Annotated in this window: 77 protein-coding genes and 1 riboswitch (1 of these 78 only partly in view); of the genes, 42 read left to right on the top strand and 35 right to left on the bottom strand. The window is 70.9% G+C overall.

Translation table 11 applies throughout. The features are described 5' to 3' along the window. Positions 1-513: 513 nt before the first annotated feature. The 8 genes from MKK53_RS25280 to MKK53_RS25245 form a co-directional block, all read right to left on the bottom strand. On the bottom strand, positions 514-1,146 hold the full coding sequence (locus tag MKK53_RS25280) for a thiamine phosphate synthase (protein ID WP_243931817.1): 633 nt from the start codon (positions 1,144-1,146) through the stop codon (positions 514-516). Next, positions 1,143-1,943 (bottom strand): thiazole synthase, encoded by an 801-nt coding sequence (locus MKK53_RS25275; protein ID WP_243931815.1) that lies wholly within the window; start codon positions 1,941-1,943, stop codon positions 1,143-1,145. Before MKK53_RS25275 ends, MKK53_RS25280 begins: the two co-directional genes overlap by 4 nt. 3 nt (positions 1,944-1,946) lie before the next feature. Beyond that, a complete protein-coding gene (gene thiS / locus MKK53_RS25270; RefSeq protein WP_243931814.1) occupies positions 1,947-2,159 on the bottom strand; it encodes a sulfur carrier protein ThiS in 213 nt (70 codons plus the stop codon). Continuing rightward, positions 2,156-3,373: a glycine oxidase ThiO gene (gene thiO, locus MKK53_RS25265; RefSeq protein WP_409564417.1), complete on the bottom strand. Its 1,218-nt coding sequence runs from the start codon at positions 3,371-3,373 to the stop codon at positions 2,156-2,158. The genes thiS and thiO overlap by 4 nt, the downstream gene beginning before the upstream one ends. A gap of 70 nt (positions 3,374-3,443) precedes the next feature. Next, a riboswitch (TPP riboswitch) is annotated at positions 3,444-3,572 on the bottom strand. Positions 3,573-3,741: 169 nt separating this feature from the next. Further along, positions 3,742-5,001, bottom strand: coding sequence for an adenylate/guanylate cyclase domain-containing protein (locus tag MKK53_RS25260; RefSeq protein WP_243931812.1), 1,260 nt, complete (start codon positions 4,999-5,001; stop codon positions 3,742-3,744). A gap of 68 nt (positions 5,002-5,069) precedes the next feature. After that, on the bottom strand, positions 5,070-7,046 hold the full coding sequence (gene rpoD, locus MKK53_RS25255; protein WP_243931810.1) for an RNA polymerase sigma factor RpoD: 1,977 nt from the start codon (positions 7,044-7,046) through the stop codon (positions 5,070-5,072). A gap of 218 nt (positions 7,047-7,264) precedes the next feature. Then, positions 7,265-9,145, bottom strand: coding sequence for a DNA primase (dnaG, locus tag MKK53_RS25250; RefSeq protein WP_243931808.1), 1,881 nt, complete (start codon positions 9,143-9,145; stop codon positions 7,265-7,267). A 127-nt stretch (positions 9,146-9,272) separates the two neighbouring features. After that, a complete protein-coding gene (locus tag MKK53_RS25245) occupies positions 9,273-9,737 on the bottom strand; it encodes a GatB/YqeY domain-containing protein (RefSeq protein ID WP_243931805.1) in 465 nt (154 codons plus the stop codon). Positions 9,738-9,917: 180 nt separating this feature from the next. Between MKK53_RS25245 and carA the strand changes: the two genes are divergently transcribed. The 9 genes from carA to MKK53_RS25200 all read left to right on the top strand — a co-directional run bounded on the left by carA (position 9,918) and on the right by MKK53_RS25200 (position 20,591). Continuing rightward, positions 9,918-11,147 carry a glutamine-hydrolyzing carbamoyl-phosphate synthase small subunit gene (carA, locus tag MKK53_RS25240; RefSeq protein WP_243931803.1) on the top strand — a complete coding sequence of 410 codons (1,230 nt, stop codon included), beginning with the start codon at positions 9,918-9,920 and terminating at the stop codon, positions 11,145-11,147. A gap of 141 nt (positions 11,148-11,288) precedes the next feature. Beyond that, positions 11,289-11,666: a hypothetical protein gene (locus tag MKK53_RS25235; RefSeq protein ID WP_243931800.1), complete on the top strand. Its 378-nt coding sequence runs from the start codon at positions 11,289-11,291 to the stop codon at positions 11,664-11,666. Between the two features lie 168 nt (positions 11,667-11,834). Further along, complete coding sequence (gene carB / locus MKK53_RS25230; protein WP_243931798.1) at positions 11,835-15,308, top strand: carbamoyl-phosphate synthase large subunit; 3,474 nt, start codon at positions 11,835-11,837, stop codon at positions 15,306-15,308. 88 nt (positions 15,309-15,396) lie between these two features. Continuing rightward, positions 15,397-15,873, top strand: coding sequence for a transcription elongation factor GreA (gene greA, locus MKK53_RS25225; protein WP_243931897.1), 477 nt, complete (start codon positions 15,397-15,399; stop codon positions 15,871-15,873). Positions 15,874-15,877: 4 nt separating this feature from the next. Next, positions 15,878-16,378: a hypothetical protein gene (locus tag MKK53_RS25220; RefSeq protein ID WP_243931796.1), complete on the top strand. Its 501-nt coding sequence runs from the start codon at positions 15,878-15,880 to the stop codon at positions 16,376-16,378. Positions 16,379-16,382: 4 nt separating this feature from the next. Next, positions 16,383-17,354, top strand: coding sequence for a mitochondrial fission ELM1 family protein (locus MKK53_RS25215; RefSeq protein WP_243931794.1), 972 nt, complete (start codon positions 16,383-16,385; stop codon positions 17,352-17,354). Between the two features lie 44 nt (positions 17,355-17,398). Beyond that, the gene (trxB, locus tag MKK53_RS25210) at positions 17,399-18,376 is read left to right on the top strand and encodes a thioredoxin-disulfide reductase (RefSeq protein WP_243931792.1); all 978 of its coding nucleotides are present in this window, start codon (positions 17,399-17,401) and stop codon (positions 18,374-18,376) included. Positions 18,377-18,607: 231 nt separating this feature from the next. Continuing rightward, positions 18,608-19,498 carry a LysR family transcriptional regulator gene (locus MKK53_RS25205; protein WP_243931790.1) on the top strand — a complete coding sequence of 297 codons (891 nt, stop codon included), beginning with the start codon at positions 18,608-18,610 and terminating at the stop codon, positions 19,496-19,498. 85 nt (positions 19,499-19,583) lie between these two features. Next, entirely contained in the window at positions 19,584-20,591 is a 1,008-nt protein-coding gene (locus MKK53_RS25200) for a zinc-dependent alcohol dehydrogenase family protein (protein WP_409564424.1), read from the top strand. Between the two features lie 19 nt (positions 20,592-20,610). Here the strand turns inward: MKK53_RS25200 and msrP are convergent, their stop codons facing one another. The 4 genes from msrP to MKK53_RS25180 form a co-directional block, all read right to left on the bottom strand. Beyond that, positions 20,611-21,558 carry a protein-methionine-sulfoxide reductase catalytic subunit MsrP gene (gene msrP, locus MKK53_RS25195; RefSeq protein WP_243931786.1) on the bottom strand — a complete coding sequence of 316 codons (948 nt, stop codon included), beginning with the start codon at positions 21,556-21,558 and terminating at the stop codon, positions 20,611-20,613. 109 nt (positions 21,559-21,667) lie between these two features. Beyond that, positions 21,668-23,401: an AMP-binding protein gene (locus tag MKK53_RS25190; RefSeq protein ID WP_243931784.1), complete on the bottom strand. Its 1,734-nt coding sequence runs from the start codon at positions 23,399-23,401 to the stop codon at positions 21,668-21,670. Between the two features lie 92 nt (positions 23,402-23,493). Beyond that, positions 23,494-24,243: a hypothetical protein gene (locus MKK53_RS25185; protein WP_243931782.1), complete on the bottom strand. Its 750-nt coding sequence runs from the start codon at positions 24,241-24,243 to the stop codon at positions 23,494-23,496. 21 nt (positions 24,244-24,264) lie between these two features. Beyond that, entirely contained in the window at positions 24,265-25,761 is a 1,497-nt protein-coding gene (locus MKK53_RS25180) for a leucyl aminopeptidase (protein WP_243931780.1), read from the bottom strand. 170 nt (positions 25,762-25,931) lie between these two features. Between MKK53_RS25180 and lptF the strand changes: the two genes are divergently transcribed. From lptF to rsmA, 5 genes are all read left to right on the top strand, one after another. Beyond that, positions 25,932-27,092: an LPS export ABC transporter permease LptF gene (gene lptF / locus MKK53_RS25175; protein ID WP_243931778.1), complete on the top strand. Its 1,161-nt coding sequence runs from the start codon at positions 25,932-25,934 to the stop codon at positions 27,090-27,092. Positions 27,093-27,101: 9 nt separating this feature from the next. After that, positions 27,102-28,190 carry an LPS export ABC transporter permease LptG gene (gene lptG / locus MKK53_RS25170; RefSeq protein WP_243931776.1) on the top strand — a complete coding sequence of 363 codons (1,089 nt, stop codon included), beginning with the start codon at positions 27,102-27,104 and terminating at the stop codon, positions 28,188-28,190. Between the two features lie 75 nt (positions 28,191-28,265). Further along, positions 28,266-30,836, top strand: coding sequence for an LPS-assembly protein LptD (locus MKK53_RS25165; RefSeq protein ID WP_243931774.1), 2,571 nt, complete (start codon positions 28,266-28,268; stop codon positions 30,834-30,836). 51 nt (positions 30,837-30,887) lie between these two features. Beyond that, the gene (gene pdxA, locus MKK53_RS25160; RefSeq protein ID WP_243931895.1) at positions 30,888-31,991 is read left to right on the top strand and encodes a 4-hydroxythreonine-4-phosphate dehydrogenase PdxA; all 1,104 of its coding nucleotides are present in this window, start codon (positions 30,888-30,890) and stop codon (positions 31,989-31,991) included. Then, positions 31,988-32,854, top strand: coding sequence for a 16S rRNA (adenine(1518)-N(6)/adenine(1519)-N(6))-dimethyltransferase RsmA (gene rsmA / locus MKK53_RS25155; protein WP_243931771.1), 867 nt, complete (start codon positions 31,988-31,990; stop codon positions 32,852-32,854). Before pdxA ends, rsmA begins: the two co-directional genes overlap by 4 nt. Before the next feature lie 32 nt (positions 32,855-32,886). On the opposite strand, the gene MKK53_RS25150 is transcribed toward rsmA, so the two are convergent. From MKK53_RS25150 to MKK53_RS25140, 3 genes are all read right to left on the bottom strand, one after another. Continuing rightward, complete coding sequence (locus tag MKK53_RS25150; RefSeq protein ID WP_243931769.1) at positions 32,887-33,861, bottom strand: TIM44-like domain-containing protein; 975 nt, start codon at positions 33,859-33,861, stop codon at positions 32,887-32,889. 110 nt (positions 33,862-33,971) lie between these two features. Beyond that, on the bottom strand, positions 33,972-35,060 hold the full coding sequence (locus MKK53_RS25145; RefSeq protein WP_243931767.1) for a two-component system sensor histidine kinase NtrB: 1,089 nt from the start codon (positions 35,058-35,060) through the stop codon (positions 33,972-33,974). Positions 35,061-35,174: 114 nt separating this feature from the next. Further along, positions 35,175-35,807, bottom strand: coding sequence for a helix-turn-helix transcriptional regulator (locus tag MKK53_RS25140; protein WP_243931765.1), 633 nt, complete (start codon positions 35,805-35,807; stop codon positions 35,175-35,177). 239 nt (positions 35,808-36,046) lie between these two features. Between MKK53_RS25140 and MKK53_RS25135 the strand changes: the two genes are divergently transcribed. Both MKK53_RS25135 and MKK53_RS25130 read left to right on the top strand, forming a co-directional pair. After that, positions 36,047-36,397: a DUF952 domain-containing protein gene (locus MKK53_RS25135; protein ID WP_243931763.1), complete on the top strand. Its 351-nt coding sequence runs from the start codon at positions 36,047-36,049 to the stop codon at positions 36,395-36,397. Further along, entirely contained in the window at positions 36,394-37,467 is a 1,074-nt protein-coding gene (locus tag MKK53_RS25130; protein ID WP_243931761.1) for a quinone-dependent dihydroorotate dehydrogenase, read from the top strand. The genes MKK53_RS25135 and MKK53_RS25130 overlap by 4 nt, the downstream gene beginning before the upstream one ends. An 18-nt stretch (positions 37,468-37,485) precedes the next feature. On the opposite strand, the gene MKK53_RS25125 is transcribed toward MKK53_RS25130, so the two are convergent. Continuing rightward, on the bottom strand, positions 37,486-38,379 hold the full coding sequence (locus MKK53_RS25125) for an HpcH/HpaI aldolase/citrate lyase family protein (RefSeq protein WP_243931759.1): 894 nt from the start codon (positions 38,377-38,379) through the stop codon (positions 37,486-37,488). Positions 38,380-38,634: 255 nt separating this feature from the next. On the opposite strand from MKK53_RS25125, the gene MKK53_RS25120 reads away from it, so the two are divergent. After that, entirely contained in the window at positions 38,635-38,952 is a 318-nt protein-coding gene (locus tag MKK53_RS25120; RefSeq protein ID WP_243931757.1) for a hypothetical protein, read from the top strand. A 7-nt stretch (positions 38,953-38,959) separates the two neighbouring features. Here MKK53_RS25120 and MKK53_RS25115 read toward each other — a convergent pair whose 3' ends face one another. Together MKK53_RS25115 and MKK53_RS25110 are read right to left on the bottom strand one after the other, a co-directional pair. Continuing rightward, positions 38,960-40,273 carry an MATE family efflux transporter gene (locus MKK53_RS25115; RefSeq protein ID WP_243931893.1) on the bottom strand — a complete coding sequence of 438 codons (1,314 nt, stop codon included), beginning with the start codon at positions 40,271-40,273 and terminating at the stop codon, positions 38,960-38,962. Between the two features lie 109 nt (positions 40,274-40,382). Beyond that, positions 40,383-40,724, bottom strand: a complete 342-nt coding sequence (locus MKK53_RS25110; RefSeq protein ID WP_243931755.1) for a DUF6460 domain-containing protein — start codon at positions 40,722-40,724, stop codon at positions 40,383-40,385. Between the two features lie 197 nt (positions 40,725-40,921). On the opposite strand from MKK53_RS25110, the gene MKK53_RS25105 reads away from it, so the two are divergent. From MKK53_RS25105 to MKK53_RS25090, 4 genes are all read left to right on the top strand, one after another. Further along, positions 40,922-41,878: an alpha/beta hydrolase gene (locus MKK53_RS25105; protein ID WP_243931753.1), complete on the top strand. Its 957-nt coding sequence runs from the start codon at positions 40,922-40,924 to the stop codon at positions 41,876-41,878. Continuing rightward, on the top strand, positions 41,875-44,523 hold the full coding sequence (locus tag MKK53_RS25100; RefSeq protein ID WP_243931891.1) for a ligase-associated DNA damage response DEXH box helicase: 2,649 nt from the start codon (positions 41,875-41,877) through the stop codon (positions 44,521-44,523). Before MKK53_RS25105 ends, MKK53_RS25100 begins: the two co-directional genes overlap by 4 nt. Positions 44,524-44,576: 53 nt before the next feature. Beyond that, entirely contained in the window at positions 44,577-45,290 is a 714-nt protein-coding gene (gene pdeM, locus MKK53_RS25095) for a ligase-associated DNA damage response endonuclease PdeM (RefSeq protein ID WP_243931751.1), read from the top strand. A gap of 295 nt (positions 45,291-45,585) precedes the next feature. Continuing rightward, positions 45,586-46,803, top strand: coding sequence for an EAL domain-containing protein (locus MKK53_RS25090; RefSeq protein WP_243931749.1), 1,218 nt, complete (start codon positions 45,586-45,588; stop codon positions 46,801-46,803). Positions 46,804-46,861: 58 nt separating this feature from the next. On the opposite strand, the gene MKK53_RS25085 is transcribed toward MKK53_RS25090, so the two are convergent. Then, entirely contained in the window at positions 46,862-47,821 is a 960-nt protein-coding gene (locus MKK53_RS25085) for a magnesium transporter CorA family protein (protein WP_243931747.1), read from the bottom strand. A 300-nt stretch (positions 47,822-48,121) separates the two neighbouring features. On the opposite strand from MKK53_RS25085, the gene groES reads away from it, so the two are divergent. Continuing rightward, positions 48,122-48,412: a co-chaperone GroES gene (gene groES, locus MKK53_RS25080; protein WP_243931745.1), complete on the top strand. Its 291-nt coding sequence runs from the start codon at positions 48,122-48,124 to the stop codon at positions 48,410-48,412. A gap of 84 nt (positions 48,413-48,496) precedes the next feature. Next, complete coding sequence (gene groL / locus MKK53_RS25075; protein WP_243931743.1) at positions 48,497-50,140, top strand: chaperonin GroEL; 1,644 nt, start codon at positions 48,497-48,499, stop codon at positions 50,138-50,140. Between the two features lie 203 nt (positions 50,141-50,343). On the opposite strand, the gene MKK53_RS25070 is transcribed toward groL, so the two are convergent. Together MKK53_RS25070 and MKK53_RS25065 are read right to left on the bottom strand one after the other, a co-directional pair. Further along, complete coding sequence (locus MKK53_RS25070) at positions 50,344-51,663, bottom strand: HlyC/CorC family transporter (protein WP_243931741.1); 1,320 nt, start codon at positions 51,661-51,663, stop codon at positions 50,344-50,346. Positions 51,664-51,776: 113 nt separating this feature from the next. Beyond that, entirely contained in the window at positions 51,777-53,321 is a 1,545-nt protein-coding gene (locus MKK53_RS25065) for a hypothetical protein (protein WP_243931739.1), read from the bottom strand. A gap of 176 nt (positions 53,322-53,497) precedes the next feature. Between MKK53_RS25065 and MKK53_RS25060 the strand changes: the two genes are divergently transcribed. From MKK53_RS25060 to MKK53_RS25035, 6 genes are all read left to right on the top strand, one after another. Beyond that, complete coding sequence (locus MKK53_RS25060; RefSeq protein ID WP_243931737.1) at positions 53,498-53,896, top strand: DUF3775 domain-containing protein; 399 nt, start codon at positions 53,498-53,500, stop codon at positions 53,894-53,896. 12 nt (positions 53,897-53,908) lie between these two features. Beyond that, positions 53,909-55,198, top strand: coding sequence for an App1 family protein (locus tag MKK53_RS25055; protein WP_243931735.1), 1,290 nt, complete (start codon positions 53,909-53,911; stop codon positions 55,196-55,198). Positions 55,199-55,283: 85 nt separating this feature from the next. Next, positions 55,284-56,393 carry an alpha/beta hydrolase gene (locus tag MKK53_RS25050; RefSeq protein ID WP_243931733.1) on the top strand — a complete coding sequence of 370 codons (1,110 nt, stop codon included), beginning with the start codon at positions 55,284-55,286 and terminating at the stop codon, positions 56,391-56,393. 129 nt (positions 56,394-56,522) lie between these two features. After that, on the top strand, positions 56,523-56,780 hold the full coding sequence (locus MKK53_RS25045; protein ID WP_243931730.1) for a hypothetical protein: 258 nt from the start codon (positions 56,523-56,525) through the stop codon (positions 56,778-56,780). A 119-nt stretch (positions 56,781-56,899) separates the two neighbouring features. Next, positions 56,900-59,077 (top strand): primosomal protein N', encoded by a 2,178-nt coding sequence (locus MKK53_RS25040; RefSeq protein WP_243931728.1) that lies wholly within the window; start codon positions 56,900-56,902, stop codon positions 59,075-59,077. A gap of 72 nt (positions 59,078-59,149) precedes the next feature. Continuing rightward, on the top strand, positions 59,150-59,512 hold the full coding sequence (locus tag MKK53_RS25035; RefSeq protein ID WP_243931726.1) for an STAS/SEC14 domain-containing protein: 363 nt from the start codon (positions 59,150-59,152) through the stop codon (positions 59,510-59,512). A 12-nt stretch (positions 59,513-59,524) separates the two neighbouring features. On the opposite strand, the gene MKK53_RS25030 is transcribed toward MKK53_RS25035, so the two are convergent. From MKK53_RS25030 to MKK53_RS25010, 5 genes are all read right to left on the bottom strand, one after another. Further along, positions 59,525-59,920, bottom strand: a complete 396-nt coding sequence (locus MKK53_RS25030) for a hypothetical protein (RefSeq protein WP_243931724.1) — start codon at positions 59,918-59,920, stop codon at positions 59,525-59,527. Between the two features lie 286 nt (positions 59,921-60,206). Further along, the gene (locus MKK53_RS25025) at positions 60,207-60,413 is read right to left on the bottom strand and encodes a Trm112 family protein (protein ID WP_243931722.1); all 207 of its coding nucleotides are present in this window, start codon (positions 60,411-60,413) and stop codon (positions 60,207-60,209) included. Positions 60,414-60,425: 12 nt separating this feature from the next. Next, entirely contained in the window at positions 60,426-61,091 is a 666-nt protein-coding gene (locus MKK53_RS25020; RefSeq protein WP_243931720.1) for an LON peptidase substrate-binding domain-containing protein, read from the bottom strand. Positions 61,092-61,164: 73 nt separating this feature from the next. Continuing rightward, the gene (trxA, locus tag MKK53_RS25015; protein WP_243931718.1) at positions 61,165-62,079 is read right to left on the bottom strand and encodes a thioredoxin; all 915 of its coding nucleotides are present in this window, start codon (positions 62,077-62,079) and stop codon (positions 61,165-61,167) included. Positions 62,080-62,203: 124 nt separating this feature from the next. Next, complete coding sequence (locus MKK53_RS25010; RefSeq protein WP_243931716.1) at positions 62,204-62,677, bottom strand: hypothetical protein; 474 nt, start codon at positions 62,675-62,677, stop codon at positions 62,204-62,206. A 238-nt stretch (positions 62,678-62,915) separates the two neighbouring features. Between MKK53_RS25010 and MKK53_RS25005 the strand changes: the two genes are divergently transcribed. Further along, positions 62,916-63,140, top strand: a complete 225-nt coding sequence (locus MKK53_RS25005; RefSeq protein ID WP_243931714.1) for a hypothetical protein — start codon at positions 62,916-62,918, stop codon at positions 63,138-63,140. Here the strand turns inward: MKK53_RS25005 and MKK53_RS25000 are convergent. Beyond that, positions 63,134-64,081, bottom strand: a complete 948-nt coding sequence (locus MKK53_RS25000; protein WP_243931712.1) for an alginate O-acetyltransferase AlgX-related protein — start codon at positions 64,079-64,081, stop codon at positions 63,134-63,136. The two genes, MKK53_RS25005 and MKK53_RS25000, sit on opposite strands and share 7 nt — an antisense overlap. Positions 64,082-64,144: 63 nt before the next feature. Here MKK53_RS25000 and MKK53_RS24995 point away from each other — a divergent pair, with 63 nt between their 5' ends. From MKK53_RS24995 to MKK53_RS24975, 5 genes are all read left to right on the top strand, one after another. After that, positions 64,145-65,251: an SPL family radical SAM protein gene (locus MKK53_RS24995; RefSeq protein ID WP_243931710.1), complete on the top strand. Its 1,107-nt coding sequence runs from the start codon at positions 64,145-64,147 to the stop codon at positions 65,249-65,251. 26 nt (positions 65,252-65,277) lie between these two features. Beyond that, the gene (locus MKK53_RS24990) at positions 65,278-65,796 is read left to right on the top strand and encodes a 2'-5' RNA ligase family protein (protein WP_243931708.1); all 519 of its coding nucleotides are present in this window, start codon (positions 65,278-65,280) and stop codon (positions 65,794-65,796) included. Between the two features lie 29 nt (positions 65,797-65,825). After that, on the top strand, positions 65,826-66,593 hold the full coding sequence (locus tag MKK53_RS24985; protein ID WP_243931889.1) for a phosphatase PAP2 family protein: 768 nt from the start codon (positions 65,826-65,828) through the stop codon (positions 66,591-66,593). An 87-nt stretch (positions 66,594-66,680) separates the two neighbouring features. Next, positions 66,681-67,040 (top strand): PilZ domain-containing protein, encoded by a 360-nt coding sequence (locus tag MKK53_RS24980; RefSeq protein WP_243931706.1) that lies wholly within the window; start codon positions 66,681-66,683, stop codon positions 67,038-67,040. Between the two features lie 73 nt (positions 67,041-67,113). Then, entirely contained in the window at positions 67,114-68,415 is a 1,302-nt protein-coding gene (locus tag MKK53_RS24975; protein ID WP_243931703.1) for a Gfo/Idh/MocA family protein, read from the top strand. Between the two features lie 2 nt (positions 68,416-68,417). Here the strand turns inward: MKK53_RS24975 and flgH are convergent, their stop codons facing one another. The 4 genes from flgH to flgF are packed head-to-tail and all read right to left on the bottom strand — an operon-like array spanning position 68,418 to position 71,854. Then, entirely contained in the window at positions 68,418-69,158 is a 741-nt protein-coding gene (gene flgH, locus MKK53_RS24970; RefSeq protein ID WP_243931701.1) for a flagellar basal body L-ring protein FlgH, read from the bottom strand. A 34-nt stretch (positions 69,159-69,192) separates the two neighbouring features. Further along, on the bottom strand, positions 69,193-70,287 hold the full coding sequence (flgA, locus tag MKK53_RS24965) for a flagellar basal body P-ring formation chaperone FlgA (protein WP_409564416.1): 1,095 nt from the start codon (positions 70,285-70,287) through the stop codon (positions 69,193-69,195). Between the two features lie 23 nt (positions 70,288-70,310). Continuing rightward, the gene (gene flgG, locus MKK53_RS24960; RefSeq protein ID WP_243931699.1) at positions 70,311-71,102 is read right to left on the bottom strand and encodes a flagellar basal-body rod protein FlgG; all 792 of its coding nucleotides are present in this window, start codon (positions 71,100-71,102) and stop codon (positions 70,311-70,313) included. 11 nt (positions 71,103-71,113) lie between these two features. Next, positions 71,114-71,854, bottom strand: a complete 741-nt coding sequence (gene flgF, locus MKK53_RS24955) for a flagellar basal-body rod protein FlgF (protein ID WP_243931697.1) — start codon at positions 71,852-71,854, stop codon at positions 71,114-71,116. Positions 71,855-72,103: 249 nt separating this feature from the next. Between flgF and fliL the strand changes: the two genes are divergently transcribed. From fliL to MKK53_RS24935, 4 genes are read left to right on the top strand one after another with little or no spacing between them, the layout of a single operon-like run. After that, positions 72,104-72,679, top strand: coding sequence for a flagellar basal body-associated protein FliL (gene fliL / locus MKK53_RS24950; protein ID WP_243931695.1), 576 nt, complete (start codon positions 72,104-72,106; stop codon positions 72,677-72,679). 7 nt (positions 72,680-72,686) lie between these two features. Further along, positions 72,687-73,901 (top strand): flagellar motor switch protein FliM, encoded by a 1,215-nt coding sequence (fliM, locus tag MKK53_RS24945; RefSeq protein ID WP_279599230.1) that lies wholly within the window; start codon positions 72,687-72,689, stop codon positions 73,899-73,901. A gap of 6 nt (positions 73,902-73,907) precedes the next feature. Continuing rightward, positions 73,908-74,417 carry a DUF6468 domain-containing protein gene (locus MKK53_RS24940; protein ID WP_243931691.1) on the top strand — a complete coding sequence of 170 codons (510 nt, stop codon included), beginning with the start codon at positions 73,908-73,910 and terminating at the stop codon, positions 74,415-74,417. Further along, a complete protein-coding gene (locus MKK53_RS24935; protein WP_243931689.1) occupies positions 74,417-75,280 on the top strand; it encodes a MotE family protein in 864 nt (287 codons plus the stop codon). The genes MKK53_RS24940 and MKK53_RS24935 overlap by 1 nt, the downstream gene beginning before the upstream one ends. A gap of 201 nt (positions 75,281-75,481) precedes the next feature. On the opposite strand, the gene MKK53_RS24930 is transcribed toward MKK53_RS24935, so the two are convergent. The 4 genes from MKK53_RS24930 to MKK53_RS24915 are packed head-to-tail and all read right to left on the bottom strand — an operon-like array spanning position 75,482 to position 79,827. Beyond that, positions 75,482-76,765 carry a leucine-rich repeat-containing protein kinase family protein gene (locus tag MKK53_RS24930; RefSeq protein WP_243931687.1) on the bottom strand — a complete coding sequence of 428 codons (1,284 nt, stop codon included), beginning with the start codon at positions 76,763-76,765 and terminating at the stop codon, positions 75,482-75,484. Between the two features lies 1 nt (position 76,766). Further along, complete coding sequence (locus tag MKK53_RS24925) at positions 76,767-76,958, bottom strand: DUF1192 domain-containing protein (RefSeq protein WP_243931685.1); 192 nt, start codon at positions 76,956-76,958, stop codon at positions 76,767-76,769. Positions 76,959-76,968: 10 nt separating this feature from the next. After that, complete coding sequence (locus MKK53_RS24920; RefSeq protein ID WP_243931683.1) at positions 76,969-78,189, bottom strand: phosphopentomutase; 1,221 nt, start codon at positions 78,187-78,189, stop codon at positions 76,969-76,971. A gap of 3 nt (positions 78,190-78,192) precedes the next feature. Next, entirely contained in the window at positions 78,193-79,827 is a 1,635-nt protein-coding gene (locus MKK53_RS24915; protein ID WP_243931681.1) for an ABC transporter ATP-binding protein, read from the bottom strand. A 193-nt stretch (positions 79,828-80,020) separates the two neighbouring features. On the opposite strand from MKK53_RS24915, the gene MKK53_RS24910 reads away from it, so the two are divergent. From MKK53_RS24910 to MKK53_RS24900, 3 genes are all read left to right on the top strand, one after another. Next, positions 80,021-80,920: a lytic transglycosylase domain-containing protein gene (locus tag MKK53_RS24910; protein ID WP_409564415.1), complete on the top strand. Its 900-nt coding sequence runs from the start codon at positions 80,021-80,023 to the stop codon at positions 80,918-80,920. 85 nt (positions 80,921-81,005) lie between these two features. Next, positions 81,006-81,938 carry an alpha/beta hydrolase gene (locus MKK53_RS24905; RefSeq protein ID WP_243931679.1) on the top strand — a complete coding sequence of 311 codons (933 nt, stop codon included), beginning with the start codon at positions 81,006-81,008 and terminating at the stop codon, positions 81,936-81,938. A gap of 122 nt (positions 81,939-82,060) precedes the next feature. Continuing rightward, positions 82,061-83,212: the 5' portion of an O-antigen ligase family protein gene (locus MKK53_RS24900; protein WP_243931677.1), read on the top strand. The gene runs 165 nt beyond the window's last position; 1,152 of the gene's 1,317 nt are visible here — the first part of the coding sequence; its start codon is at positions 82,061-82,063; its stop codon lies off the right edge, out of view.

Here is an 83,212-nt window from a genome sequence, read left to right as displayed (position 1 = left end):
TGTTTTGGGGTCTGGCGGTTCACTGGATTGCTTCGGTCAGCTAGACAGGACGGTAGCGCCGAATGTGCGCGTCCCCGTCATCGCGAACGCAGTCAAGCGACTCAGGGTGGTTGGCCGTTTGGAGGCTCTGGCGGTTCCCTGAATTACTTCGCTCCGGTCGCAAGGACGGTCGCGCCCAACGTGCCGCTCGCCGTCATCGCGAACGCAGTGAAGCGACCCAGGGCGGCGGGCCGTTTGGGGGTGTGGCGGTTCCCTGGATTGCTTCGCTCCGCTCGCAAAGACGGTCGCGCCGAATGTGCACCTCGCCGTCATCGCGAACGCAGTGAAGCGACCCAGGGCTGCGGGCCGTTTGGGGCTGTGGCGGTTCCCTGGATTGCTTCGCTCCGCTTGCAAGGACGGTAGCGCCGAATGTGCCCCTCCCCGTCATCGCGAACGCAGTGAAGCGACCCAGGGCTGCGGGCCGTTTCCGATGGTGGCATATCCCCGAATCGCCGCGGACCGCTGGCGAGGGAGTCACGCGCGCGTGCCGTCTCCGGTGTGCCATCGTGCGAGCAGCGTGCGCGTCACCTCCGCCGGATCCCCCGCCCGCATCACCGAGCCCATCGCCGCGAAGCCGGCGGCTCCCGCCCCCCGGCAGGCTGCGAGGGACGTCATCCCGATCCCGCCGAGGGCCACCACCGGCACGCCGCAGGCCCGTGCGGCGGCGATCCCCCCGGGGCCGAGGGCGGGGCCGTAGCCGGGTTTGCTGGCGGTGGGATAGATCGGGCTGAGGGTCACGTAATCGGCCCCGGCCGCGGCCGCCGCCTCGACATCGCTCAGGCTGTGCGCCGACACCCCGATCACCCCGCCGCCGAGCCGGTCGCGCGCCTGCGCCACCGCATCCGAGCCGCCCCGCAAGTGGATGCCATCCGCCCCGAGCGCCACGGCGAGGGCAATGTCGCCCCCCACGGTGAGGATGCCGCCTGCCGCACGCACCTCTGCGGCGACCGCTTCGCCGAGCCGAAGGCGCTCGTCGGCGGGGAGGTCCCGGTCGCGGAACCAGATCCAGCGCCCGCCCCCCGCAAGCACCGCCCGCACCGTGTCCGCCAGCGGGCGGGCGTGGCCGTGGCGGTCCGTCACCGCCAGGAGCGGCGACGGCAGACTCACGAGCCGACGAGGCCGAGCTGCGGGCTCGACGGCTCGGCCCGGCCCCGGCGGGGGATGCGGCCGGCGCGGTGGGCCTCCCGCCCGGCTTCGACGGCGCGGGCCATGGCGCGGGCCATCCGCACCGGGTCGTCGGCCTTGGCCACGGCCGTGTTCACGAGGCAGGCGGCGGCGCCGAGCTCCATGGCGACCACCGCATCCGAGGCGGTGCCGATCCCGGCATCGACGATGACCGGCACGCCCGCCCGGCGGCAGATCAACTCGATGTTGGCCGGGTTGGCGACACCCATCCCCGAGCCGATCAGCGAGCCCATCGGCATCACCGCGGCGCAGCCGATGTCCTCGAGCCGCCGGCAGACGATCGGGTCGTCGTTGCAGTAGGGCAGCACCGTGAAGCCCTCGTCCACGAGGTGGCGGCAGGCCTCGATTAGTTCGGCGACGTCGGGATACAACGTCTCCCGATCACCGATCACCTCGACCTTGATCCAGGTCGTGTCCAGGGCCTCGCGGGCGAGTTCGGCGGTCATGATCGCGTCGCGGGCGGTCTCGCAGCCGGCGGTGTTGGGCAGGAAACGCCGGCCCTTCAGCAGGCTCACCGTGTCCGACCCGTGGCCGCGCAGGGAGACCCGGCGGATCGAGGCGGTGACCACCTCGGCCTCCGACGCCTCGACGGCGTCGCGCATGATCGCCTGCGTCGGGTAGCCGGCGGTGCCGAGGAACAGCCGCGAGGACAGGCGGATCCCGGCGATCACCAGGGCGTCGTCGTCCCCGGGGTGCAGCGGCGTGACGGGGCTGTCCATGCTCTAGCCTCCCTGCATGGCGCGGACGATCTCGATGCGATCACCCGGCGTGATGGTGGTCTCGGCCCAGTCCCGGCGGCGCAGGACGCGGCCGTTGAGGGCGATGGCGATTCCCTGCGCGCCCGCGATGCCGGTCTCCTCGGCCTCGATGCGGAACAGGGCCTCCACGGTGGCGGCCTCGCAGTCCCGCGGCTCGCCGTTGACGAACAGCTTCATCGGGCGGCCCGCCTCGGCTCAGGCCGCGCGAAGCGGACCAGGGTGAAGGGCCGGGCCACCGCGGGAAGCTCGCCCCCCGCCACGAGGTCGGCGACCGCGTCGGCGGTGACGGGGGCGAGCAGGTAGCCGTTGCGGTGGTGGCCCGTGGCGGCCACCAGCCCCGGCGCCAGGGTGTCGATGATCGGCGCGTCGTCGTCGGAGGTCGGACGGTAGCCGCTCCAGACGGCCTCCACCTCCATCTCCTCGATCCCGGGCAGCACCCGGCGTGCGCCCTCCAGCAGGGCGTAGAGGCCGCCCGCCGTGACGCCGGCCCGGAAGCCGCAATCCTCCACCGTCGCGCCGACGATGAGCTGTCCGTCGCCCTTGGGCGCCATGTGGACCTGCTCGGTCCAGACCATGCGGGAGAGGGTGCCGGTCTGACGGGTGGTGCGGAGCGCCAGCGCCTGCCCCTTCAGGGGGCGCACCGGCAGCGACAGGCTTTCCGGCAGCAGCCCTCCCTCCCCGCTCCAGGCCCCGGCGGCGAGGATGACGGTGCCGGCGCGCAGGCTGCCGTGGTCCGTCACGAGGCCCGTCACCCGTCCGCCCGACCAGTCGAGGCCGGTGACGGGCGTGCGCTCCGTGATCGTCACGCCGGCCCCGCGGCAGGCCTGGACCAGGGCGGCCATGACGAGGCGCGGATCCACCTGATGGTCGAGGGGGCAATGCACGCCCGCCGTCACCGAGGGGCGCAGGCCCGGTTCGAGGCGGCGCACGTCGGCTCCGCTCAGCCACCCGGCGTCGAGCCCGGAGCGCCGCTGCAGCTCGTAGCGGAAGCGCAGGCGTTCCACCTCGTCACGGCCGATGGCCAAGACGAGGGTGCCGTCCGCGCGATAGTCGATGGACAGGCCGGAGGCGGCTTCGAGGTCGTCGCGAAAACCCGGCCAGCGGGCCAGCGAGTCCAGGGCCAGGGGCAGGAGCGGATCGGATCCGGGCTCGTGCTCGGCGGCCGGGGCGAGCATCCCGGTGGCGGCGAGGCTCGCCCCGCAACCGACCGTCTCACGCTCGATCACCGCCACCGAGAGGCCCCGCCCGGCGAGGCGCCACGCGCAGGCGAGCCCGATCAGCCCGCCGCCGACCACGGCGACGTCGGCGCGCTCGGGCAGAGCCTGCGTCACGGCGTCGAGGGCCGGGTCCCGGCGTTGTCCGATGGGTGAAACGGGCCTTGGCAGTCCCACGCGAACGCTCCACTGAGGGGGCGTAGGGGAACGGGCCGAATGCTTCCTGGAAGATCGTCTGCCTGCTGGGGCGACGGAAGCGGTCCAATCCCTACGCCGGTGTTAACCGGATCAGGTTCGAAGGATTTCCGCGCCGCAGGCCCTCTCGGGCGTGCCAGCGGTGTCTCAGCCCCTTGCCGGGGATCTCCCTGGAACAAGGGTGATGTGGCCTTTGATCGGCTGAGCGTCAATCCCCCGGGCCCCCCGCCTTGCCGTCATTGCGAGCGCGGCGAAGCAATCCAGGGATCCACCACGGTTCGGAAACGGCCCGCTGCCCTGGGTTGCTTCGCTGACGCTCGCAAAGACGGGGAAAGCGCTCGGAACCGTCCTCAATCCCGCTTCCGCGGCCGCAGGAACTTCGGCTTGAACACCGCCATCGGCTCCTCGAAGCCGTGGAGCACATGGGTGCCGAGGGGGACCGGGTCGCCCCACAGGAAATCCACGAAGGGCTTCGACATCAGCAGCTCCTCGCCGAGCCCGCGGTTGAGCTTGGCGAGCCGGCTCGCGAGGTTCACGTCGCGGCCAATCACCGTGAAGTCGAGGCGAGAGCCGGAACCGACGTTGCCGTAGGCGGCCTCGCCGTGGTGCAGCGCGATGCCAGCCTGGATCGGCACCGGGAACTGGTGCAGGGCGTTGGCCTCGTCGATCGCGGCGAGGACGTGTTGCGCCGCCGTGAGGGCGCCCTTGGCCGCACCGCCGAGGTCGTCCCCCGACTCGCGGAAGATCGCGAGCAGGCCGTCGCCGAGGTACTTCAGGACCTCCCCGCCCTCCCCTTCGATGGGCGGCACGAGGCAGTCGAAGAAGATGTTCAGGAGGGCCACCGCCTCCTCCGGCGTCATGTCGGCGGAGATGCGGGTGTAGTCGCGCATGTCCGCGAACAGGATCGCGGAGCGGATCCGCGTCACCTGCCCCCGGCGGATGTCGCCGGACAGGATCGCCCGGTGCGGCTCGTCCCCGACATAGACCCGCAGGACGTGGTCGAGCTGCTTGTTGAGCACCCGCATCTCCATCACCGCGGCCAGGGCCGGCATGATGAAGCGCAGGATCGCGATGTGGTTGCGCTCGAACCCCGTGGGGCACTTGGTGGCGAGGGTGATGCCGTTCTGCGTGCCGTTGGTGAAGACCAGCGGCGCGACGACGTAGTGGGTGTAGCCCTCGGCCTTCAGGTCGGGGACGATGGCGAAGGCGTCGTCAGCGGTCTCGGACAGGTCGAGGATCAGCCATTCCCCGGTCCGGTGGACCGTGGCGAAGGGGCTGCGCAGATAGGCGTCCTGCGAGCGGCTGCCGTGCGGGAAGAGCCGCACGGTGACGCCCCCGTTGCGCGTCCACACGCGCCCGACGCCGGCATATTCCGAATGCAGGGTGTCGATGGCCGTCGAGGCCCGGTCGACCGGCACGCCGATCCCGATCAGCCGCTCGGCCAGGCCCTCGAGCATGTGCTCGGCCTTGTCGATCCGCGCCCCCTCGCCGAGCAGCCAGTCGCGGATGCCGACGGACGGTTCGAGGGCGCCGAACGGCACATCGCCGGTCTCGGAGCCGTCCGCATCCGCCGTCGGTATTCCGGGCACTGGCGTGCGACGTTCGAGCATGGCGCCAAAGTGGGTTTCCGCCACGGCAAAGCAAGGCTTCGTCGTGGGCCGGCAGTGGGGCCGCCGGCTCAGTTGTCGAGGAAGCTCCGGAGCTTCCGGCTGCGGCTCGGATGCTTGAGCTTGCGCAGCGCCTTCGCCTCGATCTGGCGGATGCGCTCGCGGGTCACCGAGAATTGCTGGCCGACCTCTTCGAGGGTGTGGTCGGTGTTCATGCCGATGCCGAAGCGCATCCGCAGCACGCGCTCCTCGCGGGGGGTGAGGGACGCCAGCACCCGCGTCGTGGTCTCGCGCAGGTTCGACTGGATCGCCGCGTCGATCGGCAGGACGACGTTCTTGTCCTCGATGAAGTCACCGAGGTGGCTGTCCTCCTCGTCGCCGATGGGCGTCTCGAGGGAGATCGGCTCCTTGGCGATCTTGAGGACCTTGCGCACCTTCTCCAGCGGCATGGCCAGCTTCTCGGCCAGCTCCTCCGGGGTCGGCTCGCGGCCGATCTCGTGCAGCATCTGGCGCGAGGTGCGGACGATCTTGTTGATCGTCTCGATCATGTGGACCGGGATGCGGATCGTCCGCGCCTGGTCGGCGATCGAGCGGGTGATCGCCTGCCGGATCCACCACGTCGCGTAGGTCGAGAACTTGTAGCCCCGGCGGTACTCGAACTTGTCCACGGCCTTCATCAGGCCGATGTTGCCCTCCTGGATCAGGTCCAGGAACTGCAGGCCGCGGTTCGTGTACTTCTTGGCGATGGAGATTACGAGGCGCAGGTTGGCCTCGATCATCTCCTTCTTGGCCTGCCGGGCCTCGCGCTCGCCCTTCTGGACCATGTTCACGATCCGGCGGAACTCGCCGATCTCGAGCCCGGTCTCCGAGGCGAGGTCGAGGATCTGCGAACGCAGCTCCTTGACCTGCTTGGCGCCCTTCTCGACGAGGTTCTTCCAGCCCTTGCCGCCGAGCGTCCCGACCCGGTCCATCCAGGCCGAATCGAGCTCGTAGCCCTGGTAGTGGCGCAGGAACTCGTCGCGGGCGACGCCGTGGCTCTCCGCGTAGCGCATCAGCCGGCCCTCGTGGCCGATGAGCTGCTTGTTGATCGCGTAGAGCTGGCCGACCAGCGCCTCGATGCGGTTGTTGTTCAGCGACAGGGACTTCACGTCGGTGACGACGATGTCCTTCAGGTCGCCCTGCTTCTTGGTCTGCGCCGTCGACTTGTCGCCCGCGGCCGCGCCGTCCGACTGCAGCTTGCGCAGCTTGTGGTAGTTCTGGGCGATCGCATCGAAGGTCTCCAAGACCCGCGGCTTGATCTCCGCCTCCATGGCGGCCAGCGACACGTTGTTCTCGAGGTCGTCCTCCTCGTCGCCGCCCTCGGGGGGCGTCGGCGCCTCGGCCTCCTCGTCGCCATCGCCCTCGGCGATCTGCGGCGCGTTGCGCGCGTCCGGCCCGGCATAGGTCGCTTCGAGGTCGATGATGTCGCGCAGGAGGACCTTGCCCTCCACCAGCTCGTCCCGCCAGATGATGATGGCCTGGAAGGTCAGCGGGCTCTCGCACAGGCCGGCGATCATCGCCTCGCGACCGGCCTCGATCCGCTTGGCGATGGCGATCTCGCCCTCGCGGGACAGGAGCTCTACCGAGCCCATCTCGCGCAGGTACATCCGCACCGGATCGTCCGTGCGGTCGGTGGGCTCCTTGGTCGTGGTGGCCACGGCGACGGCGCGGGTCGAGGTGACCTCGGCCACCTCGCCGCCGTCGGCCTCTTCCTCGTCGGCCTCGGCGGTGGCGGCCTTCTCGCCCGTGGCCGCCTCTTCGGTCTCCTCGGCCTCCACGACGTTGATGCCCATCTCGGAGAGCTGGGACAGCACGTCTTCGAGCTGGTCGGGGTCGGACTGGCCCTCGGGAAGCACCTCGTTGACCTCTTCGTAGGTCACGTAGCCGCGCTTCTTTGCGAGCTTGATCATCCGCTTGACCGCGGCATCCGACAGGTCGAGGAGCGGCCCGTCGGTCTGCGGCTCGGGCGCCGCGTCCGTCTCGTCCCGTTCCGTTGCCTTCGTCGCCATGATGAGCCTATTGTTGTCCCGTTGCGGCGGAGTGCGGAGGCATCGGGAGCCTGTCCACGCCTTCGACGCCGCGATGCAAAAGTGGTGCGAATCGCGTCGGCCAGCCGCGCGACCCCGTCTTCGTATGCAAGCCCCAGCTTGACCGTGCGTTAACTAAAGCCGCCCGCCCCTGGCAGCCACACCCGTAAGCCGCCTATAGCGCCAGCCCCGTGTGGAAGTCACGGCACGGTTTGCGGATCCGTCGCTGGAAGGTCAGCCTCCGACTCCGCCGATAGAACGGTCGCCAACCTCTCCTTCACGTCGCACACCCATGCCCAGCCGGCATCTGTCGGATCGGACTCAAACGCCTGCCGTGCCTCGTGAAGTTCGCTATGTAGCGCGCCAGCCTGCCGGTGCAAGATCATGGCCTGGCGAAGGGCGTCGGCGCGGGGGGCCGGATCGGCCTGCGGATCGAGCTGCGCCCGCTCCCGGGACCGTGCCATGCTGATGACGCGCCCTGCCGCCTCACCGAGCCCGCTGCGGGTGATGCGTTCCTGCAACAGATTCGCGTCAAGTATCCTGTGCTCTGCGGCGCATGCGAGCAGGACCGACATCACCGCCCGGCAGTCCGAATCAGCGAAGTCGAGTTCGGCGAGATCGTCGCCGAAGGTCGAGGCCATCTCCGGATGCACCAGCAGCGTGCCGGCGATCATCGCCTCGCGGACATGCGAGGACCCGCTGAACCCCGCCGAGGCCGTCATGGAGGCGCTCGGGGCCGCCGTCATGCGCGGGGAGACCGGCTCCGCCTGCCGCCGGGAGCGGTCGCGGGCCTGGGGGGCGTTGCGCGTCGGCTGCGGTGACAGGCTGCGCAGCCGGCCTTCGATGTCGTCGCGGTAGTAACGCCGCACCGTCTCGTCGCGGATGGCGGTGATCGTCGTGCGCAGGGTCCGCGCGAACCCCGCCCGCCGCTCCGGCGTGTCGGTGGGGCCCTGCTCGACCGCCCGGCGCCAGAGCAGCTCGGAGAGGGGGATCGCGGCCTCCAGGACCCGGTCGATGGCGGCAGGGCCGCCCGAGCGCAGCAGGTCGTCCGGGTCCTGCCCGGTGGGCAGCAGGGCGACGCGGAGCGACTTGCCCGGTTCGAGGAGCGGAAGGGCGATGTCGAGGGCCCGGTGGGCGGCCCGCACGCCCGCCCCGTCGCCGTCGAAGCACAGGACCGGCTCGTCGGCATGGCGCCAGAGCAGGGTGAGCTGGTCCTCGGTGAGGGCGGTGCCCAGCGGCGCCACCGTCTCCGCATGGCCGGCCAGCGTCATGGCGATGACGTCGACATAGCCTTCGACGGCGATGATCGTGCTGCGCTCGTGGGCGGCCTTCCGCGCACTGTGCAGGTTGTAGAGCATCCGGCCCTTGTGAAAGAGCGGCGTCTCCGGCGAGTTCAGGTACTTGGCGCGGACTTCCTTGGCCAACGCCCGGCCGCCGAAGGCGACCACCCGGCCGCGCAGGTCGGTGATCGGAAACATCACGCGGTCGCGGAAATAGTCGTAGGGGACGGCCACGTCCTCGCCGGTCGCGAGCAGGCCGAGCTCGACCATGGTGTCGCGCTCCACACCCTTGCCGGCGAGATGGTCGCGCAGGGCGTAGCGCTCGTTCGGCGCGTAACCGAGGCGGAAGCGCGCGCGGACGTCCTCCCCGAGGCTCCGCCGGTCGAGATAGGCCCGGGCCTCCGCGCCGCGGGAGGAGCGCAGGCGCTCCTCGAACCATGCGGCGGCCATCTCCATCACCTCGATGGCGGTGGCCCGCTTCTTCTCGCTCTCCCGGGTTTCGGCGGTGGGCGCCGGCAGGATCACGCCGGCCTCGCCCGCCAGCCGCTCGACCGCCTCCGGGAAACTCAGCCCTTCGGTCTCCATCAGGAAGGTGAAGACGTCGCCGTGCTTTCCGGATGAGAAGCAGTGGTAGAACTGCTTCTGGTCGTTCACATAGAACGAGGGGGTCTTCTCGGCGTTGAACGGCGACAGGCCGCGCCATTCCCGCCCGGCCTTCTTCAGCTGGACCCGCCGCCCGACCACGGCCGAGGCCGGCAGCCGGGCTCGGATCTCTTCCAGGATGTGGGGCGGATAGCGCACGGGTCTCGCGGGGCGTAGGGCGTGACCCGAGACTATAGCGCCCGCCCTGCCCCGGAGTCCCGGACCATCCGTCGCCCCACCGGGGGATTGCGGGCAGAACCCGGGTTCCGAGGCGATCCGCCTCCCGTCAGCCCTTCGCCGCCAGCGCCGCCTTCACCAATCCGCTCGCCTTGGCGAAGTCCATCCGGCCGGCAAAGGTGCCCTTCAGGGCGGAGATCACCCGGCCCATGTCCTTCGGCCCGGTGGCGCCGGTCTCGAGGATCGCCGCCTCGACGGCCGCCTTCGTCTCGGTCTCGTCCATCTGCTTCGGCAGGAACGATTCGATGATCGCGACCTCGCTGCGCTCGGTCTCGGCCAGCTCCGGCCGCCCGCCCTGCTCGTAGACCGCCGCCGATTCGTTGCGCTGCTTGATCATCTTCTGGAGCAGAGACAGGATGTCCTCGTCCGAGGCCGGGTCCTTGCCGAGGCCGCGGGCCTCGATGTCCTTGTCCTTCAGGGCCGCCTGGATCATCCGCACGGTGGCGAGGCGGGGCTTGTCTCCGGCCTTCATGGCCTCCTTCATCTCGGCGGTGAAGCGCTCGCGAATCGGCATCTCGAAGTCCCTGTGATCGTGTGGAGGACGGACGGCAGCCCTGCGAAGAGGAACGTTGAACCGCGGCCGGGATACGGTCACATTGACCGCATCACGCACCGCTGTCTTTAAAGACGCGCCGGAAGGATCCGCGCGCGCCGCAAGGCGCCGGATGCCGACGAAATAAGCGAGAAGGTCCCGATGCTGCAAGACGACGGCGCCCCCGCACACCCCATGCCCGAGCCGGCGCCCTGGGCCGAGCCCGTCGCCACCGCGTTGCTGGTGCTCGCCGACGGCACGGTGCTCGAGGGCTTCGGCATCGGCCAGACGGGCGCGGCCGACGGCGAGGTCTGCTTCAACACCGCCATGACGGGCTACCAGGAGATCCTGACGGACCCGTCCTATGCCGGCCAGATCGTCACCTTCACCTTCCCGCATATCGGGAATGTGGGGACCAACGACGAGGACCTCGAAAGCCTCGACGCCGCCCCCGCCTCCGGCATCCGCGGGGCGGTCATCGCCTCGGCGGTGACGAACCCGTCGAACTGGCGTTCGTCCTCCCATCTTGACGGCTGGCTGAAGGCCCGGGGCATCGTCGGCATCACGGGGGTGGACACCCGCGCGCTGACCGCCCTGATCCGCGACCGGGGCATGCCGAACGCGGTGATCGCCAACGACCCCGAGGGCCGGTTCGACCGGGAGGCGTTGAAGGCCCGCGCGGCGGCGCTCGCGCCGATGGAAGGGCTCGATCTCGTGCCCCCGGTCACCAGCCGCGAGCGCTCGGAATGGTCCGAGTCGGTCTGGGCGCTGGGCGAGGGGTACGGCCGCCGGGCCGCGGGGTCCGGCCTGAAGGTCGTGGCCATCGACTACGGCGTGAAGCGCAACATCCTCCGGCTGCTGACGGAGGCGGGCTGCGACGTGACCGTCGTGCCGGCCACCACCAGCGCCGAGGACATCCTGGCCCTGAAGCCGGACGGCGTGTTCCTCTCGAACGGCCCCGGCGATCCGGCCGCGACCGGCGACTATGCCGTGCCGGTCATCCGTAAGCTCCTGGAGGAGAAGGTCCCGACCTTCGGCATCTGCCTCGGCCACCAGCTCATGGGCTTGGCGCTGGGCGGACGCACCGTGAAGATGGGCCAGGGACACCACGGCGCGAACCACCCGGTGAAGGACAAGACCACCGGCAAGGTGGAGATCGTCTCGATGAACCACGGCTTCGCCGTCGATCCGGCGAGCCTGCCCGATACGGCGGTGGAGACGCACGTCTCCCTGTTCGACGGCTCCAATTGCGGTCTGTCGCTCACCGACCGCCCGGCCTTCTCGGTGCAGCACCACCCGGAGGCCTCGCCCGGCCCGCGGGACAGCCACTACCTGTTCGAGCGCTTCGTGACGCTGATGCGCTCGGGCAAGCCGGAGGCCGTCCAACCGTAGGGCGAGGGCGCGGCTGCCGGTCCCGGGAGCGCCCCACCGGGGTCACAAAAACCCCGAATTCGGACGGCTTATTCCCCATCGACGGCTCCGAGACGGCGACGCTTTCGCGCTTCGCCCCGGCCGCGATGGGGACTTGTCCGGATGATTGCCAATCAGGCGCGCGACGACTTCACTCGCCTGCACAAGGCCTTCACCTACCATCTCGGGGTGGCGACCGCGCTCGCGTGGCTCACCGCCCTCTATGCCGCCGTCCATGCCCCGTGGGTGCGCAACATCCGGGCGCTGATCGACCCCAGCGCCGGACTGGACCGGGTGGAGAGCACCCTCTCCTATCTCTTCGTCATGCCGGCCGTGCTCGCCCTCGCCCTGGTCTCCATCGTCGCCGGCCGCGAGGCCCTGCGCCAGGCGCAGACCCTGTCGAACGTCTCCGTCGAGTTCGCCGCCGCCGCCGTCGTGGCCTTCGGGGTGTTCTACCTGTCGATCGACCGGGCGGTCGCGGCCCTCACCGCCGCATTCTGAGCCCTTTGGGCCTCCGAGAGGGCTTTGGGATGGTGACGAGCCGCCCGGTGCCCTTGTCTCGGGTGCGGAGCCGCGTGTAAACGCAGGGCTCAACGATAATCCCGCCATGCGTCCGATCGCCGGGCCTAGCCCGCCCGGCCGGGCGCGTGTGCCTGTAGAAGGCGTCCGATGCCCAAACGCACCGATATCTCCTCGATCCTGATCGTCGGGGCGGGGCCGATCATCATCGGACAGGCCTGCGAGTTCGACTATTCCGGCACCCAGGCGTGCAAGGCCCTCCGCGAGGAGGGCTACCGCATCGTGCTCGTGAATTCGAACCCCGCCACGATCATGACCGACCCGGACATGGCGGATGCGACCTATGTCGAGCCGATCACCCCGGAGATCGTCGCCAAGATCATCGAGAAGGAGCGGCCGGACGCCATCCTGCCGACCATGGGCGGCCAGACGGCGCTGAACTGCGCCCTGTCGCTGCAGAAAATGGGCGTGCTCGCCAAGTACGGCGTGCAGATGATCGGCGCCACCGCCGAGGCCATCGACAAGGCCGAGGACCGCTCGCTCTTCCGCGACGCGATGACGAAGATCGGGCTCGACACCCCGAAATCGGCCCTCGCCAACGCCTCGGCCGCCAAGAAGGCCGACCGGGAGAAGTACCTCGCCGAGGTCGCCCGTCTGGAGGCGGCCAACCCCGAGGCCGACGCCCGGTCCGCCGCCGTCGCGGCGTTCGAGAAGAAGTGGCTGGCGGGTGAATCCGAGCGGCGCAAGCGCTACGGCGAACACGCCCTCGGGCAGGCGCTGATCGCGCTGGCCGAGGTCGGCCTGCCGGCGATCATCCGCCCGTCCTTCACCATGGGCGGCACCGGCGGCGGCATCGCCTACAACCGCGAGGAGTTCCTCGACATCGTGGAGCGGGGCATCGACGCCTCGCCCACCAACGAGGTGCTGATCGAGGAGAGCGTGCTCGGCTGGAAGGAGTACGAGATGGAGGTCGTTCGCGACAAGAACGACAACTGCATCATCGTCTGCTCCATCGAGAACATCGACCCGATGGGCGTCCACACCGGGGATTCGATCACCGTCGCCCCCGCGCTGACGCTCACCGACAAGGAATACCAAGTGATGCGCGATGCATCGCTGGCGGTGCTCCGGGAGATCGGCGTCGAGACCGGCGGCTCGAACGTGCAGTTCGCGATCAACCCCGAGAACGGGCGGATGATCGTGATCGAGATGAACCCCCGCGTGTCGCGCTCCTCGGCCCTGGCCTCCAAGGCCACCGGCTTCCCCATCGCCAAGGTCGCCGCCAAGCTCGCGGTGGGCTACACGCTGGACGAGATCGCCAACGACATCACCGGGGGCGCGACCCCGGCCTCCTTCGAGCCGACGATCGACTACGTCGTCACCAAGATCCCCCGCTTCGCCTTCGAGAAGTTCCCCGGCGCCGAGCCGACGCTGACCACCGCCATGAAGTCGGTGGGCGAGGCGATGGCCATCGGCCGTTGTTTCGCGGAATCGCTCCAGAAGGCCCTTCGCTCCCTGGAGACCGGCCTCACCGGCCTCGACGAGATCGAGATCGAGGGGATGGGCAAGGGCGACGACCGCAACGCCATCAAGGCGGCGCTGGGCACCCCCACGCCCGACCGGCTGCTCAAGGTGGCCCAGGCCCTGCGGCTCGGCGTCAGCCACGAGGAGGTCTACGCCTCCTGCAAGGTCGATCCGTGGTTCCTTGAGCAGATCCAGGCCATCGTGGACATGGAGCGGCGGGTGAAGGCCCATGGCCTGCCCACGACTCCGGGCGCCTTCCGCCAGCTCAAGGCGGCGGGCTTCTCCGACGCGCGCCTCTCGGTGCTCGTGGGTCTCGAGGAGGCCGAGGTGCGGGAGATGCGCCGGGCGCTGGGCGTGCGGCCGGTGTTCAAGCGGATCGACACCTGCGCGGCCGAGTTCAAGTCGCCCACCGCCTACATGTACTCGACCTATGTGGCGCCGTTCGCCGGCACCGTGGCCGACGAGGCGGAGCCGACCGGGGCGAAGAAGGTTGTGATCCTCGGCGGCGGGCCGAACCGGATCGGCCAGGGCATCGAGTTCGACTATTGCTGCTGCCACGCCTGCTACGCGCTGAGCGAGGCCGGGTACGAGACCATCATGGTCAACTGCAACCCGGAGACGGTCTCCACCGACTACGACACGTCGGACCGGCTCTACTTCGAGCCCCTGACCATCGAGGACGTGCTCGAAATCCTCGAGACCGAGAAGCAGGCGGGGACGCTCCACGGCGTCATCGTGCAGTTCGGCGGGCAGACGCCCCTGAAGCTGGCCCGCGCCCTCGAGGCCGCCGGCATCCCGATCCTCGGGACCTCGCCCGACGCCATCGACCTCGCCGAGGACCGGGACCAGTTCAAGCGGCTCCTCGACAAGCTCGGGATGAAGCAGCCGAAGAACGGCATCGCCTACTCCGTCGAGCAGAGCCGGCTGGTGGCGGCCGATCTCGGCCTGCCCTTCGTGGTGCGCCCGTCCTACGTGCTCGGCGGCCGGGCCATGGCGATCATCCGCGACGAAGCCCAGTTTGCCGACTACCTGCTCGACACCCTGCCGAGCCTGATCCCGTCCGACGTCAAGGCGCGCTACCCCAACGACAAGACGGGGCAGATCAACACGGTGCTCGGCAAGAACCCGCTGCTGTTCGACCGCTACCTGTCCGACGCCGTCGAGGTGGACGTGGATGCGGTGTGTGACGGCGAGACCGTGTTCATCGCCGGCATCATGGAGCACATCGAGGAGGCGGGCATCCACTCGGGCGATTCGGCCTGCTCGCTGCCGCCGCGCTCGCTCTCGCCCGAGACCATCGCCGAGCTGGAGCGCCAGACGACGGCCATGGCGCTGGCCCTGAAGGTCGGCGGCCTGATGAACGTTCAGTACGCCATCAAGGCCGGCACGATCTACGTGCTGGAGGTGAACCCCCGCGCCTCGCGCACGGTGCCCTTCGTGGCGAAGGTGATCGGCGAGCCCATCGCCAAGATCGCCGCCCGGATCATGGCCGGGGAAAAGCTCTCGACCTTCGGGCTGACGAAGAAGACCCTGCCGCACATCGCGGTGAAGGAGGCGGTGTTCCCCTTCGCCCGGTTCCCCGGCGTGGACGTCCTCCTGGGACCGGAGATGCGCTCCACCGGCGAGGTGATCGGCCTCGACACGGGCTTCGGCGTCGCCTTCGCCAAGAGCCAGCTCGGCGCCGGCAACCAGGTTCCGCGCTCGGGGGCGGTGTTCGTGTCCGTGCGGGACGACGACAAGGCGCGCATCCTGCCCGCCATGCGCCAGCTCGCCGAACTCGGCTTCACCATCCTCGCCACGGGTGGAACGCAGCGGTTCCTCGTGGAGAACGGCCTGAAATGCGAGCGGATCAACAAGGTCCTCGAAGGCCGGCCGCACGTGGTGGACGCCATCAAGAACGGCGACATCCAGCTGGTCTTCAACACCACCGAGGGGGCCGGCGCCCTGTCGGACTCGCGCTCGCTGCGCCGTGCGGCCCTCTTGCATAAGGTGCCGTACTACACCACTCTAGCCGGCGCGATGGCGGCGGCCGAAGGGATCAAGGCCTACCTCGAAGGCGATCTCAAGGTCCGCGCATTGCAGGAATATTTTGCGGCCTGAAGTTGCAGGCTGCGAAACAACTATCAAGGCCCGGAGGGAGTGACCCGCTCCCGGCCGGGCTTCTTCATTGTGGCGCGAGACGATGAGCATAGACAAGGTTCCGATCACGACCCGCGGCTATGCGGCCCTCGAAGAAGAGTTGAAGCATCGCCAGCAGGTGGAGCGGCAGCGCATCATCCAGGCGATCGCCGAAGCCCGCGCCCTGGGCGATCTCTCCGAGAACGCCGAGTACCATGCGGCCAAGGAGGCCCAGTCCCACAACGAGGGCCGGGTCATGGAGCTTGAGAGCATGATCGCCCGGGCGGAGGTGATCGATGTCGCCAAGCTGTCCGGCAGCAAGATCATCTTCGGCGCCACCGTGAAACTCGTGGACGAGGACACGGAGGAGGAGAAGACCTACCAGATCGTCGGCGAGCCCGAGGCCGACGTCCGCTCCGGCCGCGTCTCCATCGGCTCCCCGATCGCCCGCGCGCTGATCGGCAAGGGGGTGGGCGACACCGTCGAGGTGACGACGCCCGGCGGCGGCAAGTCCTACGAGGTCGTCGAAGTCCGGTTCGGCGTCTGAGGCGATGGCCGCTCGCGGATGGACGTGGGCCGGTCTCACCCTGATCGCCGGCCTCGGGGGGGCGGCGAAGGCGGATGACTTTCCGCCCACGCCGCTCTTCTCGGATGTCCGGGTGGACGTGCGGCCCCTGCTCGCCCAGGGCGGCGGCCTGCCGGCGGAAGCCCTCGCCGCCGACCTGACGGCGGCCCTGCGGAAATCCCTGGCCGAACGGATCGGCGGGCGAGGCCCCGGCCTCGTGGTGGTGATCACCGCCCTGTCGCTGCGCGACTATGTGGGCAATGGCGGCGGGCGGTTCGGCCTCGGCGGCATGCAGAACGACTACATGGAGGGGGATGCCCTCCTCGTCGGGCGCCGGGGCGAGGTGCTCGGCCGCCATCATCAGCTGACGGCGACTCCGTCGAGCTACGGCGGCGCGTGGTACGACCCGGCCAACGAGGGCCGGCGGGTCGCGGTGATCGCCGACATCTACGCCCAGTGGCTCGCCCGCGACCTGCCGCGGGACTAGGCCGATGACGGGCCTCGCCGGCCTGCGCGCCTGGATCGTCACCGACGGCAAGGCGGGCGACGAGAACCAGTGCCTCGGGGTGGCCCGGTGCCTCGGCCTCGAGGCCGAGGTGCGGCGTGTCCCGACGGCAGGTCCCTTCGCCCTGCTCGCGCCCTGGGGACCGGCCGACCCGCGCCAGGGCCCCCGGCGAAGGGGAAGCGTCCTGCACGGCCCCCTCCCCGCCCTCGCCATCGCCTCGGGGCGCCGGGCGGTGCCCTATCTGCGGGCCTGCCGGCGGCTCGGCGTCGGCTTCACCGCCTTCCTCAAGGATCCCCGCACGGGCACGGGCAGCGCCGACTTCATCTGGGTGCCGGAGCACGATTCCCTGCGCGGCCCCAACGTCCTCACGACGGTGACGTCCCCCCACCTCGTCTCGGCCGCCCGGCTGGCCGAGGCGCGAATCGCGGGGGATGCCCGCCTCGCGGGCCTGCCGGGCAAGCGCGTCGCCGTGCTCCTCGGCGGCGACAGCCGGCACGGGCGAGTCTCCGAACCGGAGACCGCGCGGCTCATCGGCCACCTGCGCCGGCTGGCGGCGTCGGGCTGTTCGCTCATGGTGACGACCTCTCGCCGCACGCCGGAGACCCTGCGCCGGGCGGCGCGGGCGATCACGGAGGAGACCGGCGGGTTCTTCTGGGGGGGAGACGGCGCGAACCCCTACCTCGCCATGCTCGCCGCCGCGGAGGCCATCGTCGTCACGTCGGATTCCGTGAACATGGTGAGCGAGGCCGTGGCGACCGGCGCCCCGGTCCTGCTCTGCGACATCGCAGGGACGCCGCCCCGCCACGGGCGGATGTATGCCGCGCTGAAACGGGCCGGTGCGCTCGCGAGCTTCGATGGCAGCCTCGCGGATCTGCGGTATTCCCCCATAGACGCGACGCCCGTCATCGCGCAGGCCCTCGCGGACGCCTATATTAACCACCGACGCGGGCGGGTGTGACGCCGCGCGATCCGGTGGACCGGAAGACGAAGAGTTCGAGACCGATGGCCCATACCCACGCTAAGCTCATCATCGTCGGGTCCGGCCCGGCCGGCTACACCGCCGCGATCTACGCCGCCCGCGCCATGGTCCAGCCGCTGCTGATCTCGGGCTTCCAGCCCGGCGGCCAGCTGATGATCACCACCGACGTGGAGAATTATCCGGGCTTCGCCGAGGCGATCCAGGGCCCGTGGCTGATGGAGCAGATGCGCGCCCAGGCGGAGCATGTGGGCACGACGATCCTCTCCGAGTACGTCACCAAGGTCGATCTGCAGACCCGGCCGTTCCGCCTCGAAGCCGATTCGGGGGAGACCTATTCCTGCGACTCGCTGATCATCGCCACCGGCGCCCAGGCCAAGTGGCTCGGCCTTCCCTCCGAGGCGAAGTTCCAGGGCGGCGGCGTCTCGGCCTGCGCCACCTGCGACGGGTTCTTCTTCCGCGGCCGGGAGGTCGTGGTGGTCGGCGGCGGCAACACCGCCGTGGAGGAGGCGCTCTACCTCGCCAACATCGCCAAGAAGGTGACGGTGGTCCACCGCCGGGACCAGTTCCGCGCCGAGCGCATCCTTCAGGAGCGGCTGTTCAAGCACCCGAACGTGGAGGTGCGGTGGCACCAGCAGATCGATGAGATCTGCGGCGTCGAGAAGCCGGCCCCCTCCGTCACCCATGTCCGGCTGAAGGACACCCGCACCGGCGAGACCAGCGAGGTGAAGACCGACGGCGTGTTCGTGGCCATCGGCCACCAGCCCGCCACCGGGATCTTCGAGGGCCAGCTCGCCCTGCGCCAGGGCGGCTACCTGTCCGTCCGGCCGGGCACGACGGAGACGGAGATCCCCGGCGTGTTCGCCGCGGGGGACGTGACCGACGACGTGTACCGCCAGGCGATCACGGCGGCCGGCATGGGGTGCATGGCCGCCCTAGAGGCCGAGAAGTTCCTGGCCAACCTCGAGATCGGCGAAAGCCCCGCCCGCGCTGCAGCTGAGTAACCACCTTCGCCGTCTTTTGACGGATTTCGCGGTTTATGCACCGGTCGTGGACCCGCGGAGGCCCGCGTACGGTGCATAGGTCTATTCTCCGCCAAGGAATGCGTATATCGCATGGCACCGTGGCGTGGATGTCGACCCTGCGGCGTCGTCGGTCGGGGGGCGGAGACAGTGGCCGTTCAGCCGGAGATGGCCGTCAGGCTTTCCGGGGCGGCCCGAGCGGGAGTTCTCGCGTTGGATTGGGACAAGATTCGGATCTTCCTGAACGTCGCCGAGGCGGGAAGCTTCACGAAGGCCGGGGACGACATCGGCCTGAGCCAGTCGGCGGTGAGCCGCCAGATCAGCGCCCTCGAGCGCGAGCTGAAGGCCCCCCTGTTCCACCGGCATGCCCGCGGCCTGATCCTGACCGAGCAGGGCGACCTGCTGTTCCGCGCCGCCAAGGACATGAAGCTGCGCCTGGAGAACACCCGGGCGCGCCTCGTGGAGACCTCCGAGCGCCCCACCGGCGACCTCAAGGTGACGACCACGGTCGGCCTCGGCGTGTCGTGGCTGTCGCAGCGGGTGGGTGAGTTCCTCGACCTCTATCCCGATGTCCGCATCGAGATGATCCTGACCAACGAGGAGCTCGACCTCGCCATGCGCGAGGCCGATGTGGCGATCCGCATGCGCCGTCCGGCGCAGCCCGACCTGATCCAGCGCCGGCTGTTCACGGTGCACTACCATGCCTTCGCCAGCCAGGATTACGTGAAGCGGTTCGGCGAGCCCAAGACCGTCGAGGAGCTGGACGAGCACCGCATCGTCTCCTTCGGCGGCAACGAGCCGTCCTACCTCCTCGCCGCGCACTGGCTGGCCGATGCCGGCCGCGACGGCCGGGAGCGGCGGCAGGTCCATCTCACCGTCAACAACATCGGTGCCCTGCAGCGGGCCATGGAAGCCGGAGCCGGGATCGGCATCCTGCCCGACTACGCCGTCGATGGGGACGACAACCTCGTCCAGGTGCTGCGCGAGACCGACATGCCGACGCTGGAGAGCTATCTCGTCTATGCCGAGGAGATGCGCTCGGTGGCGCGGGTGCAGGCCTTCCGCGACTTCCTGGTCCAGAAGGCGCAGCGCTGGACCTATTGAGGGCCAGCGGCGTCCACCCTTGATCCCGCCGAAAGCCGCCTAAAACTCACGTTCTCGGAGCGAGTGGGAGGTGGCCATGGGTGCGATGGCGAAGGCGATCGTCGTCGGAGCGGGGGGCGGGTTCGAGCGGGTCACCGCCACCGAGCGTCCGGTCCCGGAGCCGGCCTTCGGCGAGATCACCGTCCGGCTGCGGGCGAGTTCGCTGAACTACCACGATTACGCCGTCGTCAGCGGCATGTGGGGGCCGTCCGTGCCGCGGATCCCGATGTCGGACGGGGCCGGCGCCGTCACCGCGGTCGGGCCCGGCGTCACCGAGTTCGCCGTCGGCGATGCCGTGGTGAGCACCTTCTTCCCGACCTGGCTCGACGGGCAGGCGGAGGTCGTCGGCTTCGCGACGGTGCCCGGCGACGGCATCGACGGCTATGCCCGCGAGGCGGTGACCGCGCCGGCCACGGCCTTCACCCGCGCCCCCGCCGGTTGGGACCATGCCGAGGCCGCGACGCTGACCACGGCGGGCCTCACCGCATGGCGTGCCCTGCACGAGGACGGGCGGGTGAAGGCCGGAGACACGGTGCTGGTCCAGGGCTCCGGGGGCGTCTCCGTCTTCGCCCTGCAATTCGCCAAGATGGCCGGTGCGACGGTGATCGCCACCTCCTCGTCGGACGAGAAGCTGTCCCGGCTCGAAGCCCTCGGGGCCGACCACCTCATCAACTACCGGCAGGATGCGGCCTGGGGCGAGACCGCCCGGCGGATCACCGGGGGGCGGGGCGTCGATCACGTGATCGAAGTGGGCGGGCCCGGGACGCTGGAACAATCGATGGAGGCGGCCCGGGTCGGCGGGCACATCTCGGTCATCGGCATCCTCACCGGAGTCGAGGGCTCCCTGCAGGTCGTCCCGGCCCTCATCCGCCAGTTGCGCCTGCAGGGCGTGCTGGTCGGCAGCCGCCGGCAGCAGATCGACATGGTCCGGGCGATCGACGCCAACGGCATGCGGCCGGTGGTCGATCGCCGCTTTCCCCTGGACGCCCTGGTCGAGGCCTTCCGGCACCAGGAGAGCAACCGGCACTTCGGGAAGATCTGCCTCGAGATGTGAGGTCCCGTAGGGCGGGCGGTCAGACGAACAGCCGCTCGCCCTCCAGCCCCTTGTAGAGCCCCGCCACCTGCTCGCCGTAGCCGTTGTAGATCAGCGTCGGCACGCGCTGGTCGCTGCCGAGGACCCGCTCACTCGCTTGGCTCCAGCGGGGGTGCGGTACGGCGGGGTTCACGTTGGCCCAGAACCCATATTCGGAGGATTGCAGCCCCTCCCAGAAGGTCTTCGGCCGGTCGGCGGTGAACGACACCTTCACGATCGATTTGGCCGACTTGAACCCGTATTTCCACGGCACCGCGATGCGGATCGGTGCGCCGAACTGGTTCGGCAGCGGCTTGCCGTAGACGCCGGTGACCACGAAGGCGAGGTCGTTGCCGGCCTCGGCCAGGGTCAGGCCCTCGGTGTAGGGCCAAGGGTAGTAGAAGACCCGCTGGCCCGGCGCCATCGCCTTGTCCATGAAGGTCTCGAAGCGGATGTACTTCGCGCCGGAGGTGGGCTTCGCCAGGGCCACGAGCTTCGACAGGGGGAAGCCGGTCCACGGCACCGCCATCGACCACGCTTCGACGCAGCGGTGGCGGTAAAGCCGCTCCTCCAGCCCGATCTTGCGGATCAGGTCATCGACGCCGACCTCGAACGGCTTCTCCACGAGGCCGTCGATCTTGAGCGTCCAAGGGGAGGTCTTGAGGGCGTTGGCCGCCGGCAGGACGGTCTTGGACATGCCGAATTCGTAGAAGTTGTTGTAGTCGCCGCTGAACCGCTCGGGAGTCACGGCGCGGTCGAGCGTGTAGCTCTCGTTGCGCGGCGCCGGGTAAGAACCGCTCTCCACGGCCGCCCAGGCACGACCCCCGATCAGCGAGCCCGCCGCGAGACCCGCGGCGCCGCCGATGAGGGCCCGACGGTCGAGGAAGATCGCTTCCGGCGTGGCGTTGCTCTCGGGGATCTCCCATCCGCGGTGGCGCTTGATCAGCATGGCCGTCTCCCCTGCGTGGCGTGTCTCGGTCTCTTCCCCGAGAGATCGGACCGGATCGCTGGATGGGCAAGCCGGTCCGCCTCACCATTCGGCGAGGGGCCCCGTGGGGTTACGTCGCGCCCTCGGGGGGCGGGGCCTCGTCGCGCAGGACGCGGCGGAGCACCTTCCCGACATTGGTCTTCGGCAGGGCCTCGTGCAGTACCACGGCCTTCGGCACCTTGTAGCCGGTGAGCTGCGTGCGGGCGTAGGCCCGCAGGGCGTCGGCGCTGACGCTCGCATCCTTCAGCACCACATGGGCCACCACCATCTCGCCGGTCTCGGCGTGGGGCGTGCCGACCACCGCGCATTCGAGGACGCCCGGATGGGAGGCGATCACATCCTCGACCTCGTTCGGGTAGACGTTGAACCCTGAGACCAGGATCATGTCCTTCAACCGGTCGACGATCCGGACCTGCCCGGCCGCATCCATCACGGCCACGTCGCCCGTGCGGAAATAGCCGTCCGCCGTCATCACCTGCGCGGTCTCGTCCGCCCGGTTCCAGTAGCCGGGCATCACCTGGGGGCCCTTCGCGCAGAGCTCCCCACGCTCGCCCGGCGGGACGGGACGGTTCTCGGCATCCCGGATCGAGACCAGGGTCGAGGGCAAGGGATAGCCAATCGTCCCGCTGAAATCCGGCAGCGTGCGCAGGTTGGCGCACAGCACCGGGGAGGTCTCCGACAGGCCGTAGCCCTCCACGATGGCGTGTCCGGTCAGGGCCTTCCACCGCGCCGCGACGGCGCTCTGGACGGCGGTGCCCCCGCCGATGACGAAATCGAGGGCGGAGAAGTCCACCGTGCCGATCTTCGGGTGGTTCACGAGCATGTTGAACAGGGTGTTGACCCCCGCCAGCCCGGTGAACCGCACGCGGGAGAGTGTCTTCACGAAGCCGTCGCAGTCGCGCGGGTTGGGGATCAGCAGGCAGCTGCCGCCGGTCCGGACCGAGAACAGGAAACAGGCCGTGAGTGCGAAGATATGGTAGAGCGGCAGGGCCGTGACGGTGATCCGGCGCCGCCCCGTATCCGTCGCGTCGAACCACGTGACGCATTGCTCGACATTGGCCGCCACGTTGCGGTGTGTGAGCATCGCCGCCTTGGCGACGCCCGTCGTGCCGCCGGTATATTGCAGGAAGGCGAGGTCGTCCGGAGCGACCGGGACCGGGCGCAGCGGCGCGCGCGTCTTCAGGGCGGCGGCGAAGCGGACGGCGAGCCCAGGGGGCAGCGTGAAGGGCGGCACCGCCTTGCGCAGGTGGCGGCTCGCAAGGTTGATCGCCTGACCCTTCGCGCCCAAGCCGTCGCCGGGGCCGGCGACGATGACCCGGCGCAGGTCGATCTCGCCCAACGCGCCGGCGACCGTATGCGCGAAATTCTCGAGGACGATCAGCACCCGCGCGCCGGAATCACCGATCTGTGCCGCCATCTCGCGGCTCGTGTAGAGCGGGTTGACGTTGACCACGACCGCCCCGGCCAGATGCACGGCGACGATCGAGACCATGTAGGACGGGATGTTGGGCAGCATGATCGCCACCCGGTCGCCCTTGCCGACCCCGTCCGCCTGGAGGGAGGCGGCGAGCGCCCGGGCCTGTCGGCCGAGATCGGCGTAGGAGAGGTCGGAGCCGAAGCAGGTGGCCGCCAGCCTGTCCGCGAAGGCGGCGATGCTGTGGGTGTAGAGGTCCGAGAGGGTGCGAAGGTCGGCGACGGCGATGTCGGCCGGCATGCCCGGCGGATAGGCGGAAAGCCATGGCCGCGCGGTCGCGCGGTCCTGCGCGCTGGCCGCGTCGCGGTCCATCGTCACGCTGGCGTGCATAGCGTTTCCTCCGCAGGTGCGGCTCTGATGGCCGCCGATCCCGCCCCCCGGCTCGGACTGTGGGCGATGCGCGGAGAGCGCGCAAGGCTGCCTCACGCGCTCGCGCGGCGCCTGCGTAACGCGATCAGGAGGCTGTACGGCGCCGCTGCGACGAGCAGGAGGACGGCCGCGAGGCCCGCCTCGCCGGGCCGCATCGCCCGGGCCGGCCACGCGCCGAAGCCGACCTCGTGGCCGAGGCCGATCAGACCGGCGCCGAACCACAGACACAGGAAGGACAGGGCGCCCCACCCGATCCGCCGCAGCCGCGGACGGAGCGGCCGGTTCGCGGCGAGGATGGATGCGCCGACGATGCCGCCGACCATGAGGGCCGGGACGCTCGCCCCGAGGGCGTAGGCGAGCCAGAGGGGCTGGCCGGTGAGGAAGGCCATGCTGCCGGTGGCGTATCCGCCCCGCAGGATCAGGCCCCCGAAGGTCGGGTAGAGCCCCGCCAGGCCGAGGACGGCGAGTCCGAGGAGCGCGAAGGCGACCCGCCGTGCCGCCCCCCCCGGACCGGCGGCCGCCGCCGCCGCCACGATCCGTGCCGCCGCGAAGATGAGGGCGAAGACGAAGAGGGGATAGCGGTCGAGGAAGAAGCCGTAGGCATAGGGCTCCAACCCCTCGGGCAGGGCCATGCGGCGGCTCAGGCCCCCTGCGGCGAAGGCCGCCAGAGCCAGGAGCATCGCGAGGACGGGGACGAGCGCCTCGCGAAGGGGGGTGACCCACGCCCGCCCCCCCGCGGAGGAAGGGGGCCGGACGGGGGCGTCGCGCGACCCGATGACGTCGAGGAAAGCGTCGCTCGCCACGGGTCTCGCTCCGACGGCGCGTCAGTGCGCCTCGTAATTGTCCCGGATCAGCCGGTCGAGGAGGCGGACGCCCCAGCCCGCCCCCCAGCTGCGGTTGATCTCGCTGGCGTTGGAGGACATCGCCACGCCGGCGATGTCGAGGTGGGCCCACGGCACGTCCTCGACGTAGCGCTTGATGAACGAGGCCGCCGTCGCCGCGCCGCCGTGACGGCCGCCGGTGTTCTTCATGTCGGCGAACTTGGAATCGATCGCCTTGTCGTAGGCGGGGATCAGCGGCATCCGCCACACCGCCTCGCCCGTCGCCTCGCCGGCCGCGCGGATCTTCTCGGCGAGGCCGTCGTCGTTGGAGAACATCCCGGCGATGTCCTGGCCCAGGGCGACGATGATCGCCCCCGTGAGGGTGGCGAGGTCGATCATCGCCTTGGGCTTCGCCGAGCGGACGACGTGGGTGATGACGTCGGCGAGGACGAGGCGGCCCTCGGCGTCGGTGTTGATCACCTCGATGGTCTGGCCCGACATGGAGGTCAGGATGTCGGAGGGGCGGTAGGCGCCGCCGTCCGGCATGTTCTCCACGATGCCGATGGCGCCGACCACGTTGCAGCGCGCCTTGCGCGCGGCGAGGGCGCGCATCGCCCCGACCACGGCGGCGGCGCCGCCCATGTCGCCCTTCATGTCCTCCATGCCGCCGCCCGGCTTGATGGAGACGCCGCCCGAATCGAAGATCACGCCCTTGCCGATCAGGGCGACGGGCGCCTCGCCGGCCGTGCCGCCGTTCCAGCGCATGACCACGACGCGGGGCTCGCGCACCGAGCCCTGCGCCACGGCGAGGAGGGCCCCCATGCCGAGGTCGCGCATCCGCGCCGGCTCCAGGATCTCCACCTCGACGCCGAGCTTCGTCAGCTCCCCGGCCCGGCGGGCGAACTCTTCCGGGTAGAGGACGTTCGGCGGCTCGTTGACGAGGTCCCGGGCGAGGATGACGCTCTCGGCGAGGCTGCGCGCACCCTCGTCCTCGCGGGCGGCGGCGGCGTGGTCGGCGGCGAGGATCGTCAGGCTGGTGCCGGCCTTGTCCTCGGCGTCGGGCTTCTTCTTCGTCTTGTAGCGGTCGAAGGTGTAGGTCCGCAGGCGGGCCCCGAGGGCGAAGGCGGCGGCCTGCTCGGGGCCGGTGGCGACGCCCGGCAGGTCGAGGACGATCCGCGCCGTCCGGCCGGAGACCTTCGAGGCGGTGAAGCCGCCGAGCACCGGCCAGTCGAGCTTGCCCCGGTCGGTGTTGCTGCCGAGCCCGACCACCACGAGGCGGTCGATGGGAAGGCCCGCGGGCGCCGGCAGCACCATCGCCGAGAGAGAGCGGCCCTTGAACTTCTCGGAGGCCGCCGCCTTGGCGACGAGGTCGGCGCCTGCGCCGCCGAGGGCGTCCCTGGCCGGGGCGCCGAGGGCCAAATCATCGCCCATGAACACCACGAGGTCGCCCTGGCCCGCCTGCCCCAGGGGCCCGAAGGCGATGTCGATCTTGTCCGTCATGCTTCCCGCCATCCCACCGCCGCCGCCGTGGAACGCCGGCCGCGCTTCGCAATCCGACCTGTGTAGCCGTTGAGACGCAGAACGCAACGCGGCGCGAGAGCCCTGGAATCGCCCCAGTTGTCGGGTCATGCCGGGCGGGGGACGCAACGCCGGAGCGGGCCGCTGGGACGATGAGGCAGGTCGAACGCTACATCTTCCGGATCGCCGCGGGCGGGACGCTCGCCTGCCTCGTCGGCTTGACCGGGACGATCTGGGTCACGCAGGCGCTGCGCGAGCTCGACCTCGTGACCGCCAAGGGGCAGACTCTGCTCGTCTTCCTCTTCGTCACCGCCCTGTCGCTGCCGACGCTGGTGGTGGTGATCGCCCCCGTCGCCCTGTTCATCGGGACGGTCTACGCCCTCAACAAGCTCAACGGCGATTCCGAGCTGATCGTGATGTCGGCGGCGGGGATGCCGCCGCGCTCGCTCCTGCGGCCGTTCGTGACGCTCGCGCTCAGCGTCAGCTTCCTCGTGGGCGTGGTGGTGATCGTGGTGATGCCCGCGAGCTTCCAGGAGCTGCGCGACGTCATCACCCGCGTGCGCGGCGACTTCATCGCCAACGTGGTCAAGGAAGGCCAGTTCACCCAGCTCGACAACGGCATCACCTTCCATTTCCGCCAACGCGGGCCGGGGGGCGTCCTCGAAGGGTTGTTCATCCAGGACCGGCGCGAGGCCGGGAAGACCAAGGTTTACCTCGCCGACCGGGGCAACGCCGTCGATGTCGACGGGCAGAGCTACCTGATCCTCGAACACGGCACCGTGCTGCAGCAGCAGAAGGACAGCCGCGATTCCTCGATCCTGAAGTTCGACCGCTACACGATCGACCTCGCCGCCTTCGCGCCGCCGGATTCCGACACGATCTACAAGCCCCGGGAGCGCTCGACGGCGCAGCTCCTGTTCCCCGACCGGAGCGAGGCCTACTACCAGCTGCAGAAGGGGCGGTTCCGGGCCGAGCTGCACGACCGTCTCTCCGCCGCCCTCTATCCGCTGGCCCTGGCGTTCATCGCCTTCGCGGCGCTGGGCGATCCGCGCACCACCCGCCAGGGCCGGGGCCTGGCCGTCGCCGGGGCGATCATCGCCGTGGTCGCCCTGCGCATCGCGGGCTTCGCCGCGGTGAGCGCGGCGGCGCGGAGTTCCGGGGCGGTGGCGGCGGTCTACGGCGTGCCGCTCCTGGCGATCGTCCTGTCGAGCCTGCTGATCTTCCAGGGAACGCGGGTCCGCGCCTTCAATGCCGGGCTCGCCCGCCTCATCCGCGGGCGCCTGCGCCCTCCCCGCCTCGCACCGGCCCAGTAGCGCCACACGATGCTGATCGGACCCACCCTCGGACGCTACTTCGCCGCGCGGTTCGCCCGCACGGTCCTCGGCGTCTTCATCACCGTCTTCGCCCTGGTCTACACCCTCGACTTCGTGGAGCTCCTGCGCCGGGCGGGTGAATCGCAGGGGGCCTCGACGGGGCTGATGGCGCAGCTCTCCCTCTACCGCACGCCCACCGTGGCGGAGGGCGTCCTGCCCTTCGCCGTGCTGTTCGGCTCCATGGCCTCGCTGCTGCAGCTGTCGCGAAAGCTGGAACTGGTGGTCGCCCGGGCCGCCGGCATCTCGGCCTGGCAGTTCCTCCAGCCGGGGCTGTTCGTGGCCCTGGCCCTCGGGGCGGTGGCGGTGGGCGTCTACAACCCCGTCTCGGCGATGCTGAAGCAGCGCTCCACCGAAATCGAGGCGAAGATCTTCGCCCGCTCCACCAAGGCCGCATCCGGCAAGGACCTGTGGCTGCGCCAGAAGGGGCTGGATGGCGAGGCGATCATCCGGGCCGAGACGGCGATCGAGGGCACCACGACGCTGGCCGGCGTCGGGGTCTTCACCTTCGACGAGCGCGGGGAATTCCAGTCGCAGATCGTCGCGGCCCGGGCGAGCCTGCACGACGGGTTCTGGGAGCTGACCGACGCCCGGGTGCTGCGGCCGGACCAGCCGCCGGAGACCTTCGGTACCTACCTCATCGCCTCGAACCTCGAGCCCGAGCGGGTGCGCCAGCGCTTCACCAGCCCCGAATCTGTGCCCTTCTGGCAACTGCCCGCCACCATCGCACAGACGGAGCGGGCGGGCCTGGATGCGACCCGGTACCGGCTGCAGTACGATGTGCTGTGGGCAAGGCCGATTCTGTTCGTGGCGATGGTCATGGTGGCTGCAACCGTTTCGTTACGGTTCTTCCGCTTTGGTGGAGTTGGAAAACTCGTCCTCGGAGGCGTCGCGGCAGGGTTCACGCTCTACGTCGTGCGCCAGGTCATGGAAGGGCTCGGCGCCTCGGGTTTGGTTGCAACACCTGTGGCTGCCTGGTTCCCGGCAGTGGTTGGGAGTCTTCTCGGTACGCTCGCGCTTCTGTACCAAGAGGACGGCTGATGCCTGCGGCCCGCGCGGGCCGGGAGACGAGTGTGAGAGTCGTGGCGGAAGTCGTCACCGGGGTTGGGACTGGCGTTGCGTAAGGTCGCCGACATCCTTTGGAGCGCCGGGCTGGCGGCGGCTCTGACGGTCGCCGTGCTGCCCGTCTCTGACGGGCACGCTCAGGGCGTGCCCACGCCGTCCGCGAAACCGGGCGCGAAGCTGCTCGTCGAGGCGAACGAGCTCGTCTACGACAACGACCACAACACCGTGACCGCCCGCGGCAACGCGGAACTGCACTACGGCCCGCGGACGCTGCAGGCCGACCGGGTGCGCTACGACCGCGGCACCGGCCGCGTCTTCGCCGAGGGCAACGTCCGCCTGACCGAGTCGGATGGCGGGGTCGTCACCGGCGAGCGCATGGAGCTCACCGACGACTTCAAGACCGGCTTCGTGGATACCCTGCGGGTCCAGCAATCCGTCGAGCGCAAGAACGAGACCGTCCGGGTGCGCTTCTCGGCGCCCCGCGGCGAGCGGGTGAACGGCGAGCAGACCTCCTTCGAGTACGGCAGCTACACCGCCTGCGAGCCGTGCAAGGACTCCCCGGAGAAGCCACCCCTGTGGCAGATCCGGGCGCAGAAGATCATCCACAACAACGAGACCCACACGATCTACTTCGAGGAGTCGACCCTCGAGATCGCCGGCATCCCGGTGGTCTACCTTCCCTATTTCGAGGCGCCGGACCCCACCGAGAAGCGCAAGACCGGCTTCCTCACGCCCCGGTTCATCTCGACCACGGCCCTCGGCAAGGGCGTGTCCCTGCCGTACTTCATCAACTTCGCGCCGAACTACGACCTGACCCTGACGCCGACCTTGCTCAGCCGGCAGGGGGTGCTGGGGCAGGCCGAGTTCCGGCACCGCCTGGACAACGGCTTCTACTCGCTGCGCCTGTCGGGCATCTCGCAGACCACGCCCTCGGCCTTCCTGCCGAGCCCGCTCGGCGCGGGCGAGCGCGACTTCCGCGGATCGGTGGAGAGCCAGGGCCGGTTCTACATCAACGAGCGCTGGCGGACCGGCTGGGACCTCGTCGGCGTCACCGACAAGTGGTTCCTCGACAACTACCGCATCCGCAACCAGTCGATCACCACCGACTTCTTCCGCGAGGCGGTCTCCACCGCCTACCTGACCGGCCAGGGCGACCGCTCGTGGTTCGATGCCCGGGCGTACTACTTCAAGGGCCTGTCGAGCTTCGACTGGCAGAAGCAGCAGCCGATCGTCGCCCCGGTGATCGACTACGACAAGCGGGTCAACGGCCCGTCCGAGATCGGCGGGGAGCTGCGCTTCCAGGCCAACATCACCAGCCTCAACCGCGACGTGACCCAGTACCAGGGCCTGCCGCGGACCACGACGTACCTGTTCTCGCCGAGCGTGAACGGCGTCAGCTTCCCGCTCTACCAGACCTGCGCGGTCTTCGCCCGGGGCGCCTGCCTGATCCAGGGTCTGGCGGGGCAGGATACCCGCGCCTCGGCGCAGCTGACGTGGCGCCGCAGCTTCATCGACGATTACGGGCAGAAGTTCACGCCCTTCGCGTCGCTGCGGGCCGACACGTTCTTCGTGAACCCGAACCTCTCGGGCTACCAGAACGACCTCGCCCCCTCGGTGGCGCGGATCGACGACGGCGTGTCGGGGCGCATCATGCCCACCGTCGGCCTCGACTACCGCTACCCCTTCGTCGCCAATTTCGGTGGGCTCGGCGTCCACACCATCGAGCCCATCGGGCAGCTCCTGCTGCGCCCGTCCGAGACCAAGATCGGCCGCCTGCCGAACGAGGATGCGCAGAGCCTCGTCTTCGACGACACGTCCCTGTTCGAATGGGACAAGTTCTCGGGCTACGACCGTGTCGAGGGCGGCGTGCGCACCAACCTCGGCGGCCAGTACTCGGTCGTCACGCCCTCGGGCTGGTACGCGAACGTCATGTTCGGCGAGTCGATCCAGCTGGCGGGGGTGAACTCGTTCCGCCGGGGCGACCTCGCCAATACCGGCATCGAATCCGGCCTCGACAAGACGCTGTCCGACTATGTGGGCCGCTTCCAGCTGTCGCCGAACCAGAACATCACCTTCATCTCGCGGGCGCGGTTCGACCACGCGGACTTCCACGTGTCGCGGTTCGAGACGGGCGTGACCGCCCGCTTCGCCCCGTTCGTGCCGCTCACGACCTCGCTGTTCTATTCCTACTACGAGGCGCAGCCGCTCCTCGGGTACAGCCACTACCGCGAGGGCGTGACCGCCTCGGCCACCTACAACATCACCCCGAACTGGTTCGTCTCGGGCTCGGTGCTGCTCGACCTGACCCACTACCTCGACGTTCGCAACAACTACAGCGATGCGCTGTCGAGCTACTTCGTGAACCCGGTGGGGACGGCGCCGATCTACGAGAACCCCGGCCGCTTCTACTTTGCGGGTGCGAGCCTCGGCGGCGGCTATCAGGACGAGTGCACCACCGTTACCCTGAACTACATCAATTCGCCGATCGCCACAGCGACCGGTGTGCGCGAGCGCAACCAGACGGTGCTGCTGCGGCTCGAACTGAAGACCCTCGGCGAGGCGGACCTGCGCCAGAACGTCGGCATCGCCACCACCGCGGACGGCATCGCCTCGGCCCGGTGACGATGCGGGAGAGTGATGCGCGGGCGGGCCGGGGCGCTGTATAAGGGCGCCATGCCTCCCCTCGCCCTCACCCTCGGAGACCCGGCCGGGATCGGCCCGGAACTCGCCCTCGCCGCCTGGCTCGAACGGGGCGGGCCGAACCCGCTTCCGCCGTTCTTCGTGCTCGGCGATCCCGCCTTCCTCGAACGCCTCGCGAGCCGCCTCGACCGCTTCGTGCCCGTGGCCGAGGTGGATCCGGAGACGGCGGCCGAGGTCTTTCCGAAGGCGCTGCCGGTGGTGCCCCTGCCGAGCGGGGCCGCGGTGTTCGCCGAGCCGGGCGTGCCGGACAGCGGCTATGCCGGCGCGGTGATCGAATCGATCAGCGCCGCCGTGCGGTTCGTCCAGGCCGGGCGCGCGGCGGCCGTCGTCACCAACCCCATCGCCAAGCATGTGCTGACGCGGGCGGGCTTCGCCCATCCGGGCCATACGGAGTTCCTGGCCGCGCTGGCCGTCCCCCCGGGCGTCGCGCCGCCGAGGCCGGTGATGATGATCTGGAGCGAGACCCTCGCGGTGGTGCCCGTGACGATCCACGTCCCCCTGCGCGACGTGCCCGCCCTGCTCACCCAGGCGCTGGTGGAGGAAACCGCCCGGATCGTCGACCGCGACCTCCGGGAGCGGTTCGGCCTGTCCGCGCCGCGGCTCGTGCTGGCGGGCCTCAATCCCCATGCGGGCGAGGCCGGCACGATGGGCCATGAGGACCGTGACGTGCTCGCCCCCGCGGTGGCCCGGCTCCGGGCGGAGGGCATCGACATCCGCGGCCCCCTGCCCGCCGACACGATGTTCCACGCCAGGGCGCGGGCGACCTACGACGTCGCCCTGGCACCCACCCACGATCAGGCGCTGATCCCGATCAAGACCATCGCCTTCGATGACGGGGTCAACGTGACCCTCGGCCTGCCCTTCGTGCGGACCTCGCCGGACCACGGCACCGCCTTCGACATCGCGGGCAAGGGCATCGCCCGGCCGGACAGCCTCATCGCCGCCATCCGCCTCGCCAAGCGGCTCGCGGGTTCCGTGCCGCGCCCTGGGCACGGGGAGGCGGCGCCGGCCAACGTCTATGCCGGGCGCCCCCAGGCCACCGGTTCCCGCCATTTCGACCCCGAGGACGAGCTGTGAGCGCACCGGATGGTCTTCCGCCCCTGCGGGAGGTGGTGGCCCACCACGGCCTGGAGCCCAAGAAGGCCCTCGGCCAGAACTTCCTCTACGACCTCAACCTCACCGGGCGGATCGCCCGTGCCGCCGGCCCCTTGGACGACGTCACCGTCGTGGAGGTCGGGCCGGGCCCGGGCGGATTGACGCGGGCGCTGCTGGCGGCCGGCGCCAAGCGCGTGGTGGCGATCGAGCGCGACCCCCGTGCCCTGCCGGCGCTCGCCGAGATCGCCGCCCACTATCCGGGCCGCCTGGCGGTGGTGGATGCCGACGCCCTGGCCTTCGACCCCCGGCCGCTGGTGGGCGAGGGCAAGGCGCGGATCGTCGCGAACTTGCCCTACAACGTCGGCACGGCCCTGTTGACCGGGTGGCTCTCCGGTGAGGTGTGGCCGTCCTGGTGGGACAGCGCCGTGCTGATGTTCCAGCGGGAGGTGGCCGAGCGGATCGTCGCCACGCCGGAGGAGCGCGCCGATTACGGCCGGCTCGGGGTGCTGTGCGGCTGGCGGACGGAGGCGTCGATTCTGTTCGACGTGGCGCCCTCGGCCTTCGTGCCGCCGCCGAAGGTGACATCGAGCGTGGTGCAGCTGGTGCCCCGGGCGACCCCCCTTCCCTGCCGGGCGGGCGCCCTGGAATCCGTGACGCGGGCGGCCTTCGGCCAGCGCCGCAAGATGCTGCGCCAGAGCCTGAAGGCGCTCCTGCCGGACCCGGCGCCGCTGCTCGCCGCCACCGGCCTCGTCGAGACGGCCCGCGCCGAGGAGATCCCGGTGGAGGGTTTCGTCGCCCTCGCCAACGCCTGGGACGATCAACGAAAAAAGGCCGGCGCTGGGTAGCGCCGGCCCGTTGCGGTGCAGGGTGTGGGGCCTCAGCGGGTCTGCTGGATCGCCGAGAGCACCCAGGCGCGGCCCGGCTGGCGCTGGAAGGTCCAGAGCTCGACGGCCTCGGGATCGCCGTTGGCGACGATGCGACCGCTGCCCCGCTCCACCGTCACATCCTTGAGGGAGTAACGCATGGCCACGGTGGCGAAGTCCGTCCGGTCCTCGCCCCAGGCTTCCGCGAGGTCGCCCTGCAGGAGCTTGACGTCGGAGACGCGGTTGACGACGCCGCGCGCGGCGTTGGCCTGCAACTCCTCATCGAAGTAGCCCACCATCTCCGGCGTGGTGAGGTTCGACAGGGTCACCCGGTCCTCGCGGGAGAAGGCATCCTGGATGTCGCCGAGGAGCTTCTCGAAGGCCTGGTAGTCGTTCGGGCCGATCTGCACCTGCCGCATCTGCGGCTGGCGCGGCGCGGCCCCCATCGGGGCGGCGGCGGAGCCACCCGTCGCCCCCCCCTGGGGCCCCCCCATGCCCGGATTGGGGCCACCGGGGCCGGTGCGGGCATAGGAGGCCGCAGCCGGCTCGTTGCGGCGGCGGAAGAAGCGCAGGGCCAGCATCACCACGACGACCAGAAGGCCGACCTGGAGCAGCATGCCGAGCATGGAGGCGAGGCCCCCGAGGCCGCCGAAGAAGCTGCTGCCGAACAGCGCCCCGAGCAGGCCCGCGCCGAGCAGGCCCGCGAAGAAGCCGCCGCCGAAGCGCCGGCCGGAGGGCTGCATGCCGGGATTGGCCATGCCGGGGCTGTTCATGCCCAGCGAGGGCGCGGTCTGGCTGCGCTGCATGGTCATGCCGCCGCCCGGCGCCGTGGGCGTCGCGGAAGGGGCGGTGTAGGTGCGGGAGCCGCGCGAGCCCATGGATCCGCCGCCGCCGGGCCGGGCCTCGGCGATCGGGGCCGCGACGGTCAGCGCCGCGGCGAGCGCCAGGAGGGCCGCCCTGCGCCGGCTGCGCGAAGGTGAAGTGGACATGAAACGCCTCAGAAGACGAACCGGCGACGACGCCGCCAGCGGTAACATGGGAACGGCTGGGCGCGGATTTTAGTCCGTCACCCGCCACATCGACATTTTGTCGAACGGGATCAGTGCAGCACGCGCTCGCTCGCGGCCGGGAAGACGAGGCGGACGCGGGTGCCGGCCCCCGGCTCGCTGTCGAGGCTGATCGTGCTGTTCTGCCGCTTCATCAGCCCGTGCACGATGGCGAGGCCCGCCCCGCGGCCCGCCTCCCGGCTGGTCTGGAACGGCGCCAGGGCCCGGGTCAGCATCTCCGGCGACATGCCCTCGCCGGTATCGCCCACCACGATGCCCACCGCCCCGGCGGCGGGGTTCTGCAGGGTCCGGTCGCCGGGTTCGATGCGGAAGGTGGAGAGGGTCAGCATGCCCCCGTCCGGCATCGCCTCGCAGGCGTTGGCCACGAGGTGCCGGAGCGCGAACTCGATCTGCGTCGGGTTGGTGATCGCCTTGGGAAGGCCCGGCGTCGTCACGATCGTCATCCTGACCCCCGGCGGCAGGTCGCTGCCGAGGCGTCCGCCCAGGTCCTCGAGCAGGGCATCGAGATCGACCGGCCGGACATCCGGGGCGATGCGGCGGGAAAAGGCGAGCAATTGCCGCGTCAGGATCGCGGCGCGCTCGGTGGCGTCGGCCGAACGCGAGATCGCCCGCTGGATGAACGGCTCCTGCCGGTCGCCCAGGCGCCGCTTCAGCCCGTCGATGTAGCCGATGAGGATCTGCAGGAAATTGTTGAACTCGTGGGCGACGCTGTTGGTGAGCAGGCCGAGCGCCTCGCGCTGGCGGGAGAGGGCCAGCGCCGCCTCGGCCTCGTGCCGGGCCGTCACGTCGAGGATCTGCCCGATCCGCCGCCCGCCGCCGGGCAGCGGGACGAGGGTCAGGTTCGCCCAGAAGGTGGCGCCGTCGGCCCGCTGCGCCAGGAATTCCTGGGGTCCGTCCCGGGACGGGTCCGCGCCGGGGCCGCCGGGGAAGGCGAGGATGTCGAGGCCCCGGCCCTTCAGCGCGGCGCCGTCGTGGCCGGTCAGGCCTTCCAGGGCCGGGCTGGTCCAGAGGATGGTCCCGCCCTCGGCGAGGACGAGGCTCGGCAGAGGCAGGGCGGCCAGCACCTCGCGGACGGCATCGGGCAGGGGGCTCGCGTCGGGATCCGTGTCAGCCTGCGCCATCCCCGCCTTCGCAAAATGCCGTCAACGTCGGGCCGGTCGGCCGCGACCACCGAGGGGCCGTCCGCGCCAAGATTGCGCGCCGGCCGCCGATTTCGAGCCCCCGGCGGTGGCGGGCTACTGGCGGACCCACATGACGCGGGCCATCCAGGCGATCTCCCCGACGTTCAGCACCCGGTCCTCGTGCTCCGGGTTGAGGGAGGCGAGCTCCACCGTCCGGGCCGTGCGGCGGCGCAGCTCCTTCGCCAGCACCTCGCCGCCGTGCAGCCGGGTGACGACCCGGTCCCCCTTGCGGACGCTGGCGGTGGGCGAAACGATCAGCACGTCGCCGTCCCGGAACAGGGGCATCATCGAATCGCCCTGCACCTCCAGGGCGAAGGCCCGCTCCTCGCCGAGATCGGGGAACTCGATCTCCTCCCAGCCCGGCCCGCCGGTCGGCATGCCGTCGTCGGTGAAGACCCGGCCGGACCCGGCCTGGGTGAGGCCGATCAGCGGCACCATGGTCCTGGCCGGGACGGCCCTGGCCTCGATCAGGCGGAGGAACTCGTCCAGGCTCGCCCCGGTGGCGGCCAGGACCTTCGAGATCGATTCGGTCGAGGGCCAGCGCCTGCGCCCGTCGGCCCCGATGCGTTTGGAGCGGTTGAAGCTGGTGGCATCCAGCCCCGCCCGCCGGGCGAGGCCGGAGGCGGAGTACCCGTGCCGCTCGGCCAACCGGTCGATGGCGTTCCAGATCTGTTCGTGAGACAGCATGCGACCCGCCGAGTCTGATCTGACTGGTCCGGCGACCCCGGCCACGATGAAGGCGGCCCGGACGCGATCCGTTAGCCGGCTTAGCTGAGACGCACAGCCTAGTTCTAGGAAACTAGAACTATGATACGGGAAATGCAATCGAGACCGGCGGCATTGGTTCCGGGAGACTGGCAACTTTCGCCACGCCGGTTGCCGCACAACGGTGCGCCCTCTATCCGAGCGAGTTCGGGGACATAGCCATGCCGCTCATCTACAAGATCTGTCCGCGCCAGCTCTGGCGGGAGGCGCAGGAGGCGGGCCGTTTCGCGGGGGCTCCGGTCGATCTCGCGGACGGGTTCATCCATTTCTCCACGGCCACGCAGGTCGCGGAGACCGCCGCCCGCCATTTCGCCGGACAGCGTGACCTTCTGCTGGTGGCCGTGGAGGCCGATCGGCTCGGGCCGGCGCTCCGGTACGAGCCCTCGCGGGGCGGGGACCTGTTCCCCCACCTGTACGGCGACCTGCCGCTTTCGGCCGTGGTCGATGTCGCGGACATGCCCCTCGGCCCGGCCGGCCGCCACAGCCTTCCGAACGGATTCGTCCCGCAATGATCGGTGCGGCTTTCCCCCTGGTGCGCCCCCTGCTGCACCGGCTCGATGCCGAGCGTGCGCACGACCTGACGATCCGCGCCCTCGCGGCGCTGCCCGGCGGCGCGCCCCCGGCGGAGGAGCCCAGCCTCGCGGTGGAGGTGATGGGACGGCGCTTCCCGAACCCGGTCGGGCTCGCGGCCGGGTTCGACAAGGGCGCGCGGGTGCCCGACGCCCTGCTCGGCCTCGGCTTCGGTTTCGTGGAGGTCGGCGGGGTCGTGCCCCGGTCGCAGCCCGGCAACCCGAAGCCGCGGGTGTTCCGGCTCCCCGCCGACCGGGCGGTGATCAACCGCTTCGGCCTCAACAGCGAGGGGCTCGACGTCGTGGCCGCCCGCCTGCGGGCGCGCGCCGGCCGCCCGGGGCTCGTCGGCGTCAACATCGGAGCCAACAAGGACTCGGTCGACCGGCTGGCGGACTACGTCGCCTGCACCGCGGCGCTCGTGCCGCACGTCGCCTTCGTGACCGTCAACGTCTCCTCGCCCAACACGCCCGGCCTGCGCGACCTGCAGGGGGAGGCCTTCCTCGACGAGCTCCTGGCGCGGGTCGTCGCGGCCCGCGACGAGGCGGGTGGCGGGGCGGCGATCCTGCTCAAGATCGCCCCGGACATGGCGCTGGACGCCCTGGACGCCGTCTGCGCCACGGCCAAGCGGCGGGGCGTGCAGGCCCTCGTGGTCTCGAACACCACGGTGGACCGGCCGGCGAGCCTGCGGGAGACGGCGCTTGCCCGCGAGACCGGCGGCCTCTCCGGCCGGCCGCTGTTCGAGCCGGCGACACGGATGCTGGCCCAGGCATGGCTGCGGGTCGGCGATGCGATGCCGCTGGTGGGGGTCGGCGGGGTCGATTCGGCCGAGGCCGCCTGGGCGAAGATCCGCGCCGGGGCGAGCCTCGTGCAGCTCTACTCGGCCCTCGTCTACGAAGGGCCGGGCCTGGTCGGGCGGATCAAGGGCGGCCTTGCGGAGCGCGTCCGCGCCGCGGGCGGCACCACCCTGACCGCCTTCGTCGGCCGCGACGCGCGGGCGCTGGCCGAGGGGTGAGCCCGGCGGCCCGCCCCCTCAGAAGCCCTTGGCCCGGATCGCGTCCGCCCAGGTCACGGCCCGGCGGTTCATGGCGAGGTGCTGGCGCTCGTAGAGGCGGCCTTCGAGCTTGATGACGCCGCGCTTGGCGTATTCCGGCCTCTCGAAGGCGTCGAGCACCATCTTGGCCCGGCGCACCTCCTCCTCGGTGGGGGCGAAGGAGGTGTTGGCCGGCTCCAGCTGGCTCGGGTGGATCAGGGTCTTGCCGTCGAAGCCGAGGTCGCGGGCCTGCAGGCACTCGGTGCGGCAGCCGTCGACGTCGGAGATGTCGTTGAACACGCCGTCGAGGATGGTCAGGCCCTCGGAGCGGGCGGCGGCCAGGGCCGTCATCATCCAGGGCAGCATCGGCGCCCGGCCCGGCACGATCTTGGCCCAGCTGTCCTTCGCGAGGTCGTTCGTGCCGAGGACGAAGCAGGCCAGCCGGTTGCGCGGGTCGCGCTTCGCCTTGGCGATGTCGTGGATGTTCAGGATCGAGGCGGGGGTCTCGATCATCGCCCAGATGCGGATCCCCTCCGGTGCATCGAGCGATTCGAGCCTGTCGGCGATGCTCTCCAGCACGGCGGGCGAGGAGACCTTCGGCATCAGGATGGCGTCGGGCTTCGCCTCTATGGCGGCGTGGAGGTCCGCCTCGCCCCAGGGGGTTTGCGGGGCGTTGACGCGGATGATCAGCTCGCGCTCGCCGTAGCCCCCGTTCTTGACCGCCGCACAGACCTGCTCCCGGGCGGTCTCCTTCTCGTCGGGACCGACGGCATCCTCCAGATCGAGGATGATGCAGTCGCAGGGCAGGGACTTCGCCTTGTCGAGGGCCCGCTGGTTGGAGCCGGGCATGTAGAGCACGCTGCGGCGAAGGCGGAGATCGGTCAGCGTAGCCATCGGCTTGGTCCTTCCCTCGCGGCGCTCCGGCCGCTCGTTGTGCTGGCCGCCATCTTCGCGCGGGCGGATCGCGCCTGCGGGTGATCGCGTTGCAGCGCACACTAAACCAGGGACGGGCGCACGCCATCGGCGATTTACATCCGGATTGAGAACAGCGGTGGTTTGACACCCTCACCGATCCGGGCGACGGCCGTGCTTTCGTCACCGTCGCGGGATTCAAGCCGCGGCGAACGCTTGGAAATTGTGGACCTTTCGATGAGACGGACTTTCGCGGTGCTCGCCCTCGCGGGCGCCTTCGCCCTGCCGCAGGCGGCGGTGGCCCAGAGCCGGACGACCCTCGGGGTGGGCTCCGGCGCGGTCGCCGGGGCGCTGGTGGGCGGCCCGATCGGCGCCGTCGCCGGGGCGGTGATCGGCGGGGTGATCGGCAGCTCCACCGAGCGTGGCGGACGCCGCCATGTCCGGCGCCGCCGCCGCGTCGCCGCCATCCGGCGCGCGCCGCAGCGCCGGGCCGAGGCCGTGATCCCGCGCCCGGCCCCGGTGGCGTCGGCCACGGCCTGGAAGGACCCGCACTGAGGGCGCGTCAGCGGGTAGCGAAGGTCCGGCGGGCGAGCCCCGGATAGGCGATGGCCTGCCCGAGCCCCCGCGCGGCGAGGAACACCACGAAGGCGACCCACAGCCCGGCATTCCCGAGGCCGAGGGTCTGCACCACGGCCAGGGCCACGCCGAAGGCCGCCAGGGCGAGCAGCATCAGGTTGCGCATCGCCCGCGTCCAGGTCGCACCGACATAGATACCGTCGTAGGCGAAGGCCGCCGCCGCCGCGACGGGGGCCAGGGCGGCCAGGGGCAGGTAGGCCCGGGCCGCCTCGCGTACCGGGCCGTTGGTCGTCACGAAGTCGATGAAGGCCGCGCCGCCGGTGAGGGCCGCGAGCCCCACCGCCAGCCCGAACCCCAGGCACCAGCGCAGGCTGAGGGACGCGGCGGCGCGGAACCCCCGCGCGTCCCGGGCGCCCACCGATTGCCCGCACAGGGTCTCCGCGGCGGTGGCGAAGCCGTCGAGGAAGAACCCTCCGATCAGGAAGAGATTCCACAGCACCGCGTTGGCGGCGAGGATCACGTCCCCCTGCCGTGCGCCCAGGGCGGAGAACAGCACGATGGCGGCGATGATCGCCAGCGTCCGCAGGATCACGTCGGCGTTGACGCTCAGCGTCCGGCGCAGGGCGGCGGCGTCGCGGATCTCGGAGAGCGGCACCCGGAACGGGCGCGACCCGAGGCGCGCCACCACGAACAGGCCGAGCGCCAGCCCCGCCGCCTCCGCGCCCAGCGCCGAGAGCGCCGCCCCGGCGATGCCGAGGTCGGCGCCGAGCACGAGGGACAGGGTGAGGGCGATGTTGATGAGGTTGATCGCCACCTGCAGCACGAGGCCGAGATCCGTGCGGCCCCGCCCGAGCACCGATCCGAGCACGGCATAGTTCGCCAGGGCGAAGGGGGCGGAGAGGATGCGGATGGAAAAGTAGCTCGCCAGCGCGGCGATCACCGCCGGGCTCGCGCCACTCAGGGCGAAGGCCGCCTGCCCGATGGGCCATTGCAACAGCACGATGGCGAGCCCGGCGGTGACGCCGGCCGCCAGTGCGCGGGCGAGGCTCCGGTCGACCTCGGCGGTGTTCCCTGCCCCGACGGCCTGCGCCGTCAGCCCCGCCGTCGCCATGCGCAGGGAGCCGAAGGACCAGAACAGCGCGTCGAAGATGACCGCGCCCAGGGAGATCGCCCCGAGGAGCGCCGCATCCCCGAGGCGGCCGACCACCGCGGCGCCGACGAAGCCGAGCAACGGCGTGGTGACGTTGGCGACCGTCATCGGCAGCGCGAGCGTGAGCACGCGGCGATGGCCGGTGGGCATCGGGGTCGAGGGGATCACGGCGGGATTCCGTGCGCGCGTCGGAAGCCCAGACGTCCCGCCGGTCCTGCGGCGGCGTCCGTGCGCTGGCGCACGGGACGCCGCCTCGTCCTCAGCGGGAGACGGCGAACAGCCTCGCGATCAGCCAGAGCGGCACGACGACGATGGCGCCCGCGATGACCCAGGCGGTCAGATCGTGCAGCTGCGTGGTCGCGAAGCGGATGAGGTCCTGGGCCGAATCGACCACCCGCCAGAACAGCAGGCCCGGCGTGACGCCGAGCATCGACATGAAGGCGCCGACGAGGACGGAGAGGAACAGCAGCCGCAGGAAGACGCCCACGGGCGATCCCCCGAGGAACCGGCGCAGGGTCGAAGGCCGGGCCGCCTGGGAGGCGGCGTAGGCGGTGTCACCGGGTTGGGCGCCGGCATGGCGTCGGTCGTGGTCGAGAAGCATCGTCTCTCTCGCTCTGGCGCCTTTCCATCGTCCGGGAAGCGGGCATAACCGTGGCCGGCACACCACACTGACCCGAAGCCGGTGACATCCGCGCCAGTGGCGGATTCCACCCTCGCGCCCCAAATGGCAAGCATGGCGAGTCGCGCCAAGATGCCGGATGTGCGGCCCCTGTGCTGCCGGCCGACCGAGACGAGAGAATGATCGACCACGCCCTGTTCGACCCGGCGACGATCGATCCCGAGACCCAGCGTCTCAATGCCGAGATCGTCGCCGCGCATGCCGCCCAGGAGGATCCCTGGACGATGCCGATCGCGGAGGTGCGCGCCCGCCGCCGGGCCGGCACCCAGGCCTCCCCGGCCATGCCGCGCAGCGCCCGGGCCGAATGGCTGACCATCGACGGGCCGGGCGGCCCCCTTCGCCTGCGCTGCATCCGCCCGAAGCCGGGCGTGAAGCTGCGCGGCGCCTATCTCCACATCCACCGGGGCGGCTGGATCTGGGGATCGGCCGACGAGCAGGATCCCTGGCTGGAGCGGATCGCCGACACCTGCGGCTTCGTCACGCTCTCGGTGGAGTACCGCCTCGCCCCCGAGCACCCCTACCCCGCCGCCCTCCTCGATTGCGAGGCGGCGGCCCTGTGGCTCGTCCGGGAGGGCCGCCGGGAGTTCGGCGTGAACGCCCTCACCATCGGCGGCGAATCGGTGGGCGCGCATTTGTCGGCGATGGTGCTGCTGCGCCTGCGCGACAAGCACGGCCTCGGCCGGGCCTTCCGCGGCGCCAACCTCAACGGCGGCTTCTTCGACCTCGGCCTGACGCCCTCCGTCCGCAACTGGGGCGCCGAACGCCTCGTGGTGAACACCGAGGATCTGACGCGCTTCGCCGACGGCTACGTGCGCGAGGGCATCGACCGGCGCCGGCCCGACGTCTCACCCATCTACGCCGACCTCAAGGGTCTTCCGCCGGCCCTGTTCACCGTCGGCACCTGCGATCCGCTGCTGGACGACACGCTCTACATGTCGGCCCGCTGGGCGGCGGCGGGCAACGGCGGCCATACGGCGATCTATGCCGGCGGCTGCCACGTCTTCGTGCGCCACCCCGGCGCCATGAGCGAGCGCGCCCTGGAGCTGATCGACCGTTTCCTCATGGCCCTCGCCTGAGCCGGCCGGCGGACGGCCTCCCGCCCGCCTTCCAGGCGTGGTTCGCATCCCGCGGCTGGGCCCCCCGCAGCCATCAGCTCGACCTCGTGCGTCTCGTCCGCGCCGGGCGCTCGGCCCTCCTCGTGGCGCCCACCGGGGCCGGCAAGACCCTGGCCGGCTTCCTGCCGAGCCTCGTCTCCCTCAGCGAGCGGGACGGGTCGCGGTCGAAGAAGCCGGCGCTGCACACCCTCTACGTGTCGCCGCTGAAGGCGCTGGCCGTCGACATCGCCCGCAACCTCGACGCGCCCATCGCGGGCATGGACCTCCCCATCCGGGTCGAGACCCGCACGGGCGACACCCCCTCCCACAAGCGCACCCGCCAGGTCAGCCGTCCGCCGGACATCCTGCTGACGACCCCGGAGCAACTCTCCCTGCTGATCGCCCACCGGGAGGCGACGGAGCTGTTCTCCGGCTTGAAGTGCGTGATCCTCGATGAGCTGCACGCCCTCGTCACCTCGAAGCGGGGCGACCTCCTCTCCCTGGCGATGGCGCGGCTGCACACGCTGAGCCCCGGCCTCGTCTCGATCGGCCTCTCCGCCACGGTGCGCGAGCCGGACGAGTTGCGGCGCTATCTCGTGCCGCAGACAGCGCCGCGTGTCCCGCCCCCCTCTACGGGGGGGGATGAGGGGAGCGCGGTCTCCGACGAGGTCGCGACGGGTGCCTTGTCCGCCGATGGCGCGGTCCCCTCTCCCGATCCCCGTCCGGGGCCACCCTCCCCCGCAGAGGGGGGAGGGAATGCCTCGGCTCTGGCCGACCTCGTGGTGGTGGCCGGCGGCGCCAGGGCGGACCTGCGGATGCTCGACCTCGGCCGTCCGCTGCCGATCTCCGGCCACACCGCGTGGCACTCGATGGAGGCGATCTACGACCTCATCAAGGAGCACCGGACGACCCTCGTCTTCGTCAACACGCGGCTCCAGGCGGAATACACGTTCCAGGAGCTGTGGCGCCTCAACGAGGACACCCTGCCCATCGCCATCCACCACGGCTCCCTCGATGCCGCGCAGCGGCGGCGGGTGGAGGCGGCGATGGCGGCGGGCGGCCTGCGGGCCATCGTCTGCACCGCGACCCTCGACCTCGGCATCGATTGGGGCGACGTCGATCTCGTCGTCAACGTCGGCGCGCCGAAGGGGGCGAGCCGGATCATGCAGCGGATCGGCCGGGCCAACCACCGGATGGACGAGCCGTCGAAGGCGTATCTCGTCCCCGGCAACCGGTTCGAGATGCTGGAATGCCAGGCGGCGCTGGATGCCGTCGAGGAGGCCGCCCAGGACACCCCGGACGCCCGCCTCGGCGCCCTCGACGTCCTCGCCCAGCACGTCCTCGGCATGGCCTGCGCCGACGCCTTCGAGGCCGGCGCCCTCTATGACGAGATCGTCTCGGCGTCGCCCTACGCGGCACTCACCTGGGAGCAGTTCGAGCAGGTGGTGGACTACGTGGCGACCGGCGGCTACGCGCTGCGGGCCTACGAGAAGTTCGCCAAGATCCTGCGCGGGCCGGACGGGCTGTGGCGGGTGCGCGATGCCCGCACCGCGCAGCAATACCGCATGAATGTCGGCACCATCGTGGAGGCGGCCCGGGTCAAGGTCCGCCTCGGCCGGTCCCTGCGCGGCAAGCCGGGCACCGTGCTGCCGAAGACCGGGCGGGTGCTGGGCGAGATCGAGGACGAGTTCGCCGACACCCTGACGCCCGGCGACACCTTCCTGTTCGCGGGCGAGACCCTGCGCTTCGAGGGGCTTGCCGAGGACGAGGCCCTCGTCACCCGTGCGCCGCCGGGCACCGACCCGGCGATCCCCTCCTATGCCGGTTCGAAGTTCCCCCTCTCGACCTTCCTCGCGGCCCGGGTCCGGGCGATCATCGCCGACCCCTTCACGTGGGACCGGTTGCCGAAACCCATCGGCGAATACCTGCTCCAGCAACGCCGCCGCTCGGTTCTGCCCGGCGAGCGCGACCTGCTGGTGGAGACCTTCCCCCGGGGCAAGCGGCACTACCTCACCACCTTCCCCTTCGAGGGCCGCTTGGCCCACCAGACCCTCGGGATGCTCTTGACCCGGCGCCTGGAGCGGGCGGGGCTGCGGCCCCTCGGCTTCGCGGCCAACGATTACGGCATCGCCATCTGGACCACCCGCGACGTCTCGGAGCGGGCGGCCATCGACCCCGACTTCATGGCCGAGCTGTTCGGGGAGGACATGCTGGGCGACGACCTCGAGGCGTGGCTCGACGAATCGGCGATGATGAAGCGCACCTTCCGGCAATGCGCCGTGATCGCCGGACTGATCGAGCGCCACCACCCCGGCCAGAAGAAGACCGGGCGACAGGTCACCATCTCCACCGACCTGATCTTCGACGTGCTGCGCAAGCACGAGCCCGGCCACCTGCTGTTGGCCGCCGCTCGGCAGGATGCGGCAACCGGACTCCTCGACGTCCGCCGCCTCGGCGTGATGCTAGAGCGCATCCAGGGGCGAATCATCCATCGCGCCCTCGACCGGGTGTCGCCGCTGTCGGTCTCCGTGATGCTGGAGATCGGCCGCGAACGGGTCTACGGCGAAGGCGCGGACGAGATCCTGGCCGAGGCGGAGGCGGAGCTTCTTCAGGAAGCCCTGGCTTGAGCCGAGGCCCGCGCGACGGTTCGCCCTCCCCCGACGCTGTAGAGGATGCCCTGGTGGCGGCCGGACTCCGACTCGAGAAGACCCACAAACACCCGACGATCACCGTGGCGGGCGAGGTGCTGACCCTCGACCTCTGCGGCGGCGTGTGGCTGGAAGCCCACCGCACGCTGATCGTCTCCGACCTGCACCTCGAGAAGGGCTCGTCCTTCGCCGCCCGGTCGGGCCAGTTCCTGCCGCCCTACGACACCCGCGAGACCCTCGCCTGCCTGCACGAGGCCATCGCCCGGCACGACCCGGCCTGCGTCGTGGCGCTCGGCGATTCCTTCCACGATGCCCGCGGGCCGGAGCGGATGGAGCCGGGCGACCGGGCGATGGTGGCCGCCCTCCAGGAAGGGCGCGACTGGGTCTGGATCGCCGGCAACCACGACGCGGCGGTGCAGGAGGGCGTCGGCGGGCGCTACGCGGACACGCTGACGCTGGGCGGCCTCGTCCTGCGCCACGAGCCCGGCCCGGACCCGGCCCCGGGGGAGATCGCCGGCCACCTCCACCCCTGCGGGAAGGTGGCGATGCGCGGCCGCGCCGTGCGCCGCCGCTGCTTCGTCACCGACGGGAGCCGCCTGATCATGCCGGCGCTTGGCGCCTTCGCCGGCGGCCTCAACGTCCGCGACAAGGCCTTCGATGCCGCCTTTCCGAAGGGCTTCACCGCCTACCTCCTCGGCGACGGCCGGGTCTTCGCGATCGGCCGGGCGCAGTTGGCCCGCGACTAGGCCTTTCGCCCATTCCCCCCGCTTCGGCTCTCGCATGGGGATGTCGTCGCCGGAGGGACGGTGGTCCCCGCGTCGGCATCCGCGTGCGCGCGGGTGCAGGAGGCGGCGATCCTTCGCTGAGAAAGTATTCAATATCCAAGTGGTGGCAGGCTAAAATATCGCCACACCGCAAGAAAACTGTATGAAATTACACCTTGATCGATAGTTTATCGACCCTCGTTGGGTTTGACAGCGTGTTTAGCTAAGCCGTATTGTGTCGAGAAATTGACATGACGACTTTGGGTCTGCGGCCGACGTGAGCGCGCTTCCGGCATTTCTCGACACGGTCACGGGGGTGAGCGCGGAGCAGATCCAGGGTATCCTGAGTGCCGCCCGGCGCTACCTCGCCATGGATGTCGGCTTCATCTCCGAATTCACCCAGGGCGACCGGATCTACCGCTTCACCGACTCGGGCGGCGGCGGGAGCCCCGTGAAGGTCGGCGCCTCGGACCCGCTGGAGGTCACCCTCTGCCATCAGGTCGCGCAGGGCTTCATCCCCGGCCTCCTCGCCGACACCCGGGAGAACGCGCGCGCGGTCGAGCTGTCCTCCGCCTACAGCTTTCCGGTCGGCGCCCTGCTCAGCGTGCCGCTGCGGCATCCCGATGGCACCCCGTTCGGATCGCTCTGCTGCTTCAGCTACGAGCCGCGCCATAGCCTGAACGAGCAGCACCTGAGCGTGCTGAACATGTGCGCCGACGTCGTCTGCGTCGTGCTGGAACAGGAGCGGCGCGCGGCGGCCGAACTCGTCGCGCGCCGGACCCGCATCCGCCGCGTCATCGAGGACGACGCCATCGAGATGGTCTTCCAGCCCCTCTACCGGGTGGAGGACGGTTGGCTGACGGGCTTCGAAGCCCTCGCCCGCTTCCCCCAGGACCCCACCCGGCGGGTCGATTCCTGGTTCACCGAGGCGGCGGAGGTCGGCCTGGGCCTCGATCTGGAGTTCCTGGCGGTCCGGAAGGCCCTCGACGCGCTCCCGGCGCTGAACGAGGCGCTGAAGCTCACGATCAACCTGTCGCCGGGGGCGATCGTGAGCCCGCGGTTCGGCCCGGCCCTCGCCGACGTCCCGGTCAACCGCATCGTCGTGGAGATGACGGAGCACGCGGTGGTCGACTGCTACGACACGCTCCGGCAGGCGCTGGCGCCCTACCGCGAACGGGGCTTGCGCCTCGCCATCGACGATGTGGGCGCGGGCCACTCGACCTTCCGGCACATCCTCGACCTGAGCCCGGAGCTGATCAAGCTCGACCGGACCCTGATCCATAACCTCCACCGCGACACCGCCCGCCGCGCCCTCGCGGAGGCCCTGACCATGTACGGGCGGCGCATCGGCTGCGAGGTCGTGGCCGAGGGGGTGGAGGTGGAGGAGGAGCTGGCGGTGATCCGCACGCTGGGCATGACCCGCGTCCAGGGTTACCTCCTGGGTCGCCCGATGCCCCTCGCGCAGGCCCTCGAACTGCCCCCGGTCCGGGGCTGAGCCGCGGGAAACGCGCCGCCGCGCCCGCGGGGACGGGCGGCTGCGGCCGGGGCGCGGTTCAGAACCAGCCCTTGATCCTGAAATACACGATCGGCATCAGGGCGCTGAGGACGATCAGCCCGAGGGCGTAGGGGTAGCCGTAGGTCCATTCGAGTTCCGGCATGTGCTTGAAGTTCATGCCGTACATCGACGCGATCAGCGTTGGGGGCACGCCCACCACCGAGACGACGGTGAGGACCCGGAAGACGTTGTTCTGTTCGATGTTGATGAGGCCGAGCGCCGCATCGAGCAGGAACTGAACGTTCTCCGCAAGACGCGTCTCGAACTCGTCGAGGGACTCGATGTCCCGGCGGATCGTCTCGAAGCGCCCGTCATCGGTGAGTTGCAGCCCGTCGCAGGCGCTCGCGACGAAGGGGACGATGCGCTCCAGGCCGAGGAGACTGGCGCGGACCTTCCCCAGAACCTTCCCCCGGCGGCTGATCGCCCGCAGGATCCGGCGCAGGGCGAGGTCCCGGCGGCGGGGCGGCGGCTGCTCCATCCGCTTCGCCGAGGGGCCGCGCACATCGAAGTCGAAGATGCGGCTGGAGACGGAGTCGAGGTCGGCGGCCATCTCCTCCAGGGCGTCCGCGAGGCTGTCCACCAGCTCTTCCAGCAGGACGATGAAGGTCTCGGCGGGGTCCCCACCCCCCTCCTCCGAGATCCGCTGCGCCGCCGAGGTGAAGGCGCGCAGGTCGTGGAAGCGGATGGTGACGAGGTGATCCTTCGTCAGCAGGAAGCCGAGGGGCTTCAGCTGGGAATCCGCCTGCTCGAAGGTGATCATCGGCGTCGAGAGCGACAGGCCGCCCTTCAGCCGGCGCAGGCGGCTCGATGTCTCGACCTCCGAAAGCGCCTGCCGCGTCGGGATGCGCAGTCCCGTGGTCGCCTCGACCTGCGCCACCTCCTCGGCCGACGGATCGTACAGGTCGATCCAGACCGGCCCGGAACCCACCGCCGAGCCCGCCCCGTGAAAGTTCAGCATGTCTCGCTGCGATCCTGAAGGGCGACGAACACCGAGCGGCCTAAGGCCGAATCCGGGCGGATTGCAACATCGGGCGGAGGCGGATGCGGCCGTTTCCGACACCCGTCGCCCGCCGGCGCACGGGTGCGGGCCGCGCCCACCGGGTGCGACTATCTTGACTCGGAACCCCGCGATGGCTATCTCGCAATCGCGTTAGCACTCGTCTCAAGAGAGTGCTAACGAAGGTGCTTACCATGGGGTCGAGGCGACCCGCCGGGCCGCATCAACGCCATCTCCAGACCTGAAGCAAGAGGGCAGCTCATGAAGTTCCGTCCGCTGCACGACCGAGTGGTCGTCCGCCGTATCGAGAGCGAAGAGAGGACGAAGGGCGGGATCATCATCCCGGATTCCGCCAAGGAGAAGCCGCAAGAGGGCGAGATCATCGCCGCCGGGCCGGGTGCCCGCGACGAGAACGGCCGGGTGAACCCCCTCGACGTCAAGGCCGGCGACCGCGTGCTGTTCGGCAAGTGGTCCGGCACCGAGGTCAAGATCGACGGCGAAGACCTCCTGATCATGAAGGAGTCGGACATCATGGGCGTGGTCAACATCTGACCCCCATCCGACACACACAGGCTTGAAGCCCCTGTGAGGCCGAACCCGGCCTCGGGGCATCCTCGAACCGAAAGACACTGACACATGGCAGCGAAAGACGTTCGTTTCTCCGCCGACGCCCGCGACAAGATGCTTCGCGGCGTCGATATCCTCGCGGACGCCGTCAAGGTGACGCTCGGCCCCAAGGGCCGCAACGTCGTGATCGAGAAGAGCTTCGGCGCCCCGCGCATCACCAAGGACGGTGTGACGGTCGCCAAGGAGATCGAGCTCGCCGACCGCTTCGAGAACATGGGCGCCCAGATGGTGCGCGAAGTGGCCTCGAAGACCAACGACATCGCCGGTGACGGCACCACCACCGCCACCGTGCTGGCCCAGGCCATCGTCCGCGAGGGCGCCAAGTACGTCGCCGCCGGCATCAACCCGATGGACCTGAAGCGCGGCATCGACCTCGCCACGGCCGCCGCGGTGAAGGACATCATCGCCCGCGCCAAGAAGGTCTCGACCTCCGACGAGATCGCCCAGGTCGGCACGATCTCCGCCAACGGCGACAAGGAGATCGGCGAGATGATCGCCCACGCCATGCAGAAGGTGGGCAACGAGGGCGTGATCACGGTCGAGGAGGCCAAGACGGCCGAGACCGAGCTCGACGTCGTCGAGGGCATGCAGTTCGACCGCGGCTACCTCTCCCCGTACTTCATCACGAACGCGGAGAAGATGGTCGCCGAGCTCGAGGACCCCTACATCCTCATCCACGAGAAGAAGCTCTCGTCGCTCCAGGCCATGCTGCCGGTGCTCGAGGCGGTCGTTCAGACGGGCAAGCCCCTGCTGATCATCGCCGAGGACATCGAGGGCGAGGCCCTGGCCACGCTCGTCGTGAACAAGCTGCGCGGCGGCCTGAAGGTCGCGGCCGTGAAGGCGCCTGGCTTCGGTGATCGCCGCAAGGCGATGCTCGAGGACATCGCGATCCTCACCAAGGGCCAGATGATCGCCGAGGACCTCGGCATCAAGCTCGAGAACGTCTCCCTGCCGATGCTCGGCCGCGCCAAGCGGGTCCGCATCGAGAAGGAGAACACCACGATCATCGACGGCGTCGGCGAGAAGTCCGACATCGAGGGCCGCATCTCGCAGATCAAGGCGCAGATCGAGGAGACCACCTCGGACTACGACCGTGAGAAGCTGCAGGAGCGTCTGGCCAAGCTCGCGGGCGGCGTCGCGGTGATCCGTGTCGGCGGCGCGACCGAGGTCGAGGTCAAGGAGAAGAAGGACCGCGTCGATGACGCCCTCAACGCCACCCGCGCGGCGGTCGAGGAAGGCATCGTCCCCGGCGGCGGCACCGCGCTCCTGCGCGCCAAGAAGGCGGTCGCCGAGCTGAAGTCCGAGATCCCGGACGTCCAGGCCGGCATCAAGATCGTCCTCAAGGCCCTTGAGGCCCCGATCCGCCAGATCGCCCAGAACGCGGGCGTAGAGGGCTCGATCGTGGTCGGCAAGATCACCGACAAGACGGATTCCGAGACCTGGGGCTTCAACGCCCAGACCGAAGAGTACGTCGACATGATCCAGGCCGGCATCGTGGACCCGGCCAAGGTCGTCCGCACCGCCCTTCAGGACGCCGCTTCGGTGGCCGGCCTGCTGGTGACGACGGAGGCCATGGTCGCCGACGCGCCGAAGAAGGATGGCGGCGCCCCCGCCATGCCGGGCGGCGGCGGCATGGGCGGCATGGACTTCTAAGTCCAACGCCACCTGTCGGAACGGGAAGGGGGTCGCCGCGAGGCGGCCCCTTTTCTTTTGGGCGACGCTTCAGACCGATCGCGCACCCGTCATTGCGAGCGAAGCTGAGCAATCCAGGGACGCGCCACGTTCTGAGATGTCCCGCTGTCCTAGATTGCTTCGCTTCGCTCGCAATGACAGAGGGGCAGAACGGCGGTCGGCGTTCACGCCGTGTCGCGATGCTCCAAGGCCAGCGTCGGCGGCTGGACCACCGCTGACAGCGGGGTGATCTTCAAGGTCGTGATCCGGTTCTTCGCCTTCCGCAGCACCTGGAAGCGGAAGCCGTGGAAGTTGAACGCGGTGCCCTGGTCGGGGATCGTCCGCGCCTCGTGGATCACGAGGCCGGCGATGGTGGTGGCTTCGTCGTCCGGCAGGTGCCAGTCCATCGCGCGGTTGAGGTCGCGGATCGGCACGCCGCCATCGACGTTCACCGAGCCGTCCACCTGGAGGCGCACGCCAGAGACGGTCACGTCGTGCTCGTCGGCGATGTCGCCGACGATCTCCTCCAGGATGTCCTCCAGGGTCACGAGGCCCATCACCTCGCCGTACTCGTCCACCACCAGCGCGAAGTGGGTCTTCTTGCCCAGGAACGCCTTGAGCTGGGCCCGCAGGCTCGTCGTGCCCGGCACGAACCACGTCTCCAGCGCCAGCTCCTCCACCTTCAGGCCCGAGGCGTCGCCGCCCGCCGCGTCGAGGGCGCGGAGCAGGTCCTTGGCGTGCAGCACGCCGACGATGTTCTCCGGCGTGCCCCGCCACAGGGGCATCCGCGTGTAGGGCGAGGCCAGGACGGCCCGGACGATCTCCTGCGAGGACATGTCGGCGTCGATGGTCCGCATCTTGGTCCGGTGGACCATCACGTCCGAGACGGTGAGGTCCGACAGGTCGAGCAGGCCGCCGAGCATGTCGCGCTCGGCCCGCTCCACGCCGCCCTCCCGATGGAGCAGGGCCACTTGCCCGCGGATCTCCTCGGCGGCGGTAAGGATCGACTGGTGCTCGCCGATGGTGATGCCGAAGGGTTTCAGCATCAGGCGCACGAGGTGCTCGATGGCCAGGGCCGGCGGACCCATCAGCGCCACGGCGAAGGCCACCGGCCGGGCGATCAGCAGGGCCATCTTGTCGGGGTTGGAGATGGCGAGGGTCTTCGGCAGCACCTCCGCGAAGACGATCACCAGCACCGACATGCCCACCGTGGCGTAGATGACGCCGCTCTTGCCGAACAGGGCGGTGAGCACGCTCGTCGTAAAGGCCGAGGCGCCGATGGCGACGATGTTGTAGCCGATCAGCATCGCGCCGATGAACCGCTCGCGGATCGCCAGGATGCGGTTGACGATCATGGCGCGGGGGTCGCCGCCCTGCTCAAGGGCGTGCATCCGCGCCCGGGAGGCGGCGGTGAAGGCGGTCTCCGCCCCCGCGAAGAAGGCGGAGAGGATGAGCGAGATCAGCACGATGCTCGCGGCGAACAGGAGGTCGGATTGGGTGTCCATCGGGCCGGTCTGACGCGCCGCGGCGGGGCGCTGCGTCAGCCATATAACGCCCCCGCGCCGTCGGCGCATGGCGCGGAGGGCGGATCGCGCGATTTCCTCGGGACAGGACGGGCTTAGGGCGGCGTCGTCCGCCGCGCCGTCCAGGTCGACCAGTAGACCGGGCGACCGTAGACCTGGGAGCCCTCGTAGCCTCCGGCCCCCGGGGCGAGGCGATCGACCCAGGTCAGCAGGCCGGACTTGCCGGCATAGGTCGCGGGCACGTCGAGGTTGCCGTAGGCGTCCGTCATCCAGAAATGCGCGCTGCGGTCGAACCGGCCGGCGCCGTTGCCGCCCGAGCGCAGGCCGAGATAGGCCGTCGAGCGGCCGGCTTCCACCGGGTCGGCATAGAGCGTCAGGGCGCCGATGGCGGCGGGGTCGAGGTCGGCGGTGTATTGCAGGCAGATGTCGGCGACGGGGCCGCCGGGGGCGTTCGCGGGCCGGTAGCAGGTGTAGGATACCGCCCAGCCTTTCGTGCCCTTGGCGCGGGCGACGCGCACGAGGCTGTCGGGCGGCAGCGCTGGGCCGAGGCGGCGCGGGCTCGACCAGACCTTCTCCGCGGCGAGGTCCGTGGCCGTGCGCAGGAACAGGCCGGTGCGCCGCTTCTCGGGCGGCAGGGCACAATCCTCCGGCAGCACGTCGGTGTAGAAGTAGTGGTAGGTGTGATCGACGATGCTGATCGAGCCGGCGAGGCCCCGCGTCTTGGAGGGCGGGGCGGGGCAGGCCGAGGCGACGGGCCTGCCGGTCTCGTCGAGCACCGCCGCGGGCACGGGGGCGGTGCGCCGCCGCCCCTCCCCGGAGACCGGGACCCAGGCGAGGCCGTAGCCGTTCTCGGCGCGGGTGCGGATCTCGAAATGGGCGAAGTCGAGGGTGCGGGCCTCGATCTGGACCCGGCGCAGGGACATGTCGGCCGGGGGGGCGTCCGCCTCGCGCCGACCGCGGCCCCGCCGACGCCGGGGCGTCTCGTCGGCCGTCTCGACATCTGCGCCCACCACCTCCTGGCCGAGGAGGAAGACGTACGAATACTCCTCGCCTGCCCAATCCCGGCCCGAGACCGCGATGGGATCGCGCGGGCCGATGCCCTCCACGGTGGGTTCGGCCGGCGCCTCGCCGCGCCGGCGTTTCGGCTCCCGCCGCTCCGGGAGGGCGCCGCCGAAGCGGATCTCGGAGGGGGGCAGGATCGTGGCCAGCTGCTCGGGGCTGCGGCCCGTATGCAGGGCGCCGCCGTCGCGCATGTCCGTCGCCCGGCGTTCCGGGCAATCCTCACCCCGGCGCGTCTTGGCGAGCGGGCTTTCCCCCTGGAACACCGCCTCGATCGGGCCGGTCGCGCCCGTCCGTGGACGGCGCAGCTGGACGCCGCGGACGAAGGTGCAGGGGGACGGAGCCGCGAGCACGCCCTCGGCTTCGCTCCCGTCCCGGCAGATCTCCAGGGTGCCCCCGGCCGTGAGGAAACAGGTCGGTGCGCTGCCGTCGTAGCTGGGGCGCGCCTGCGCCGGCGCCCCGAGGAGCCACAGGGCCGTGAGGGCGAGCGGTGCGGCACCGAGCCTCAAGGCCCTTCGCGCCGCCTGCGCGGAGGGGTGGGCGATGCGGCTCGCGGGCGGGGCGGAGGCGAAGGTCGTCATGGGCGATCTGCAAGCCCGCGAGGCGGCGCTTCGTTCCGCCCAAGGTTGGCGACCACGCAGTCTGACGCCCGGCCGCTTTGTCGAGCCGGCGCAGCGAACCCCGCGGCGCCTCGGCCGTTGTCGCGGCTTGAGGGGTCGGCGCGGGCCGGCCGTCATGCGTCCAAGAGGAACCGAGTATGGATATCGCCCCCGACACCGTCGCCGACATCGTCATCCGGCTCCGCGCGATCGAGGTGAAAGAAGGGGCGACCGATCCCGATTCCGGCTCGAACCCCATCGATGACGGGGCGACGGACGTCCTCGTCTCGGGCACCGACGATGCCACGGAGTCCGAGGTGCGCAGCATGATCGCCGGCCTCGACGACGATTCCCGTGCCGAGCTCCTGGCCCTCCTCTATGTCGGGCGCGGCGACATGGAGCCCGAGGAGTGGGACGCGGCGGTGAAGTTCGCCCGCGAACGCGAGGCGGTGGGCGAAGGAGCCATGAAGGAACTGCTCGGCTCCCCCGATGCCGGCGACCTTTTGGAAGAGGGGCTCGATGCGATGGGCCTCACCCCGGACCTGCCGCAAGCCTGACGGCCCGGCCCGATGACGATCCGTGCCGTCCATGCCGCGCGCAAGGCGCTGCGGGTCATCACCCGCCCCGTCCGGCGCGCGCAGGGGCGGGGCGGACGGGGGCCCGGCGGCCTCGTGGTGGAACCCTATCGTGGCTACGGGTCGGCCGACGAGGTGTTCCTGATCGGCCGGGTCTTCCGGCAATCGCCGGGCATCCCCGGCGAGGACCCCGAATCGTGGCGGGCCCAGTGGCGGGATGTCCGCCGCCGGATCGCCCGGCGCAAGGTGGCCGGGGCCGCGGTCCTCGCCCGGTTCGGCGGCACCGAGGTCCGCGTCGTCACCGACCGGGACGGCTACTTCCGGGTCCACCTGCGCCCGCAGGCCTTGCCCGAAGGGGACGGCCCGTGGTTCGACGTGGATCTCCTCCTGGAGGCCGAACCGGTGATCCCGGCGCGGGGCTCGGTCTACATCCCGTCCGCCAGCTGCGGCTTCGTCGTCGTCAGCGACATCGACGACACCGTGATGCGGACCGGCGTCGCCAACAAGCTCACGATGCTGTGGCGGCTGTTCGTGGAGGACGCCGAGAGCCGGGTCGCCTTCCCCGGCGTCACCTCGCTCTACCGGGCGCTCCATGCCGGCGCGAGCGGCGGCGACGGAAACCCGATGCTCTACGTCTCGCGGGCGCCGTGGGGCCTCTACGAGATGCTCACCGAGTTCTTCCAGCGCCACGGCATCCCCGCCGGCCCGGTGCTGTTCCTGCGGGAATGGGGTTTGTCCTGGACCCATCCCCTCCCGCGCAAGGCCAAGGACCACAAGCAGGCGCTCATCCGCCACATGCTCGACCTCTACCGGACCCTGCCCTTCGTCCTGATCGGCGACAGCGGGCAGCACGACCCGGAGGTCTACGCGCAGATCGTGGCCGACCATCCCGGCCGGGTGAAGGCGGTCTACATCCGCAACGTGTCGCGGACCGCCGCCCGCACCGAGGAGGTCGTGCGCCTCGCGGGGGCGGTGGCGGCGACCGGGTCGAGCCTCGTGCTCGCCGCGGACAGCGTCGCCATCGCCCGCCATGCCGCCGGGCTCGGTCTGATCCGGCAGGACACGGTGGCGGTCGTCGCCGACGAGCATGCCGGCAGCGACGCTCCCCCGCCGCGGCGCGAGACGATCCACCTCGTGCCCCCGGCCGGCGAGGGCGGCGCCGCCCCCGGGGCGGTGCTCACCCCCGCCGTGATCGCCGCCTTCGACGACGACGGGGACGTGCCTGCGACCGTGGTGGTGACGCCGCGAAACGAGGCCGCCGTCACCCCGCTCACGCGAGTGTGACGGCACCGATCCCCCGGCTCGGCCGTCATTCCGCTCACGCACGATCCGCCCCCGAACGGGTCGATCGATCGCCCGGAGAGATTTCGTGAAGCACACGATCCACGCCCTCGCCGTCCTGGCGCTGACGACCGCCCCCGCCCTGGCGCAGCCCGCGCCCGCCGCCGCGGAGGCGCAGTCCGCTCCCCTCGGCCCGGAGATGGCCAAGGCCAATGCGAAGCCCGGCCCGCGCACGGTGCCGGGCCGGGAGATCCCCGTCCCCGCCACCGTCAGCGATGCCTTCCGTCCGCAGGTGGCCGCGCCCTACCGCAGCCCCGCCTGGAACGCCGATCCGAAGGACGCCGCCGCCTGGAAGGAACTGGTCGACAGGCTCGCCAAGGTCACGGCCTCGCCGATCCCCGCCCTGCGGGAGAAGCTCGGCGTGACGAGCGAGACCGCGATCCTCGGCGGGGTGAAGGTCTTCATCGTGCAGCCGAAATCCATGCCGGAGGCCCACCGGGACCACCTGCTCCTGCACATCCACGGGGGCGGCTACGTCTACAACCCGGGCGAGGCCGGGACCCTGGAGGCGGTGCTGATGGCCGGGCTCGGCGGCTACAAGGTGATCTCGGTCGATTACCGGATGCCGCCGGACGCCCCCTACCCCGCCGCCATGGACGATGCGACCGCGGTGTGGAAGGCGATGCTCGGGATGCAGAAGCCCGGCAACATGGCCGTGTTCGGCACCTCGACGGGCGGCGGCATGACCCTGGCGCTGATGCTGAGGGCCAAGGCCGAGGGGTTGCCCCTGCCGGCCGCGATGGGCCTCGGCACGCCCTGGTCCGACATGACCGAGACCGGGGACAGCTACAGGACGAACGAATGGCTCGACAACGTCCTCGTCAGCTATTCCGGCTACCTGACGCCCGCCGCCAAGCTCTACGCCAACGGGCGCGACTTGAAGGACCCGCAGCTGTCGCCGATCTACGGGGACTTCGGGGGGCTGCCCCCGGCTCTGCTCGTCTCCGGCACCCGTGACCTGTTCCTGTCCAATACGGTGCGCACCCACCGCAAGCTGCGGGAGGCCGGCATCCCCGCCGACCTGCACGTCTTCGAGGGCATGAGCCACGCCCAGTACCTCGCCGCCCCGGATTCGCCGGAGACGAAACAGGTGTTCGGCGAGATGACGCGCTTCTTCAACGCCCGCCTCGGCCACTGAGCGGGACGGACGCCCGACGTCCGCCGGCAGCGTGTTGCAACGCAGCAATACGGAGAACGCTCTTCTCCTGCCGGCCATCGTTCATAGGTTCGCTCCTCCCGAACCGGTCCCCCTTGGCGGAGCCTCCGCATGCAGACCTATACCCTCGCCATCGCCGACGGCGTCCTGTTCGCCTGTCTCCCCGATGGGGGTGATGTCGCCGCGGCGATCACCGAAGCGACGACCGTGAACTACGGCGCCGGCCTGTCCCTCGACATCGTGCGGGGTACGGTCCTCACCGACGCCACCGGGCCGGGGGACGAAGTCGTCTGGTGTGAAAGTTCGGACAGCGAGTTGCTGGACGAGGAGGGGCGGCGCTACCGTTACGCCGTGCGCCGACACTCCTAGTCGGCGCCGGACCCTCCGCGCCGCCCCCGTCGGCGAGGCGGGTGGGCCGGGGGCTGGGCGTAGCGCCTTTTCCCATCCGATATGGTACAAAGGCAGAACATGCCGCTCCCGCCCGTCCGATGCCGACCGTCGCCGAAATCCTGATCCCCCTCGCGATCGACACGCCCTACAGCTACGTCGTCCCGCACGGGCTCGCCGTCGCGGCGGGTGACGTGGTGCAGATCCCCCTCGGCCCCCGCGAGACGGTGGGCGTCGTCTGGAGCACCGCGGAGAGCGTCGGCGGGTCGAACCTGCGGCCGGTCACGGGGGTGCTCGACGTTCCGCGTCTCGGCGCAACGCTGCGCGGCCTCGTGGACTGGATCGCCCGCTACACCCTCGCCCCCAAGGGGTCGGCGCTCGCCATGGTGCTGCGCCTGCCCGACGAGGCGGCCGGCGCGGAGGTCGCCCGTGTCGCCGTGAAGGCGTCGGGCAAGCCCCCCAGCCGCCCGACGGCGGCGCGGGCCAAGGTGCTGGCCATCGCCGCAGACGGGGAGTCGCGCGGCAAGAGCGCCCTCGCCAAGGAGGCGGGCGTCTCCCTCTCGGTGGTGGACGGGCTGATCGACGACGGCGCCCTTGAGGCGCTCGCCGTGGCGCCGGAGCCCATCGCGCCGGTCCCCGACCCCGACCATCCCCGCATGCCCCTCTCGGAGGCCCAGGCGGAGGCGGCGGCCGCCCTCACCCTGGCCCTGGAAGAAGGCGCGGCGGCCGGGACCGCCAAGCCGATCCTCCTCGAAGGCGTGACGGGATCGGGCAAGACGGAGGTGTATTTCGAGGCGGTGGCCGCCTGCATCCGTGCCGGACGGCAGGCGCTGATCCTCATGCCCGAGATCGCCCTCACCGCGCAGTTCCTCGACCGGTTCGCCGACCGCTTCGGCGTCCGCCCGGCGGCGTGGCATTCCGGGATCGGCGGCCGACGCCGGGAGCGGCTGCGGGCCGCCGTGGCCGCGGGGGAGGCGAAGGTGGTGGTCGGCGCCCGCTCGGCCCTGTTCCTGCCCTTCGCCCAGCTCGGCCTGATCGTGGTCGATGAGGAGCACGAGACCGCCTACAAGCAGGAGGACGGCGTCCACTACCACGCCCGCGACATGGCGGTGGTGCGGGGGCGGCTCGAAGGCTGCCCGGTGGTCCTCGCCTCGGCCACTCCCTCCATCGAGAGCCGGGTGAACGCCGCCCGGGGGCGCTACGACCACCTCGTCCTGCCCGAGCGGTTCGGCGGGCGCCGCCTGCCCGACATCGCCGCCATCGACATGCGGCGCGATGCACCGCAGCGCGGCACCTTCATCAGCCCGCCCCTGGTCGCCGCGGTGAAGAGCACCCTGGAGCGCGGCGAGCAGGCGCTGCTGTTCCTCAACCGGCGGGGCTACGCGCCGCTGACCCTGTGCCGGGCCTGCGGCCACCGCTACCAGTGCCGCAACTGTTCGACCTGGCTCGTGGAGCACCGCTTCCGCCGGGCGCTGGTCTGCCACCAGTGCGGCTACACCGAGCGCCGGCCCGAGGCCTGCACCCAGTGCGGCGCCTTCGAGCACCTGACCCCCTGCGGCCCCGGCGTCGAGCGGATCGCCGAGGAGGCGACCGCGCTGTTCCCGGACAAGCGGATCATCGTCCTGTCGAGCGACTTTCCCGGCGGCGCCGAGCGCCTGCGGCAGGAGCTGGAGGCGGTGGCGGCGGGGGAGTGCGATCTGGTGATCGGGACGCAGCTCGTGGCCAAGGGCCACAACTTCCCGGGCCTGACCCTGGTCGGCGTCCTCGACGCCGACATCGGCCTGACCTCCGGAGACCCCCGGGCGGCCGAGAGGACCTTCCAGCTCCTCCAGCAGGTAACGGGCCGGGCCGGCCGCGGCGACAAGCCGGGGCGCGCCCTCGTCCAGACCTACCAGCCCGAGCACCCGGTGATCGCCGCCCTGCTCTCCGGGGATGCGGAGCGTTTCTATGCGGAGGAGATCGCGGCGCGGGAGGTGGCGGGCCTGCCGCCCTTCGGCCGCCTCGCCGCCCTGATCGTCTCCGGCGCCGACAAGCCGGCCGCCGAGGCCTACGGGCAGGCCCTCGCCCGGGAGGCCGATCCACCGGCCGGGGTGATGGTGCTCGGCCCCGCCGAGGCGCCCCTGGCGCTGATCCGCGGGCGGCACCGCTTCCGGCTCCTCGTGAAGACCGAGCGCAACATCGACCTGCAGGGCTACCTGCGCGCATGGCTCGTCCGCGCCCCGAAGCCCCGCGGCAGCGTCAAGGTGACGATCGATGTCGACCCGCAGAGCTTTTTGTAGGAGACAGGGCCCGTCGGCCGCGGGCGCGTTGCAACGCACGGGGACGGGCTGAAGGCGCACGAGGAGCGATCAGTGCTGAGCTACACCAAGACGCCGAATTCCAACGTGGCCGAGATCGTGGTCGACGGGAAGATCTCCGACGAGGAGATGAACGCGACCATCGCCGCCATGAAGGCGGACCTCGACAAGGGCGAGCGGATCAAGCTCCTCGAAGACATCCGCAGCTTCCAGGGCATGGAGCCCGCGGCCTTCTTCAAGGATCCGCGCTTCGGCATCTCGATGATGAAGGGCGTCAGCCACGTCGCCCTCGTCACCGACGCGCCCTGGCTGAAGATGATGGCCGAGACCTTCGCCTTCGTCTCGCCCTACAAGATCAAGGTGTTCGACCGCGAGCGCCTCGCCGAGGCGCGCACCTGGCTCGCCTCCGCCACCTGAACGCCCCGGGCGTCAATCGACCTGGGCGGTGCGGGTGTCGGCACCGCGCCGGGCCGTCCAGCGGCCGGTGCACAGGGAGGACACGTTCCACGTGCCCGAGCCCTGGGTGCCGGACAGGCGGCCCGTCCCGGTCCCCGCGCCGCCGGAACCGGCGACCGTGATCCCGACGACCCCGTCCGGCGAGACCCGGCCGCTGACGCGGGTGCCGGACGACGCCGAGACCGGCCGGACCTCACCGTCGCGGATGGCGACGGAGTAGCTGTAGCGGGCGTTGCAGAGGCCGCTCTCCGTCACGAGTTCCACCGACCACGTCCCGTTGTGCCTGTCGGGCGCACCCGCCGCGGATGCGGACAGGGCGGCGGTGGTTAGGGCGGCGGCGGCGATCAGGGTCGGGACGGTAATGGTCAATCGTTGAAGGGCTCTCTGCAAATACAGCGGCGCCGTCGCGCGGTTCAGCGCGGGGTCGACAGCTTCGTTGCGGGATGAGCCGGTTTAAACCATCCGGACCGGCAGGACTATGGCCGCCGCCCGCCAAAAATGTCTCAATTCGTAACCGGCGAAAGCGCGGCAATACGCTGCGAGCGCCGGCGGACAACTCAGTCGCGTCGCGTGTCCGGACGCTCAACTTCGGCGAGTGGCTTCGCCCTGCTCGCGAGAACGGGCGTGGACCCCCGCCCGTTCAACCCCGCGTGCCTCAGTCGTGCAGCGGACGCGCCTCTTCCGGCAGCATGATCGGGATGCCGTCACGGATGGGGTAGGCGAGCTTGGCCGAGCGGCTGATCAGCTCCTGCTTGGCGGAATCGTAGTCCAGCGTGCCCTTGGTCAGGGGGCAGACGAGGATCTCCAGGAGCTTCGGATCGACCCGAGTCGCCTCGACGGGGGCGGTGAGATCGTTGGCCATGTCGTCACGGTCCTATTGCATCGTCGGTTCGGGGCCGGAGCCCCGAAGGAGTTCCATCTGCGTCACGGCGATCAGGATCTCGCCGCGGGTCTTTAGGTCCGCGGCCTCCAGCATCGCCTGCTTCTCGCGCACGCCGAACGGGCTCATCATGCACAGCGCGTTCACGAGGGCCTCGTTGGGGGCCTCATCGATCCCCGCCCAGTCGACCTTCAGGTCGTTCGCCTCGACGAAGTCGCGCAGGGTCTTGAGGACGCCCGCCCGGTCGACCTGTTCCTCGCCCGCGCGGGCCTGGAAGTCCACCGCGAACTCGTCGTAGCTCACTTGGCAGAGACGGTAGGCCTCCGATGCGGCGACCTCGCCCTCGACCCGGAAGCGGCTGACCCCGGTGAGGGAGATCAGGTAGCGCCCGTCCCCGGCCTCGGCATATTGGGTGATCCGGCCGGCGCAGCCGACGCGGAACAGCTTGGGATGGGCCGAGGACCCGCCATCCGGGTCCGGCTGGATCATGCCGATGATCCGGTCTCCCCTCAGGGCGTCATCGACCATCCTGAGGTAGCGCGGCTCGAAGATGTTGAGCGGCATCTGTCCCCTCGGCAGCAGCAAGGCGCCGGGCAAGGGGAAGACCGGTATCACGGCGGGGCAATCCGCCGGACGCTGTAAGCCGGAATGTGTGCTCATCGCACCTCCTCTGGCGCGATCCCCTGGCCGGGGCCCCGGACGCGCCGTCTCCGTCCGGGAACGGGCCCGTGCCCTATGAGAACAACAAGGTCGACAGCTTGCGCCGACCCCGGATCGTGTCCGGATCCATCACGCCCCAGGCCTCGAAGAACTGGAGCAGCTGCTTGCGGGCCGCGTCGTCGTTCCAGGTCCGGTCGCGCTTGCGCAGCTCGATGAGGTGATCCACCGCCTGCTCCCGCTGGTTGCGGGCCGCGAGGCCCAGCGCGAGGTCGAACCGGGACTGATGGTCGTCCGGATCGGCGTCGACCGCCTTCTGCGGGCCGGCGAGGTCGCCGAGGGCGGCGGCCTGCTCGGCGAGTTCCAGGGCGGCGCGGATGCCCGCGAGCGCCGGGTCGGCGGCTTTCTCCTCCGGCACCATGGCCAGGACGCGCTTGGCGTTCTCGATCTCGCCGGCATCGAGCTGGAGCTTGGCGAGGCCGGCCAGCGCCACGACGTTGTCGGGCTCCTGCTCCAGCACCGCCGCGAAGAGTTCGGAGGCGCCAGCGAGGTCACCCTCCTCGACCAGGGCGGCGGCCTCCGTGAGCGCACCCTCGATCGGGCTGGGGCCGGCGGGGCCGGAAAGGCGCTCGATCAGCTCCTTGATCTGCCCCTCGGGCACGGCGCCCATGAACCCGTCCACCGGGCGGCCCTTGTCGAAGGCGATGACCGCCGGGATCGACTGGATGCCGAGCTGGCCCGCGATGGAAGGGTGCTCGTCGATGTTCATCTTGGCGAGCACGACCTTGCCCGCCGCCGCCTGGACGACCTTCTCCAGAACCGGGGTGAGCTGCTTGCATGGCCCGCACCAGGGCGCCCAGAAATCCACGAGAACCGGACGGTTCATTGATTCCGCGATGACGTCCTGCCTGAAGGAGTTCGTCGTCGTGTCCCTGATCAGGTCGCCGGCGGGGCCGCCGGTCGCGCCGCCGGCGCTGAGGTCGTTGAGCATCGATCCAACTTCGGAACTTTTTTCGTGATGGCCGCTAGATGGGGCTCTCGATGGGTCATGACCAGCCCGCCGGGCGGACGCGTCGCGGTTGTCCACCCCCGGTTGGCGGGGAAACCCTCGCGGCTCAGCGCCCCGGTGCGCCCGGAGCGGCCTTCGCCGCCGTGACGAAGGTGCCCGCATAGACGCGCCCATCCGCCGTCTTCGCCTCGCACTCGATCGAGGTCCGCCCCTTCTCCGGCGCCGTGAAGCGGCAGGCGCCGATGGCCAGGACCGGCGCGCCGACCTCGCTCCCCGTCTTGCTCTCGGAGACGACGTTGATCGGCTGGAGCGGATCGGTCTCCTCGGTCGCCTCCTGCTGCGCACCGTTGCCCGAGAAGCTGATCACCTGCCCGTCCTTCGTGGTGAAATCGAAGGTCGTCCGGTTGCGGCTGACCGCGTTCAGCAGGGTGTTGCCGCACTGCGCGGAGACATCCCGGCCGGCGACCACGAGCTTGTCGCAGGTTCCGTCGAGCTTGAAGGCGGTCTGTGCCCAGGCGCTCGGCGCCGAGAGGGGCAGGAGGGCGGCACAGGCGAGGGCGAGGCGAAGGGAAGCCGTCATGGCGTTGCGTGATCCTCCCGAAGGTCTTCTGCGTGTTTCGCGTGATGTAGGCGTCGGACCGGAGCCGTCGAGGCAAGTCCGCGCCTGTCGATCCGCCCGATGCAGAGCAGGCTTGCGGCAAAGTCTCTGTTGCACTGCAACACGGGCAGGCATGTTGCAGCGCATTGCAGGCGCCCGGCGGGCGCCGTCCCCGGGGCGGCAGGTCTTCCTCCCCCCGCGATCCCCAAGGAGTCTCCCGATGATCCCCGCGTTGGCGCCCATGGCGGAGGCGGCCCTCTTCACCCTCGGCTGCATGGCGATCCACGCCCTGCGGCGGCACGCGGACACGGTCACGGCCACCCTCGCCTGCTTCGTCACCATCCTGGTCCTGATGCTCGGCATCGCCTACGCGCCGGAGCCCCTCGCGCACTACCAGTCCGCGAGCACGGGTGACTTCGTGATGGTGGACCCCGCGATCTACTGATCCGGCGCGGGGAGCGCCGGCCCCCCGGTCCCGCGCCGGCCGGCGGCCGTCACGTCGTAGCGGTCGTCGGGCACCCGGGCGAGGAACCGCTCGGCCATCTCGAACAGCAGGATGTCGGGCTTCACGGCCTCGATGTAGGGCCAATCCAGGCTCGCCGACCAAATGAAGTGCACCTCGCGGAAGCTCTCCGCGAGGAGGCCGGTCAGCATGAACGGCGCGAAGTGCGCGCAGGAATCGCCGAACAGGACGACCCGGCGGGGGTCGGCGCCCGCCGCCTCGTTCCGGTAGACGACGTGGGCGCCGGAATGCAGCTCGCCCTCCCGCCCCTGCGCTTCGTAGGCCGCGAGGAGCGGCCCGGTCGCCGTGCGGACCGCGTTCTGCAGGATCACCATGCGCTCCACGCCCTCGCGCGGGCGGTGGGGCAGCTTGTCCCCGAGATCCATCACCTCGGGGACGACGACGCGCAACCGCGATCCGATATCGGCCGGCGGGGTGGCGCCGAGCGCGCGCATGATCTCCCGGTAGGCGAGCAGGCAGCCCTCCAACGTCCAGTGGGTGTCGGTGCGCAGGTAGAGCGGGGTGGGTCCGTCCCGAGCCGCCCGGAGGGGTGCGAGCAGGTCGAGATAGGCGCCGTGCCGGGCGAGGCGCCGGGCCAGGATCCGCACCGAGGCGTTCGTCGGCCGGTAGCGCAACCCGTCCGTCTTGTGATCGTAGACCGAGAGCTTCTCCGGCACGATGACGTGGAGGGTGCGGATCCCCAGCCGTTCGGCCCGGGCCGCCCGGGCGGCGATCAGGCGGGACCAGCGGCGCAGCAGCCACCATTGCGCGAGGCCGCTGCGGTAGCGGTCCATGACGCGGTTGCTTCCCCCCGTGAGGAAGAGCCATCCGTCGCGGCCGACATGCACATGGGTCCCATCCGTTTCGGCCATCGCGGGGAGCATTAGCCGCACTCGGCGGGGCCGCCTAGGGTGGAGCCGGCCGGGTCGCCCCTGCGTTCGCCCGGGATGGACACCGCCCTGGCTCCCCCGGACGCGCCACCGCGCCGCCACCCCTCGCCGCGCCTGTGGCGCCCGCGCCGGGTGGTGGTGACGCCCGCTGCCCTCGACCATGCCCACGGGCGGGCGATGGTCGCCCGGATCGAGGCGCAGGGCTTGCCCGTCGAGCGCCTCGCCGCGAACCGCCTCGCCCTGCCCCGCCAGCCGGATGCCCGCCGGGCCTACGCGGAGGCCAAGGCCACGCTGGCGATCACCGTCGCCCCGCCGACCAAGCTGCGGCTCCAGCCGATCCCCCCCTCGGCCGACTGGCGCTTCGACCTGGCCGAGGGCTGCCCGGCCCATTGCCAGTACTGCTACCTCGCGGGCTCCCTCTCGGGGCCGCCGGTGACGCGGGCCTACGCCAACCTCGACGCGATCCTCGGCAACCTCGACGCCTATCTCGGCCAGGGCACCATCACCTCGGCCTCGGCGGCGCGGGCGGCGGAGGGGACGACGTTCGAAGCCTCCTGCTACACCGACCCCCTCGGCATCGAGCACCTGACGGGCTCGCTCGCGGCGGCGGTGGAGCGTTTCGGCGCTTGGGACGCCCCGGTCCAGCTGCGATTCACCACCAAGTTCGCCGCGGTGGCACCCCTGCTCGGCCTGCGCCACGGACGGCGGACCCGCATCCGCTTCTCGGTGAACGCCCGCGGCGCCGCCCGCTACGAGGGCGGGACCGATTCCCTCGACGCCCGCCTCGGCGCCCTGCGGGCCGTCGCGCTGGCCGGCTACCCGGTGGGGCTCACCGTGGCGCCGATCCTGCCGATCCCCGATTGGGAGGAGGGCTATGCCAGCCTGATCCGCGACGCGGCCGACGCCCTCTCCGGCGTGCCCGACCTCGACCTGACCGCGGAACTCATCACGCACCGTTTCACCCCCGGCTCGAAGGAGGTCCTCCAGGGCTGGTATCCCGGCTCGGACCTTCCCCTCGAGGAAGCCGATCGGGTGCGGAAGATGACGAAGTTCGGCTCGGTGAAGTACGTGCTGCCGAAGCCGCAGATGGACGCGATGCGCACCGCGATCACCGGCCACCTCGCGTGCATCCTGCCCGCCGCGCGGGTGCTCTACTGGACCTGAGCGATGCGGGCGCCATCTCGCCGGGGATGCAAGATCCCGCCCCCCTCATCCTCACCCTCGCCTTCGACGACGCGACCTTCGCCCGTTTCGACGGGGAACGCCGCCGCCATTTCCCGGAGGCGTTGAACCACATCCCCGCCCACGCGACCCTGTTCCACCACCTGCCGGGGGACCGGGAGCGCGGGGCGATCGAGGCGATCGCCGCCCTCGCCCGCACCACGCCCGCGCCGGACGTGGCGGTGACGGGCCTGCGCTTCACCGGCAGGGGCGTGGCCTACGTCCTCGCGTCGGAACCCCTCGCGGCCTTCCGCGGGCGGCTCGCCCGGGAGTTCGAGCCCGCCCTCACCGCCCAGGACCGGCAGGGCTGGCGCCCGCATGTCACCGTCCAGAACAAGGTCTCCCCCGAGACCGCCCGGGCCCTGCATGCCGCCCTGGAGGCGGGCTTCGCGCCGTTCCGTTTCACCGCGCCCGCGGTGGTGCTGTGGCGCTACCTCGGCGGGCCGTGGGAACGGGTGTCCCGCATCGCCTTCGGGGAGAACGCCTGATGCGCGGATCGTGGCGGGGGATGGATGCGATGCGGGTGTCGAAGACGCTGACCCACAACCCGATCACCGGGCGGGCGACGGCGGTGTGGTTCTGGTTGCGCCTGAACGAGGTGGGGCCCCTCGTCGCCCTGCTCTGCCTCAGCACCCTCGGCTACGGCTTCTTCGCCCTCGCCCACGAGGTCGGCGAGGGCTCGACCGAGGCCCTGGACCGCCGGATCCTGCTGGCCCTGCGCAACCCCGCCGACCTCTCGGACCCGATCGGCCCGCGCTGGCTCGAAGAGACCATGCGCGACATCACCGGCCTCGGCAGCGTGTTCACCGTGGTCTTCGTCACCCTCGCCGTGGCGGCCTACCTTGCCCTCACCGAACGGCGGCGCATCGCCACTTACGTCGTCGGCGCGGTGGGCAGCGGCGAGCTGGTCTCGACCGTGCTCAAGCTGTTCTACCACCGGCCCCGGCCGGACCTCGTCCCCCACGGGATGGAGGTGTTCACGGCGAGCTTCCCCAGCGGCCACGCCATGATGTCGGCCATCGCCTACCTCACCCTGGCGATCCTCCTGGCCCGGGTGGACCGCAACCGCCGGGTCAAGGCGTTCGTCCTGGTCCTCGGCGTCGGCGTCACCCTGCTCGTCGGGATCAGCCGGGTCTATCTCGGGGTCCACTGGCCGAGCGACGTGATGGCCGGTTGGTGCGTGGGGGCCGCCTGGGCCTCGCTGTGCTGGTTCGTCGCCCTCCAGCTGCAACAGCGCGGTGAAGTGGAAGTCTCCGATCCGCCGACCGCCCTTCCCCTGAGTTAAGCATAACAGAACGTTGACGATCGGGCGTTGCAGCGGATCGATGAACGCCACGTTATCGATACTCACGGGAGCGTGAGGAGCGAAGCCTTGAACGAGCGCAGAGACGACGCCCGCCGCCGGGTCTGCCTGGGCGGTCTCATCGAGACCGCGGCCTACCTCCCGGAAATCCCCTGCCAGGTCCGCAACGTCTCGCTGGCCGGCGCCCGGCTCCGGGTCGCCCCGGAGGCGATCCTTCCGGAGCGTATCGTCCTGCGGGTGCCGATGCGCAACGAGACCCGCCTGGGTCGGGTGGTCTGGCGCTCGGGCGACGCGGTCGGCCTCAGCTTCGCCCCGGACGCCCCGACTGCCCAGGACGACGCCCTCGCGGACAGGGTGAAGGCCGGCGAGGCCGAGATCGTCCGCCTGCGGGCCGCCCTGGTGGCGGCCTCCGGCGGGGCGATTCACTGAGGGCGTCGGTCGCGGCCAGGAACCCCGCTCCGTCGGCGCGGTTCCCGGACTCCGACCTCGATGAGAATCCGGCATGGCGGAAGACGAACGGTTGTCCCGGCGCACCCTCCTTGCCGCAGGGGGCGCCCTCGCCGGCGCCGCCCTCGGCGCAGGCAATGCGGCGGCGGCTCCCCCCGGCCCCACCGTGCCGGCCGATACCGGGGCGGTCCAGGGCAACCGGATCCAGTTCCCGAACTGGCGCGGTCCGGGCGATCCCCCGCCGGCCCCGAGCCCTGCGCCGCAGCCCCCGTCCCAGCGCGTCGGCTACTGCATCGTCGGCCTCGGGCGCCTGAGCCTCGACGAGATCATCCCGGCGTTCGCCGAGGCGAAACGCTCGCGGCTCGTCGCTCTGATGTCGGGGAGCCACGACAAGGCGAAGCTCGTGGCCAAGCAGCACGGCCTGCCGGAGGATGCGGTCTACGGCTACCACGAATGGGACCGGCTGAGGCAGAACCCGCAGGTCCAGGCCGTCTACGTGGTCACGCCGAACGCGGTGCACCGGGACAACGTGACGGCCGCGGCGGCGGTGGGCAAGCACGTCCTGTGTGAGAAGCCGATGGCGGCCTCGTCCCCGGAATGCCGGGACATGATCGACGCCTGCGCCAAGGCCGGCGTGAGGCTGATGATCGCCTATCGCTGCCAGTACGAGCCGTTCAACCGGGCGCTGACGCAGGCGGTGCGCGGCGGCAGCCTCGGCAAGGCGCGGCTGATCCAGGCCTTCAACGGCCAGACCACCGGCCTGCCCGAGCAATGGCGCCTGAAGAAGGCCCTGTCCGGCGGCGGCTCGCTCCCGGATATCGGGCTTTACTGCCTCAACGGCACCCGCGCGCTGCTGGGCGAGGAGCCGGACTCGGTCCAGGCGCAGACCTATTCGCCCCCCGACGATCCGAAGTTCAAGGAGGTCGAGGAGACGGTCTCCTTCACCCTGCGCTTCCCCTCGGGCGTGATCGCCCAGTGCACCGCGAGCTACGGCGTGCACGAATCGCGCAGCCTCACGGTGCATACGGCGGCGGGGGCCTACGACCTGCAGAACGCCTTCGCCTACCGCGGGCAGCGTCTCTTCGTCGGCCGCGTCGAGGGAAAGAACGCGGCGCGGGACGAGAAACTCCTCACGCCGAAGAACCAGTTCGCCCTGGAGATCGACCACTTCTCCCGGTGCATCCAGGAGAACATCCGGCCCCGCACCCCCGGCGAGGAGGGCCTTCAGGACCAGATCCTGATGGAGGCGATCTACGAGTCGGCCCGCACCGGCGCCCCGGTGAAGACCGGCCCCCTCCCCGGCACCGGCTCCGGCCTCGACGCCACCCGCGGGCCGGAGCCGGAGGAGGCGGCGTAGGATCAGAACGGCAGCAGGATATCCACCAGCTGCTGGCCGTAGCGCGGCTGCTGGACGTCGGTGATCTGGCCACGGCCGCCATAGGCGATGCGGGCCTCGGCGATCTTGGTGGAGTCGATGGTGTTGTCGGCGGCGATGTCCTCCGGACGCACCACGCCGGCCACGATCAGTTCGCGCACCTCGAAGTTGATACGGATTTCCTGCTTGCCCTCGACCACGAGGTTGCCGTTCGGCAGCACCTGCGTGACCACCGCCGCGACGTTGGTGGTGACGGTCTCGGCCCGCTGGACCGAGCCCGCGCCGTCGTTGGCGGTGGTGGAGGTGGCGTTCAGGAGCGAGCTGCCGCCCACGCCCATCGCCTTGCCCATCGTGGTGTTTTCCAGGCCGACGGCGTTCGGCAGGCCGAAGCTCTCGGTGTTGGCGCGGGAGCGCTTCGTCTCGTTGCTGATGTTGGCCTGATCCGTCACCGCGACGTTGACCGTGAGCAGATCGCCCACCTTGGCCGCCCGCTGGTCCTTGAAGAAGGCCCGCGAGCCGGTGCGCCACAGGGAGTTCGGCGCGTAGGAGACCGGCTGCACGTCCGGCATCGGCATCCGCACCGGCTTGTAGCCCGGCTGCGCGGTCGGGTCCTGGATCGCCGAAAGCGTCGGCGTCGCGCCGATGTTGGACAGGCGGTCGGCCGTGTTGCAGGCGCCCAGGGCCAGCGGCAGCGCGACGGTGGTGAGGCGGACGATCAGGCGCATCGGCGGGATTCCTCGACGCAGGACAAACGGAGGTTCAGCGCAGGGCGACGGAGGCGGCGTTCGCCTGGAGCTGTGGCCCGCCGGACGGGCCGACCGAGACCCGGCCCGCGCCCACCACGGTGGCCTGCAGGACCTTCTTGGAGGCGACGTTCACCACGTTGACGGTGGCGCCCATCCGGCCGCTGTCGCTGGCGATGCCGCGCATCGACAGGCTGATGCCGGGGGTCGCGTAGATGATGGTGACCGTCTCGCCGCGGGCCACGAGGTCCGGCAGGGCGGTGTCGCCCTCGCGCAGCACCGAGCCGGCGGGGAGGCTGCGCTGGGCGACCTCGCCGATGGCCGCCGTGACGCTGGCCTGCACGTCGGCGCCGAGGCCGTCGCGCGGGCGCCGATCCAGGACGAGGTCGCCCTCCCGGATGGGCTCGCCGCGGTTGAGGCTGCGGGCCAGCACGGCCACCTCCCGCATCTCCACCACCACACCCGACACCCGCAGGGACGCCTGCCGCTCGCCGAGGCTGACCAGCGCGGACACCCGGTGGGAGCGCGGATCGTAGACCATGTCGATGGCGCTCGCCTGGCCGGCGAGGTCGACGGGGGCCAGCATCATCGGCGCCTCGCCGTCGAGGCGGATCATCATCAGGTTGGTGTCCAGGCCGTAGCCGGTTTCGAGGCCGCGCTTCAGCGCCACCTCGATCTCGCTCGGCCCGACCCGCCGGGCCGCCCGCTGGACGGCGATCTGCAGCCGCCCGCCGGTCTCGACCGGGCCGAGACCCAGGGCGGTGGCGGCCTCTGCGATCCGCCGGGACTGGATCGTCCCCGTCGAGCCGAGGGCCGGCGCACGGAACAGCGGGCGTTCGGCGAGGGCCGGGGGGACGTTCTCCACGAGGTCGCCGAGGGTCAGGATGTCCTGCCGGGCGGTCACGTCGCCGCGCAGGCGCGGCAGGGCGCTCTCGGCCATGGCCGGCACGGCCACCGCGCCGAGGATCACGAAGGCGAAGAGGGCGAGCGCCGCCCGGATCAGCATGCCCGGCGCGGGCAGGGGCGCCCTGGCGCGGCGCGGCTGCACGATCGGGCTGAGGGCCACTTCGGCGTGGCTCGCATCGGCGGGGAAGTCGTCGCGGTCGGTCATGTGAGGGGATCCCGTGCCGGCCATCAGCCGCGGAACATCTGGGACGTGGTGGAGAGCATCTGGTCGGCGGCCGTCACCACCTTCGAGTTCATCTCGTAGGCGCGCTGGGCCGCGATCAGGGACGAGATCTCGGTGACGGCGTTGACGTTGGCCTCTTCCAGGTAGCTCTGCTGGAGGTTGCCGAAGCCCTCCCCGCCGGGCAGTCCGCTGATCGCGGGGCCGGAGGCCGCCGTCTCCACGAACAAGTTGTCGCCGATCGATTCCAGGCCGACCTTGTTGACGAAGCGCGAGAGCTGGAACTGGCCGAGCGCCTGAGGCGCGGTCTGGCCAGGCAGCGTCGCCTGCACGGCGCCGGTGGCGCTGATCGTCACCGAGGTCGCGGTGTTGGGCACGGTGATCGCCGGATCCACGAGGTAGCCGTCGCGGGTGACGAGCTGGCCGGATGCCGAGAGGTCGAACGAGCCGTCGCGGGAATAGGCGGTGCGCCCGTCCGGCATCGTGACCCGGAAGAAGCCCTCGCCGCGGATGGCGACGTCGTAGTCCTTCTCCGTCGAGCTGAGGGTGCCCTGCGACATCACCCGGGCGGTGGAGGTGGTCTTCACGCCCGAGCCGAGGGCGAGGCCTGCGGGGAGCTGGGTGTTCTGCTCGGAGGTCGAGGAGCCGGCCCGGCGCATGTTCTGGTAGAGCAGATCCTGGAAGTGGACCTGCTGGCGCTTGTAGCCGGTGGTGCGCAGGTTCGCGATGTTGTTCGAGATGACCTGGACGTTCAGTTCCTGGGCCGCCATGCCTGTGGCGGCAGAGTAGAGCGCACGCATCGGACGCTACCTCAGGCCACGTTGGCGAGCTTGGAGATGGCCGAGCCGCGAAGCTCGTCCATCCGCGAGATCATGCTCGTGATCATCGCGTAGGAGCGGTTGACGTCCATCAGCCGGGTCATCTCCAGCACAGGGCTGACGTTGGAGCGCTCCAGGGCGCTGGATTCGAGCCGTCCGTCGAGGCCGGCGGCCCGGGCGGGGGCCGTGGACGAGAACAGGTTGCCCCCCTCGTTCACGAGCTGGCCGGGATTGGCGAAGGTGACGAGCTTGATCCGGCCGCGGATGCCGAGATTGGTCGAGACCGTGCCGTCCGTGCCGATGGCGAGGCCGGTCTCCTGCGGGTTGATCGTGATCGGGCCGCCGTCGCCCGCCACGGGGTAGCCGTCGCTGGTGACGAGCTGGCCCTGCCCGTTGACGGACAGGGCGCCGTTGCGGGTGTAGCGCTCGCCGCCCGGGGCCTGCACGGCGATGAAAGCGGAGCCCTTCACCGCGACGTCGAGGGGGTTGCCGGTCTGCTCCACCGGGCCCTGCGACAGGTCCAGCGTCGTGCCCTGGTCGATCACGTAGGACAGGCGCCGGTCGGGACGCGAGAAGCTGTCGGCGCTCGCCACCGGCATCAGGTATTCCTGGAAGCGGCTGCTGCGGCCCTTGAAGCCGGTGGTCGAGATGTTCGCCATGTTGTTGGCGATGACGTCGAGTTCGCGCTGGAGGGCGACCTGACTCGACACGCCGACGAAGAGGGCATTCTGCATCGTGAACTCTGGCGCCCACGAACGACCGGGGCGACAGGACAATCAGCATCCCCCGTGCCAGCCCCAGCCGGATTGTTTTTATGCGCCGCCTCAACGACTTATTCAGCATAGGCTTCGATGGAGGGCCGCGCTGACCAGTCCCCACGGCAAAGCCGGCCCGGCAGAATTTGCCTCCTTAACGGCGCGTTAACCGCGTCTGCCGATAGGTTGGCGACCGAACTGCAATCCAACGTCGCGAGTGCTGGGCCCATGGCCAAGAAGCCGAAGAAGGCGAGCGCCGAGCCGGGCGAAGGCGGCGCCGGCGAAGCCCCGAAGAGCAAGAAGAAGCTCATCATGATGGCCGCCGCGGGCTTGCTCGTGGTGGGCGGCGGCGCGGGCTACTTTCTGATGAAGGGCGGCCACGGGGACGAGGGCAAGGACGGCGGCGCCGAGGCCGAGCAGGCCTCCGCCCACGGGGGCGGGCATGGCGGGGGCCAAGGCGGCGGGCACGGCGGGGGCGCCGAGGCCAAGAAGCAGGTCGCCTTCTTCGAACTGCGCGAGATGATCATCAACCTCAGCCCCGACGCCGGCCAGGACAAGGGCAAGTTCGCCAAGCTCCGGGTCGCCCTCGAACTGAAGGATCCGAAGCTGGAGGAGGAGGTGAAGTCCCTCGCCCCGCGGATCGAGGATACCCTGCAGGTCTACCTGCGTGAGGTCCGGGCGAGCGACCTCTCCGGGTCCGCCGGTCTCTACCGGCTGCGGGAGGAGCTGCTGAAGCGCGTCAACGTGGCGGTCTACCCGGCCAAGGTCGATGCGGTGCTGTTCAAGGACCTGATCGTCCAGTGAGGCTGTGATGGAACCGGAGGATCAGGTCGCGGAGGACGATTGGTCGGCGGCCCTGATGGAGCAGGGCTCCGAGGGCGGCGACGCGTCGCTCGCCGAGGAGTGGGGCGCCGCGCTCGCCGAGCAGGGCACCACGCGCAACGCCAGCGACGTCGCCGCCGAATGGGCGACGATGATCGAGGACGGGGAGAGCGACAACCTCCCCGAACTCGCCGGCAACGACCGCACCCTCAACCAGGACGAGATCGACAGCGTCCTCGGCTTTTCCATGCGCGAACTCTCGGCCTCCGGGGCCGGGGGCGTGCGCGCCATCGTCGATTCGGGCGTCGTCCAGTACGAACGCCTGCCGATGCTGGAGATCGTCTTCGACCGGATGATCCGGTTGCTGTCGACCTCGCTGCGCAACCTGTTCCAGGACAACGTCGAAGTCACCCTCGACAACATCACGTCGGTGCGCTTCGGCGACTACGTCAACGCGATCCCGCTGCCGACCCTGCTCGGCGTGTTCAAGGCGGACCCTTGGGAGAATTCCGGCCTCGTCACGGTCGACACCAACCTCGCCTACGCGACCTTCGACCTGCTGCTCGGCGGCAAGCGCGGTGGCTCGTCCAGCCGCCTCGACGGGCGGCCTTTCACCGCCATCGAGATGACGCTGGTGCGCCGGCTGGTGGAGATCATCCTCGCGGACCTGCAGCTCTCCTTCCAGCCGCTCTCGCCGGTGAGCTTCCTCATCGACCGGATCGAGACCAACCCGCGCTTCGCCACCATCACCCGGCCGGGCAACGCGGCGATCCTGATCGGCCTGCGCCTCGACGTCGACGGGCGCGGCGGCGGGATGCAGATCCTGTTTCCCTACGCCACCCTGGAGCCGATCCGCGAGCTGCTCACCCAGAGCTTCATGGGCGAGAAGCTCGGGCGCGATCAGGTGTGGGAGGGCCACCTCGCCACCGAGATCTGGCAGGCCGACGTGACCATGGAGGCGGTGCTCCACGAGATGATGCTGCCGCTCAAGCGCGTGATGCGCCTGAAGGTCGGCGACACGCTGATGTTCGACGCCAAGCCCTCCGACCTCGTCACCGTGCGCTGCGGCGACTGGGCCCTGACGCAGGGACGGATCGGCCGGGTGGACGGCAGCATCGCGGTGCAGGTGACGCGCCCCCTGCGGCGCTCCCGCACCACGCTGCAGGCCTACGAGGCTTCCATGAACAACCACTCGGACGGATAGGCCGGCATGAGTCTCTTCGTCACCATCGCCGCCGACCTGCTCGTCGCGATCCTCCTCGCGGCGACCATCGTCACCTCCCTGCGCCTGTCCAAGCGGATCGGCCAGCTCAAGGGTGACGAGGCCGCGCTCCGCTCCACCATCGGCGACCTGATGGTGGCGACGCACAGCGCCGAGCGCGCCATCACCGGCTTGCGCAGCGCCCTCGACGAGTGCGACCGCACCCTCGCGGACCGGATCCAGGCGGCGCAACACTGCAGCGCCACCCTCGCGGGGGGCGTCGAGGCGGGCGAGGCGGTGCTGTCGCGCATCGCCGCCATCGTCTCCGGCGCGCGCACCGCGCCGGCCCCTGCCCGGCCGGTGGAGGTGCGTGCCGAGCCGAAGGCCGAGGCGCCGCCCCGGCCCGCCCCGCCGGCCGCGACCGAGGGGCCCAACGGCGAGCGCCTGGGCGCCGCCGCCGCCGCCGCCCTCGCCATGACCGAGCGCGCCCTGGCGCGCGTCCGGGCCCGGGCGGCGTGATGCGTCCGCCCACCGCACCGACGAAGCCCCCCGAGCCGGCGACCCCGGCGCCGCCGACGGCGGGCACCAAGGTGGCGCCCGGGGCGCAGACGGCGCCGCGCCGCCCGCGGCTGAAGCCGGTGCGGCCGGTGAAGCTGCGCCTGATCGATGCCGTCGCCCTCGCGGCCGCGGCGCTTCTGATCCTGAAGGTCCTCACCCTGTCCCAGGCCGGCGTGCCCGAGGCGAGTGTGCCGGCCTTCGCCCGGGCCATCGCCAAGGCGCGCACGGGCTACGAGATCCCCGACCCGGAGACCACCGGCTCCGTGGGCGAGAAGGAGAAGACGGAGGAGAAGCCCGGAGCACCGCCCGAGCCGCCGCAGGCCCAGCCGGCCGTGCCGGATCAGGTCTCGCCGAGCGAGAAGGCCCTGCTGGAAAAGCTCGGCGCCCGCCGCGATGCCCTGAAGCAGCGCAGCCAGGAACTCGACCTGCGGGAGAAGATGATCGACGAGGCCGAGAAGAAGGTCGAGACCGGGATCGGCGACCTGAAGAAGGCCGAGGACAAGGTGGATGCCGCCGCCAAGGCGAAGGACGAGGCCGAAAAGCAGGGCCTGAAGAGCATCGTCACCATGTACGAGACGATGAAGCCGAAGGACGCGGCGCGGGTGTTCGACCGGCTGGGCCACGACGTGCTCGTGCCCCTCGTGGTGGCGATGAACCCGCGCAAGATGGCGGAGATCCTGGCGCTGATGCAGCCGGATGCCGCCGAGCGCCTGACGGTGGCCCTGTCCAACCGCGCCCGCGGCGGCGCGAGCGCCCAGGCCCAGGCAGGCGCCCCGGCCCTCCCCCCGGGCGAACTGCTCGCCATCGACCCGGTGGCGAAGTAGCGGGGGGCGAACTCGGTTCGCTGGACCGTATGTAGGGTTGCGTCGCCGGCCTCAAAAGCTCGGCCGCGGGCGGCAGCATGACCGTGCGAGGGCAACGCCTCTCACCACGACGACGGTGTGGGGGTTGCGCCTCCCCGGGGTGAGGGCAGCGCGAGACGCTTCGCGTTTCCGTCCTGCTTCGCGCGGGTTTCGGTCCGGTCCCTAGACAAGCATGGCGGCGACATCCGCCATGTCCGGCCGGGCGGCCGGGTCGGGCCCGGTGCAGGCCCGTGCCAGGTCGTGCAGGGCGGGCGGTGCCCCGTCGCAGTGGTGGAGCACTTCGCCGAGGAGGATGCCGAAGGCGCGGGTCTCGATCCGCGCGAGCGCCCTCCCCGCCTCCCCTGCGGGCAGGGACGAGGCCGCGCCGAAGTCCCCGAGCACCGCGCCGCCGCCGCCCCCGTCCCACAGGATGTTGTGGCCGTAGAGGTCGCCGTGCATCAGCCCCCGTGCGTGCAGATGGGCGAGGGCGGATGCGATGCCGGAGGCGAGACGCCGGGCCGCCTCGGGCGTGACGGACAAGGCGGGATCGTAGACGTCGCGGCTGCAGCTCGCGAGGCTCGGCGGCCCGGCGAGCACCCGCCAATCGGCGGGCAGCAGACGCAGCAGCAGGCCGGGCGTCCCGTCCGGATGCCCGTCGAGCCTCCCCAGGGCGCCGATCAGCGCGGGATGGTCGCCGGCGGCGAGGCACGCCTCGATCTCCCGCTCGGGCAGGCCGTCGCTGCCGATGGCCCCCTTGAACAGCTTCAGGGCCACCTCCGCCGGGCCCGCCTCCCCCCGCCATGCGGCCCGGTGGACCCGGCCGGAGCTGCCCTCCCCCAGGAGTTCCCCGACGGCGAGGGCGGCCCACGGGATGCGTGCCGCGTCGGACACCCCGCCCGGCGGCTCCGCGGGATTGCCGGAATAGGAGACCCAGGCGAGCGCCGGCAGGGCGGCCAGCCAGTTCGGCAGGCGCGCGAGGCGGTTGCTGGCGAAGCGGACCAGTTCGAGGCTGCCGGCTCCGGCGAGGCTGTCCGGCAGGTGGGTCAGGCGGTTGCCCGAGAGCATCAGCTTCTGCAGGCGCGGGCGCTCGCCCAGGGCGTCCGGCAGCGCGGCGATGCGATTGTCGGTGAGGGTCAGCCAGCGCAGGTTCGGCGGCAGGGCCTCCGCCGGCACCTCGCCGATGCCGCAGCCGCGGAAACCGACTTGGCCGAGGGCGGGGCAATCGCCGAGCACCGGGGGCAGCCGGGGGAAGGGCGTGCCCGAGCAGAACAGCACCTTGAGGGCGCGGAACCGGCCGAATCCGTCGGGCAGCGTGTAACTCCCGCGGCCGAGGTCGAGGAGTTCGAGCGTGTCGGCGAGGCCGAAGAGCGCCTCCGGGAATTCGGTGAGCCCGTCCGGCAGGCGGATCTCCCGCGCCCCGGCGAGGTCGCCCCGGCGCAGGGCGGCCAAGGTCTCGGCCCGCTCCATCTCAGCCGCGCTTGAAGACGGCGTCGGCGGAGGACTGCGCGGCCTCCTTGGCGGCGCGGGCCGCCTCGATCCGGGCGATCTCGGCCCGAAGCAGGGCGATCCGCTCGTCGAGATCCGAGAGGGAGAGGGCGTCGAGGGGCTGGCCGATCTGGTGGACCGTCGTCTTGCGCGGCGCGTCGTCCTCGTTCCACATGGGATGGCTCCTAGAGAAAGGGCGTGCCGCCGCCGACCGAGGGCAGGCCGAGGTGGCGCGCGAGCGAGGCGGCGATGTCGGCGAAGCTGTCGCGGCGGCCGATGGCGCCGGTGGCGAGGCCGGGGCCGAAGGCCAGCACCGGCACCTGCTCGCGGGTGTGGTCGGTCCCGGCCCAGGTCGGGTCGTTGCCGTGGTCGGCGGTGATGATCGCCGCGTCGCCCGGGCGCAGGGCGGCGTGGATCCCGGGCACGAGGGTGTCGAAGGCTTCGAGCTCGGCGGCGTAGCCCGGCACGTCCCGGCGGTGGCCGTGCTCGGTGTCGAAATCCACGAGGTTCACGAAGACCAACCCGCCCTCGGGCAGGTCGCGCAGGGCGGCGAGCCCGGCCGCCAGGCAGGGGGCGTTGCCCCCCGGCTTCACCTCCCGGCCGGTGGAGCGGTGGGCGAAGATATCTCCGATCTTGCCCACGCTCACCACCGCCCGGCCCGCCGCCTCGGCCCGGTCGAGGAGCGTCGGGCCGGGGGGCGTCACGGCGAAGTCCTTGCGGTGGCCGGTGCGCCGGAATCCGGCTGTGGCGTCGCCGACGAAGGGCCGGGCGATCACCCGGCAGATCCGGTAGGGGTCGCACAGGGTCCGCGCCGTGCGGCACAGGTCGTAGAGCCGGTCGAGGCCGAAGCTCTCCTCGTGGGCGGCGATCTGGAAGACGCTGTCGGCGGAGGTGTAGCAGATCGGCTTGCCCGTCCGCACGTGCTCGGCCCCCAGGCTTTCGATGATGCCGACGCCGGAGGCGTGGCGATCACCCAGGATGCCGGGCAGGCCACCCTGCGCGACCAGCGCCTGCGACAGGGCCTGCGGGAAGGCCGGGCGGGTCTCGGGGAAGGTGCCCCAGGGGTCCGGCAGCGCGAGCCCGGCGATCTCCCAATGGCCGGAGGGCGTGTCCTTGCCGGCGGCGGTCTCGACGGCATTGCCGTAGAGGGCGGCGGGCGCGCCGTCCGGCGCGAGGCCCGGCGGGATCGTCCCGGTGGCGCCCTGCGCGGCGAGGCCGAGGCCCAGCGCGCTCAGGTGCGGCAGGCGCAGCGAGCCCGCCCGCAGCCCCGCCCGATCGCCGCGCCCTTCGGCGCAGGCAAGGGCGATGTGGCCGAGCGTGTCGGCGCCGGCATCACCGTAGGCGGCGGCATCGGGGGCGCCGCCGATCCCCACGGAATCGAGGACGATGAGGAGCGCGCGCGCCACGGGTCAGGCGGGCTCCAGCTCTGTGGGGGCGTCGCTGTCCAGGGCGAAGGCCGCCTTGAACAGGGTGCGGGTGTAAGCCGTGCGGGGGGCGGCGAAGATCGCCTCCGCGGCGCCCTCCTCCACCACCTGCCCGTTCTGCATCACCACCACGTGGTTGGCGAGCGCCCGGACCACCTTCAGGTCGTGGCTGATGAACAGGTAGGCGAGGCCGCGCTCGCGCTGCAGGTCCCGCAGCAGCGTCACGATCTGAGCCTGCACCGACCGGTCGAGCGCCGAGGTCGGCTCGTCGAGCACCACGAATTTCGGGCCCAGCACGATGGCCCGGGCGATGGCGATGCGCTGCCGCTGGCCGCCGGAGAACTCGTGGGGGTAACGGTCCATGGTCGCCGGATCGAGCCCGACATCGTGCAGGGCCTTGGCCACCACGGCCCGGCGCTCGGCGCGGTTCCTCACGGCGCCCTGCACCACGAGGCCCTCGGCCACGATGTCGGCCACCGACATCCGCGGCGACAGCGAGCCGTACGGATCCTGGAAGACCACCTGCATGTCCCGCCGCAGGGGCCTCATCCGGCTGACGGTGTAGCCGTCGATGCGCTGGCCGAGGAAGACGATCGGCCCCACCGAGGCGGTCAGGCGCAGGATGGCGAGGCCGAGGGTCGTCTTGCCCGAGCCCGACTCGCCCACGATCCCCACCGTCTCGCCGGCCCGGACCCGCACCGCCACGCCATCCACCGCCCTCACGAAGCCGCTCGGCCGTCGCAGGAGCCCGGTCTTGAGGGGGAACCGCACCTTGAGGGGGCCGGCGTCCACCAGCGTCGCGGCGCCGGGGGCGACCGGGTTCGCCCGGCCCTCCGGCTCGGAGGCGATCAGCCGGCGGGTATAGGCGTGCTGCGGGTCGGCGAAGACCCGCTTCGTCGGCCCGGACTCGACGATCTTGCCCTTCAGCATCACGCAGACCCGGTCGGCGATCCGCTCCACGATGCCGAGGTCGTGGGTGATGAACAGCATCGCCATGCCGAGCCGTTTCTGCAGGTCGGCCAGCAGGGCGAGGATCTGCGCCTGGACCGTCACGTCGAGGGCGGTGGTGGGCTCGTCGGCCACGAGGAGGTCCGGCTCGCAGGCCAGCGCCATGGCGATCATCACCCGCTGCCGCTGGCCGCCGGAGAGCTCGTGCGGGTAGGCGCCCATCCGCGACTGCGCATCGCGCAGGCCGACCAGTTCGAGCAGTTCGAGGATGCGCGTCCGCGCCGCCTTGCCGGTGAGGTGGCGGTGCAGGGCCAGTACCTCCCCGATCTGCCGCTCGATCGTATGGAGCGGGTTCAGGGAGGTCATGGGCTCTTGGAAGACCATGGTGATGTCGGCGCCGCGCACCTGGCGCATCTCCCGCTCCGGCAGCGCCGCAAGGTCGCGCCCCGCGAACAGGATGCGCCCGGTCTGCACCGCCGCGGGGTCGAGGAGGCGCAGGATCGCGAGCGCCGAGACCGATTTGCCGGAGCCCGATTCACCCACGAGCGCCAGGGTCTCGCCGCGGGCGATGGAGAAGGAGACGCCGTCGACCGCCAGCGTGTCGCCGTCCCGCGAGCGGAACGCGACGGACAGGTTCTCGACGGACAGGAGCGGCGTCTGCGGATCCGGCATAAGGGCCTTATAGCGCGGACGCGGCCGGGCCATAGTGCCGGCGGGTGACGGTGTTTGCCCGCATTGATCGCCGCGGCGGTGGCGCTACCTCCCTCGCGCCGGACTCGCCATGCGCGATCCGGCGCCTTTGCTCGAACCGACGATGCCGTTCCGCCCGATGACGCCTCCCCGCCCCGCGTCCTAGAAGCCCTGCGTGCCTGCCTCCCTTCCAGCGCGTCTCGCCCTCGCCGCCCTCATCGCCCTGGGGCTCGCCCGGCCCGCCCTCGCCGTCCCCTCCGAGGGGGCGACGGAGACGGTCGAGCAGGCGCTCTGCCGGCTGATCGACGATTCCGCCAAGGCCAGGAGCCTGCCCGTGGCGTTCCTGACCCGGCTGATCTGGCGGGAATCGAGCTTCCGCGTCGGCGTGGTGAGCCCGGCGGGGGCGCAGGGCGTGGCGCAGTTCATGCCCGGCACGGCCAAGGAACGCGGCCTCCTCGATCCGTTCGACCCCGAGCAGGCGATCCCCCATGCGGCGCATCTCCTGGCCGACCTCAAGCGCCAGTTCGGCAATCTCGGCCTCGCGGCGGCCGCCTACAACGGTGGGCCGACGCGGGTGACGAACTGGCTCTCCGGCAGCGGCGGCCTGCCCGCGGAGACCCGCGCCTACGTAATGGCGATCACCGGACGCGCGCCGGAGGAATGGCGCACGCCGAACGGCGCCGCCGTGGAGTATCCCGAGGGCGGAGGCCCGGCGGCGAAGGCGGAATCCGAGAAGCCGCAGACCTGCCTGCAGGTCACGGCGGCGCTGCGCGTCCCCAACCGCGGCGACCGCTTCGCCCTCGGCGGCTCGGAGGGGCCGGCCGCGCCCTGGGGCATCCAGCTCGCCGGCAACTTCTCGAAGGCCCTGGCGCTGCAGAGCTTCTCGCGGGCGCGCAGTTCCTATGCCGGGGTGATCGGCGAGGTCCGGCCGATGATCATCGGCACCCGCCTGCGCAACCGTGGGACCCGCGCCTTCTACCGCATCCGCATCCCCGCCGAGACGCGCCGGGCGGCCGACGACCTGTGCGGCAGGATCCGCAAGGTCGGCGGGGCTTGCATCGTCCTGCGCACGTGACTTTTCCGCGCCGCGCCACGCCCCCGTCATCAATCCGCCCCGAGGTGGATGATTCATGGGCGGTGTCGGCGCAACCGGACGGGATATGAAACGGCTCTTCACCGCCTTTGCCAGCCTCTTCTGCCTGGGCCTCGCGGCGCTCGGCTTCTCGAACGCGTCGCCGCTGTCCCTCTTCGACGCGATCGGCCCCCGCGATGCCGGCGGCCGGCTCGCGGCCCGGGACCTCGCCTTCGGCAAGAATGCGCGCGACCGCCTGGACGTCTACGTGCCGGCGGCGGCGGGGGAGGCTGCGCCGGTCCTCGTCTTCTTCTACGGCGGCTCCTGGGACAGCGGCTCGAAGGACGATTACGCCTTCGTCGGCCATGCCCTGGCCGCGCAGGGGTTCGTGACGGTGCTGCCGGACTACCGGCTCTACCCGCAGGTGCGCTTCCCCGACTTCCTGAACGACGGGGCCGCGGCCATCGCCTGGGTGCGGGACCACATCGCCGAGTATGGCGGCGACCCGCGCCGCATCGTCCTGGCCGGTCATTCCGCGGGCGCCTACAACGCCGTGATGCTCGGCCTCGACACCCGCTACCTCGAAGCGGCCGGCGTGGATCCGAAGGCGATACGCGCCGTGGCGGGCCTGTCCGGCCCCTACGATTTCCTGCCCCTGGACACCGACACGACCACCAAGGTGTTCGGGCAGGCGAGCGACCTCGCCCAGACGCAGCCGGTGACCTTCGTCGGCCCCCTCTCGCCGCCCGCCTTCCTCGCCACCGGTGACGGCGACACGACCGTGCGGCCCCGGCAGACCGCGCGCCTCGCCGAACGCCTCCGGGCGGCCAACGTGCCGGTGCAGGAAAGGGTCTACAAGGGGCTCGACCACCGCGACACGCTGCTCGCCCTCTCGGTCACATTCCGCTCGAAGGCGCCGGAGCTTTCGGAGATGTCGTCGTTCCTGATGCGCCAAGCCGCCGGGCGAACTCAGTTCACGATGCGGAGCCCGGCCGCGCATACCGCGAAACTTCAACCCTAACAGAAGATTGTCCGGGTCTTCGTCGGCCCGTTAGCTTTTGACTCGACGGTCATAGGCTAGAGTGCGACGGTTCCGGCATACGGGTATCGGGCCGGCATTCGCGAGTCTGACCTGTGAGCACGGTGACCGAGACCCTCTTCTCTGCGAGCGAGCCATCGGCGGCCAGTCCGGCGCGCGACCTGCCGGACCTCGTCCGCCTTTCGTACCTCACCTTCGTCGTCGTCGCCCTGCTGAACCACGCGTGGTTCACGGATCTCAGCGACCTCGCGCCCCTCGACGCGGTGGAGGGCGGCAGCCTCGCGACGCAATTGCTGTTCGGATCGATGATCCTGGTCGGGATCCCGATGGTCTGGCACCTCGGCCTCGCCCGGCTGCGGCCGGTGCTGAGCCGGCCCGCGCTTCTGTTCGGCCTGTGGCTGCTGGCGACGACGCTGCTCTCCGGCGATCTGGCGCTCTCGCTCCGGCGCCTCGCGCTCTACGGCATCGCCGCGTTCCTGGCCGCCAGCCTGCTGGTCGTCGCCCGCTCCGCCCGCCAGCTCGCCGACGCCTTCGCCATGGCCGGGTTCACCGTGCTGGTCTCCAGCTATCTCGGCCTGCTCATCGTGCCGGCGCTGACGATCCATTCCCACTACGATCTCACCGGCGAGATCGGCCATGACGGCCTGTGGCGGGGTATCTTCTCGCACAAGAATGAGGCGGGCATGGCGATGACGATCCTCGTCATCCTCGGCCTGTTCATCGCCTCCGTGCGCAGCCGCCTGCTCGGCTGGACGATGGTCGCGGCCTCGGGGGTGTTCCTCGTCGGCAGCGGCTCGAAGACGCCGCTCATCACCCTCGCCATGGTGCTCGGCATCTCCTGGCTCTGCCGGGTCATCCACTCGCGGGCCGTGCGGGTGCTCGTGCTCGTGGGGCCGGTCCTCCTGCTGATCACCATCACCATCGGGTCCATCGTGGTGCCGCCCGTGCGCAGCGTCCTCGACGTGGTGCTGCCCGACGCGACGTTCACGGCGCGCAACGAGATCTGGTCGTTCGCCATCGACAACATCGTGCAGAAGCCGTTGACGGGCTTCGGCTTCGGAGCCTTCTGGCTGACGGAGCGGACGGTCTACGCCTCGATCGTCAACCCGGACACGACCTGGGTGCAGATGGCGACCCAGGCGCACAACTCGTTCCTCGATGCGGCCCTGGCCATGGGCCTGCCCGGCTTCGTGCTGACGCTGCTCGTCTTCATCGCCATCCCGACGCGGGACTTCCTCTACCGCCTGCCCCAGGGC

The sequence above is a fragment of the Methylobacterium sp. J-076 genome (assembly GCF_022829405.1).
GTDB lineage: Bacteria > Pseudomonadota > Alphaproteobacteria > Rhizobiales > Beijerinckiaceae > Methylobacterium.
Note: the sequence above shows the minus strand (reverse complement) of the source record. Positions and strands in the feature narration are given on the sequence as shown.

Coding starts and splice junctions, on each gene's coding strand:
- MKK53_RS25150 (WP_243931769.1), bottom strand. CDS start 33,861: ATGTCCACTTCACCTTCGCGCAGCCGGCGCAGGGCGGCCCTCCTGGCG.
- fliL (WP_243931695.1), top strand. CDS start 72,104: ATGGCCAAGAAGCCGAAGAAGGCGAGCGCCGAGCCGGGCGAAGGCGGC.
- MKK53_RS25140 (WP_243931765.1), bottom strand. CDS start 35,807: ATGCTGTCTCACGAACAGATCTGGAACGCCATCGACCGGTTGGCCGAG.
- groES (WP_243931745.1), top strand. CDS start 48,122: ATGAAGTTCCGTCCGCTGCACGACCGAGTGGTCGTCCGCCGTATCGAG.
- MKK53_RS25130 (WP_243931761.1), top strand. CDS start 36,394: ATGATCGGTGCGGCTTTCCCCCTGGTGCGCCCCCTGCTGCACCGGCTC.
- flgG (WP_243931699.1), bottom strand. CDS start 71,102: ATGCGTGCGCTCTACTCTGCCGCCACAGGCATGGCGGCCCAGGAACTG.
- thiS (WP_243931814.1), bottom strand. CDS start 2,159: ATGAAGCTGTTCGTCAACGGCGAGCCGCGGGACTGCGAGGCCGCCACC.
- MKK53_RS24915 (WP_243931681.1), bottom strand. CDS start 79,827: ATGCCGGATCCGCAGACGCCGCTCCTGTCCGTCGAGAACCTGTCCGTC.
- MKK53_RS24990 (WP_243931708.1), top strand. CDS start 65,278: ATGCAAGATCCCGCCCCCCTCATCCTCACCCTCGCCTTCGACGACGCG.
- MKK53_RS25245 (WP_243931805.1), bottom strand. CDS start 9,737: ATGCCGATTCGCGAGCGCTTCACCGCCGAGATGAAGGAGGCCATGAAG.
- MKK53_RS25005 (WP_243931714.1), top strand. CDS start 62,916: ATGATCCCCGCGTTGGCGCCCATGGCGGAGGCGGCCCTCTTCACCCTC.
- MKK53_RS25085 (WP_243931747.1), bottom strand. CDS start 47,821: ATGCTGAACTTTCACGGGGCGGGCTCGGCGGTGGGTTCCGGGCCGGTC.
- MKK53_RS25235 (WP_243931800.1), top strand. CDS start 11,289: ATGATTGCCAATCAGGCGCGCGACGACTTCACTCGCCTGCACAAGGCC.
- MKK53_RS24940 (WP_243931691.1), top strand. CDS start 73,908: ATGAGTCTCTTCGTCACCATCGCCGCCGACCTGCTCGTCGCGATCCTC.
- MKK53_RS25120 (WP_243931757.1), top strand. CDS start 38,635: ATGAGACGGACTTTCGCGGTGCTCGCCCTCGCGGGCGCCTTCGCCCTG.
- rpoD (WP_243931810.1), bottom strand. CDS start 7,046: ATGGCGACGAAGGCAACGGAACGGGACGAGACGGACGCGGCGCCCGAG.
- MKK53_RS25135 (WP_243931763.1), top strand. CDS start 36,047: ATGCCGCTCATCTACAAGATCTGTCCGCGCCAGCTCTGGCGGGAGGCG.
- MKK53_RS25125 (WP_243931759.1), bottom strand. CDS start 38,379: ATGGCTACGCTGACCGATCTCCGCCTTCGCCGCAGCGTGCTCTACATG.
- MKK53_RS25275 (WP_243931815.1), bottom strand. CDS start 1,943: ATGGACAGCCCCGTCACGCCGCTGCACCCCGGGGACGACGACGCCCTG.
- MKK53_RS24935 (WP_243931689.1), top strand. CDS start 74,417: ATGCGTCCGCCCACCGCACCGACGAAGCCCCCCGAGCCGGCGACCCCG.
- MKK53_RS25200 (WP_409564424.1), top strand. CDS start 19,584: ATGGCGAAGGCGATCGTCGTCGGAGCGGGGGGCGGGTTCGAGCGGGTC.
- MKK53_RS25215 (WP_243931794.1), top strand. CDS start 16,383: ATGACGGGCCTCGCCGGCCTGCGCGCCTGGATCGTCACCGACGGCAAG.
- msrP (WP_243931786.1), bottom strand. CDS start 21,558: ATGCTGATCAAGCGCCACCGCGGATGGGAGATCCCCGAGAGCAACGCC.
- MKK53_RS25070 (WP_243931741.1), bottom strand. CDS start 51,663: ATGGACACCCAATCCGACCTCCTGTTCGCCGCGAGCATCGTGCTGATC.
- MKK53_RS24930 (WP_243931687.1), bottom strand. CDS start 76,765: ATGGAGCGGGCCGAGACCTTGGCCGCCCTGCGCCGGGGCGACCTCGCC.
- trxB (WP_243931792.1), top strand. CDS start 17,399: ATGGCCCATACCCACGCTAAGCTCATCATCGTCGGGTCCGGCCCGGCC.
- MKK53_RS25190 (WP_243931784.1), bottom strand. CDS start 23,401: ATGCACGCCAGCGTGACGATGGACCGCGACGCGGCCAGCGCGCAGGAC.
- MKK53_RS24925 (WP_243931685.1), bottom strand. CDS start 76,958: ATGTGGAACGAGGACGACGCGCCGCGCAAGACGACGGTCCACCAGATC.
- flgA (WP_409564416.1), bottom strand. CDS start 70,287: ATGACCGACCGCGACGACTTCCCCGCCGATGCGAGCCACGCCGAAGTG.
- fliM (WP_279599230.1), top strand. CDS start 72,687: ATGGAACCGGAGGATCAGGTCGCGGAGGACGATTGGTCGGCGGCCCTG.
- MKK53_RS25220 (WP_243931796.1), top strand. CDS start 15,878: ATGGCCGCTCGCGGATGGACGTGGGCCGGTCTCACCCTGATCGCCGGC.
- MKK53_RS25260 (WP_243931812.1), bottom strand. CDS start 5,001: ATGCTCGAACGTCGCACGCCAGTGCCCGGAATACCGACGGCGGATGCG.
- MKK53_RS25180 (WP_243931780.1), bottom strand. CDS start 25,761: ATGACGGACAAGATCGACATCGCCTTCGGGCCCCTGGGGCAGGCGGGC.
- carB (WP_243931798.1), top strand. CDS start 11,835: ATGCCCAAACGCACCGATATCTCCTCGATCCTGATCGTCGGGGCGGGG.
- MKK53_RS25045 (WP_243931730.1), top strand. CDS start 56,523: ATGCAGACCTATACCCTCGCCATCGCCGACGGCGTCCTGTTCGCCTGT.
- MKK53_RS25065 (WP_243931739.1), bottom strand. CDS start 53,321: ATGACGACCTTCGCCTCCGCCCCGCCCGCGAGCCGCATCGCCCACCCC.
- MKK53_RS25060 (WP_243931737.1), top strand. CDS start 53,498: ATGGATATCGCCCCCGACACCGTCGCCGACATCGTCATCCGGCTCCGC.
- MKK53_RS25115 (WP_243931893.1), bottom strand. CDS start 40,273: ATGCCCACCGGCCATCGCCGCGTGCTCACGCTCGCGCTGCCGATGACG.
- MKK53_RS24905 (WP_243931679.1), top strand. CDS start 81,006: ATGAAACGGCTCTTCACCGCCTTTGCCAGCCTCTTCTGCCTGGGCCTC.
- MKK53_RS24975 (WP_243931703.1), top strand. CDS start 67,114: ATGGCGGAAGACGAACGGTTGTCCCGGCGCACCCTCCTTGCCGCAGGG.
- flgH (WP_243931701.1), bottom strand. CDS start 69,158: ATGCGCCTGATCGTCCGCCTCACCACCGTCGCGCTGCCGCTGGCCCTG.
- groL (WP_243931743.1), top strand. CDS start 48,497: ATGGCAGCGAAAGACGTTCGTTTCTCCGCCGACGCCCGCGACAAGATG.
- pdxA (WP_243931895.1), top strand. CDS start 30,888: ATGCCTCCCCTCGCCCTCACCCTCGGAGACCCGGCCGGGATCGGCCCG.
- MKK53_RS25040 (WP_243931728.1), top strand. CDS start 56,900: ATGCCGACCGTCGCCGAAATCCTGATCCCCCTCGCGATCGACACGCCC.
- lptG (WP_243931776.1), top strand. CDS start 27,102: ATGCTGATCGGACCCACCCTCGGACGCTACTTCGCCGCGCGGTTCGCC.
- MKK53_RS25020 (WP_243931720.1), bottom strand. CDS start 61,091: ATGAGCACACATTCCGGCTTACAGCGTCCGGCGGATTGCCCCGCCGTG.
- MKK53_RS24995 (WP_243931710.1), top strand. CDS start 64,145: ATGGACACCGCCCTGGCTCCCCCGGACGCGCCACCGCGCCGCCACCCC.
- MKK53_RS24985 (WP_243931889.1), top strand. CDS start 65,826: ATGCGGGTGTCGAAGACGCTGACCCACAACCCGATCACCGGGCGGGCG.
- MKK53_RS25105 (WP_243931753.1), top strand. CDS start 40,922: ATGATCGACCACGCCCTGTTCGACCCGGCGACGATCGATCCCGAGACC.
- carA (WP_243931803.1), top strand. CDS start 9,918: ATGCTGCAAGACGACGGCGCCCCCGCACACCCCATGCCCGAGCCGGCG.
- MKK53_RS25110 (WP_243931755.1), bottom strand. CDS start 40,724: ATGCTTCTCGACCACGACCGACGCCATGCCGGCGCCCAACCCGGTGAC.
- flgF (WP_243931697.1), bottom strand. CDS start 71,854: ATGCAGAATGCCCTCTTCGTCGGCGTGTCGAGTCAGGTCGCCCTCCAG.
- trxA (WP_243931718.1), bottom strand. CDS start 62,079: ATGCTCAACGACCTCAGCGCCGGCGGCGCGACCGGCGGCCCCGCCGGC.
- lptF (WP_243931778.1), top strand. CDS start 25,932: ATGAGGCAGGTCGAACGCTACATCTTCCGGATCGCCGCGGGCGGGACG.
- MKK53_RS25000 (WP_243931712.1), bottom strand. CDS start 64,081: ATGCTCCCCGCGATGGCCGAAACGGATGGGACCCATGTGCATGTCGGC.
- MKK53_RS25145 (WP_243931767.1), bottom strand. CDS start 35,060: ATGGCGCAGGCTGACACGGATCCCGACGCGAGCCCCCTGCCCGATGCC.
- MKK53_RS25025 (WP_243931722.1), bottom strand. CDS start 60,413: ATGGCCAACGATCTCACCGCCCCCGTCGAGGCGACTCGGGTCGATCCG.
- MKK53_RS25010 (WP_243931716.1), bottom strand. CDS start 62,677: ATGACGGCTTCCCTTCGCCTCGCCCTCGCCTGTGCCGCCCTCCTGCCC.
- MKK53_RS25055 (WP_243931735.1), top strand. CDS start 53,909: ATGACGATCCGTGCCGTCCATGCCGCGCGCAAGGCGCTGCGGGTCATC.